This window comes from Pannonibacter indicus, from assembly GCF_001418225.1.
In the GTDB taxonomy this organism is placed as follows: Bacteria; Pseudomonadota; Alphaproteobacteria; order Rhizobiales; family Stappiaceae; genus Pannonibacter; species Pannonibacter indicus.
The window spans coordinates 224802-338151 of sequence record NZ_LIPT01000002.1 but is presented as its reverse complement, the minus strand read 5'-3'; the positions used below and the strand labels follow the sequence as shown (position 1 = coordinate 338151).

Sequence of the window (113350 nt, the reverse complement as noted above, 5' to 3'; positions counted from 1 at the left end):
CGACGGCGACCTTGCCGGGGAACTTGCGGCAGGCCTCGCGCACCAGTTCAGGGTCCCGCACCGCGACGGTGCCGAGAATGACGCGGGAGATGCCCTTGGCCAGCCAGCTTTCGATATGGGCGAGCGTGCGGATGCCACCGCCCAGCTGCACCGGGTTTTTCGTTGCGCCGAGAATGGCTTCCACCGCCGCGCCGTTGACGCTTTCCCCGGCAAAGGCGCCGTTGAGGTCAACCACATGCAGATATTCGAAGCCCTGATCTTCAAAGGCCTTGGCCTGCGCCGCCGGATTGTCGTTGAAGACGGTGGCCTGGTCCATGTCGCCCAGCTTCAGGCGCACGCACTGGCCGTCCTTGAGGTCGATGGCTGGAAAAAGGATCATGGAAATGTCTCTCTTGCGGCGCCTGCCGCGCTGTAATCGTGCTTCAGACGGGAAAGCCGGGTCTCAGGGCTTCCAGTCAAGGAAGTTGGCAATGAGGCCGAGGCCGAGCCGCTGGCTCTTTTCCGGGTGAAACTGGGTGCCGACCATCGTGTCGCGCGCCACCATCGCGGTGAAGGTGCCGGCATAGTCGAAGGTGGCCAGCCGGTCTTCCGGGCGGGCGCAGGCGAAATGGAAGGAATGAACGAAATAGGCATGCAGCCCGTCCGGCCCGGTGGCCAGCCCCTTGAGAACGGGGTGGGACTGCGGATGCACGCTGATCGTGTTCCAGCCCATGTGCGGGATCTTCAGCGAGGGATCAGACGGCTGCATTGCCGTGACATCGCCGTCGATCCAGCCGAGGCCTTCCACCGTTTCGAATTCCAGCCCGCGCGCAGCCATCAGCTGCATGCCGACGCAGATGCCGAGGAAAGGCTTTCCCTTGCGGCGCACGCTTTCCTCCAGCGCCTCGCGCATGCCCTCGACGGCCTCAAGCCCGCGCCGGCAATCGGCAAAGGCACCGACGCCCGGAAGGACGATGCGGTCCGCCTTCAGCACCTGGTCCGGATCGGAGGTGACGATCACATCCGGCACCTTCGCATGGTCGCGGGCAGCCCGTTCGAAGGCCTTGGCAGCCGAGCGCAGGTTGCCCGAGCCATAGTCAATGATGGCGACAGTCATCTTGCACCTTCTCCTGCAAAACTGGAGCCGGACAGCGTCAGGCCAATCACCTGCTCGCGGCCAAAGCGCGGCACGAAGCCCTGCGGCTGCGGGGCGGCCGGCGTGTCCACCGGGCGCAGGGCCGGGCGGTAGGCGTTGAAGAAGCGCAGCTCAGCCTCTTCTCTGCCCTGCCCCGTGACAACACCGGCGAAGATCCAGCCCCTGCGCTCCAGCGACCAGCGCCGCAGGTTGCCGCTTTCAAGGCCGATGAGAATGCCGGTCAGGAAGGCCAGAACGCCGGGGATCGACTGGCTGAAATTCTGCGCAATCAGCTCCAGCACCAGCGAGATGGTGAGATAGGCCAGAAACGGCAGCCACAGCCGGTGCAGCAGCATCCAGATGCCGGTAAAGACCAGCGCCGGGGTGGAGAAACCGTCGCGCACGAAAACCGCCCTTTGCGCCATGGCGGGCGTCAATTCACGCCCCTCCGCCTCCGGCGGCAGCATCACCATATATGTGCTCATTGCCCTGCCTCCTCAGCCACCCAGCTGGCCCTTGGTGGTGGGCACGCGGCCCGCCTGGCGCGGGTCGATCTCGATGGCCTTGCGCAGCGAACGCGCTACGGCCTTGAAACAGGTTTCCGCGATATGGTGGCAGTTGCTGCCATAAATATTGGCGACATGCAGGGTGATGCCCGCATTCATGGCGAAGGCGCGGAAGAATTCCTCGAACAGTTCGGTGTCGAACTCGCCCACCTTGTCGCGGGGGAACTCCACCTGCCAGACGAGGAAGGGCCGGCCGGACACATCCAGTGCGCAGCGCGTCAGCGCCTCGTCCATGGCCAGATGTGTGTCTGCATAGCGGGTGATGCCGGACATGGACCCCAGCGCCTGCGACAGGGCCTGCCCCAGCGCGATGCCGGTGTCCTCCACCGTGTGGTGGAAGTCGATGTGAGTGTCGCCCTCGGCGCGCACCTTGATGTCGATCAGCGAATGGCGCGCAAGCTGTTCCAGCATATGGTCGAAGAAGCCGGCCCCCGTCGCCACGTCATAGGCGCCGGTGCCGTCGAGATTGATCTCGACGTCAATGCGGGTTTCCTTGGTGTTGCGCGAGATTGCCGCTGTGCGCATCTGTCATCCTTCCATCGGCCAGCCTTACTACCTGCCTGGCGAAACCGCGCCGTTTTAGCAGGCGGTGCCACGCATTGAAACACAAATGGGCAATCTGGCCAGAGACTTCTTTGCCAGATCATGGAGGCCGGGGAAACGTGCGGTTCTGGCGTTGCTGCAACGGGCCTGCTAGGAAGCGGCAACGCCTCACGCCACCATGAAAGGAAACCCGGATGGCCGCCTCCAGCCGCTTTGCCCCCAAGTCCGCCACTCACCGCCTGATGCTGCCGCTGGATGTGCCCACGGTTGAGGAAGCGCGGGCGCTGATTGCGGCGACGAAGGGCGCCGTCGGGGTCTACAAGATCGGCATGGAGCTGCAGTTCGCAGGCGGGCTGAAACTTGCCGAAGAGCTGGCGGGCGAGGGCATCGAGGTGTTTCTCGACGTGAAGCTGCTCGACATCGACAACACCATCGCAAGCGCCGTGCGCAACATTGCCCGCATGGGCGTGCGCTTCGTCACGCTGCATGCCTACCCCAAGACCATGCGCGCCGCCGTTGCCGCCTTGCAGGAAACGGATGCCAAGAACCTCTGCCTGCTCGGCGTCACGGTTCTGACCTCCATGGACGAGGAGGATCTGGTCGCAGCCGGGTATCGCGGGCCGGTGGCGGGCCTAGTCGAGGCGCGCGCCGGGGATGCGCGGGCGGCCGGCATGGGCGGCATCGTCTGCTCGCCGCTGGAAGCGGGCCTTGTGCGCAAGGCTGTGGGCGGCGAGCTTGTGGTGGTGACGCCGGGCGTGCGGCCTGCCGGCAGCGACAGGGGCGACCAGAAGCGCGTGATGACGCCGGGCGATGCCATCCGCGCCGGGTCCGACTACCTCGTCATCGGCCGTCCCATCAGCCGCGCCGCCGACCCCCGCAGCGCCGCAGAGGCCATCGCCGCGGAAATCGAAGCGGCACTGTGAGGCGGGTCTGACCCCGATCCCTTGAACCGGGCTGCAAGCACGGAGGGAAGGCAACCCAAATGGCCGCTGTGCCCCTCTCCCCCCTCAAGGGGGAGGGGAAATGAGAGGCCTCAGTACGAGAAGTAAGACTCTGAAACTTCTTGTCTTCCCGGCACAAGGCGGGAAAAGCCCATCACCCTTTCAGGGCAAATACCGCATCACCTTACGCCGCTTTTCCGAACCGGTAGTAGGACATGGACAGGGTGCCGTATTCGTAGGTGCGGTGAAGCAGCTCGCCTTTGGCGCCCTTGCCGCCAGCACCAAGCGCGAAGAATACGGGCAGAAGGTGCTCTTCCCTCGGATGCGCCATCCGGAAGCCGGGGGCGGTGCCCAGATCCGTAATCCGTTCCACCTCACCGCTCAGAAGCCCTTCATCCAGCCAGGCATCAAAGGCCGTGGCCCAGTCAGGCGCGGGGCTGCCCTGCGGCAAGATCTGGCGCAGGTTGTGGGTGGTGCTGCCGGTGGCGATGATCAGTACGCCGCTGTCCTGCAGCCCGCTCAGCGCCGCGCCCAGCTCCAGGAGTTCCTGCGGGCCGTAGCTCAGCGGCAGGGAGAGGGCGACGACCGGAATGTCCGCCTGCGGATAGGCGAGAGAGAGCGGCACCCAGGCGCCGTGATCCAGCCCCCATGTGGGGTCGATCTGCGCCTCGATGCCTGCGGCATTCAGCTTGTCCATCACCTCGCCCGTTACATCTTCCGGCGCGCTGGCCGGATACTGGATCTCGAACAGGGCACGCGGAAAGCCGCCGAAATCATGGATGGTGCGCAGCGGGCCGGGGGCGGAAACCCGAAGGCCCTCCGTTTCCCAGTGGGGCGACAGCACGACGATGGCACGCGGGCGCGGCAGGCTGGGCCCAAGCGCCTTCAGAAACCGGTGCGCGGCGCTGTCCGCAATCGCCAGCATGGGCGAGCCATGGGCCAGAAAAAGCGGTTCAAATCCTGTGGCAGACATGTGATCCCTCCAAAGGACACAGGGGTGTCGATCTTGGGTCTGAGAGTAGGAATGTTTCCGGCGTGAATAAAGAGGCGCAAATGCGACGGATCGTTCACGCAGGGGAAACAGAAGCCATGCCCCCGTCCGGCGCCCCGCCGCATGACCTGTTGACCGCAGGCCGCAAGGCTTGCGCTGGGCCGCCAATGCTGACAGCAAGAGGGCCGTATTTCCTTCAAGGAGAATTGCCATGCCCGTTCCTGCTTCCGTCACCGTTGAACTGCTGCGCCTTGAGCATGGCGCAGACCTGCCGCTGCCCGCCTATCAGAGCGCCGATGCGGCCGGGTTTGATCTGATGGCAGCCGTGAGCGAAGATCTGGTGCTGCAGCCGGGCAAGAGGGCGATGGTGCCGACCGGCCTTGCCATGGCCATCCCGCGCGGCTTCGAAGGCCAGGTCCGCCCCCGCTCCGGCCTTGCCGCCAAGAACGGCATCACGGTTCTCAACTCCCCCGGCACGGTGGATGCGGATTATCGCGGCGAGGTGAAGGTCATCCTGATCAACCACGGCGGCGAGCCCTTCACCATCACCCGCGGCCTGCGCATCGCCCAGATGATCATCGCCCCTGCGATGCAAGCCACCCTGACCGAAGTCACCACCCTCGACGCCACCCAGCGCGGCGCTGGCGGGTTTGGGTCGACTGGGGTGGGGTGATTGGGTTTGCCCTACCGGCAGCTGGACTGGTCTTTCCGCGTAAACAGGCCGCCGAGGCAGGACTTTCCTTATTCCTCAGGCTTTTGAGCATGAGAGCACTCGATTCCGGCGGGAATTGTTCCTAGGTTAGGGTTCAGAATTCCGACAGAAGAACAGGTGCCCCGCATCATGGTGCCGGGGCCAGGACGGGAGATGAGAATGACCGACAGGAAGCCGGGCCGCGGCCGGATTTACAGCTCGATCACCGAAACCATCGGCGACACGCCGCTCGTGCGGCTGGACCGCCTTGCGGAAAAGCACGGGGTGAAGGCCACTCTGCTGGGCAAGCTGGAGTTCTTCAACCCGATTTCCAGCGTCAAGGACCGCATCGGCGTTGCCATGGTCGAGGCAATGGAAGCTGCCGGCCAGATCCAGCCGGGCAAGACCACGCTGGTGGAGCCGACCTCCGGCAACACCGGCATTGCGCTGGCCTTCGTGGCCGCCGCCAAGGGCTACCGGCTGATCCTCGTCATGCCGGAGACCATGTCCATTGAGCGGCGCAAGATGTTCAAGATCCTCGGCGCCGAGCTGGAGCTGACGGAAGGGCCGAAGGGCATGAAGGGTGCCATCGCCCGCGCTCAGGAGCTGGTCAGCGAGATCCCTGGCGCGGTGATGCCGCAGCAGTTCGAGAACCCGGCCAACCCGGAGATCCACCGCCGCACCACGGCGGAGGAGATCTGGAACGACACGGACGGCAAGGTGGATGTGTTCGTCTCCGGCATCGGCACGGGCGGCACCATCACCGGCGTGTCGCAGGTGCTGAAGAGCCGCAAGCCGGACCTGCATGTGGTGGCGGTGGAGCCGGCCGACAGCCCGGTCCTGTCCGGCGGCAGCCCCGGCCCGCACAAGATCCAGGGCATTGGCGCCGGTTTCGTGCCGGGTGTGCTGGACACCTCGGTCTTTGACGAAATCGTCAAGGTGACCAATGACGAGGCCTTCGCCATGGCCCGTGAGGTTGCCCGCACCGAGGGCGTGCCGGTCGGCATTTCCTCCGGCGCGGCGCTGACGGCGGCCATAAAGGTCGGCCAGCGTGACGGCATGACCGGCAAGACCATCGTCGTCATCATCCCGTCCTTTGCCGAGCGCTATCTCTCCACGGCGCTGTTCGACGGGCTGGAGTGAGACAGGGCTGAAACGGCCAAGCGTAACAAAACCCCGGCGGATGCTGCATCCGCCGGGGCTGAAGAAAACCCTCTCCATCGTCATCCCGGACGCGCCCTGCGCGATCCGGGACCGGTGAGCCGGGGTGGATGCTGTTTCAACGCGTTTTGACCGAAAGGCTCTGGCTCTCCGGTCCCGGATCTCCGCTTCGCTGCGTCCGGGATGACCGCGGAGAGGCAGAAAGAAAATGCGGCTCGTCGCCGTCCCCGCCTGAGCTTACCGCTCCATCCCGGTCTTGCCCTTCGTCCAGTAGGCAATCGCATACTGGCTGCCCTTGCCGAGGCCGAAGTCCTTGCGGAACAGGGGGCGGAGCTGCTGGGCGGTCTGCTGTTCGCCGGCAAACCAGGCAAAGGCGGGCTTCGTGCCGGCAAAGACCGTGCGGATGGACTGTTCCAGATCCGCATCGAAGGCTTCCGGGGCAAGGCCGTGTACCGTGAGGCCGAGGCGGGCAACCTTGGCGGCGGGAAGATAGGCCTGCACCTCTTCATCCGTGCCGAGTCCGAGGATCACATGGCCGCCGCCGGAAACGGGGGTGCCTTCCCGCTCCATGTCCGCCGCCAGCGCCTCGATCATGCGGGCCACGGCCGGCGCGCCTGTGCCGTCGGCGGCAAGGAGCAGCGGTCCTGCGAGCGGCGGATCCTGGAAGCCGGAAGGGCCGAGCAGCCCGATCACATCGCCTTGGCGGCAGGCCTCGGCCCAGTCCGAGACGGCGCCGCCCGCATGGCGGACAACGTCGATATCGATCTCTGCCGTTTCGCGCCGGGTTTCCTTGAGGGTGTAATAGCGCATGTGCAGTCCGTCCGGCCCTTCAGGCAGGATCAGCGCGCCATTGGCGGCAAGCTTAGGCCAGACAGGGGGGCGGCCTTCAGGCGGCAGCAGCAGCTTCACGTGAATCCCGTCGCTGCCAAAGCGCTCCATCCCCTCCACCTTGAAGGTGAGGCGGAGCATGACAGGGCTGAGCGCCACCTTCTTCAGCATCGTCAGTTCGTGGAAATAGGGCGGGGCCACCTCGCCATCGCGCGGGTCATCGTCGGACCAGCGCAAGGCGGCGGTCGTGCCGGGCTGCAGCTCTTCGAGGTGCTCCATCAGCCATTGCTTCAGCCGGTGCAGCGGAACCAGCCCGTTTGCCTGCACCGTGATGCGCAGCCCTTCGCCCTCCTGAACGCTGAGGCCAACGGTGTTGGGGTCAAGGTTCAGCACCACTTCGGCCGGGGAGGGACGGGTGATGTCCATGCCGTTGCGGAGCATTTCGGACACGAGCGTTGCCAGCAGGCCGGCGGGGGCGCCGCTGGGAAGCGTGGTGAAGGCAATCAGAGGGGCAGGGCCGTTCATGGGCGGACTTCCTCAAACATCGGCGGGGCGGGCTTGCGGCGCAGGAGTGTGGCCGTCAGCAGCACGGCAAGGCAGGACAGGGCCGTGGACAGGGTGAAGAGAGTGCCATAGCCGAGCTTGTCCGCCAGCATGCCGGAGGCGCTCGACCCGGCCAGATAGACCACCAGCTGGGCGCAGGCGAGAATGGTGAAATCCGTACCGGGCTGGTCTTTGGAGGCGACGGACATGAACAGCGAATAGAGCACGACGATTTCCATATAGCGGATCAGCGTCTGGAACCCGGCCGCACCGATGACCGTATAGAGGCTGTCCGACAGACCCAGCGCATGCAGGGCGAACATCAGAAAGCAGATGGTCCTGAGGCCGCCAAGGGTGATCAGGGCCGTGCGGGTGCCTTGCCAGCGCATCAGGCCCACGGCCACCACGGATCCAAGAAGCCCGGCCGTCGCCGCCGAAGCGCCCGAGAGATAACCGATCCAGGACAGCGGCAGCTTGATATCGACGAGGTAAGACCCTTCCATCGCCTTGACGAGGCCTTCGCTGGCGCGGAACACCAGTGCCACGATGAGGATCTGCACGGCCTCCGGGCGGCGGAAGAAGGCGCGGAGCGAGGGCCGGGGAGCAGCGGAGCGTTCGCCGGTTCGGGAAGGGCCGCTGTCCTCGTCCTCCTCCATCATCACGGTCATGGCGAGGGGAATGAGGGACAGGGCGGCGACGAAGAGCAGCGTCGGCTGCCAGCCCCATTTTTCGAACAGGAACAGCGACAGGCTGCCGCCGATGACGACGCCGAAGGCGACTGCCCCGCCCTGACAGGCGTTGCCGATGCCCCGGTCCGCTTCCGTCAGCTTCTGCGTGGCATAGCCGTCCGTGGCGATGTCCTGGGTCGACATGGCAACGGAAATGACCATGCAGATGATGAACAGCCCCACCACATCCGTGGGCTGGATGAAGGCCATGGCGAAAAGAGCGGCCGAGCAGGCGAGCTGCATCGGCACGATCCAGCCGCGCCGGTGGCCGATGGGCAAAAGGCGGATCCGGTCGACGAAGGGCGCCCAGGCGAATTTCGCCACCAAGGGCAGCATCAGCAGCGAGAAAAGCCCGATGGCCGTACGCGAAACGCCCTGCTCGCGCAGAACGGGCGGCAGGGCGGCGGCGATCAGATAGGTGGGAATGCCTTGCGCCAGATAGAGCCCGGCCAGCGTCACATAAAGACGGATCCGGCTCTTCTCTGCTGGCGCTGTCTGGCTTTGGGGTGCTGGTGCATCCCGCATGGCACTGGTCTTTCCGGAAAAAAGGCAAGCCTCCCGCAATCGCCTGCGGGAGGCCTCAGGATCAGAAGGTCACGCGGTAGGTGAGGGCAACCGTACGGCCAAGGCCCGGCACTTCCGCGCCGCGCACGGCGCTGGCCACCGGATTGACATAGTAGGTGTCCAGCACGTTGCGCACGCCCAAGGACAGCTTGCCGGACTTGCCCATGTCCTTGGACATGCCAAGGTGCAGCAGGGTCGCATTCGGCAGATGCTGGCTCGTCACCTTGCGGCCGGACAAGTATTCCACCTCGGCACGCGCCATGATGTCGTACATGAACCGCATTTCACCATAGAGGTTAATCTTGTAGGTGTTGGGGATACGGTTGTTCGGCAGGTATTCGCCGGCATCAATCTTGCCATTTCCATTGGCGTCATACTTGCCCTCCACATAAGCGAAGACGGTGCCGATCTTCAGCCGGTCGGTGGCATCCGCTTCGGCGGTGAGGTCAAAGCCCCAGATCTTTTCCTTCTGCTGGGAAACGCTGTTTGTGGTGGCGTCGAAGGACGTGCCCTTGTCCGAAGTGGAGATATAGGCGCTGGCGGTGCCGCGGAACCGGCCCCAGTCTCCACGCAAGCCCGCTTCATAAGTGTTCACGAGCGCCGGTTCCGGGGCGATGTTCGCATAGCTGATGTTGAGGTTCGGCGCGCCGGTTCCGCAACCATAAGCAGCCAGAATAGAGCCGTATGTCGCGCAGATGTCGGCAACGGAATTGGCGCCGGCCCGGCGTGTGAAACCGCCAATGTCCGCGAGGGAATAACCTTGCGAGAAATTGGCGAAGGCCTGGGCTTCCTCGGTCAGATCAAACACACCGCCGATGTTGTAGGTCGGAGAATTATAGGTGAAGCTGCCGCCGGTGACGCTGACTTCGCGCAGTGGGACCCGGTACCCATTGTACAGGAAAATACCCGACGGCCGGGTGAAGTCTTCGACATCAAGGTAGAACTGGTCGAAGCGGGCGCCACCCTGCAGGGTGAACCGGTCTGTCACGGGCACTTCCAGCTGGGCAAAGGCGCCGATCTGGTTCTGCGTCATCGGTGCAATGACAGCTGCCCCATCCACGCGCTCCTGCGTCGTGTGATCGTAAGTGTAGTCGGCACCCCAGGTGATCTTCGCGCCGTCACGGATGAAGTCCAGGTCACTGTTGACCGTTGCATTGATCCCGGCGCGGTCGCTTTTGAGAATGGTCTGGTTGTAGGGCGATACAACGGTGGACCCATTCGATGCGCCATAGACGAACGAGTTTGCAGTCGAAAGAGTGTTGAACAGGGACTGCTTCCGGATGGAATTGTAGAATGCGGTCACGTTCAAGGTGCCGAAGATGAAGTCATTCTCGGTGAATGTTCCAGTAAAATACTTGGAATCTTCCTTCAGGCGCTCGCCGGTATAGGGGGAGGTGTAGTCCGGGCTGATCGGGTTGCTGGAGTAGTTGGTCAGCCAGTCGGGCTTCTGGTCGAGATAGGTCCAGTCGAAGGACAGGCCGAAGCGGCGGCTTTCATTCTCGTATCCGAGCGAGGTGAACATGTTGCCCTGACGCGTCCGGTCACTGCCACCCTGCCCGATCATGGCATCAGAGGGCATCTCGTTGCCGCGGCCATCATAGGTCTTGCGGGTCATGTCGCCGGAGAGGGAGAAGAAATAGTCGAACTGGCGGATACGGCCTTCCACATTGGCACTCACGGACGGGGCAATGGAATTGCCGATGTCCTGGGTGTAGGCGGATGCCTGGGTGGTGATGGTGGTGCGGATGCCCTCTTCCACCCCGCGCTTGGTGATGAAGTTGATGGTGCCGCCGGTTGCGCCCGCGCCATAAAGGCTGGAAGACCCATTCACCACTTCGATGCGCTCGACCGTGTTGAGATCGATCATCGACAGGATGCGGGAGTTATCGCGCAGCGGCGTGTTGCGCGGCACGCCATCGACCATGATCAGCACGCTGCGGCCACGGAAGGTTTCCGAGGCACCCGAGATGGTCTGGTTAGACGGAGCAAAGCCCGGAACAAGGCGGGAGATCAGATCGGTCGGATCGGTGGAGCCAAAACTGGCAGCCTCGATCTGCTCGCGGTCGATGACGACAACCGACTGCGCCAGCGTGCTGACCTCGTTTTCACTACGCCCCGCAGTGATGACGATCTTGTCGAGGGTGGACGTCTTCTGCGCGGTCTCATCCTGCGCCAGTGCCGGAAAGGCTGCGATAAGCGCCGTTGTCGTCAGTGCAAGTGTCTTGAAATGCATGGCCTGCCACCTGTTGCATGTGCGGTTGAAGTCTGGTCTGCGGTGGCTTGGCCCTTGCGGCCTGGCTTCCTGATATTGGCGCTACACTGCATATATGAATTGGAGATTCAAGTTTTGTTCGGCGTGTGCGCCTTGCAAAAGTTGTACTGTTGCGTTCACGCAACATTTCCGCAACGGCACAAAGGGTTGCGTAGATCCGTGCCCAGGGCTGGCATCGGCCGTTGGGCGGAATCGCCATAGCCGATGGCAAAGCGGACCTTGTTGATGCAGACCCTCGGCATCGACGGATGGAACAGATCGAACATCTTGTGCCGTTCCGCCAGCTCCGGATGTGCCGCCATATAAGCCTCAAGCACATCCGCCAGAAGCCGGTAGAACCTGTCTTCCGGCAGCACGCCGGACGCCTCGAGCCGGGCAGAGAAAAAGCGCAGCACGGTGACGAAATGCGCCGTCTGGATGTTGTGAACGATATAGGCCGGAGGCTTCGACGGCAGCACCGCCCTCACTTCGTCCGGCAGGTCCGCCTGTTCGGGAAACACCACATTGACCAGATCCACGTCACCCTGCAGATCCTTGATGGCAATGCCGGCCGGTAGGTCCCTTTCCAGCACCACGGTGATGTTCTGCCCATGGGCGATGAAGCCCGTGCCGAAGCGGCAGAGCATGTGATAGAGCGGCACCACGCTGACCTCGAACAGGTGCTTCAGCCAGTCCGCGATGTCCAGTCCCGCCCGGCGCGCATGGGCCACGGCGAGCGGCCGCCCCTCCGCATCGCGATGCAGCAGCGCGGCATAGAGACAGGCGCGACGGTGCGGCCCCACCCGGCCGGAGGCATTGTCGCGCCAGATCACGCCCAGCGTTTCGCCATGCTGATAGGGCGCATCCTCCATCTGGCCATAGAGCGGGTGCCGGTACCAGATGCCGCGTGCCTCGCGCAGGATCGTCACGTGCCGGGCAAGCAGGTCATCTGAGGCAACGATGCCTTCCAGCCAGTCAGAGAGCGCAGCGCCGATGGCGATGTATTTGCCCGGAATGCCGCGCCAGGCGGAGGTGTTGAGGATGGTCAGCGCCACCTTCACATCCGCAGAGCCGGGCCGGTCGATGCTGGTGAGCGTGCGCAGGCTGGGACCGGCCACATAGCGCCCGCCGAAGCTGCCGAGAAACACCAGATCGCCGGTGGCAAGATCCGTGACATAGGCCTGCTGGATCACATTGTCCCACTGCCAGGGATGCACGGGGATCAGCGTGTGGGTCTCAAGGCTGAGCCCCTTTTCCGTGAGGCGGGCGAGAAGCTTTGCCGCCTCAGCTTCGCCGAGCTGGCGGCGCAGGAACGCCGCTTCATGGTCATCACCGCCCAGACGGCAGTTCTGCCGGGTGGCTGCCAGCCAGAACAGGGAGAAGGGTTCGGCCGATTCCGGTGAATAGCGGGCAAGGTCATCCGCGCCCCAGCCGAGGCGGCCCTTGTTGGCCACCGCCTTGGGATGGCCTTCCAGCAGGCCGTGCAGCACATGCACGGGCAAGTCGAGCAACCGGTCCGCCTCAAGGCCTTCCGTTTTCTGATGCAGGATCATGTCCTGCCGCAGGGTGTTGGAAAGTTCGCGCAGGAAGGTGGCAAGGGTTTCCGGCGCCATCCCGAGCTCTGCCCTTGCATCCAGCGTGAACTGAAGCGGCGAGATGGCCCCTTCCGGCTCACGGCGGATTGTCCGGCTGTCCGTCAGCAGGTTGCCCCAGGCGCCGGTGCGGGCGGCAAAGCGCCAGGTGATGCCGGACTTGAGGCGCAGGGCATATGCGCTGTCGCCTTCTGCTTCCGGCGCCAGCACTTCCTCATAGGTCAGCTCGTCGAGCATCTTGGCAAGGCCTGCGCGGCATACCTCCTGCCAGCGGGCGTCAGCGGCGCTCCGGCTGTCTGCCGGGGTGGATAGTGCAAAGGGCGCGTTCACAGCCGCACCTCCGCGAAGAACCGGTCACGCGAGCAGCGCATCAGGGCCGAGCGCTTGTGCGGGAAGTCGAATTCCTTGACCTTTTCGTAGCCGACCTCAGCGGCGTAGTTCAGCAGCTTGGCATTGTCGATGCGCGGCTCGCCCATGATGTTTTCCGTCATCGGGCAATCAAGGAAGAGGTAATGCAGCAGGCTGCGCAGCCAGGCGCCGGTCTTGGCCCGGCCAAGGTGGCGGCGCTCGCCGATCAGCCCATGCCAGGCCCGGTCCCAGGGGCCGCTGTCATAGAAGGGGCCAAGCCGGTCCTCCCGCACCCAGTAGGTCTCGAAGTAACCTGCCTCCTCGCCGTTGAAACAGCCGATCAGCGGATAGGTATGCGGGCGCTCCGCGAAGGCGGCGAGATAGTCGCGCAGCTTCGGCTTGTCCCAGGCCAGTTCCCAGAAATAGGCAACACGGCCATCATTCATCCAGCGGTGGAAGGTGTCGAGGTCCCGGTCGATGTCCACCGCACGGAAGGAGACGGTAAGATCGGCCACCGGATCATACCGCTCATAGACCACGCCCACCGGATGGGGCGGGCGCAAGGGGTGATCGCGCCCATCCGGGCCCGGCACCAGTCCGGTGCGCAGCCGTCCAGTGGGCTTGTGCCTGAGCCAGAGCAGGTCTGTCTGGTAGAAGCCGTCACGGCGCACCTCCAGCCCGCCCGCAACCGGATGGGCAAAGGGCAGATCGCGGACGGTGAGCGGCGCATCCGCCGGATCAAGGATCAGCCGGTGAAGGCTTCCGTCAGCAGCAAAGGCCGCTTCCAGCGCCCGCAGCACGGCGCCGGTCAGCTCATCCGCGCCGGGCGTTGTGCCGTTCAGGCGCAGCGACAGAACCGGTGTTTCCCCGGCACTGTCGAGGCGGGTGGTCACGAGGGCTTCCGCCCGGGTGGTGCTGGCAGCATGAATGTTCATGGGCTGTGTCTCCGTGTCACTTCCCGTGCGCGCGCATCAGCGGCAGCAGCGGGTTCGGCATTTCAAGGAAGGCGGCAAGCTGGCCCGATCCATCGCCCGAAGCCTCGTTCACATTGCTGAGGCTGGTGCGGTAATTGCCCTTGCTCACCCAGGTTGGCCGGTTCAGCAGGAAATCATGCAGGCTGGTGTCGCCCTGGCTCTGCACCTTTTCCCGTTGCAGGAAGGTGAGAAGGCAGCGCTTGGCCCGCTCTTCCGGGATGAGCCCATCCAGCACCAGTGTGGCGATCACGCTCATCAGATTGTTGACGATGACATAGTAGCAGACGAGCCCGTCGCCCAGTTCCGGCGGCACGACGTTTTCCGCGTGGCGGCCGATATCGGGCAGGTGCTTTGCCAGCATGCCGTGATGAGTGGTGAGGTGGCCGGTGCCCTGACAGTCGCGCAGCCACAGATGTGCGGGCCAGCCATGCTCATCGAGCGCCAGCGTCATGTTCTGCTGATGCGCGCCAAAAAGCAGGCCGTAGCGGGCCCGGATTTCCAGAAGCGGATGGATCGCCACATCCAGGAAGCCCTGCAGCCAGCTTTCCGCCAGATCCTCCGCCGCGCTGCCATCGCGGGCGGCACGGGTAAGGATCAACTCGCCAAGAGGTGAAGCGCCATCCGGGCGCTGCTCGCACAGGCCCGCCATCATCACCGGACCGGCGGCGGTTTCATCACGGAACGGGTTGTCGCGCAGGACAACGAAACTTTCCTCCAGCGCCCCGCCATCTGCATCCTTCAGCGCCACATAGGCAGGCTCGCGCAGGATCGAGGCCTTCGGGAATTCGGCGGCAAGGCTTTCCCCGACCGGGCCATCCAGCAATTCGGCCAGTTGCAGCCCGCGTTCCACCTCCTTGCGCGCCAGGGTGCGGCGGGAGTTGGTGAGGCGCAGGGAGAGCGAGAATTTCAGCATGAACGGCGCATGCCAGGCATGGACACCCCGGAAAGAGCCGGTGGCGGCAAAGGGCTGGCCCAGCTCGCCCAGCGGGCGCAGCAGGCCTTCGCGCAGGAGGGCGATGACATCCGCCCGGGCAAGAAGCTTTGGCGCCTGAAAGGGATGCCAGGGCAGCGGCACGAAGCCGTCTTCCGGCTGGTGCAGCTCTTGCGGCAAGGACGGATCGCTCTGGGCCAGTGCCCGCAGCATTTGTTCTGCCGGGGTCAGCGTGCCGCTGGCCAGGACGAGAGTGGAGCGGTGGGCGAGGCACCAGAACAGCGGGAAACATCCGCCCAGATCCGGCGCGAAGCGGCGTGCCTCCTCCAGTTCCAGCCCGTCGCGGCTGCGCGGATTGGGATGGGTGGCGTGGCCGCCGGTCAGGGCCTGCTCGCCCTGCTGGAAAGTCCAGCCTGAGGCGAGCCCCAGCGGCGGGCGGGCGCGGAAGGCTTCTTCGGCGGCGAGGCGGCTGTCCATCACCCGCTGCAGCAGCTTCATCTGCAGGGCTTCATCGCCCGCGCTTGCCACCGGATCAGTAACGAGCAGGGCCAGAGCCGTAGCCAGCGGTACCTTGCGCAGGCTGCCATCAGCGCCCATCAGGCAGAAAGGCAGGCGAACGGCGGTGCGGAAGGGGGTGCGGGCCGGGGCGTGGATCAGAAGCGCATCGCCGCCCGCAAGCGGCAGTTTCAGGATTTCTCCGCCCGGCGCGGCAAAACCGTCCGGCAGGGAGGCCTCAAGGCTCGCCCGCTCGCCGGGGGCAAGCGCAGACCAGCCGTCCCACTCGCGCAACAGGGCATTCAGGAAAGCGCTGGCGGCGGAATGATCGGCCAGCGCTGCGGCATCCATGGGCGCGGCAGCGGGTGTCATCCGGTTTGAAGGCAGAAGCTGGTTCATGCCGGGTCCTCGTCAATCGGGATCAGGTCAGCCGCCGCCGCCAGGACCGGGGCAGGTCTGGCAGGCGGCGGCGATGGTGGCGGCCGGGTTAGCCGACGGCCCGGGTGAGCGGGGCTTCATCCGGGAGGCGTTTCGGCCAGTCCACCAGTTCCGGTCCGGCGCTGACATCGAAGAGATCCTCCCCGGTCAGGGCGTTGATGATGACGGCGCTGCGCCAGGCCATGAGGCTCATCTGCGGATCGACGATCCCGTGCGACGACAGGCCGAGATTGAGGCCGAAGAGGCCGATGCTGGAGGGGCCATCCCATTGCAGACGGTAGCTGGCATCCAGAACCGGCAGGCCATTGGCATCAAGATCCAGCCGGTGGCGCAGGGGCTCAAGGCAGGCTGGCAGGGCAGGGCGGGCGCCGGTCGCCAGGATCACCGCGTCAGCGCCGAAAAGCTCGCTCTCGCCGCTTGTGATCGCGTGCGTGTGCAGCAGGAACCCGCCGTTCTGCCGGTCCATTGCCTCCAGATTGCGGCCCGGCAGCAGGGAAATGCAGCTCTCGCCCATGAGGTGGCGGCGGCGGTAGATCTCGGCAAAGAGTGTGTCCACCGTGGCGGGCGTCAGCCCGTCGCTGGCGAGCTTCTGGCCGGAAATCTCGCTGCGCTGGGCCTCGAAGGGGAGCGTCCGATAGGCCGCGACATAGCCCGGCGTGAACACCTGATCGACAAAACCACCTTCCTCCAGCGGCGAGAACCGCGGCAGATTGCTGATCCAGTTCACATGCGCGGGCGCGCCCTCGGCACGGGTCAGAAGATCCAGCACGATTTCCGCGCCCGTCTGACCGCCGCCGATCACGGCCACGCGCTTGCCCGTGAAACTGCGCGGCTGGGTCAGGTAACTTCCCGCATGGAAGCAGTCGGCCCCCAGATGCGCGGCCGTGCAGGGCGGCACAAACGGCACCATGCCTGCGCCTGCGATGAGATTGTGGGCGAGCTCCGTGCGGCCGCTGGCGAATTCCAGCCGCAGGCGGCTGCCGTCCAGATGCACGGCCGTGGCTTCCTCGCCAAAGCTGAGAGTGTCGAGCCGTCCGCTCACCCATTGCAGATACTCGTTGAACTCCATCCGGGTGACGCCGGTGAAGCGGCCGGAGAGGAAATCGTAGAAGCGCTTCTTCTCCACCAGAAAGGCGGTGAAGGAATGCGGGCTGGTCGGCAGGACGGGCGTCACCAGATCCTTGAGGAACGAGGTCTGCAGGATCGAGCCGGGGAACATCAGACCCTGATGCCAGACGAATTGCTTCTTCTTTTCGAAGAAGCGCGCATTCAACCCCGGCACGCTGTCGAGGAGCGCAGCGACGCTGAGATTGAAGGGGCCGATGCCAATTCCGGCAACATCGAGCGGCAAGGCGGGGGTGCCGGCATGGGGGCGCATTTCGAGCACGGGGTTCATTCGGATGCTCCTTTATGAGGGGCGTGGACAGGGGCGGCGGCGGACAGATCCGGGAGGGCGAGCTGAAGTGCCGGGCCGCTGCTGCGGCTGAAACGGGTGAGGATTGGGATGATAATTGCGGTGAGCGCGGTTGCGCCCGCCAGAACGGAAAGGGCCATGTCGAGACTGATGGAGCCCAGAACACCGCCCGCAAGTGAGCCTGCAGCAAGCCCGGCAAATTGCAGGCTGCTGAGGCGTGTGGAGGCAAGGGCGCGGCCTGACTCTGGCATGCCTTCGGCGGACAGGGTCAGGGCCGTATTGGCGCCCAAGGCTACGGAAAGACCGGCAGCGGTGAGCGCTGCGGCAAGCGCCAGCACCGGCAGGCTGGCGGCAAAGGCCAGAAGGCCAAGCCCGGCTGCGCAAAGCACTGTCCCGGCCAGGCGGCCTGCCTGAAGGCGGTGGCCGATGATCCGCTCAAGGCCGAGCTGCACGGCAATGCCCACCGCGACAGAGACGGCCAGGCACAGTCCGGCTGCGCTGGCCGCTTCCGAAGGAGAGAGGGAGAGCCGCCGCGCGATGACGGGGCCAAGGAGCACATAGGCCGCGCCCGTGGACAGCTGCAGCAGGAAACCAAGAGACAGAGGCCCCGCCAGCGGGCGCCACCCCGGTCTGGCTGCACCGGCTTCCATCTTCGGAACCGGGTGGACGGCAGGTTCTTCGCCTGCGTCCTGATGCAGGAAAAGCACAAGCGCCGCCAGATAGACCGGCAGGGGCAGCAGAACGGGCGCCCAGGCGCCAAGCAGAAGCAGGGGCGCGATCAGGGCATTTCCGGCGAGGCGGCCAATGCCGTTCATGGCATTGAGCCGGCCGATGTGTCCGGCCAGCGCCGCGCCCTCTGTTCCGGTGTTCTGCGGTTTCCGGACCGTGCCCACGCTTTGTGCCAGCGGCAGAATGGCCGGGGCGCTGAGGCTGTAGATCAGGCGTCCGGCGGCCAGAAGCGCGAAGGCCGGCAGGGCGGCGAGCCAGCCATATGCTGCTGCGGCAATGCCTGCGCCCATTACCATGGCGCCGAGGCCGCCCCCCGTCAGCGTCAGCTGCAGGGCCCGGTCAAGCCCGTGGCTGGCTGCCACACGGCCCCAGCCCGGAATGGCAAGAGCGGCCGCGAGCAGGCCAAGCCCGACCAGGGCCCCGAGCGTTGCGAGACTGACACCGAAAAGATGCTGCAATACCGGCACAAGGGCGATCAATGCCGCCTGATGGAATGCATTGGCCGCCAGGGCCAGCATCAGCATCCGGAGTTTTGTCACGGGTGCGCAACCTTGAGTTTTTGATTGCACCTTCAATACCTGAGTTTTTAACTCAAGTAAATATGGATGATGATCCCGGCCCGGCGAAATATGCAGGAAAAATTTTTGGAACAAAGTTCTCCGTGGTGTGTTTTGCTACCGTGTGTGGGAAAAACAGGATGACTTTCAGTTGTTTCTCAATTCAGGGATCGGCGAGGTCATCTGCAAGAAATGGAGGATAAATAATGGTCCAAAGGATTCTTGCTACAACCGCTCTTGTTTCTGTACTTATTGCCGCTCCGGCAATGGCGCAGGACATGAATAATGCACCAGGGACGGCGCCGTTTGTCGAAAAACCTGCAGTAATGCCAGGTGTTCCGATGGATACACAGCCGGGCGTGATGCCTGAACAGGACATGAGCCAGCCCTCTGGTACGATGGCTCCGTCCGGCCTTTCCGGCATCGCATCCGAAGTTGTCGCCAGCAGCCTGATCGGTGAGGACGTCCATGCGACCGGTTCCACCGAAGGTGAACGCATCGGCAAGGTGTCCGATGTGGCGATGACCGAGAGCGGTGAGGTTAACGCCGTGATCATCTCGGTTGACAGCACCGCTGAGGTTGAGGGGAAGGACGTTGCCGTTCCCTTTAATCAGTTGACCTGGATCGACCAGAACGGCGAAAGCCGCCTGATGGTGCAGATGACGCCGCAGCAGCTGAATGCAGAACCTGCCTTCGACAAGACCAGCCTGACCGGCCCGTCGGTGATCGATGAGCTGAGCGAATCGGTCGGTTTGACCGACGATACCGCCGGCACCACCACGGTCATGCCGGGTGCCGGTACCGCAGGTCAGGCAGGCAGCACACAGGCTTCAGGTGTCAATGTGATCAGCACTGACAACCTGATCGGCACCAATCTGGTCACGGCAGACGGCAGCACCGCCGGGAAGATTTCCGATGTTGTGATCGCACCCGCCGGCAAGGCCGAGGCCTATGTGATCAACGTGGGCGGTGTGCTTGGCATCGGCAGCAAGCCGGTGGCCGTTGAAGCCTCCAACGTGATGATCCAGCGTGATGCCGAGGGCACCATTCAGGCCACCACGTCGGTGACGCCCGAGGCCATCGAGAATGCTCCGGCCTATACGCTGGAGGCCTACCGGCAGAGCCCGGAAACCACGGTTATCCGCTAACCCTGCCTGAACTTCGGTCAAACCCTGCGTGGCGCCCGCAATCGTGGGCGCCACCGGCCAGACTATTTCCCTTCATCCGGGCCGGCTTCCGGCCCTGACACAGGAGCACATCATGCCTGCAGCAGTTCAGAACGCCGCAAATGACACCAGCAAGTCTGTTTCCGCCAAGGATCTGGAGGAGCGCATCGCCCGCGTCCGGGCCGATGTCGCCGATCTCGGCAAGGCCGTCGCCTGCTATGGCAGCGGCAAGGCCGATGACCTGAAGGCCGCCGGTGAGGATGCGCTGGAGACGCTCAAGAAAGAGCTTGCCGATCTGGAAGGCAAGGTTGCCACGCAGGTTCGCGCCCGCCCGCTCCAGTCGCTGGCCATTGCCGCTGGCGCCGGCGTGCTCGCAGCCCTGCTGATGCGGCGCTAAACCATGCGCCTTCTGGCTTCCCTCGCCCTGGACACCCTGGGTGACGCAAAAGGAAGGCTGCGGCAGCTTCGCCGCAGCGTCCTGCTGCTTGGGGCCTGTGCCCTGCTGGTGCTCACCGCCTGGGGCTTCGGCGCCACCGCCGCCGTGATCTGGGTGATCCGCACCGGATATGATCCGGTTGCCGTCCTTTTCGTTGCTGCGCTGCTGCTGCTGTCTCTGGCTGCGCTGCTGGTGGCCATCATGATGCTTTTGAACCGGCAGGACCGGCGCAAGCGTGAGCAGAAACGCGCGCTCAACGCCATCGCCCTTGCCGCGGCTGCACCCCTTCTGGCCGGAGGGAAGGGCAAGACCATGGGCCTGGCCGTTCTCGCAATAGCCGGCCTGTTCCTCGCCACCCGCACCCGCTCGGCCGGCAGCGAGTAACCCCCTTATGCCAAGGCTTTCGGTTCTGACGCATCACACCTTGAAATTGCTCAGGCGCCGCATGGGCTTGACCAATTCTTGATGAGCCAAGCTTTGTCGAGAGTTGGTATTATAGCCCGCATCTGTCTTCATCCCGGCCTTGTGCCGGGATTTCTGCGTGTGGGGGAAGGGCTGAAGGGGCAGGTCAGGCAGCAGAGCGGATTACGCTGCTCCGGCCGCAGCCGGACGCAGTACGGCAAGAGCCTGCGGCTCGATCTTCACGGTGATCTTCAGCGGCAGGTCGATCAGCTCGCCATCCAGCACGCCAATCTTGCGGCGCATGGAAGGGGAGAGTTCCACCTCGACCTCACGGGCGCGGTCATACATGAGATTGGCGTTGGAGCGCCACGCACCGCGGGCAAGGTCAGCGGCCAGCAGCGTTGTTTCCAGCGAGGTCAGCCGGCGGACGCTGTAGACCCCCAGAACCCCCTCGTCCAGCCGCGCCGCATAGGGCAGCGTGCCCTCGCCATAGACGTTGTTTGACACGGCAATGATGCTGAAGCGCCCGCGCCGGACCTCGCTGCCGGTGCGCAGTTTGGCGCGAAAGGAAAAGGGGCGGAAGGTGGAGCGCAGGAAGGCGCGGAAGCTGCCCCACATCTTGGCAAGGCGCGAGGCATGTTCCGCCTTGTCGCGCTCGCGGATCATCTGCGCCTGCAGGCCGAGGGAAAACTGATGCACGAAGGGCCGGCCATTCATCAGGCCGATGTCGGAGCGCACCACCTCTGCCTTCGCCAGTGCCGCGATGGCCCTGTCGAGCGGCAAGGGAATGGCGAGGGAGCGGGCAAAGAGGTTCATGGTGCCGGCCGGAAGCACGCCCAGCACCTTGCCGGAGCGGTAGGCCATCGCAGCGGCAGCCGAGATGGTGCCATCCCCGCCGCCGGCAAGAATGACCTCTGCCGCCGGATCATCCGCAATGCGTTTCAGATTGTCTTGAAGGCGGGCGGAGGAGGTGACGATACACCGCACCTCATGGCCTGCGGCGGAGAACTCCGTCTCGATAAGGCTGCAGACCGCCTGAATATCGGCCGTCTTCAGGGTGCCGCCATCCCGGTTCAGGAGAGCTGTAACGCGCATTCAAACTCCCTCTCGTGCCGCAGCCGGGGCATCCAGACAGCTCAAGCAGGCAGAACGAAGGAAAGTTCTGCCCGCCGCAGGCAAGGCCACAGGGCTGCTTCGCGGTCAGCCGTGAAATAGCTGCTGGGTGACAGGCGCAGACAGGCTGTCAGGGCCGTAATCTTCTTCGCCGCTGATCTGCAGCCGTTCCTGCAGGCGGTTGCGGGCGCGGTTGACCCGGCTCTTGATCGTGCCGATGGCACAGCCGCAGATCTCCGCCGCTTCCTCATAGGAAAAGCCGGAGGCGCCGATCAGAATGATGGCTTCGCGCTGATCGTCGGGCAACTCTTCCAGCGCCTTGCGGAAGTCCTGCAGGTCGAGCGAGCCATACTGGCCCGGATGCACGGCGAGACGTTCGGTGAACAGGCCATCGCTGTCCTGCACCTCGCGGCCGCGCTTGCGGGCCTGGCTGTAGAATTCGTTGCGCAGGATGGTGAATAGCCAGGCCTTCATATTGGTGCCCAGCTCGAAGCTTTCCTGCTTGGCCCAGGCCTTCATGATGGCGTCCTGCACCAGATCATCAGCCCTGTCGGCGTTCCCGGCCAGCGACACACCAAAGGCGCGCAGGCTCGGCAGGCAGGCGAGCATCTCACGCTTGAAAATCTTGCGCGGGTCTGCCGCCTGCGCCGTGTCTGCCGTCCCCGCTGCCGTCATTTCTTCAAGCTCCTCTCCTCAGCTTCGTCGAGGCGCTCCAGAAGGTCGAGAAACCGGTCGGGAATCCCTTCGTTCTGTACCGTGTCGTAAAGCTGCCGGAGGCGGGCCGAGATCTGCTGGGCATGAGCGCCTTCCAGCGCTCCAGTGCCAGCGTCCGGTGTTCCGGGCTTTTTCCAGTCGTTCATGGGCATCATGCATCCGTTTCGTATCTGTCAGGAAAATGCGGACCGTCAAAAAAAGTTCCAGGCAGGAGGAACTTTTTTGGGATCCAGCCGTTCTTTTCCCAAGATGCCCGTGCGTGCGGGCGGTCACAATCCGGTTTCTCCCCGGCACAGTTCCATTCCGGAGGCCACACGGGGAGCCCTAAGGAGCGTTTTTTAATGTCGCTTTCGACCCGTATTGCACCTCACCTGAGCTATCTGCGCCGCTACGCCAGAGCCGTGACCGGCTCGCAGGCATCAGGCGATGCCTATGTCGCGGCGACCCTCGAGGCCTTGATTGCCGATGTGTCGCTTCTGCCAGAGGCGCAGGACGACCGGGTTGCGCTTTACAAACTCTTTGCCACGCTTTTTGGTTCCACGCTGATCAAGATCGAGACGTCGGAATCGCCGTTCCTGTGGGAGCGCCGGGCCTCCAGTTACCTTGCGTCGCTGCCGCCGCGCAGCCGTCTCGCTTTCCTGCTGGTGTCGGTCGAGGAGTTCACCGCGGCCCAGGCAGCGGATATCCTGTCCGTGACGGAAGCCGAGTTTGGCGCCCTGCTGCGCGAGGCGGCGGAGGACATTTCCCGTCAGGTGGCCACCGATATCATGATCATCGAGGATGAGCCGCTGATCGCCATGGACATCGAGCAGATGGTGGAAGGGCTGGGCCACCGGGTTACCGGCATTGCCCGCACCCATGCGGAGGCAGTGGAATTGTTCCGCGAGACCCGGCCGCGGATGATCCTTGCCGATATCCAGCTTGCCGATGGCAGTTCCGGCCTTGATGCGGTGAACGAGATTCTCGCGGACGTGACGGTGCCGGTCATCTTCATCACCGCCTTTCCGGAGCGCCTGCTGACGGGCGAGCGGCCGGAACCGGCGTTCCTTGTGACCAAGCCTTTCAATCCGGACATGGTGAAGGCCCTGATCAGCCAGGCCCTGTTCTTCGACGAAAGCGCCAGGGCTGCGGCGGCGGAGTAATGCCGTGCCACATGGCGCTTCCGCCTTCCAGGCTTGATGCGTCAGCGCCGCAGGGTCTTGCTATAACAGGTTTGACCCCGCGAGAGCCGGATGCGATGGAACCACACGGGAGTTCAGCCGTTACATGATCAGCACCTTGCCTCTGCACTGCATACTATCGTTGCAAAGCAGAGGTGGTGAAAATCTCGAAGCTGGAGAGCGGAAAGTCCTGTGGCAATGCAGGAACTGTGTCTTTCAGAAGGAGTTGATCATGCTGTATTATGCGGCTGTATTTCTTGTGATTGCGATCATCGCAGGTGTGTTGGGGTTTGGCGGCATTGCCGGTGCTTCTGCCGGTATTGCACAGATTCTATTCTTCGTGTTTCTGGTCTTCCTCGTCCTGTCCCTGATCGCTGGTGTGCTGCGCCGGGGCTAGAGCAGAGGTGATGTTCCGGAGCGAACAGCAGGAGGGGCTGGCTGCAAGAGCAGCGGAGCCCCTTTCTGCGGGAGTTGGAGTGGCGCCGGTGGTTCATCGGTTGATCTGGAAGGATCCGGGGCAGCCGGAGGCCCATCTGCGTGAATATCTGCTGCTGGCGCTGGAGCGGTCGGGCATCTGCCTGACTCTTCAGGACAGCCAGCTGAACTATGTCTATGCCGCCAATCTCCCCGCGCCCTGGAGGCTGGATCCGGAAGCAGGCCATCCGACCGATGCCGCCATTTTTGGTGACGAGTTGGCTGGAATGCTGGCGGCCAGCAAGGCTCAGGTCATGGCCTCGGGCGGGCCGGCTTTTTTTGAGGCCGATCTCGGTGAGGCCGGGGTTTTTTCCTTCAATGTGGAACAGGTGACGTCCTTCGGCGCGCGGCCCTATCTGCTGACGACGATCGCTGACCTCACCGAAAAGACCCGCCGCGAGAAGGTGCTCCGGGCGCTTCTGCGCGAGGTCAGCCACCGGTCCAAGAACCTTCTTGCCATCATCCAGAGCATTGCCTCGCAGACGGCGCGGCATTCCACCCGGATGGACCAGTTTCTGGCCAAGTTCCGTGGGCGGCTGCATTCGCTGGCGCAGTCGCAGGATCTGGTGACGGACTCCAATTGGCATGGCGCCTATTTCGAGGATCTGGTGCGCCAGCAGGTCAGCCGCTATGTGCCGCAGAATCCGCATCTGGTCGAGGTGCTGGGCGACAACGCCCTGCTGGACCCGAATGCGGCCTTGCATGTGGGCCTGGCCCTGCACGAACTGATGGTCAATGCGGTCAGCTACGGAACGGCGCTGACCGTTGGCCCGCCGGTCACGGTGCGCTGCCGGCTGAGCAAGCAGGACGGAGTACGGATGGTGGAAATCGTCTGGATCGAAACCGTGACGCCGCAGGCCGGCGAACCGGGCGCCGGCCAGACATCCCGCACGGCCTATGACCGCCATTTTGGCAGCACCGTGCTGGAGCGGGTTGTACCGCTGGCTGTCAACGGCAAGGCCAGCTACAGCCTTACGCCGCGCCTGGTGACATACAGCATCGAGTTTCCCGTGGAGCCCCATACGGCCTGATTTCTCCGGCCAGATGGGGTTAACCCCGAAAATTCAGCACATTGTCCTAACGTAACCTATTGAAAACTGGCAAGGCACACCGTTTACTCCTGACTCGGCAGAGTGTGTGCATATCACCTGTCCCCTGAGCACGGTTGCAGATGTCATGAGGAAGTATCTCCCCCCGGCCGTGTTCCTTGCCGTGGCCTGTGTTGGGCTTTGGCTGACCTGGGCCGTTTTTCAGGCTGAAACAACGTCGGAACGGCAGCGGTTTGAGGCCGTTGGCCGGGAAGCCATTGACCGGGTCAGCAGCCGGATCGACCAGCAGCTCAATGTGCTGGCGGCTACCCAGGCCTTTTTCGAGGCTGCAGGGGGCGTTGCCGGACATAACGAGTTTCGCACCTTCGTTCTAGGCCTTGAACTGACGGGCCAGCTCCGCGGACTTCAAGGTGTCGGCTTTGCACAACTGATCCGAACCGGGGCAGAGGCCCCTGTGAATGAGGCGCTGTCCGTCCATTTCGGGCGTGAAGCTGCCGTCTGGCCCAAGACCACCGCAGAAGACTGGCGCACGCCCATTGTGATGCTGGAGCCGCAGGATCCGCGCAACGCCCGGGCCATCGGATATGACATGTTCAGCGAGCCCCTGCGCCGGGCCGCCATGTCGCGCGCCATGGAAACCGGCAAGCCCCATGCCTCGGCACCGGTCGAACTGGTGCAGGAGACGGGAACGGAAAAACAGGCAGGCTTTCTGGTCTACAGTCCCTTTCGCGGAAGCCAGCCGCGTGTGCTGGACGATGAGCCCGGCGGGCAGCCGGACGGTTTCATCTATGCTCCGGTGCGCGCAGGAGATCTGATCCTTGCGTCTTTGACGCATCCGCAGGAACTGCCGGTCGAGGTAGAGGTGACGGACACCGGTGCCGACAGTTCCGCGCAGCCTGTGCTGTTCCGGTCTGACGGCTTTGTGAAGCTGTCGGAAAAGGATTTCCAGTCCATGACGGGAGAAATCACCGTTGCCGGCCGCGACTGGCTCGTGCGGGTGCGGCAGCCTGATGCGAAGAACGGCATCGCGGCGCATTGGCGCTCCCTGCTGATCTGCACGTTTTCGCTGCTGTTCGCGGCGGCGCTGGCGGTCTCCATCCGCAATCAGAACCGGGCCGTCGAAGCCCGGCGTGAGCTGGAAACCATGTCGCAGCAGGTCATCGCCGAGAAGGATCTGATGCTTCAGGAAATGAAGCACCGGATCAAGAATTCCATTGCCCGGATTCTCGCCATTGCCCGCCAGACGGCCAGCAGTTCTCTCTCATTGGAGAGCTTTTCTTCGTCCTTTGCCTCCAGACTGCAGGCCATGGCCAATGCGCAGGACCTCCTGACCCGGTCCCGCTGGCAGCGGGCGGGGCTCAACGAGCTTCTGGAGCAGGAACTGGAGCAGGTGTTCGGCGAAGCGCTCCAGCGTGAAAAGCTGTGCGGCCCCCCCGTGGTTCTCAACGAAAAGGCTGCGCACGCGCTGAGCCTCGTCTTCCACGAGCTGGCAACCAACGCACTCAAATATGCCCGTGTCGGCGATGACGGGGCTTCCCTGACCGTGGACTGGACGCTGGAAGCCGCTCCCGAGGGCAAGCTTCTGCAACTGGTGTGGACGGAGAAATCCGCGCAACCCGTGGAACCGGGGACAGCCAAGGGCTTCGGCACACGGCTGATTGACGCCAGCATCCGCGGCGAACTGGGCGGCAAGATCGAGCGCAAATTTACCGGCCATGGCCTTGTCGTGCGCATGACCGTACCGCTGCAGGCCTGAGGCTCGATCCCCCGTTGATGCTCAGCGCCAGCGGGCCGTGGCGGCGAGCCATTCCCGCACGCGCGCTTCCGGATCTGTGTTGCGGGTGATGTCGGTGGCAACCGCTGCACTGTCAGCCCCTGCGGCAAGCGCCGCTTCCGCCCGCTCCGGTGTCAGCCCGCCAATGCCGATCAGCGGCAATGCACCAATGCGCTGCTTCCAGATGCCGAGCCTTTTCAGCCCCTGCGGCGCCCACTTCATCTCCTTCAGGATGGTGGGATAGACCGGACCCAGCGCCACATAATCGGGCTTGGCGGCAAGCGCCGTCTCAAGTTCGGCCTCGTCATGGGTGGAGAGCCCCAGTTTCAGCCCGGCGCGGCGGATGGCGGCAAGATCGGCCTCTGCCAGATCCTCCTGCCCCAGATGCAGCCATCTGCAGCCTTCGTCGATGGCCATCTGCCAGTAGTCATTCAGCACCAGCGTGGCGCCATGGGCCTCGCACACGGCCTTTGCTTCGCGGATCTGGCGTCGCAGCGCTTCAGGTTCGCAGTCTTTGACGCGAAGCTGCACCAGCTTCACGCCCTGCGGCACAAGGCGGGCGATCCAGTCCGAGCTGTCGACGATAAGATAGAACGGATCAAGCGTCATCCGAAGGCCCCCTTGCCAATGATGGGGGTTGATGGCACGGCCATGTCCCTTGGTTCAAGCAATCCGGCAAGATAGCCTTGGCGCCCGGCCTCCACCGCCCCGGCAAAGGCTTCGGCCATCAGCTCCGGATCCGAGGCTCCCGCCACGGCCGTGTTGAGCAGCACCGCATCAAAACCCAGCTCCATCACCGTGGTGGCATGGGAGGGGCGTCCAAGCCCTGCGTCGACGATCAGCGGCACATCCGGGAAGGCGGCACGCATGGACCTGAGGGCGGCAAGGTTCTGCGGGCCCGCAGCCGTGCCGATGGGCGCGCACCAGGGCATCAGCACCTGGCATCCGGCTGCCAGCAGCTTCTCCCCCACGATCAGGTCATCGGTGGTGTAGGGAAACACCTCGAAGCCTTCGGCGCTGAGAATGCGCGCGGCCTCCACCAGTTCGAACACATCGGGCTGCAGCGTGTCGTGGTGGCCGATCACCTCCAGCTTGATCCAGTTGGTGGCGAAGACCTCGCGCGCCATTTTCGCCGTCAGCACCGCCTCGGACGCGCTGTGGCATCCGGCCGTGTTGGGCAGAACCTTGACGCCCAGATCCCGGATCATCTGGAAAAAGGCGCCGCCATTGCGCCCGCCCGCCGTCTCCCGGCGCAGCGACACGGTGACGATCTCAACCTTCGAGCGGCGCACCGCCCCGGCCAGCACGGCAGGGGATGGATAACGCGCCGTGCCCAGCAGCATGCGGGATGAAACGCCGCTGCCATAAAGCGTCAGGCTCATCTCAACCTCCCTGCATCGGCGACAGGATCTCGATCCGGTCGCCCTCCTTCAGCCGGCAGGCCTCGCGCGCTTCGCGCGGCACCAGTTCGCCGTTGACGGCGGTGGCCAGCCAGTCGCCTTCATAATCGAGTTCCCGCAGCAGGGCGGGCAGGGTTTCCGCCGCGCAGGCCACGGCCTCGCCATTCACCAGCACATTCATGTGTTTGCATCTCCCGTGTTTTCCATCAGCCGCCGTGCGGCCATATCCGCTGCCTGCCGGGCGAGGGCCGGGGCGAGCAGGAAACCATGCCGGTACATGCCGGCCACTGCGAGATCCGTGCCGGGGGGCAGATGTTCCCGCTCTGCCACCACGCGCGGCATGTTGTCGTCAAAGGCCGGACGCACACCGGCGCCCAGTTCCACGATGCGCGCTTCGCCAAAGGCCGGATGCAGCGCATAGGCGGTGTTGGTCAGTTCCATGACCGAGCGTGCCGTCACCGGGCCGCCGTCGTCGCTTTCGATCATGGTCGCCCCTACCATGAAGCGCCCGCCGCCGCGCGGCACCACATAAAGCGGATGGCGCGGATGCAGCAGCCTAACGGGCCGCGACAGGGAAATCTCGCTGGTCTCCAGATACAGCATCTCGCCACGAACACCGCGCAGGCCCTGTACCCGGTCTATGGCGCCGGGCCCCGTGCAGTCGATGACGAGAGATGCCTCGCTCTCAGCCCGTTGCGCCGCATCGCCCAAGCGGAAGGTGACGCCTTGCGCTTCCAGCTGCTTCCACAGCGCCGCCATGGCAAGGCGCGGGTCGAGATGCGCTTCGCTCTCGAAGAACAGCCCGGTCAGGAACCGCCCGGCCAGCGCAGGTTCCAGCTCTGCAATCTCCGCCGCATCCACCATGCGGTGGCCTGCGGACCGGCTGGCAAAGCGGCGCAGTTCCGCCTGATCGCGCGGCGGGCACAGAACCAGCGTACCCTTGCGGGACACGAGCCCCGGTACCGCCGCGTCCCACCAGTCTGCAGCTTCAAGTCCAAGTTTCAGCACTTCAGGTCCGGCGGTCTCCGCCTCGCACCAGGGCGCCAGCATGCCGCCGGCATAGAAGGAAGCCCCGTGTCCCGGCGCCGGGCCGGTGTCCGCTACGGTGACGGCAAGCCCAAGGCGGGACAGTTCGAGCGCCGCCGCAAGCCCGGCAACCCCGGCCCCGCGCACGAGCACCGTGGAAGAGCCTGACAGTCTGGAAAGGCGAGAGTGTGTCTGGCGCATCCGCTTCCGGCTTCCGTGGCATTTGTCTTACGGGCGGAAGGGCTTTGTGAGGCGCCCGCCAGCAAATGCCGGACTTGCGCGCATCACACACCATCCCTCCGCCAGTGTGAACTGGATCAGGTTCAACGGGTCACTGCGCTGCATCGCCAGCAGTATCTCAGCCCCTTGCACGGGACTCCCCAAGGTAGAGCCCAACCTTTGCGCCGGACGGCCGGGATTGTCAATTGCATGACAGGAGCTGCATGAAGGCGGCTGCGTTGACAGGGATTGCCGCGCGTCTAGGACAGGTTCAGTCAGCCAGGGAGATTTATGCGCAGAAGCTTCAATCCAGTTTGACCCTATTGGGTGAGCGGCCATCCGGCCGGATGATACTCCCTTTGGCGGACACATCTGACCGCCTTCCGGGACAGTCTTGTCCTCCTTTGGCAGGACGAAGGGGGACAACCTTGTCCGTCTTTTCGCGGGCTGCCGATGCCCTTATGATTGAAGCTCTGGAAGGACAATATTCCGTATTGTGCCCAACGCCGTTCCCGCGCCGGACTTCGAGCCATGCCCGGCTCTCCAGTTCCTTGATGGCGCGCTGGATCGTCTTGACGCTCTTGCCCAGAGCGGTTGCCAAGGTCTGATCGGACGGCCATGCCTTGCCGGTGTGGCCGTTCATGTATGTGGTGGCAAGATGCAGCGCCACGCACTTGGCGCAGTCGCTCGGCTCAGCATCACAGCTCAATTGCTGAAGCCATTGCAGCTTTATATCCTGGAAGGTCCACTCGCCGCTCATCCGCGCCCCCTGGGCGCAAAGCCGCTTGTCTGGAGTGCGATCAGCTGGGTGGACTGTACGGGATTTGTACGGGCTGAGCCGGAAAACAGGCAGATTCGGCCTGCAAAAAGATGCAGAACTGGGGCTGGCAAAAATTCACCAGTGTCGCAAGCGCTTGATTTTATTTGATAAAATGGCGCACCCGAAGGGATTCGAACCCCTGGCCTCTGCCTTCGGAGGGCAGCGCTCTATCCAGCTGAGCTACGGGTGCTGACCGGGCGCCGGTTTGGACCGGCCGGTTCGGTTCTGATACAGGAATGAAACCGTCTCGGCAACGGCTTTCTGTTCTCCCGCGCGGATAGCGGGAAGGCGCAGAGTTGCGAGGTTCCGGCAGGAGCTTGCAGCCTCATGCATTTGCCGGGTTCTGGCCGTCCCTGTTCTTCGGCACGCGGCCCTGCTGGCGGCGGGGGCAGGCGGCGCCCGTCAGCAAGCCGGAAGGAAAGGCTTGCATCCATCTTCCGGCTGTCGGCGATGTTCCTTCAGCCGTACCAGTGATACAGCGCGGCGCCGGTTGCGTAGAGGCAGCTGAGAGCGGCTGCCGTGCCTGTTCTCTTCGTTGTGTCCTCTCCGGCATCCTGCTGACGGCAGGGCCTGCCGGACAAAAGAGCTGCCCTTGCCATGTCCCATCTGCCGGAAGCTGACGCCGCGATTGCCCGTAACTCTGCCTTTGCGGATGCTCCGGCCTTTGCCGCTGCCCTCGCTGCTGAACCGCATGTCCAGGCAGGTCCGGTGGAGACGCTTGTGCCCGTGCTGGGTGACCAGTTGTCGCTGAAGCTGCCCTCGCTTGCTGCCGCAGACAGGGAGCGGTCTGTGGTGCTGATGGCAGAGGTGATGCGCGAGGCGAGCTATGTTGGTCATCACAAGCAGAAGATCGCCTTCATCTTCTCGGCCATGCGCCACTTTGCCATTGCTCTGCGCAAGGCCGGCTGGCGGGTGGACTACATCACGCTGGAGGACCCGGACAATACGGGCAGCCTTGCCGGAGAGGTGCAGCGGGCAGCCGCGCGCCATGGCTGCGGCAGGATCCTCGCCACAAAGCCCGGGGAATGGCGGGTGCTGGAGGACATGAGCGGCTGGGGCGCATTGACCGGATGCGAAACCGTGCTGCTGGAGGACACCCGCTTCCTTTGCCCGCTTGATGAGTTTGCTGCCTGGGCGGAAGGGCGCAAGCAGCTGCGCATGGAATATTTCTACCGAGAGATGCGGCGCAAGACCGGTCTACTGATGGAGGGAGACGAACCGGCAGGGGGGCGCTGGAATTTTGATGCGGAGAACCGCAAGCCGGCGGAAGGCAGCCTGTTCCTGCCGCGGCCCTTCCGCGCCCTACCCGATGCGGTGACGAAGGAGGTGCTGGCGCTGGTGGGTGACCGTTTTGCACAGAATTTCGGGAGGCTGGAGGGCTTTGCCTATGGCGTGACGGCGCAAGACGCGCAAGCAGCGCTGGACTGGTTCCTGCGCGCGGCGCTGCCTTGCTTCGGCGACTATCAGGACGCGATGCTCAAGGGCGAGACCTGGCTCTATCATTCGGTGCTCTCGCCCTATCTCAACACCGGGCTTCTCGATCCACTGGAGGTCTGCCGCCGGGTGGAGGCCGAATGGCGCGCCGGGCGGGTGCCGCTCAATTCGGCGGAAGGTTATATCCGCCAGATCATCGGCTGGCGCGAATATGTGCGGGGGCTCTACTGGCTGAAGATGCCAGGCTATACGGACAAAAACGCGCTGGCGGCGCAACGGCCCCTGCCGGCTTTCTACTGGACGGGCGAAACGGACATGCGCTGTCTGCGCGAGGCGATCACGCAGACGCACGACACGGCCTATGCCCATCACATCCAGCGGCTGATGGTGACCGGCAATTTCGCCATGCTGGCGGGGGTCAACCCGCGCGAGGTGCATGAATGGTATCTTGCGGTCTACATCGACGCTTTTGAATGGGTGGAGGCGCCCAACACCATTGGCATGAGCCAGTTTGCCGATGGCGGACTGCTCGGCTCCAAGCCCTATGCGGCGGGCGGCAATTACATCAACCGCATGTCGGATTATTGCGGCAGCTGCCGCTATGATGTGAAGCAGCGGACGGGGCGTGATGCCTGCCCGCTCAATGCGCTCTATTGGGACTTTCTGGTGCGCAATGGCGAAAAGCTGCGCGGCAATCCGCGTCTGGCACAGGTCTTCCGCACGTATGACAGGATGGCGGAAGAGGCCAAACGCGATCTGCACCGGCAGGCTTCCGCTTTCCTCAAGGCGCTTTAACACCGGGGCATGCGGGAGGCCGGCGCTTCATGCCTAGAAATTGCCCGGACGCCGCAGGGGCTTGAGCAGACCCTCTTGAGCCAGGCGCATTGAAGCTTTTGCATAATTTCTGGGCAGTCTGAAGCAGATGAAAAAAGCCGCGCCCTTCGGACGAAGGTGCGCGGCTCAAGTTTTGTGCACATGGCCCCATCGACCACGACGGCGCAATGTAACGTTCGCCTCTGATGCTGTCATTACTTAATGTCAGAGATCATCATAAATAATGCTTCGCTCTTGCGGCGGAGGATAAAATGGCGCCTGTGCATCCGCATTATTAACAGTGCTTGCCGGCCTTAAGCTCACCATGCGGGCCAACGACCTTGACCCGGGCGGTCCCCTTGCCGGTGAAGCCCAGCTCGTTCGCAGCCTGCCGGGTCACGTCAATGACGCGGGACCGGATGAAGGGGCCACGATCGTTGATGCGGACCTTCACCTGCCTGCCGTTGTCCAGGTTGATGACCGTGACCACGGTGCCGAAGGGCAGGGACCGGTGGGCGGCTGTCAGCATGTTGGGATTGGCGCGCTCGCCGCTGGCGGTCTTGCTGGTCATTGCATACCAGGATGCCATGCCGCACTGGCCGGATGTGGCGGCAGAAGCTGTCGCAGAGGCGGCCGCTGCCATGGAAAAAGCCAATGCTGCCAAAGACCTGGCGTATACCGCGCGCGAGGCGCTGGTCTTCATTTCATATTCGGACTCTATTGTCTCATCCCCCGGTGATCTTCCTGCAGCGGTGTTCAGCACAGGGCTGAAACGGAATGGTAAATCCGCCAGGAGGGGCACGCGGCTACAGCCAGCCCTCGCAGGATAGTCAGCAGTTCATCTGGAGCCAAACCTTCGATGACTCCGGAAGTCGATGGCGGCCTGATGCCTATACAATCGGGCCATATTGTGACGCTGCGTCTGATCGTATCGTGTCCGGGTGCGGCGGAAACCCTCGCCAGCGCGTTAGCAATTTGTTAAGGTCACGGGGAACGCCATTGGGAAAACTGTCCGCGTCCCGGTTGCCCGCAGCGCGGTGGTGGTCCACTTCTGGAGATCGATTTGGGGGAGAGAGGATCAGGAATCCTGGTCCTTTTGCTGAGGGATACGGTTTGACTGAAGAGACCTCGATTTCTCCGCAGACCCATGCAGATGTCAGGCCGCTGACGGAACTTGATCTCGCCTGCGCGGCGGGAACGTTGCTGCACAGCGTGCGCCATCCGGCTGCCCTGCTCACGGCGCGGGGAAGGTTTCTGCTGGCCAATCAGGCCTTGCTGGAAGAGCTGGCCTGCAGCAGCGCGCTTCTGACCGGGCGTCCCCTTGAAGCTGTGATCAATGAACCGGCCCTGCGCCGGCTGAAACCGCTGATCGAGATGGCCGCTCGCGGCAAGCCCGCCATGGCCGAAGGCATGTTTGCCTTTGACGAGGGGCGCGGGGCGCCGATGCGGCTGACCTGCACTCCCTTGCGCACCGCCGCTGCGCCGCGCCAGACGCAGCTGCTGTTTCTGGAGTTCCGCGAGCTTGCATTTGCCGGTCCGGCTGAGCGGCGCATGCGCATTGCCCAGCAGGCGGCGCATCTGCTGGCCGGGCGGGTGCTGATGCTCGGGCGCAATGGCCGGGTGGCCGATGTGCTCCCTGTCGACGACCATGACCCGCAGCTGGCCACGCTTCAGGATATGGATGAGGGCGCCCTCACCGGCATGCATCTGGCAGAGCTTGCCGGGCATGAGCTTTTCCGCCGGACGCTGGAGCCGGCCTTTGCCGCGGCGCTGGAGGGCGAGTGCACCCATGTCACCCTGCCGTCCGGTCAGGTGACCGGTGCGCTGGCGCAGCTGTGCCAGCGCAAGGCCGGCATGTCAGGCGGGGCAGAAATGCTCAAGGATCTGGTGCTGACATTTGCGCCCAGCCGTGACTGGGTTGGCCGCGCCGACGGGGTGATGGTGCTTTTGGGCACCGCCGCCGGAGCCGGGGCAGGCCGCGAGCCGGAAGCGCGCACACGGGAACTGGAGCGCCTCGCCATGGAGGACCCGCTGACGGGCCTGGCCAACCGGCGTGCCTTCCAGCAGGCGCTTGAGGATGAGTTGACCCGGGTGCGGGCGGGCGCCTCTGCCGGCATTACGGTGCTGGTGGTGGATCTTGACCAGTTCAAGATCATCAATGACCGGGCCGGGCATATGGCAGGCGATGCCATGCTGGAGCGTATCGCCGCCCAGCTCCGCCAGATCGCGGGGGAAACGGCGCTTGTGGCGCGTCTCGGTGGTGACGAGTTTGCCATCATCCGCTTCAGCGCCGACGAGGATGGCGCCCATGGCTTTGCCGGCACCATCGCAGCCTCTCTGGCCCAGCTCAACTTCCCGTGGGACGGTGCGGTTTACCGCACCGGCGGCAGCATCGGCTTTGCCGTTCTGGACCGGCAGTTTGCCCGCACGCTCAATGCTTCGGCAGCGGATGTGCTGCGCTGGGCCGATCAGGCCTGCATCTCCAGCAAGGCGCTGGGCGGGGGCAAGGTGCTGCAGTTCCGCTTTGATGAGCATCTTCTGGCCTCCTACAAGGCCTCGCGCTCCAATCTGGAGCGGATCGAGCAGGCGCTGGCCGCTGACCGCCTGCAGCTCTTTTCCCAGCCGGTGTGCTGCACGGCCACGGGCCGCACGGTGATGACCGAATTGCTGCTGCGGGTGGACGATGAGGAACTGGGCCTTCTGGAGCCGCAGGGCGTGCTGTCCGCTGCCGCACGGCATGGCCTGCTGCCGCAGGTCGACCGGCGGGTGGTTGAACTGGCGCTGGCGCGGCTGCGCCGGGGCGGCCGGGCGGCAGCCGGGCAATTCTCCATCAACCTGTCGGAGCAGTCGCTGGGCGACAGTGATTTTCTGAGCTTTCTGGATGGCGCTCTTGCTGCAAACCGGGGCATAGCCACACGGCTGGCCTTTGAGGTGTCCGAGCTGGCGGTCGCGCGCGAGACCGCAGGCATGATGCGGCTGGCCGGTATCCTCAAGGCCCATGGCGCGACGCTGATTCTGGATGATTTCGCCGGCAATTGGCCGAGAACCACGCATCTGAAGGGCCTCGGCCTCAAGTGGCTGAAGATCGACGGCAGCATGACGGCCAGCCTGCTGAGCGACCGGGTGCAGCGGGTCCAGGTCAAGGGCATCGTGCTTGTGGCCGCCTCGCTGGGGGCAAGGGTCATCGCCGAAGCGGTGGAGAATGACGACACCGCCGTTTGCCTGGCAGAGCTTGGCGTCTTCACCGCGCAGGGCTTTCATTTCGGCGCCCCGCAGCCCTGGACCAGCGCCGCTGACCTCCTGAAAAAAGCCGCGTGAGGCGCCCCCGGAGTGACGCGGCGCAGAGCCGGAAGGCTGGGTCCTGCGCAGGAGCGGCTTGACAGCACGGTTGCGCAAGGGCTCAACGAAGGCGGCTCAGGAATAATGCGTAGAGGCGGATAACCGCCCGCAAGCGCAAGGCACAGACCGGAATGACCGGAGCCGCCTTCACATGCAGATGGGGGCGGCACGCCATGCGGATGAACTCCCGCGACTCATCACCCGCGAGCCGGGCAAGCCGCTCAACGGGACCGGCTCCCGCTTCGAGGTGCAGGGCGCTGCCGGTCATCGGCTACAACGATCTGGAGGAGGCGATCCGTGCCGCCGATGACAGCCCATCCGGCCTTGACGGCTCTGTCTGGTCATCCGGTCCGGAGAAGGCGCGGGCTGTGGCCTCGCAGCTCGATTACTGCACCGTCTGGATCAACAAGCACGGCATGATCCAGCCCAACACCCCTTTCAACGGCACGAAGATGTCGGGCCTTGGCGTCGAACTTGGCCAGGAGGTACTGCTCGAATACACGGACATTCTGATGATGATTCTCTGAAGGTTGTAAGACAGTCCACGCCCCGGCAGCAGGAGACTGCGGCCGGGGTCGCTGTTTCAGCCCCCACGGTCTGGTGCAGAGCGTTCTTCCTGCCGGCCAAAAGGAGGAAACTGCCGCAGGTCTTGCGGCTGGCCTTCGCGGCGGGGGCAGGCTAATGTTGCAGCTCAGGGTGCAAGGCCAGTTCTTGCGCCGCTATGACTTCCCGCGGGACCCATGCAGGGACGCGGACCGGGAGCGCAGGGCGCACGGGGGAATGATGACGAGACGGGTTCGGGTCATCGGGATTGGCGCAGGCAATCCCGAGCATTTGACCATGGAAGCGGTCAAGGCGCTGAACAGCTGCGACGCGCTCTTTCTGCCGAGGAAAGGCGGGGAAAAGGACTTCCTTGTCCGGCTGCGCGAACAGATATGCGGCCGCTACATCACCCGCAAAGACCCGAAACTCGTGCATTTTGACATGCCCGTCCGCCGCAAGGACAGCAACTACCCGGCGGCCGTGGACGACTGGCATCTGGCGATTGCCGGGATCTACGAGCAGCTTTTAGCCGAAGAGATTGGCCCGGAAGGGACCGCAGGCGTGCTCGTCTGGGGTGATCCCATGCTCTATGACAGCACCATCCGCATCATGGAGCACCTGCGCGCCCGCGGGCGGATTGCCTTCGACTATGACGTCATTCCCGGCATCAGCAGCCTGCAGGTGCTGTGCGCAAGGCACAGGATCCCGCTCAACCGCATCGGCCAGCCGGTGGAGATCACCACCGGCCGCCGGCTGGCGCAGGGCTGGACCACAGGTTCTGCGGATGTGGCCGTGATGCTCGACGGGGTTCAGGCCTATGAGGGCGCCGGTGAGCCGGACGCGCAGATCTTCTGGGGCGCCTATCTGGGCACGGAGATGGAAATTCTCGTCTCGGGCCGGCTGGGAGACGTGGCGGCTGAAATTTCCCGTCTGCGGCAGGCCGCAAGGGCGAGGCATGGCTGGATCATGGACACCTATCTCATCCGCCGCCCGGCATCCGGTCTGACGGCGCAGGATGAAACCGTCCCCCTGAACCGGGAGGACGCCGCATGAGCGCGCTGAAGACACCGGCTCTGGCCGTTGGGGAGGCCCCGCGCGTTCCGGTCAGGCGGGGGGCGTGCCCGTCTCTGGCCGCGCCCATGGCCACGGGGGATGGCCTTCTCGTGCGGCTGCGCCCGCAGGCGCCTGGCCTCAGCCCGGCCGGATGGATGACGATGGCAGGGCTTGCCCGCCGCACCGGCAACGGTCTTCTGGAGGTGACCGCGCGCGGCAATCTGCAGATCCGCGGCCTGACGCCGGAGAGCGCCGCTCCGCTGGCCGAAGGGTTGCAGGCGGCCGGCATCGTGACGCGCACGGGCACGGCCATCGAGGTGCCGCCCCTGTCCGGGCTTGATCCGTCTGAAACGGCGGATGCCAGAGAGCTTGCCGAAGCGGTCCGGCAGGGCATTGCCAGCCATGTTCCGCCGCTCGCCCTTGCGCCGAAACTGGCAATCACGGTCAACGGCGGCGGCTGTTTCAACCTGTCTACGGCCAGCGCGGACATCCGGCTCGATGCGGTGAAGGCAGAGGGCGGGGTGCTCTGGCGCCTTGCGCTGGCGGGTGATGCCGGATCGGCAAAGCCCGTTGCCCTTCTGCCGGAGGAAGCTGCAGCGGCCCGGGTGATGGAGCTGCTGCGCGCCTTGTCGCGGCGCGGCGGCCACGCACGCGGGCGGGATATTGCCCCTGATGTTGAGGGGAGCGGGGACGGCGCAGGTCCTGAGGCAGGTTTCCCCGCGCCGGTCGGGCCAGCCGGTGTGATCCGCAGCGGCGCTCTCCTCGTTCTGGCACTCCGGCTCGCCTATGGCCGCATCCACGCGGATGAGCTGGAAGCACTGATGGCCGGGCTTCAACGCCTCGGCGCCACGGAAATCCGGCTTGCGCCGGATCACGCGCTGCTGGTGCTGGGGCTGAGGGAAGAGACCGTGGAAGCCGCCGCCGCCCTTGCCGCGGCGCAAGGGCTCATCACATCGCCGTCTGACCCGGCACATTTCATTTCCGCCTGCCCCGGCACCGGCTTCTGTGCGGCAGCAAGGATCAACACCCGCCAGCAGGCAGAACGTCTCATCAGTGCCGCTTCGGCCGCCGCGCCGGGTGTGCTCGATGGCTCCTGCCGCGTTCATGTTTCAGGCTGCTCCAAGGGATGCGCCCATCCGCAGGTGGCGGCATTGACGGTCACCGGCACGGAGCAGGGAGCGGCCATCGTGCTGGGCGGGCGGGCGGACAGCCGGCCGGACCTGCAGCTTTCTCCGCAGAGGCTGGAAACAGTTCTGCCCCGCCTGCAGCGCGGGATTGAACTGAACCGCCAACCGGGGCAAACAGCGCAGCACGTGCTCGGCGCAAGCGGAGCCGCCATCCTCGCCATGGCCGGGGCAGAAAGGGCATGATGCATTACGACTATATCAAGGACGGGACAGCCATCTACGAGCAATCCTTTGCCATCATCCGCGCGGAGGCGGACCTGTCGCGGTTCTCCGTGGCTGAAGCGGATGTTGCCGTCCGGATGATTCATGCCTGCGGTCTGGTCGAGGCCGCCGCGCATTTCAGCTTCTCGCCGGATTTCGTGTCTGCGGCACGCGAAGCCCTGCTGGCTGGTGCGCCGGTGTTCTGTGATGCGGAAATGGTCGCGCGCGGGGTCACCGCGGCCCGCCTGCCGGCCAACAATGAGGTCATCTGCACCTTGCGCGATCCGCGCACGCCGGAGATGGCGGCTGAGATCGGCAACACCCGCTCGGCGGCGGCCATGCGGCTCTGGCTGGACAGGCTCGCCGGATCGGTCGTTGCCATCGGCAATGCGCCAACCGCGTTGTTCTATCTGCTGGAGCTGCTGCGCGACGGCGCGCCGAAGCCCGCAGCCATCATCGGCATGCCGGTGGGATTTGTCGGCGCGGCGGAATCCAAGGAAGCGCTGGCGGATAACCCCTGGGGCGTGCCCTTTGCCACGGTGCACGGACGGCTGGGCGGCAGCGCAATGACGGCTGCCGCAGTCAATGCCCTGGCGAGGCCCGGTCTATGAGTGCGCAGAACGGTGCCCCTGGCCGCCTTTACGGCGTGGGAACGGGGCCGGGTGATCCGGAACTGATGACCGTCAAGGCCGTGCGCATATTGGGCGAGGCGGATGTGATCGCCTGGTTCGCCAAGGCCGGACGCACCGGCAATGGCCGCCGCATCGCGGACAGCATGATCCGGCCGGGCGTGGAAGAGCTGCCGCTGTACTATCCGGTCACCACTGAGATCGGCAAGCACGAGGCGGCCTACACCACATGCCTTGAAGCCTTCTACGAGGAGTCTGCCAAGGCGATTGCCGCGCATCTGAATGCCGGGCGCACGGTCGCGGTCCTGTCCGAAGGCGATCCGATGTTCTACGGCTCCTACATGCATATGCATGTGCGGCTGGCGGACCGGTTTGCCGTCGAAGTCATTCCAGGCATCACCGCGATGTCCGGCTGCTGGTCGCGCACCGGTGTGCCCATTGCGCAAGGGGATGACGTCCTGTCCGTGCTGCCGGGCACCATGGGCGAAGCCGAGCTGCAGCGGCGGCTTGCCGATACGGAGGCGGCGGTGATCATGAAGATCGGCCGCAACCTGCCGAAGGTCCGGCGGGCGCTGGCCGCCTGTGGCCGTTTGGAGGACGCGATCTACGTGGAACGTGGCACCATGGCGGCGGAAAAGGTGGTGCGTCTGGCTGCCAAGCCGGATGACGCGGCGCCCTATTTCTCGCTGGTGCTCGTGCCGGGCTGGAGCGGGCTGCGATGAGCGGGCGCCTCTATGTGATCGGCACCGGTCCGGGCAACCCCTTGCAGATGACACCGGAAGCCCAGGCTGCCATTGATGATTCAACCGCCTTCCTCGGCTATCTGCCCTATCTGGAACGGCTGAGCCTGCGGCCGGATCAGATGCGGATCGCCTCGGACAACCGGGAAGAGCTGGCCCGTGCCCGCGATGCGCTGGAGAGAGCCGCGAGGGGTGAGCGGGTCTGCATGGTCTCCGGCGGTGATCCGGGCGTCTTTGCCATGGCGGCAGCCGTGTGCGAGGCCATCGAGCATGGGCCGGACGGCTGGAAGCAGGTTGATCTCGTCATCGTGCCGGGCATCACCGCCATGCTGGCCGTCGCTGCCCGGATTGGCGCGCCGCTTGGTCATGATTTCTGTGCCATCTCCCTTTCCGACAACCTGAAACCATGGCCGCTGATCGAAAAGCGGCTGCGCCTTGCTGCCGAAGCCGGGTTCGTCATGGCCTTCTACAATCCGGTCAGCAAGGCCCGGCCCTGGCAGCTGGACCGGGCCTTCGAACTGCTGCGGGAAGTTCTGAAGCCGGAGACGCTGGTCATCTTTGGCCGGGCTGCGGGGCGTCCGGATGAACGGATCGCGGTGGTGCTCCTTTCTGAGGCCAAAGCAAGTATGGCGGATATGGCCACCTGCGTCATCATCGGCTCTGAGGAGACACGGCGCGTGCCGCGTGGGGGGCTGCCGGATCTCGTCTACACGCCGCGCTTTGCTGCATCTTCAAGCCAGTGACTGATCAGGGCCATGGCTTCATCGGCACTGCCGGCACTGAGGGGCGCCTCATGAGCACTGCGTTCGATCATCATCACCGGAAGGCCAAGGCGGCGGGCCGCCTCCAGCTTGGCATAGGTGGCCTCGCCGCCGCTGTTCTTGCAGATGATGACTTCGATGCCGTGGCCGGTCAGAAGATCCAGCTCCGCCTCCAAAGAGAAGGGACCGCGCGCCAGAATGTTCCGGGCAAAGGGCACTGCGGGCGGCGGATCGACGGGATCGACGCTGCGGATCAGGTAGTGATGCTGCGGCGCGGCCTCAATGGCCGAGGCCCCCTGGCGCCCCGTTGCGAGAAAGACGCGGCGTGGCACGGCGCCGAGGGCTTCCACTGCCTCCCGGATCGTACGGAACGGGCTCCAGTTGTCCCCCGGCTGCGCCGTCCAGGCGGGCCGCTCCAGCTTCAGCAGCGGTATTCCTGTCTGCCGGCTTGCTTCCACCGCATTGGCTGTCATGCGCCGGGCGAAAGGATGGGTGGCATCGATGAGCAGGCTGATATTCTCCTGCCGCAGATAGGCGGCAAGCCCCTCCGCGCCGCCAAACCCGCCGGAGCGCACCGGTGCGGGCAGGGCGGCAGGATCCAGCGTGCGGCCCGCAAGCGACAGGGTGACCGTCAGGCCGGGGTGCTGCACGAGCCGTGCCGCCAGTGCCCGTGCGTCTGCCGTGCCTGCCAGAATGAGGATATGACTCTTGTCCAAGCGTGATCTCCCGCCGTCTCCCCGGCATCCCTGGCTGACCATCATCGGCATCGGTGAGGATGGTTTAACGGGCATTGGCGAGGCTGCCAAGGCAGCGCTCGCAGCGGCAGAAGTGGTCTTCGGCGGTGTCCGGCATCTCGATCTGGCCAGGGCTGCGATCACCGGCGAGGCCCGCCCCTGGCTCAGCCCGTTCGAGCGCTCAGTGGAGGCGGTGGCTGCCGAACGTGGGCGGGATGTCGTTGTTCTGGCTTCCGGCGACCCGTTTCTTTATGGCGCAGGCGCGACACTGGCGCGGCGGATACCGGTGAGCGAGATGCGTGTCATTCCGCACCCGTCTTCCTTCAGCCTTGCCGCCTCGCGCCTTGGCTGGGCGCTGGCAGAGACGGTCTGTGTGTCCGTGCATGGCCGCCCCGTGGAGCTGATCCGCCCGCATCTCCATCCCGGCGCCCGAATAATTGCGCTGACCTCGGATGAGCACGGACCTGCCGCCATTGCACACCTGCTGACCGGGGATGGCTTCGGCGCCTCGCACATCCATGTGCTGGAGGCGCTGGGCGGGGACAGGGAGCGCATCAGCCGCCAGACGGCGGGGGCCTTTGCGCCTCGGAATTTCCATGCACTGAATGTCTGCGCCATCGAGGTGCTGGCAGGTTCTGGTGCGCGGGTGCTGCCCTATGCGCCGGGGCTGGATGATGCGCTGTTCGAGCATGATGGCCAGATCACCAAGCGGGAAATCAGGGCGCTCACCCTTTCTGCCCTTGCCCCCCGGCGCGGGGAACTGCTGTGGGATATTGGTGGCGGTTCCGGCTCGGTCAGCATCGAATGGATGCTGGCGGATGCTTCGCTCAGGGCAATTGCCATCGAATGCGATGGCGAACGTGCCTCCCGCATCCGCCGCAATGCCGCAAGCCTCGGCGTGCCCGGCCTGCAGGTCCTTGAGGGCGAAGCGCCAGCAGCGCTCGTGGATCTGCCTGTGCCCGATGCCGTGTTCGTTGGTGGCGGCGGCACGAACACCGGCGTCATGGAAACGGCCATCGCGCGGTTGAAGCCGGGCGGCCGTCTGGTGGCCAATGCAGTGACGACAGAGATGGAAGCGGTGCTTCTTGCCCTGCATGCCCGCAGCGGCGGCTCGCTGACGCGCATTGAAATCGCCCGCGCCTCACCCATCGGCTCGATGCACGGCTGGCGGCCGGCCATGCCCGTCACCCAATGGAGCTGGACGAAGCCAGGTGCGGCTGCAGACCCAAGCAAAGAGGAAGAATGATGAAGGTCCATTTTATCGGCGCAGGCCCGGGCGCGGCTGATCTGATCACCGTCCGGGGCCGCAGCCTGATCGAAAGCTGCCCGGTCTGCCTTTATGCCGGGTCTCTCGTGTCGGAAGAGCTGCTGGCCTTCTGTCCGGAAGGCGCGCGGATCATCGACACGGCGCCGCTGTCGCTGGACGAGATCGAGGCCGAGTTCCTGCGTGCTTGCGAAAACGGGCAGGATGTTGCCCGTCTGCATTCGGGCGATCTGTCGGTCTGGAGCGCGGTGGCCGAACAGATCCGGCGGCTGGACCGGCTTGGCATCGGCTATACGATGACACCGGGCGTGCCTGCCTTTGCGGCTGCCGCCTCGGCCCTCGGGCGCGAGCTGACGATCCCGGCGGAGGCCCAGAGTCTTGTGCTGACCCGCGTGTCGGGCCGGGCATCGCCCATGCCGGAGGGGGAAACGCTTGACCGGTTCGGTGCCACCGGCGCGACACTGGCGATCCACCTCGCCATCCATGCGCTTGACAGGGTGGTGGCGGAGCTGACCCCGCTCTATGGGGCGGATTGCCCGGTTGCCATTGTCGTCAAGGCGTCCTGGCCGGATGAACGGATCGTTTCCGGCACGCTGGCGGACATCTGTGCCAAGGTGGCGGAAAACCCGATCGAGCGCACGGCGCTGATCTTCGTGGGCCATGGGCTTGGCGCCAAGGAATTCCGCGAAAGCGCGCTTTATGACTCTGCCTATCAGCGCCGCTTCAGGGGCCGGGAGGGCCTGTGACGCAGCAGGCCGCAGCTTCAAAAAAGAACAGGGCCTCACGCGCAAGCGTAAGGCCCTGAAATCAGGCTGGCTCTGGCAGGGGCTCAGAAATCCCAGTCTTCGTCTTCCGTCGCCACGGTCTTGCCGATGACATAGGACGAGCCGGAGCCAGAGAAGAAATCGTGGTTCTCGTCGGCATTCGGCGAAAGAGCCGAGAGGATCGCCGGGTTCACCTTGCAGGCCTCCGCCGGGAACAGGGCTTCATAGCCGAGGTTCATCAGCGCCTTGTTGGCGTTGTAATGCAGGAACTTCTTCACGTCTTCGGTCAGGCCCGCACCGTCGTAAAGGTCTTCGGTGTAGCGGGTCTCGTTGTCGTAAAGCTCCAGCAGCAGGTCGAAGGCGAAGTCCTTGATCTCCTGACGGCGGGCTTCCGGCTCCCGGTCCAGTGCGCGCTGGAACTTGTAGCCGATGTAATAGCCATGCACCGCTTCGTCGCGGATGATCAGGCGGATAAGGTCCGCTGTGTTGGTCAGCCTGGCGCGGCTCGACCAGTACATCGGCAGATAGAAGCCCGAGTAGAACAGGAAGCTTTCGAGGAAGACGGATGCGACCTTCTTCTTCAGCGGGTCGCCGCTCCCGTATTGCTCCATGATCAGTGCGGACTTCTTCTGCAGGAACTCGTTCTCCTCCGACCAGCGGTAGGCCTCGTCCACGTCCGGCGTCAGGCAAAGCGTCGAGAAGATGGAAGAATAGGAGCGGGCATGCACCGCTTCCATGAAGGAGATGTTCGACAGAACCGCCTCTTCATGCTGGGTGACGGCATCTTCCATCAGCGTCACCGCGCCGACACCGTTCTGGATCGTGTCCAGCAGGGTGAGGCCGGTGAAGACGCGGATGGTCAGGCGCTGCTCTTCCGGGCGAAGGGTGGCCCAGGACTGGATGTCGTTGGACAGCGGAACTTTCTCGGGCAGCCAGAAATTGCCGGTCAGGCGGTTCCAGACTTCCAGATCCTTGTCGTCCTCGATGCGGTTCCAGTTGATGGCGCGCACGCGGGAGGCGGGCTTGATGTGCATGTTCATGATGCTTTCTCCACGGACCGGAGGCTTATACCAGCACTCAATGAGCTTGCCTCATTGAGTGCTGGTCAAGCCCGTGCGGCGCATGAGCAATTTCAAGGCGTAATGCGTCAGCATCGAAAGCCTTGGTATTAGAGAGTGCAGGACACGCAGCCCTGAACCTGTGTGCCGTCCAGGGCCATCTGGCGCAGGCGGATGTAATAGATGGTCTTGATGCCCTTCTTCCAGGCGTAGATCTGCGCCCGGTTGATGTCTCGGGTCGTGGCCGTGTCGCGGAAGAACAGCGTCAGCGACAGGCCTTGATCCACGTGTTGGGTGGCCGCGGCATAGGTGTCGATGATCTTCTCCGGCCCGATCTCGTAGGCATCCTGATAATAGTCGAGGTTCTCGTTCGACATGTAGGGCGCCGGATAATAGACGCGGCCGATCTTGCCTTCCTTGCGGATCTCGATCTTCGACACGATCGGGTGGATCGAGGAGGTCGAGTGGTTGATGTAGGAGATCGAGCCGGTGGGCGGCACGGCCTGCAGGTTCTGGTTATAGAGCCCGCCTGCCATCACCTCGGCCTTGAGGGTGCGCCAGTCGTCCTGCGTCGGGATATGGATTCCGGCATCAGCGAAAAGCTGCGCCACGCGCTCCGTCTTCGGCGCCCAGACCTGATCCGTGTACTTGTCGAAATATTCGCCCGAAGCATACTTGGACTTCTCGAAGCCCTTGAAGCTGCGGCCCTTTTCGACAGCCAGACGGTTCGACGCGCGGATGGCGTGATAGGTCACGGCGTAGAAGTAGATGTTGGTGAAGTCGATGCCTTCTTCCGAGCCATAGAAGATGCGCTCACGGGCGAGATAGCCGTGCAGGTTCATCTGGCCAAGGCCGATGGCATGGCTCTCCGCATTGCCGCGGGCGATGGAAGGCACGGAGGCGATGTTGCTCATCTCGGAGACCGCTGTCAGTGCTCGGATGGAAGTTTCGACCGTGCGGCCGAAATCATCCGAATCCATCGTCTTGGCGATGTTCAGCGAGCCGAGATTGCAGGAAATGTCCTTGCCGAGGTGCGAGTAGGACAGATCCTCCTCATAGACGCTGGCCTCGCTCACCTGCAGGATTTCCGAGCACAGGTTGCTCATGGAAATGCGGCCGGCAATCGGGTTGGCGCGGTTCACCGTGTCCTCGAACATGAGATAGGGATAGCCGCTCTCGAACTGGATCTCGGCGATGATCTGGAAGAACTCGCGGGCCTTGATCTTGGACTTGCGGATGCGCGCGTCCTCGACCATCTCGCGGTATTTTTCCGTCACCGAAATCTCGGAGAAGGGCATGCCATAGACCCGCTCCACGTCATAGGGCGAGAACAGGTACATGTCCTCGTTGTTGCGGGCGAGCTCGAAGGTGATGTCCGGCACGACGACACCCAGCGACAGGGTCTTGATGCGGATCTTCTCGTCCGCATTTTCGCGCTTGGTGTCGAGGAAGCGCATGATGTCCGGGTGGTGGGCATTGAGATACACCGCGCCCGCGCCCTGACGGGCCCCCAGCTGGTTGGCATAGGAGAAGCTGTCTTCCAGCAGTTTCATCACCGGAATGACGCCGGAGGACTGGTTCTCGATGTGCTTGATGGGCGCACCCGATTCGCGCAGGTTCGTCAGGCACAGGGCTACACCGCCGCCGCGCTTGGACAGCTGCAGCGCCGAATTGATCGACCGGCCGATGGACTCCATGTTGTCTTCGATGCGCAGCAGGAAGCAGGAGACCAGCTCGCCCCGGCTCTTCTTGCCCGCGTTGAGGAAGGTCGGCGTTGCCGGCTGGAAGCGGCCGGTGATGATCTCTTCCATCATCGCCATGGCCAAGGCTTCGTCGCCGCGTGCCAGCGTCAGCGCCACCATGCAGACGCGGTCTTCGTAGCGCTCCAGATAGCGCTTACCGTCAAACGTCTTCAGCGTATAGGACGTGTAATATTTGAAGGCACCGAGGAAGGTCGGGAAGCGGAACTTCTTCGCATAGGCTGCGTCAAACAGGTCGCGCACGAACTCGAAGGAATACTGCGCCAGAACTTCGGGCTCATAATAGCCTTCGGTGACCAGATAATCGAGCTTCTCCTTCAGGTTATGGAAGAAGACCGTGTTCTGGTTCACATGCGAAAGGAAATACTGGCGCGCTGCCTCGCGGTCCTTCTCGAACTGGATCTTCCCCTCATCATCATAGAGGTTCAGCATCGCGTTCAGCGCGTGATAGTCCAGCGCCGTGGACTGGCGGGCATTGCTGCCGCCGGAAGCCGGGGCAACGGCTGCGGAGTGGGTCTTTGCGCCCGCGTCCTGCGGGGAATCCGTGTCTAGCATGTCCAAAACCGTTCCAGTCCGTGGGTGACATTCCCGACATCCTCCGCCGTGCCCAGAAGCTCGAACCTGTAGAGGAACGGCACGTTGCACTTGGCGGAAATGATGTTGCCGGCGATGGCATAGCCTTCGCCGAAATTGGTGTTGCCCGCTGCGATGACGCCGCGGATGAGCTTGCGGTTCTGCTCCTCGTTGAGAAAGCGGATCACCGGTTTCGGCACCGCGCCCTTCGCCGTGCCGCCGCCATAGGTCGGCGTCACCAGCACGAAGGGTTCACTCACGAGGGGCACGGGCGCGCTGGCGTCCACGGGCAGGCGGATGGCGTCAGTCCCCAGCTTCTCGACGAAGCGGCGGGTGTTTTCCGAGGTGCTGGAAAAATAGACGAGCCTGCCCATGGTGCACGCGCCCTTCAGTGGTTCAGCCGAGGCCGCCGATAAGGTCCGGGCGGAAACCGGCCCAGTGGTTTTCACCGGCGACAACCACCGGCACCTGACGGTAGCCAAGGCCGGTCACGTAGTCATAGGCCGCCGTGTCTTCGGAAATGTCCACCAGCGTGTAGTCGATGCCCTTGCGCTCCAGGGCGCGGGTGGTGGCATTGCACTGGACGCAGGCGGGCTTGCTGTAGACGGTGACGGTCATCGGTCGATCCTCATATGACGGACGTGACAAAGGGGTCGGCCACACTTCTGCGCAGCCGGAGGCTGATAAAAACTCAGGGACAATTCCCGCGCTGCGGCACCCGGAGCAATCCGGTGGAGCGGAGGAAAACGGGCCGCAGGTGACTACCCGGGCGGAAACTCGAAAACGGCTCTCTTCATCATGCCTGCACCCCGAAGCACTGCTGCCGAAGCAGATGGCGCTGACCAGAGGGAGCGGACAGCCCGGCAGAGCCGGACATGAACTGACCACACCCCTCCGGCACCCCGCCGATGGACGTTACGCTCAAGGCAGGTCTCCTGGCTCACGGGTCATCACGCCGCCCCGCCTTCCCAAGCCTTGTGGCCAAGTGGCAGAATGGGACGAACGCTCACCGTTCACAGTTGCGGGGGCAGCCTGGGAATTGCCGGATTTCCGCCGGTTTCACCCTGTTCCCGTCTTAGCTCATCGGCGTTTCCGCCGGAGAACCCTGAACAGGACTCAACATAGCGTAGATTCGATTTTTATCAATCTCTATGTGAAGTCGCGTGTGATACCCACAAGATGTAGTGATCTGGCTTATGGGTGGCAAGGTGGAAAAATGGCGGAAATCTGCGAAAGGCCGCTTCGGGCGATGAAAAAGGGCACCCCTTTTGAGGGCGCCCTTGATGGCAAGATTGTGTTTTGCGGGGATCAGGTCACAGCAGCCCTTGATGTGAGCCGCGACTCTTGATCCGGGCGGATCAGTCCGCCAGATCCTCTACGCTGACCACCTGGCCGTCTTCGTCCAGGCGGTAGATGACCGGTGCGCCGGTGCCCAGTTCGCGCTTGAGGATCTGTTCCGGCGTCAGCTTTTCCAGTTCCATGATCAGTGCGCGCAGGGAGTTGCCATGGGCGGCAACGATGACGCGGGTGCCTTCCATGACGCGCGGCAGGATCTCGGCGCGGTAATAGGGCAGCACGCGCTCAGCCGTCATCTTCAGGCTTTCGCCGCCCGGAGGGGGCACGTCGAAGGAGCGGCGCCAGATGTGCACCTGCTCCTCACCGAATTTCTCGCGGGCTTCATCCTTGTTCATGCCGGTGATGTCGCCGTAGTCGCGCTCGTTCAGGGCCTGATTGCGGATCGTTTCCAGACCGTCCTGGCCGAGTTCGGCAAGGATGAGCTTCAGCGTGTGCTGCGCGCGGGTCAGGTCCGAGGTGAAGGCTACGTCGAACTTCAGCTTCATGTCGCGCAGCTTGCCGCCGGCAGCCTTGGCTTCGCGGATGCCTTGTTCGGTCAGGTCGGGGTCCTTCCAGCCGGTGAAGAGGTTCTTGAGGTTCCATTCGCTCTGACCGTGGCGGACGAGCACCAAGAGACGTTCCATGCACCGATCTCCTTGAATTTCAAAAGGTCTGTCAGTCGTTGAGGCCGAGCACGTCGGCCATGGAGTAAAGGCCCGGCTTGCGGTCGCGCGCCCACAGGGCCGCCCTGACTGCACCACGGGCAAAGATCTGGCGGTCTTCCGCCTTGTGGGTCAGTTCGATGCGCTCACCTTCACCGGCGAGGATGACGGTATGGTCGCCGACGACAGAACCGCCGCGCAGGGTGGCAAAGCCGATGGTGCCAGCCTCACGCGGGCCCGTGTGCCCGTCGCGCACCCGCACCGAATGCTCTGCAAGGCCGATGCCGCGCCCTTCGGCTGCAGCCTCGCCCAGGAGCAGTGCCGTGCCGGAAGGGGCATCCACCTTGTGGCGGTGGTGCATCTCGACGATTTCCAGATCGTAATCGGGGCCAAGGGCTGCGGCGGCCTTCTTCACCAGCGCTGCCAGCAGATTGACGCCAAGACTCATGTTGCCGGACTTGACGAGCCGGGCATGGCGGGCGGCAGCCTCCAGCTTCGGCAGGTCCTCATCCGTCCAGCCGGTGGTGCCGATGACGTGCACGATGCGCGCCTGGGCGGCGAGTTCGGCAAAATGCAGGCTGGCCTTGGGAGCGGTGAAATCCAGCACGCCTTCGGCGGCCGCAAAGGCGGCCAGCGGATCATCCGTGATCCTGACGCCGAGAGGCCCGAGACCGGCAAGCTCGCCAGCATCTTTGCCGAGGGCCGGTGAGCCTTCCCGTTCGATGGCGGCAGCAAGCACGCTGCCTTCCATGGCGGTGATGGCGCGCACAAGGGCCTGGCCCATCCGGCCGGCAGCCCCGACGACGACAAGACGCATCTGGCTCATGTGTGTTCCTGAATTTGTTTCCGGCCCGATATATCAGGCGGGAGGGGCGCGCGAAAGGGTTTGTGGCGGTGAAGCTGCGTGCCCAGGCCACGTGTATTCGTTCCCGGGGCGCCTTGTCCGCGCACGCGGGAGGGACGCGAGGGTGCCGCAGGCCGCGAGGGACGCAGCGGCAGCGCAGATCAAACCTGCCGGGCGCCGCCGGGCAAAAGAAAAGACCCGGGCTTGCGGCCCGGATCCCATGCTTTCAGGAGGTGAAAGCGGATTATTCCGCTTCCTTTTCCTTCTCGATTTCCTTGCCGGTTGCCTGATCGACAACCTTCATGGACAGGCGGACCTTGCCACGCTCGTCGAAGCCCATGAGCTTGACCCACACCTTGTCGCCTTCCTTGATCACGTCGGTGACCTTGGCCACCTTCTGCGCGGCGAGCTGGGAAATGTGGACGAGGCCGTCCTTGGCACCGAAGAAGTTCACGAAGGCGCCGAAATCGACGCACTTCACGACCGTGCCTTCGTAGATCATGCCGATTTCCGGCTCAGCGGCGATGGAGTTGATCCAGTTGATCGCAGCCTTGATCGCCTTGCCATCGGAGGAGGCCACCTTGACGGTGCCATCGTCCTCGATGTTGATCTTGGCGCCGGTCTTCTCCACGATTTCGCGGATCACCTTGCCGCCCGAGCCGATCACTTCACGGATCTTGTCGACCGGGATCTTCAGCACTTCGATGCGCGGCGCATGTTCGCCGAGTTCCGAACGGGCTTCGGTGATGGCGTTGGCCATCTCGCCGAGGATGTGGATGCGGCCATCGCGGGCCTGATCCAGAGCGACCTTCATGATCTCTTCGGTGATGCCGTCGATCTTGATGTCCATCTGCAGCGAGGTGATGCCGTTGGATGTGCCGGCCACCTTGAAGTCCATGTCGCCGAGGTGGTCTTCATCGCCGAGGATGTCGGACAGAACGGCGAACTTGTCGCCTTCCTTGATGAGACCCATGGCGATACCGGCCACCGGAGCCTTCAGCGGAACGCCTGCATCCATCAGCGCCAGCGAGGTGCCGCAGACGGTTGCCATCGAGGACGAGCCGTTGGACTCGGTGATCTCGGAGACGACACGCAGGGTGTAGGGGAACTCGTGGTGGTTCGGCAGCATCGGGTGAATGGCGCGCCATGCCAGCTTGCCATGGCCGATTTCACGGCGGCCCGGCGAACCCATGCGGCCCGTCTCGCCCACGGAATAGGGCGGGAAGTTGTAGTGCAGCATGAAGTGCTGCTTGTAGGTGCCTTCCAGCGCGTCAACGAACTGCTCGTCTTCGCCGGTGCCGAGGGTGGCAACGACCATGGCCTGGGTTTCACCACGGGTGAACAGGGCCGAGCCGTGTGCACGCGACAGAATTCCGACTTCCGAGACGATCGGACGGACGGTCTTCAGGTCGCGGCCGTCGATGCGGCGGCCGGTCTCGATGATGGCACCGCGAACGATCTCGGCTTCCAGCTTCTTGAACAGCTCGCCGACAACGGTGCCAGCCGGAGCTGCGTCGCCGCCGTTGGTGATAACGGCTTCCACGACCTTGGCCTTGGCCGCGTCAACGGCATTCTTGCGCTCGGTCTTGGAGGTGATCTTGTAGGCAGCGGTCAGATCGGCGGCAGCGATATCCTTGATCTTGCCATAGAGCTCGGAGTGATCCGGCAGGTTGAGAGCGCGGGGCTCCTTGGCTGCGGTCTCGGCCAGCTTGATGATGGCGTCGATCACGGTCTGGAAACCGCGGTGACCGAACATCACGGCGCCAAGCATGACGTCTTCGTTCAGTTCCTTGGCTTCGGATTCCACCATCAGAACGGCGTCATTGGTGCCGGCGACAACGAGGTCGAGCAGCGAATCGGCCATGGTGTCAATGGCCGGGTTCAGGACGTATTCGCCATTGATGTAGCCGACGCGGGCGCCGCCGATCGGGCCCATGAAGGGAACGCCCGACAGGGTCAGGGCAGCAGAGGCTGCGACCATGGCGAGGATGTCCGGGGCGTTTTCCATGTCATGCGACAGGACGGTCACGATTACCTGGGTGTCGTTCTTGTAGCCGTCGGCGAAGAGCGGGCGGATCGGACGGTCGATCAGGCGCGAGGTCAGGGTCTCATGCTCGGACGGACGGCCTTCACGCTTGAAGTAGCCACCCGGGATCTTGCCGGCCGCGAAGGCCTTTTCCTGATAGTTGACGGTGAGCGGGAAGAAGTCCTGACCGGGCTTCGGCTCCTTGGCGGACACGACAGTGGCCAGCACCTTGGTTTCGCCATAGGTGGCCATCACGGCGCCGTCAGCCTGACGGGCAACCTTGCCGGTCTCAAGCACGAGCGGGCGGCCTGCCCAGTCGACTTCAACACGATGAATATTGAACATGCAATGTCCTTACATATGCGTCCGCAGCCCCTTGGCATGCGGGCGGTTTCCGGCTGGCCCCGGACGGGCCGGTTACCGGGGACAGATCATGGGCAAGACGGCAAGACGCTTCCCGTGCCCCCTGGCACTTCGGGAGAGCATCCGGCGATCCTGCCCCATGACTGTCATGAGACTTCCTATACGCAAACGCGGCGGGCAAATCCACCCACCGCGTTTCCTTGTTATCCTTAGCGACGGATCCCGAGTCGGCCGATCAGCGTCTTGTAACGCCCTTCGTCCTTGCGGTTCAGGTAGTCGAGCAGGGAACGGCGCAGGGCCACCAGCTTCAGCAGGCCACGGCGGGAATGGTTGTCCTTCACGTGTCCCTTGAAGTGTTCGGTCAGGTTGTTGATCCGTTCGGTCAGAACGGCGATCTGCACTTCCGGAGAACCGGTGTCACCTTCTTTGATGCCATATTCCTTGATGAGCTGCGCCTTGCGCTCTGCAGTGATCGACATCGGTATGTCCTTTCATGGGATGAAGCTGGCCGCGCCAGCTGTATCTTGGCGGCTCATGGCCACCGTATGCCGCTCCTGCCGTTCAGCCAGGGCCGGGATGTCGTCCAGCAAAGGTCGGGCAGAAGGGATCGGGGCCGTCATTGGCCCGATTGCGCGGGAATATGACGGAGACGGCCTGCAAATTCCAGAAGAATCTTGAAAGGCCGCGCCCCGCCGTTCCTAAAGGTGAAGAATGCGCGAAGGCTGGAACCGGCCCTTGTCGATGAAGCCGAGTGCCACCGGCGTGCCGCCATGGCTGGCGAAGGCCAGATCGCAGGACAGCGGAGCATTGCGCCCGCGCAGCAGCACCGCCATGCCCTGGCGGATGCGGGCGGCATCGTCGCTGCTGACCGGCACTTCCGGCAGGTCCTCCAGCGCCTCACGCACCGGCAGCAGGAAGTCCATCAGCGCTTCCACATTGCCTTCCGCCTCTTCGGCAGCCCCGCTCAGCTCCTCCAGCGTCACCATATCCGCCTCGCCAAAGGGTCCGACCAGCAGGCGGCGCAGCTCGGTGACATGGCCGCAGGTGCCAAGACGGCGGCCAAGATCGCGCGCCAGAGCCCGCACATAGGTGCCCTTGCCGCATTCGGCCTCGAAGACGGCGCGGTCCGCGTCCGGCATGTCCACCAGCGTCAGCCGGTGCACGTCGATGGGCCGGGCTTCCAGCTCCACGTCCTCGCCGCCGCGGGCAAGATCATAGGCGCGCTCGCCGTCCACCTTGATGGCCGAGAACTTCGGCGGCACCTGCAGGATGGTGCCGGTGAATTCCGGCAGCACGGCGCCGATGGCGGCAGCATCCGGGCGCAGATCCGAGGTGGCGATGACCTCGCCCTCGGTGTCATCCGTGTTGGTTTCCGCGCCCCAGGTGACTTCAAAGCGGTAGATCTTGCGCCCGTTCATCACCATGGGCACGGTTTTGGTCGCTTCGCCAAAGGCAATCGGCAGGCAGCCGGAGGCACGCGGGTCCAGCGTGCCGGCATGGCCCACCTTTTCCGGATTCAGAATGCGCTTCAGGCGCGACAGGGCGTCATTGGAGGTGAGGCCATAGGGCTTGTCGAGCACCAGCCAGCCGTCAATGGCATTGCGCGGGCGGCGCTGCTTCTGCGGACGGGACATGTTTGTTTCCTGAAATTCCGGATGGACACAAGGGCGCGGTTCAATCCGCGCGCTCATCACCGTCTTCGTCCGCGCCGTCTGCAATGTCACGCTTCACATCGGGCGTGTGCAGCAGCGCGCAGATGCGGTCGTCGTCGTCAAAGCGGGTGTCGAGGATGAAGCGCAGGTCCGGCATGAATTTCATGGTCATGCGGCGGGACACCTGGCCACGGAAGTACTTGGCGCTGCGGTTCAGCGCCTTCACCACCTTGTCGCCGTTGTGGCCGCCCAGCGGCATGATCAGGCAGGTGGCCAGACGCAGATCCGGCGTCATCCGCACTTCAGGGATGGTGATGATCACCCCGTCCAGGTCCGGGTCGGACAGCTGGCCGCGGGTAAGGATTTCCGACAGTTCCTTGCGCACGATTTCGCCGACGCGAAGCTGGCGCTGCGAGGGCATGCCGGCGCCCTCTCCTGATGTTCTGGCCATTGGGTCATCCACTCAAACAGGCCCACCGGGGACGGCCGGTGCCCTGCGAAAACAAACCGCCGGCGCAAAGGAAGCTCCTCGCGCCGGCGTGCAATCCTGCCAGCATTTCATCTGGCTCGATACCCGGCGGATGCCGCCGGGCCTGGCGCTTGCCTTACAGCGTGCGGGCGATCTGCTCGACGCGGAAGCACTCGATGACATCGCCGACGCGCATGTCCTGGAAGTTGACGAAATTCATGCCGCATTCCTGACCGGATTCGACAGACTTGACGTCATCCTTGAAGCGCTTGAGCGTGCCCAGCTTGCCTTCGTGCACCACGACGTTGTCGCGGATGAGGCGGACTTCGGCGCCGCGCTCCACGATACCTTCCGTAACAAGGCAGCCTGCCACCTTGCCCACCTTGGTGATGTCGAAGATCTCGCGGATCTCGGCATAACCGATGAAAGTCTCGCGCCGCTCGGGAGCCAGCATGCCGGACATCGCCGCCTTCACGTCATCCACGAGGTCATAGATGATGTTGTAGTAGCGGATCTCGATGCCTTCACGCTCTGCCGCTTCACGGGCCTGCTTGTTGGCGCGCACGTTGAACGCGATGATCGAGGCATTCGAGGCGGTCGCCAGCGTGACGTCGCTCTCGGTGATGCCGCCAACGCCGGACAGGAGGATGCGGGCGCCGACTTCGTCGTTGCCGAGCTTCTCCAGCGCATGGGCGATGGCTTCCGCCGAGCCCTGCACGTCCGCCTTGACCACGAGCGGGAAGTCCTTGCGGCCGCCGCTCTGCAGACGGCTCATCATCTGCTCCAGCGAGCCGCGCGAACCGGCCTTCAGCACGGACAGCTTCTCGCGCTTCTGACGCTGACGGTAGTCCACGATCTCGCGGGCACGGGCCTCGTTCTCGACCACGGCGACCTGGTCACCGGCGTCCGGCGTGCCCTGGAAACCGAGGACTTCGACCGGCTTGGAGGGACCTGCCTCCTTCACCTGGTTGCCGTCCTCGTCCAGCATGGCGCGGACCTTGCCCCACTCGCCGCCGGCGACAAGAATGTCACCAACGCGCAAGGTGCCCTTCTGCACCAGAACGGTTGCCACCGGACCACGGCCCTTGTCGAGCTGGGCTTCGATGACGAGACCTTCGGCGGTGCGCTCCGGGTTGGCGCGCAGTTCCAGAACTTCCGACTGCAGCAGGATCATTTCCAGCAGGCGGTCGAGGTTCTGGCCGGTCTTGGCCGAAACTTCCACGTCGATGGTGTCACCGCCCATGGATTCCACGACGATCTCGTCATTGAGCAGTTCGGTGCGCACGCGGTTCGGGTCAGCGGCCGGCTTGTCGATCTTGTTGATGGCAACGATGATCGGCACACCGGCAGCCTTGGCATGCGAAATCGCTTCCTTGGTCTGCGGCATGACGCCGTCATCGGCGGCCACCACCAGCACGACGATATCGGTGGCCTTGGCGCCACGGGCACGCATCTGCGTGAAGGCGGCGTGGCCCGGCGTATCGATGAAGGTGATCTTCTGACCATTCTTCTCGACCTGATAGGCGCCGATGTGCTGGGTGATGCCACCGGCTTCACCCGTCACCACCTTGGAATTGCGGATCGCATCCAGCAGCGAGGTCTTGCCGTGGTCAACGTGACCCATGATCGTGACGACCGGCGGACGCGAGATCAGGGTGCCTTCGTCGTCGGCTGCGGAGAACAGGCCGTCCTCCACGTCCGCTTCGGAGACGCGCTTGACCGTGTGGCCCAGTTCGGAGGCGATCAGTTCGGCCGTGTCTGCGTCGATCACGTCGTTGATCTTCAGCATCTGGCCCTGCTTCATCAGCAGCTTGATCACGTCCACGGAACGCTCGGCCATACGGTTGGCGAGTTCCTGGATGGTGATGACTTCCGGCAGGATGACTTCACGCGAGATCTTCTCGCGCACAGCCTGCATGCCGCCACGCTTTTCCTTTTCACGGCGGCGGCGCAGGGAGGCAAGCGAGCGCGAACGCTGCTCGTCCGACCCGCCGGTCGCGGCAGAAATGGTCAGCTTGGAACGGCGGCGGTCATCACCGGCGCTGCGCTTGGCAACCGGAGCTGCCGGAGCCTTCGGGCGCTTGACGGTTCTGGGGCCGTTCTTGCGCTCTTCCTCGGCTTCTTCCTCGGAAGTGCGGCCGGCGGCCGGGCGCGGACGCTCGGGGGCAGCCGTTGCTTCGGGCTTGCGCGCGGCAGGGGCTTCAGCACGGGCAGGGGGAGCGGCGGGCGCTGCAGCCACCGGCTTCACCGGCTCAGGCTGAACTTCCGGCTCGGCAGCGCGGCGCTCGGCCTCTTCAGCCTCGCGGCGTGCGCGCTCTTCTTCCTCGGCCTTGCGGCGGGCTTCTTCCTCAACGCGGCGGAGCGCCTCTTCCTCGGCCCGGCGGATGGCTTCCTCTTCGGCGCGCTTGCGTTCCTCGATCTCGCGCTGCTGCGCAAGCTTGAGGGCGGCGGCACGGGCGGCTGCCTCTTCCTGGGTCAGGGAGCGGAGCACGGCACCGCCACCGGGGCGCTGCTGCTGGCCGCGGTTCTGCTGCTGCGGCCCACGGCGCTGCTGCTGATTGCGGTCGCCGCCCTGGTTCTGATTCTGGGGCTGCTGCTGGCGCTGGGGCGCCGGGGACTGGGCCTGTGCGGGGGCAGGAGCTGCCCCACGCGGACGCTCGGCCGGCGCAGATGCTGCTGCCGGGGCCTCGCCCTCGGGGCGCCCTTCCTGGCCGGGAACCACCACCCGGCGTTTCTTCTTTTCCACGACGACAGCCTTCGACCGGCCATGGGAGAAGCTCTGGCGAACAGTTCCCTGTTCGATGCCGCCCCGCTTGAGGCCGAGGGTCTTCCGCTCGACGTTGGTCGTCTTGTCGCCTGGATTCTTCGTATCGTTCATATTTGCCTTCAGTCCTGCGCTACCGCACTGTCCGCGCCACAGCGTTCATACGTGACGGAACCTGCCCGGAAAGCTTCCAGTTGACGCACACGTTCAAGGAAGCCTTCGCTCGCCCGGCCAGCGAGCAGTGCAGCATGTATCACATTAGTGCGACCCAATGCCAAATCCAATTGAGTCGAATCGAACAAACGGACGACCGGACGGCCGCTTGCCAGCTCTGTCTGGCTCGCAGCGGCTGCCGCGAGCTTTCGAATCCCGTCCCCGGATGCATCCGAGGCATGAATGAGGGCGATCACCGGATCGCGCCGCAACGCGGCCTCGACCTTGGAAAACCCGGTCACCAGTTCCCCGGCCTTGCGGCACAGGGACAGTGCGGACAGCGCGCCCTTGACGAGCAGCGTATCGATAAGATCCGCCAGTCCGGGCTCCACCTTCACCTCTGCCTTGAAGGCCTTGGCAAAGACACGCTTTTTCACGGCCGTCTCGACGGCCTCACGCCTTGCCGTGATCCAGACCCCGCGCCCTGGCAACTGGCGCTTGAGGTCCGGCACGACCTGACCTTCCGGGTCCAGAACGAAGCGCATCAGCTCCGAAACCGGCAAGACCGCCCGCGAGAGCGCACATTGCCGTTCCAGCGGCTCGTTCTTCCTCGGCACCCGGTAGGCCTCCATTCCTTCCGCCCGCCTGCGCCACAGACAAGGCCGCAGACAGGTTCTGGTTCCCGTTCATCCCGCCAGGCGGGCGCCGGCGCTGTGCCCCTGCCCGCCCTGCGGATGCGCTTCCCGGCGAAACCGCCCCGGAAGCCTTTTTTCGTCAGGCGGTCCCGCCGGCGTGTTCTTCTTCGCCGTCTTCCGCCTCTTCCTCAAGGCCGCCCATATGGGCTGCAAGCTCTTCCTCGGTGATCCAGCCTGCCGCAAGGCGTGCAGCCATGACCATGCCCTCGGCATCCGTGCGCGACACCGCGAAGGACGACAGGGCGCCGTCGAAACGCTTGGTCTCGCCGTCCTTGCGCTCGGTCCAGCCGACCAGATCATCGGCGGCGCAACCCGCCAGATCCTCGATCGTCTTGATGCCTTCCTTGCCCAGGGCAACCAGCATCGCGGTGGTCAGGCCATCGATCTGGCGCAGCTCGTCGGCGACACCCAGAGCGCGGCGCTCCTCGTCCAGCTTGGCTTCCAGCTCGGCGAGGTAATCACGGGCACGGGCCTGGATTTCCTCGGCGGTATCATCGTCGAAGCCTTCGATCATCGAGATTTCCTCGAGATCGACATAGGCCACTTCCTCAACCGACGTGAAGCCTTCGGTCGCCAGCAGCTGGCCAACCATCTCGTCCACGTTGAGGCATTCCATGAACAGGGTGGAGCGCTCCTGGAATTCCTTCTGGCGCCGCTCGCTTTCTTCCTGCTCGGTCATGATGTCGATGGCCCAGCCGGTCAGCTGCGAAGCCAGGCGCACGTTCTGGCCGCGGCGGCCAATGGCCAGCGACAGCTGCTCGTCCGGCACCACGACCTCGATGCGCTCGGCATCCTCGTCCACCACGACCTTGGCGACTTCCGCCGGCTGCAGGGCGTTGACGATGAAGGTCGCCTCATCCGGGCTCCACGGAATGATGTCGATCTTCTCGCCCTGAAGCTCGCCCACAACGGCCTGTACACGCGAACCGCGCATGCCGACGCAGGCGCCGACCGGGTCGATGGAGCTGTCCTTGGAAATGACGGCGATCTTGGCGCGCGAACCCGGGTCACGGGCCACAGCCTTGATCTCAATGATGCCATCATAGATCTCCGGGACCTCCTGCGCAAAGAGTTTCGCCATGAATTGCGGATGGGTGCGCGACAGGAAGATCTGCGGGCCGCGCTGTTCGCGGCGCACGTCGTAGATATAGGCACGGATGCGGTCACCGGTGCGGAACAGCTCGCGCGGGATCAGCTCGTCACGGCGGACGATGCCTTCACCGCGGCCAAGGTCGACGATGACGTTGCCATATTCGGCGCGCTTGACCGTGCCGTTGACCACTTCGCCGATACGGTCCTTGAACTCGTCGAACTGACGGTCACGCTCGGCCTCGCGCACTTTCTGCACGATCACCTGCTTGGCGGACTGGGCGGCAATGCGGCCGAAGTCGAGCGGCGGCAGCGGCTCGGCAATATAGTCGCCGATCGTGGCTTCCGGGTTGCGCTGCTTGGCATCCTCGAGCGCAATCTCGGTGGAGAAATTCTCCACGGTCTCGACCACCTGGAGCAGGCGCTGCAGACGGATCTCACCGGTCTTCGGATTGATCTCTGCGCGCACTTCCGTCTCGGTGCCGTAACGGGAACGGGCCGCCTTCTGGATGGCGTCCTCCATGGCAGCGATCACGATGCCCCGGTCGATCGTCTTTTCCCGGGCAACCGCATCGGCGATCTGGAGCAGTTCCAGCCGGTTCGCGCTGATAGCCATTCTCGTTCACTCCTCTTGCGCGCCTGTTCTCCGCGCGCTTGTCTCAAAGCGTTGAAAAGGGGCAGGCCTCAGTTGGCCCGGTCTCCGGAGGAGCCGGAGCCATCCCCGTCATCATCTTCGTCGTCGTTATCGTGCTCGTATTCGAATTCCGTGTCCTCGTCATCAAGGTCATCGGCATCGATGCCGCGGGCGGCAAGGGCAGCCTTCTCGGCCCGGAGTGCGGCACGGATCAGATCGTCGGTCAGCACCAGCCGGGCTTCGCCGATTTCACCAAGCGGCAGCAGAACCGGGTTCGGCGTGCCTTCCGGCGCGTCGGAAAGACGCAGTACGGCAGCCCCGCCTTCAACGCCGGTGATGACGCCGCGGAAACGCTTGCGGCCATCCTGCGGCACCGACATTTCGACCTTGGCCTCGTGGCCGGACCAGCGGACGAAATCGCTCTCGCGCACCAGCGGGCGGTCGATGCCCGGCGAGGAGACTTCCAGATGATAGGCGCGGTTGATCGGATCTTCCACGTCGAGGGCGGGCGAAACGGCGCGGCTGATCTCTTCGCAGTCATCCACGGTCATCGTGCCGTCAGGCCGCTCGGCCATGATCTGCAGGGTACAGCCGTTTGCGGCGCTGATCTTCACGCGCACCAGCCGGTAGCCAAGGTCGGCGATCACCGGTTCCACGATGGCGGCAACGCGGGCATCAAGGCCGTCTTCGATGACGATACGGGGCTCTTGCAAACTCAATGCGTGTCTCCTGTCCGGGGGCGGTCCGGCGCCGGGATCTCCCGGCCGTCCATTCCGCCAGCATCACGACCGGCCTAAACAAAAAAGAGCGGGTCCTTCGCGGGGCCCACTCTCATACTGCTCCGATCGAGCCGCTAGAGAAGATGAATGACGCCTTTATACGCGAGTCTGCCGGAAAAGCAAGGGCAAAGCCCGGATGCCGCCTTCCGGCAGATGCTCCTTCTGCGGGTTCAGCGCCGCAGGAAGGTGAGATAGCGCGGCACGCGGCCTTCCCTGAGAGCCTTGGCCTCATAGCGGGTGCCTGGCCAGCCGGCCCAGGGCTGGCGCCAGTCATCGGCCGTTTCGGCCGTCCATTCAAAGGCTTCGTGGTCACGGATGTGGCGCAGGGTCCAGTCCACATAGGTGTCGATGTCGCTGGCAAAGCGGAACTGCGATCCCGGACGCAATACGCGGGCATAGCGGTCGAGGTTCTTCGGGCTGATAAACCGGCGTTTCCAGTGGCGCTTCTTGTGCCAGGGATCCGGATAGAGCTGGTAGGCAAGAGACAGGCTTGCCTCCGGCAGCCAGTCAAGGATCTGCACTGCATCGTCGTCATAAAGGCGGACATTCTTCAGCCCGCCATCCACCACCTCGACCAGCGCCTTGCCCATTGAGGTGCTGAAAGGCTCGATACCAATGATGCCGACATCCGGATTCTCGCGGGCCCGGTGCAGCAGGTGCTCGCCGCCGCCGAAGCCCACTTCCAGCCAGACTTCGCGCACGGGCGCTTCAAACAGGCTGGCAAGGTCCGCAGGCGCAGGAACGGACGGATCCAGCCGCAGGCGCGGCATGTCCGTTTCCATCAGCTTGCTCTGGCGCGGCGTCAGCGGCTTACCCTTGCGCCGTCCATAGAAGGAACCGTCGTAGAAATCAGTCATGGGTCCATGCGGTCAAACGAATGGCCGGGCGCTTCAGGAAACGCGCTGCCGGATAGGAAACGCCGGCCGCCATCGGGCAGCCGGCGCTCCGGTTCATGAAGACGGGTTGCCTCAGCCGGCAAAGCCCCTGAGCGCGCCCACCAGATCGGTGGCTTCCCAGGAGAAGCCGCCATCGGCTTCCGGCGCGCGGCCGAAGTGGCCGTAAGCGGCGGTGCGTTCATAGATCGGGGCATTGAGCTTCAGGTGCTGGCGGATGCCGCGCGGGGTGAGGCTCATGATGTCGCGCAGGCTCTTTTCGAGCCTGGCTTCATCGCAGCGGCCGGTACCATGCAGGTCGACATAGACCGACAGCGGCTCGGACACGCCGATGGCGTAGGACAGCTGGATCGTGCAGCGGTCGGCAAGGTCGGCGGCCACGACGTTCTTGGCAAGGTAGCGCGCGGCATAGGCGGCCGAACGGTCCACCTTGGTCGGGTCTTTGCCGGAGAAGGCGCCGCCGCCGTGCGGGGCTGCACCGCCATAGGTGTCCACGATGATCTTGCGGCCCGTCAGGCCGCAGTCGCCGTCCGGACCGCCGATGACGAAGGCGCCGGTCGGGTTCACGTGCCATGCGGTCTGCCCGTCGATCCAGCCATCCGGCAGGGCGCTGCGGATGTAGGGCTCGACGATGGTGCGCACATCCTGCGAGGTGAGCGTGGCATCGAGATGCTGGGTCGACAGCACGATGGAGCTGACGCCAACCGGAACGCCGCCCTTGTAGCGGACGGTGACCTGGCTCTTGGCATCGGGCCCCAGCACCGGCTCACGGCCCGACTTGCGGGCTTCGGCGAGCAGGCGGAGAATCTTGTGGGAGTAGTAGATCGGCGCGGGCATCAGCTCCGGCGTCTCGCGGCAGGCATAACCGAACATGATGCCCTGGTCGCCTGCGCCTTCGTCCTTGTTGTCGCCGGCGTCAACGCCCTGGGCGATATGGGCGGACTGGGCGTGCAGGTGCACGGAGATGTCGCAATTTTCCCAGTGGAAGCCTTCCTGGGCGTAGCCGATATCCTTGACGGCCAGGCGCGCCAGATGGGCCACGTAATCCTTGGTGATGGTCGCAGGGCCACGGGTTTCACCGGCAATCACGATGCGGTTCGTGGTTGCAAGGGTCTCGCAGGCAACGCGTGCCTCGGGCATTTCACGCAGGTAAGCGTCAACGACGGCATCGGAAATGCGGTCGCACACCTTGTCGGGATGACCTTCCGAGACGGACTCGGAGGTGAAGAGATAGTCCTGACGGGCCATAGCCGAACGTCCTTCTGGGAAAATATGAACATGGCGGCGGAATTTCTCCGCCGCCAAGTCAAGTGATGAAGCAGATTGGCCTGCGAGCGTCAAGTTCCCTCGCTGTTGAAGATCATCTGACGCTGCATCCCGGTGAGCCTGTATCACCGGAGCGTAATCAAACCCTTATGCTGTCTCAGCATTTTCGAGGTAAGATGTGGCAGCATCTTCAAAGCTTAGTGTCAGGCCTCGTCGCCGGCAAGCGCGCGGACCAGATCGACGATCCTGCGGCGCACCTTGGGGTCCTCGATCCGCACAAAGGCCTTGTTCAGGGACAGGCCTTCGGAGGAGGAGAGGAAGTCCACCACATAGGAGGTCGGCTGCGACTCGCCAAAGCCTTCGAAGTCGTCCGGCGAACCGGGAGCGTCTTCGAAGAAGAAGGCAACCGGCACCTTGAGCACGGTCGAGATGTGCTGCAGGCGCGAGGCACCGATGCGGTTGGTGCCTTTTTCGTATTTCTGGATCTGCTGGAACGTGATGCCGAGGCTCTCACCGAGCTTCTCCTGGCTCATGCCAAGCATCATGCGGCGCAGACGGACGCGGCTGCCGACATGCACGTCGATCGGGTTAGGTGCTTTCTTGCTGGGCATTGCCCTCATCTTTCGGTTCAGCGTGTCCTCCGGCCAGAAGGTGCACGCGGGTTTTCAAGAACACGAAACACACGTTGAGCTGCCATCCTGGCGCTTCGGGTGCGGACCGGACCACCCACTGCCGGTCCTCTGTTTCGCGGTTTCCACTGCTCCTCCGGAAGCTGCGGTTGTACTACACTATGCTGACGGACTCTCTCATTCAATATCAATTATGACGCGAAGGCAGGTTGAGGCTCGCTAAAGTAAAAAATATAGTAAAAATGATCAGGAGTCCGGCCAGTCCCGCATCGCCATACCGGGCATAAAGCGTTGCCGGCAGCGGTGCAGTGAGGTTTGCGTCAATCACGCCGGACCGGTTGAGGGGGAGGGATCCTGTTACCCGGCCATATGGATCGACAAAGGCTGATATACCTGTATTGGCAGATCTGACAAGGGGTAGTCCCTGCTCAATGGCCCGGAACCGGGCCTGCGCCAGATGCTGATAGGGCCCTGCCGTGTCGCCGAACCAGGCATCATTGGTGACATTGAGCAGCCACTCCGGCCGGTTTCCGGCCTCTGACGCCATTTGCGGAAAGATCGCCTCGTAGCAGATCAGGGGCAGAAAGGGGGGCAGTCCGCCCGTCGCCATGATGCGGGGTGCGTAGCCGGCGGTGAAGGCGCCGGGGGCATTGACCAGCTTGCGGATACCCAGCCGTTCGAGCAGGTCCGACAGGGGGAGATACTCTCCGAAGGGCACGAGCCTCACTTTGTCATAGGCGTCGAGTATCTCGCTGCCATCGCCAATGACGTAAATGCTGTTGTAATATTTTGTTTCGTCAGGACCTCTTTCTGCGCGGATTGCACCTGTGACAAGTGTCTGATGCGGCTCCAGAAGATAATCTATTTCGGATAAAGCTTCAGGAGAACTTGTCAGAAGAAAAGGAAATGCAGATTCGGGCCAGACAAAGACCGTGCGTGTGGTGCTGGCCATTTCATCGTTTCTGGCAGATCGGCTCAACCCAAGATAGCTTCTGAAAATCGAAACTTTATTCTCAGGAAGCCATTTCTCTTTTTGCGCGATATTAGGTTGTATTATGCGGATGACGGCCGGAGGCTGCGCCAGCACGGCTGGTTCTGCAAGCCTTGCCGTGCCCCAGCCCCACAGCCCGGCGAGCAGTGCCAGGCTCAGGCCCAGCGGCAGCCAGTTGCGGCGCCCGGTATCGGCAAGGGCTGCCGGTGAGGCTGCACAGGCGATGACAAGGGCGCTCAGCCCGTAGATGCCGATGACGCTGGCGCTCTGTGACAGGGCAAGGCTGCCGGATACACTGTAGCCAAAGCTGTTCCAGGGAAATCCGGTCAGAATATGGCCGCGCAGCCAGTCCGAAATGGCCAGAAGCCCCGCAAGCAGCAGCATGCGGCCCGCATGTTCGGGCCAGAAACGTGTGGCCAGTGCAGTGGCCGCTGCATGAAACAGCGCCAGCCCGGCCGGAAGACCCGCAATGGCAAAGGGCAGCATCCAGGCATATTGCTCGGCTTCCACCAGAAAGGCGCTGCCGATCCACCACAGGCCGGCGAGGAAATAGCCAAAGCCGAAGCACCAGCCAATGGCAAAGCCGGCACGCATCCGCCGTCCGGGGGGAACGCTGTCCTTTGCGCCCGCCGCGCCGTCGATCAGCCACACGAGAGCCGGCAGGGTGACAAAGAGCACGGGGAGAATGTTGAACGGCGGCAGGGCCAGAACCGAAGCTGCGCCTGCGGCAAAGGCCAGGAGCCACCGTCTCTTGCCGTGCGCCAGAAGGAAGGGGCTGGCGGCGCGCCGTATCAGGTCTGGCAGGAAGGGCATTGTCATATTTCTCCGCCGCTCACGGCCTGCAGCATGTGGGAGGCGTCAGAGCGCAGGTCAAGCCTCCGGAAGCAGCCTTTGAGCTGACAAGCCCGCGCGGCGCCCGGGCAACCTGAAGGTATCATGAGCCGGCGGTTCAAAGCCTTGGCATTTACGTGGCCGCAGGCTCCGTGCCTGCTGTCTTTTCGTCGCGCTTGGGCCGCCGCCGCTGGTCGCCCGTGCGGACTTCCACCCGGCGCTTGCGCACTCTGAGGCGCTTGATCCGGCGCGGGTCCGCATCCAGCACCTCGAATTCGTAGCCAGTGACCTCCTTGGGCGCGATCAGCTCGCCGCGCACCGGCACCCGGCCAAGCAGGGTGAACAGCAGGCCGCCCAGCGTGTCCACTTCCTCGGCCATTTCCCCGGCGTTGAAGTCGGTGCCCAGCTGTTCGGACAGTTCTTCCAGCGGAATGCGGGGATCGGCAATCCAGACGCCGTCCCCGGCCGGCTGAAGCATTGCCTCTTCGTCCTCGTCGTGCTCGTCCTCGATATCGCCGACGACTGTTTCGACGATATCCTCCAGCGAGACGAGGCCATCCGTGCCGCCGTATTCATCGATGACCAGCGCCATCTGCACGCGGCTCGCCTGCATCTTGGCCATCAGGTCGGTTGCCGGCATGGAGGGAGGCACAAACAGAAGCGGACGCAGCAGGCCGGTTTCGGCGAGCGGCAGCGTCAGATCGACCGAGGTCAGATCGAGGGCGGAATTCTTCGCTGGCAGATCCGTGTCTTTTGCGGCCCCGGCCTCGGATGGCGTGGCAAGACGGGCGATGAAGGCCATCAGGTCCTTGATGTGAACCATGCCGCGCGGGTCATCAAGGCTCTCGTGATAGACCGGCATGCGGGAGTGGCCATTCTCGCGGAACACTTCCATGAGGCGGCCCAGCGTCACGCTGTCATCCACCGCCTCGATATCCGCGCGGGGGACCATGACGTCATCGACGCGCAGCTCGCGCAGGCGAAGGATGTTGCCGAGCAGCAGCCGCTCCTCCGGCGAAAACACCGTATCCCCGCCTTCAACCAGTTCGCGGGCCAGTTCATCCTGGAGATTTTCCCGCAGGCTTGACGCGCTGCTGCGCCGCAGCCGTGCCAGGCGCCCGGCAATCCGGGCCAGAGGCCCCGGTTTTCGGGGCCCGGATAGTCGTGGGTCGGCGCCATCTTCCTGAACCGGCACAGAAGCCGGACTGGCCGCAGGCGTTGCGATACTGCCACTGTCAGAAACTGTCATCTGTCCATTCGTTCGTTGTCCCTGCTGTCACCCTTGCGGGGTCAGGGCTCCTGCGGGTCGTCCGCCACAAGCGGCGCATCCGCATAAGGGTCGGCAATGCCCATGCTGGCAAGGATCCGCCGCTCCAGATCTTCCATCTCTTCGGCTTCGGCCTCCATCTGGTGATCATACCCGAAAAGGTGAAGGAGTCCGTGCACTACAAGATGCAAAAAATGATCCTGAAACGAAATAGCCTGCTCTTCAGCCTCCTTCGAGACTGTTTCCAGCGCAAATACGATATCACCAAGCAAAGGGCCGTAAAGCCCGTTCATCTCTTCCCCGCCCGGGAAGGAGAGAACATTCGTCGCCTTGTCCTTGTTGCGCCACTCGGCATTGAGCTCGCGGATGCGCGCATCATCGACGAAAAGGAGCGACAGTTCGGAGCCGGGCATGGCCTTGAGCCCGCCAATGCGGAAGGCGGCTTCCGCAGCGCGCAGGCTCAGGGCCTCCAGTTCGTCTTCTTCCGGCCAGCCATCACATTCGATGCTGAGGTCCAGCAGGAAATCTTCCGGCAGGGCGCTGGCGGCCGTAGAGGCAGGGGGCACAGGGCTTACTCCTGCTGCTGCGCGGCGGCAGCGCGCAGGGCATGCCGGCGCTCCCGTTCCTGCAGCTCTTCGCGGCTGGCGTCGTCATAGGCACGCACAATGCGGGCCACCAGCTCGTGGCGAACCACGTCCACATCGGTGAACTGCACGTGGGCGACGCCCTCGATGTCCGGCAGCAGTTCCAGCGCCTCGCGCAGGCCCGACTTCTGGCCCATGGGCAAGTCGATCTGGCTGGGGTCGCCGGTGACGATCATCTTGGAGTTCTCGCCCAGACGGGTGAGGAACATCTTCATCTGCATCGTCGTGGTGTTCTGCGCCTCATCCAGCAGCACGACGGCATTGGAGAGCGTGCGCCCGCGCATGAAGGCGAGCGGCGCAACTTCGATCATGCCGGACTGCAGGCCGCGATCGACCTTTTCCGGCGGCATCATCTCGTAGAGCGCGTCATAGAGCGGGCGCAGATAGGGATCGACCTTCTCCTTCATGTCACCCGGCAGGAAGCCGAGGCGCTCGCCCGCTTCCACGGCCGGGCGGGAGAGGATCAGCCGCGAGGCATCGCCGCGCTCGATCAGGGCGGCGGCATAGGCCACCGCGAGGAAGGTCTTGCCCGTACCGGCGGGGCCGGTGCCGAAAATCAGATCGGCCCGGTCCATGGAGCGGATATAGGCATCCTGTGCCGCCGTGCGGGCGACAACGGTCTTCTTGCGGGTCGAGATCTGCGCGAAGGAGAGGCGCGAGCGCGGCTCCAGCGTCGGCAGTGGCAGCTGGGCATCGGCGGCTACCGCCATGCGCAGAGCGCCTTCCACGTCGGCCGGGTGGATTTCGTGGCCCTGCTGCAGGCGCTGATAAAGTGATTCGAGGGCGTGGCGCGCCTGCACGCACTGGCGGTGCTTGCCCTTCAGCGTCACCTGATTGCCGCGGGCGATGGCGTCAACGCCAAGGCGCTGCTCGATCAGGGCCAGGTTCTGGTCAAACTGGCCGAAAAGGTCACCAATCAGCCTGTTGTCATCGAACGCAAGGACAATGTGGGTCATGTCAGAGGCGGGGACTGCTCCCCGGTCAGAGGGCTTGCGAAGCGTTGTCTGGCTGTCACGCGTCAATGGCCGCCTCCTTGGCAGGGCTCGTGGAACTGAGCTGAACATCAGTTTGCCCTGCAATCAGCCGTCCGAACAGCGAATTGGAGCCTATGTCGTAAATTTCCACGGTTTGGATTGTACCGATCAGATCCAGCGGCCCGTCCACCTGCACCGGCTGCAGCCAGGGGGACTTGCCGGTGACCTGGCCGGGCATGCGCCCAACCTTCTCGAACAGCACGTCCATCCGCATGCCGACGCGGGAGCGGTTAAAGGCGCGCTGCTGATCAGCCAGCAAGGCCTGCAGCTCGAGCAGCCGGGCGGACTTCACGTCTTCCGGCACCTGATCTGCCATGGCCGCCCCCGGCGTGCCGGGGCGCTGGCTGTATTTGAAGGAGAAGCACGCGGCATATTCCACGCGCCGCACCAGATCCAGCGTGTCCGCAAAGTCCTGATCCGTCTCGCCGGGGAAGCCGACGATGAAATCACCCGAAAGCGCCAGATCCGGCGCCGCCTCGCGGATGCGGCCGATCAGGCGGAAATAGTCGTCGCGCGTGTGCCTGCGGTTCATCGCCGCCAGAATCCGGTCGGAGCCCGACTGCACCGGCAGATGCAGATAGGGCATCAGTTCCTTGAGGTCACGGTGCGCGGCGATCAGCTCGTCATCCATGTCACGCGGATGGCTGGTGGTGTAGCGCAGCCGGTCGAGCCCCGGAACTTCCGCAAGGCGCCGCAGCAGATAGCCAAGGCCGAGGGGCTTTCCGTCCGGGCCATCGCCATGCCAGGCGTTGACATTCTGGCCCAGCAGCGTCACCTCGCGCACGCCCTGTGCGGCCATCTGTTCCGCTTCGCGCAGGATCTGGGCCAGCGGGCGCGACACTTCCGAGCCGCGCGTATAGGGCACGACGCAGAAGGTGCAGAACTTGTCGCAGCCTTCCTGCACGGTCAGGAAGGCAGAGGGCGCCCGCTTCAGGCCCGGCTTTGCCGCTTCCTTCGACAGGTGCTCGAACTTGTCCTCGATCTCGAATTCGGTCTCGACCACGCTTTCACCGCGTGAGGCGCGGGCGATCAGGTCCGGCAGGCGGTGATAGCTCTGCGGGCCGAAGACCATGTCCACCACCGGCGCACGGCGGGCGATTTCCTGCCCCTCCGCCTGCGCCACGCAGCCGGCAACGCCCACCATCAGCGGCTTGCCGCCAGGGCCGCGCTCGTCCTTCAGCTTGCGGATGCGGCCAAGCTCGGAATAGACCTTCTCGGCAGCCTTTTCGCGGATGTGGCAGGTGTTGAGGATCACCAGATCCGCGTCGTCCATGCTGTCCGTGGTGCGGTAGCCCTGCGGGCCCAGCACATCGGCCATGCGGTCGCTGTCATAGACATTCATCTGGCAGCCATAGGTGCGCACGAAGACCTTCTTCATGCCGTCCTGATCACTGCCTTCCGCCCGGCGGCTGACCACAGCCTCGTCAGAGCCTTCGCCGCCCGCCATCTGGCTGCCATTGGTGTGGGCCTGGGGCCTGGAAGGGGCAGTGGAAGGGGATTGGGGCGGACTGGCCGGATGCAGTTCACTGGAACGCTGGGTCATGAGCTCCTCACGGCGCCCGGACGGTCTATACCATCACGCGGGCTCGCGCAGATCAGATATACAGGGGCCATGTGACGGTTTGCCGTCACAGGAGAGGCCACCCTCGATTTCCGCCAGCTTTAGCCGCTTTTGCCGCCGATGAGAATAGGCGAGGCGTCATTGTGTTGCGTCGTCAGCCGGAACGCCAGTCTCACCGGCCCCCGGATCCAGCGGCTCGCGGCCCGTCAGCCCGGCAATGGTCATGCGCTCCACATCGGCGTGAAGGCGTGCGGTCAGGGTCTTGCGGTCGGTTCCGGGGCCCACTTGAACCGGCTCGCCCCAGGTCAGCTCCACATCTATGGCACCATTGCAGAACACGCCCCACAGGTGGCCGCCCAGCTCCATGTCGCCGTACCAGGCAATGCGCGCACGGGTGCGCCGGTCCAGCGGAATGCCGTGCTGGCGGGCATAGACGATGGATAGCGGCTGCACCTCAACCGGCGTGCCATTTTCCAGCGCCTTGGTGGCCGCGCCCAGCAGGGCCGAGCGGAAAGGCAGAACCCGGTTGCCGTCGTTGGACGTGCCTTCGGCAAACAGCACCATGGCATCGCCGCTGGCCATGCGCCCGGCAATCTGGCTGGCGACAGCCCCCGTCTCGGTCCGGCGGGTGCGGTTGACGAAAACCGTGCGCTGAAGCTTGGCGAAAAGCCCGAAGATGGGCCAGCCCTCGACCTCCGACTTGGCGATGAAGGACAAGGGCATCACGGCGCCCAGAACGGTGATGTCCACCCAGGACGCATGATTGGCGACGATCAGCAGCGGCCGGTGGGTGGCGGGCTTGCCCTTCTGCGTGATGCGGATGCCGACAAGCCTTGTGGCAATGCGGTGCCACAGATAAGGCAGCTGCCGCTGAACCGGATGGCCGGCTTTTATCGCCAGCCACTGCAGCGGAATGAGGATCAGGGAGACGATTGTGAGCAGAAAGATGACGCAGACCGCCTTACTCTGCTGCATCGCCGTCCTCCGGGGCCTTGGGCGCCAGCGGCACGCAGTACAGCTCCAGCCGGTGGTCCACTAGCCGGTAGCCGAGCCGCTTGGCGATCAGCTCCTGCAGCGCCTCGATTTCCTCGCTGCGGAATTCGATCACCGTGCCGTTGCGCAGGTCGATCAGATGATCGTGATGCTCGTCCGGCACGGTCTCGTAGCGCGAGCGCCCGTCGCGGAAATCGTGCCGTTCAATGATGCCGGCATCCTCGAACAGCTTCACGGTGCGGTAGACGGTGGAGATGGAAATGCGGGCATCGAGCGCGGAAGCACGGCGGTAGAGTTCCTCCACATCCGGATGGTCCGTCGCCTCCTCGATGACGGAGGCGATGATGCGGCGCTGCTCCGTCATGCGCATGCCTTTGGCAATGCACTGATCGGCAAGCGGGTTTTGCCGGTCACCGGACATGCCTGACCCCTTCCTTCCGCGTTGAACCCTGTCTTGAGCGATTAGCCAAGATCGGCGCGCATGACAAGCGCAGTCCCGTCTTTATCGCTCTGCCGGTAATAGCCCTTGCGCTCGCCCACCTGCTGGAACCGGAGGCTCCGGTAAAGATGCAGCGCAGCTTCATTGGCGGCGTCCACTTCCAGAAAGACACTGGCGCAGCGCTCGCTGTAAAGGCGGAACATCGCTTCCTGCATCAGCCTGCGGGCAACGCCGCGCCCGCGCTGGCGCGGGTCAACAGCCAGCGTCAGCACTTCCGCTTCATCGGCCACCTGCCGCATGATGACGAAGCCGACGGGCGCACGCGTGCCATAAGGGCTGGCGCGGCGGGCAAGCAGCATCAGAACACCGTCCTGAGAACGCAGGCGCGCCAGTTCATCCGCATCCCAGCCATGGGCAAAGGATCTGGCATGAATATCCGCAAGACGCGGCAGATCCTCGTCTTCGACAGGCTCAATCACAGGTGGGGCAGACCAGAACCACCAGAAACTCATATCCGCTCGATCCTCCCTTTGAGCTGCGGCTTGGCATCGGGCGGGCGCAGGTAAAGCGGCACTGGCGGCAGGCCTGTTGCCTGCGCCGCCGCCCCCAGCCGTGCTACAGTGCCAATGTCCGGGACCGTAGCCGTGCCATGCACCGTTATTCCGGCAAGACCGCTCGCCGCTGCCAGAGCAGGTGCTGCGGAACCGGTCAGCACCATGCCGGGCGTGACGCGTGCCGCCAGATCCTGCCGCAAGGCCACCTCCGGCTCTCCGGTCAGCGTGCCTGCTTCGTCGTAAAAGGCTGCGTAGATTTCGTCTTCGCGGGCTTCCAGCACGGCCAGAACGGGCCGGCCTTCCGCCTCTGCCCGGGCCTCGGTGGCAAGGCCGTCGAGGACGGAAATGCCGATGGCCGGGATCTGCCGCACCAGCGCAAAGCCGCGGGCAACGGACAGGCCGACCCGCAGCCCGGTAAAGCTGCCGGGGCCGCAGGTGACGGCAATCCGGTCAAGATCCGCAAAGGTGACGGCCGCTTCGCCCATCACCGCCTCGATCATCGGGATCAAGGCTTCCGCATGGCCCCGGCCGATGGCCTCGCTGCGGGACACCAGCATTTCGCCGCCGTCTGTCAGCGTCAGCACGGCAACCGCGCAATTGGCCTGGGCCGTATCGATGGCAAGCAGTCGGGTCATCGCCTGTCCCGGCCTCCGCAAAGCTTTACTGGAGCGGCACCGGACTGGGTGCGGCTTAAAGAAAATCCGGATGCAGCGGCTGCTGCATCCGGATTGCTGTAGTGGCCCGAACCCCGCTTGTCGAGAGCGGCTTTCGGTGAACCGGCTTACAGAGCGCGGACTTCTTCGACCTCGGGCACGAAATGCCGCAGCAGGTTCTGGATGCCGTGCTTCAGTGTCGCGGTGGAGGAGGGGCAGCCGGCGCAGGCGCCGCGCATGGACAGGTAGACGATACCTTCCCTGAAGCCCTTGAAGGTGATGTCGCCGCCGTCCTGCGCCACAGCCGGTCGCACGCGGGTCTCGATCAGGTCCTTGATCACGGTGACAGTCTCTTCGTCGGCGGCGTCGAAAAATTCCTCGCCATCCACGCCGTCATCCGTATTGCCTGCCATCTGCATGACAGGCTGCCCGGACATGAACTGCTCCATGATCGCGCCCAGGATGGCCGGCTTCATGTGCTGCCAGTCGGTGTCGTCCTTGGTCACGGTGATGAAGTCATGGCCGAAGAACACGGCCGATACGCCCGGCACGTCGAACAGGCGCCGCGCCAGCGGCGAGGCGGCAGCATCATGGGCCGAGCGGAAATCATGCGTGCCTTCCGGCAGCACGACGCGGCCGGGCAGGAACTTCAGGGTCGAGGGATTCGGGGTTGCCTCGGTCTGGATGAACATGGGTCTGATCCTCAGTCGATCGTCGGGGCAAAGTCTCTTCGACTGGCGGTAACGGCTTGCCGGACGCGCCCCAGATTGGAATCCTTATAAACTACTTAGGTGCGTTTGACCACGGGTCAAGCACATCCGCGCGCGTCCGGCAGAAGAATTGGCGCTTCTTGCGCCCTCATGCAAGGGCGGCGATCTCATCATCACCCAGATTGCCCGGCACGATGGTGACGGGGATCGGGAAATTGCCGGCCGCCTTGCCGGCGATGGAGGTGACCAGCGGGCCGGGGCCTTCCGAACTCATGCCTGCTGCAAGCACCAGAATGGCAATGTCGTCGTCGGATTCGATCAACTTGATGATCTCGTCGGACTTGTTGCCCTCACGGATGACCAGCTCCGGCTCGGTGCGGGCGACAGCCCGGACCCGGCCAGCGGCCCTGGCGAGTGTTTTTTCCGCCTCTTCCTGCGCCTCGGCGCGCATGATGTCCTCGACGCCCAGCCAGTGCTGGAAATCGCCGGGTGCAATGACGAAGAGCAGGGTGACCACGCCGCCCGTGCGGGCGGCGCGTTTTGCGGCGTAAATGATGGCACGGTCGCATTCCGGTGTGTCGTCCACGACCACCAGAAACTTGCGTCTGTGCCCTTCTTCAAAGCTTTTGCGGATTGCTACCATGGCCGCATGCTGCCATCTGGCCCGTCCGCCTGCAAGCGCGGCAAATTGCCGGACCTGTGCATGACGCAAAAGTTGCAGGACAATGTCATGTCCTCAGAGGATGAAGCGGGACAGATCGGCATTCTTGGCCAGCTCGCCGATGTTGCTGCGCACGAAGTCCGCCGTGATCTCCACCTTGCTGCCGGACTTGTCCGGTGCGGTGAAGGACACTTCGTCCAGAATGCGCTCCATCACGGTCTGCAGGCGCCGGGCGCCGATGTTCTCGACACTGGAGTTGAGATCAACCGCGATGGTGGCGATCTCGTCAATCGCGTCATCAGCGAAGCTCAATTCCACCCCTTCGGTGCCCAGCAGCGCCACATATTGCTTGATGAGGCTGGCTTCAGGCTCGGTCAGGATGGCGCGGAAGTCCTCCTGCGTCAGCGCTTTCAGCTCGACGCGGATCGGCAGGCGGCCCTGCAACTCCGGCAGAAGATCGGAAGGCTTGGCCACATGGAAGGCGCCGGAGGCGATGAAAAGGATGTGGTCGGTCTTCACCGGCCCGTGCTTGGTCGACACCACCGTACCCTCGATCAGCGGCAGCAGGTCGCGCTGCACGCCCTCGCGCGACACATCCCCGCCCGTGCGGCCATCGCGGGCACAGATCTTGTCGATCTCGTCGAGGAAGACGATGCCGGAATTCTCCACGAGGCTGATGGCCTCGCGCACCACCTTTTCCTCATCCAGCAGCTTGTCGGACTCCTCGGTGATGAGGATATCGTGCGATTCCTTCACCGTCACGCGGCGCGGCTTGGTCTGGCCGCCGAGCGCCTTGCCGAGAATATCGGAGATGTTCATCACGCCGACGCTGGCGCCGGGCATGCCGGGCAGCTCGAAGCTGGGCATCTGCGGCTGGGCGCGGACCTGGATCTCGATTTCCTTGTCATCGAGATCGCCCTCGCGCAGCTTCTTGCGGAAGCTGTCACGGGTGGCCGGGCTGGCGCTGCTGCCGACGAGCGCATCCAGCACCCGCTCTTCCGCCAGCACATGGGCCTTGGCCTTCACTTCCTCCCGGCGCAGCTCGCGCACCAGCGTGATGCCGGCCTCCACAAGGTCGCGGACGATCTGCTCCACATCGCGGCCGACATAGCCGACCTCGGTAAACTTGGTGGCCTCCACCTTGACGAAAGGCGCATTGGCGAGACGTGCAAGGCGGCGGGCAATCTCGGTCTTGCCGACGCCCGTGGGGCCGATCATGAGAATGTTCTTCGGCAGAACCTCCTCGCGCATCGGGCTCTCCAGCTGCTGGCGGCGCCAGCGGTTGCGCAGGGCAATGGCCACGGCGCGCTTGGCATCCTTCTGCCCGACGATGTAGCGGTCGAGCTCGGAGACGATTTCCCGGGGTGAAAAATTGGTCATCGTGTCAGCTTTCAGTCATCAGGATCATTGGGCGGCAGGCACGTAACGCATCAGGCGTGTGCCGGTGAAAGGCGCAACCAGCTGCCGCCGCACGGGCACCCAGGCGGAGCCCAGCAGCAGGATGAAGCTGCCCAGCACCAGCAGCGTGATGGACGTGCCGGCCATGTTGGAAACTTCCGCGCTCCACAGCAGCATGCTGACGGCCACACCAAAGTAGCCGAGGCCCGAGACGAGGATCGCCCGACGGTCCACCAGCACGGCGACAAAGGCCAGCATCAGCACCAGCGACAGCATCACCACCGCCTGCAGGATGTCGCCTGCACCCGAATTGTCCAGGCCGGACAGCAGGAGGAGCTGCGTCGAATGCACCAGCAGGGGGGCCGCCAGAAAATGCAACCAGAAGGCCTTGTCGCTGTTGGCCGTGCGCCGTGTCAGGTCACGGCTGTCAAAGCGCATGGCGGCAGTGAAGGCGGCAAGACCGGCGCCGAGGCTGATCCACGGCAGATAGTTGCCGACGAAGGTCTCATCAATGGCATGTACCGTTGCCAGCAGGCTGCAGATCGCCCCTGCACAGATGACCGACACACCCACCGGCACCCGGAAGCGCCAGTAATGCAGCGCGGCGATGGCCGTTGCGGCCACTGTCAGCAGCACGAGCGCGGAACCGGGGAGTGCATCCAGCGCGGTCTGGAATTTCTGTGATACATCCGGAGAGGATCCTTCCGCAAACTGCGCCGCAACGAAGATCACGGCCAGCAGGGTTGCAGGCAGGAACAGGATCGACAGGATGAAGGAGGGCAGGGCAAGGCGCATGCGCCGGGCGAAAACTTCCGACAGCGCCCAGATGGCGAGTGCCTGAACGGAAAAGTTCAGGCCCCAGTTGCGGGAGAAGGTCAAAAAGAAAAACAGGCCGAAGAGCAGGGTCAGCAGGCCGATGGAGATGAAGATGTCGTGGAAGCCGCGCACGAAGCGCAGTTCCTCGGCATCCACGCTGGAGATGGCGGGCTGGCGCAATCCGTCCAGATAGGTGGCGAGCGCTTCGAGCTGCGGCGGCGAGAGGATGCCGGCACGCACCGCGCCCTGCAGATCCTCCCGTGTGAAGGCCTCGTTGGTCATCTGTGGGTATCCGGTGAAGGAGCGGGATCAGCAGGCGCTGTCGAGGCTTTCGATCGTCAGATTGCCGTTGGTGTAGACGCAGATGTCTGCCGCGATGGCCATGGCCTTGCGGGCGATGGCCTCCGCGTCAAAGTCCGTTTCCACCAGCGCACGGGCGGCGGCGAGCGCGTAGTTGCCGCCCGATCCGATGCCCATGACGCCGCCTTCCGGCTCCAGCACGTCGCCCGTGCCGGTCAGCACCAGCGACACATCCTTATCGGCCACCAGCATCATGGCTTCGAGGCGCCGCAGATAGCGGTCGGTGCGCCAGTCCTTGGCCAGTTCCACGCAGGCGCGCATCAACTGGCCCGGATACTGTTCCAGCTTGGCTTCCAGCCGCTCGAACAGGGTGAAGGCGTCCGCCGTCGCCCCGGCAAAACCGCCGATGACGGTGCCCTTGGCCAGCGGGCGCACCTTGCGCGCGGTGTTCTTGATGACGGTCTGGCCCAGCGAGACCTGCCCGTCACCGGCAATCACCACCTTGCCGCCCTTGCGCACCATAAGAATGGTGGTGCCGTGCCAGGTGCCCATGCCGTGTTCTGAACTCATGCCTTGTCCGATCCTGCAGATGATTGGCTTGCATCGCCAAAAGAAAGGCGGCCGCCGGGCCGCCAGCGTTGTCTTCTATTTAGGAGGGAAAACCCCATCCGCCAAGCGGCAGGCTTTCACGGACCTGACCGGCCGGTGAAAAGCGCGTGGCGGCGAAGCCGGGTCAGACGAGGGCGCGGGTTTCGCGGATCAGCCGCTGCACGGCGGCATCCAGGGCGCGCGATGCCTTCTCGTTGACGAGATTGCCTTGCGGATCAAAGGCAGAGCCTGCATCCGGCACCATGGCCATCTCGGGCAGAACCAGCGCACCAAGGCCCACTTCCAGAACGGTGCGCGTGCCCATGAGCCCGCGGATGCCGCCCAGTGCGCTGGGCGAGGCGGCGCCGAGGCAAAACACCCTGTTCTTGAAGGCAGCGCCCGGCACATCTCCCGGATCACCCACACGGCTGATCCAGTCCAGTGTGTTCTTCAGAAGCGGCGTGATCCCGGCATTGTATTCCGGGCAGGCGATGAAGATGCCGTGCTGCTCCTGCATCAGGCGCTTGAGCTTGCGGGCGGCCTCCGGCGGGCCTTTTTCCTGTTCCAGATCGCCGTCATAGAGCGGCATCTGGTAGTCGGCGAGCGAGATGCGCGTCACTTCCGCATCGGCCAGAGCCAGCCGCTTGGCGGCAAGGCCTGCAAGGCGCGTGTTGAGCGAGCCGCCCCTGATGGAGCCTGAAAAAACCAGAATCTTCGGATGGCGCATGCTGTCTCCTCATGGTGCCGCACCGCAGCTGGAATACCCAGGGGAAGAAGGGGCATTATCAACCGGCGACAGAAATTTCGCACAGCCTGCCATCGCAGGGGCCCGCAGCGCAAGCACAAAGGCAGGCTGTTCACCAGCTGCCGGCGAGCCTGATTACGGCTTGCGGTAGACCCAGACGCGGGCCGGCGGCAGGTTGGCAAAAATCCAGCCGGTCTTGTCGAGGTTGAGAACGCCCGGCTCAGGCTTCACCGGCGGTACCATGGCGTAAGAAAACTGGATATAGGGCGCGCCCGGCTCGCACAGATCGAGCGCATCCAGGATCAGCGCCTTTCTTTTTTCCACCGGCTGGGTGAACAGCGGCAGGCCGGAGACAATGCCGGCGAACATGCCATTCTGTACAGGCATAGCCGTTTCCAGCGTCTCGCGCAGCGTATAGGCATCGCCCTGGATGATCGTCATGCGGGGAAAGCGTTCGCGCAGCATGCGGCAGAATTCGCTGGTGTATTCCAGCGCGGTCAGCTGCGGCTGGGTTATGCCGCGGTCAAAGATGGCCTGTGTCACCACGCCGGTTCCGGGGCCAAGCTCCAGATAGCGCCCATCAGGCCGGACCGGCACGAGGGAGGCGATCCGGCGGGCAAGTTCGGGACCGGAGGGAGAGATGGCACCAAGCGTCAGAGGGCTGCCGAGCCAGTTCCGGAAGAAGCGGAATTCGTCCTTGAGCTTTCTCTTCAAGGGCTTAGCGTCGAGCGTCCTGAATGCCGCCATAATGTCCTCCGGTCAGATTGGTAAAAACATCTAGCCGGGCAACAGTGGCCATTTCAAGGCCCCTGGCGGCAGTCAGCCTCCGGGGCCCTGACTGAAAGCGGCGGTCAATTGCCCAGGTTGTCGAGGAAATCCTTGACGCGGGCAAAGAAACCGGAGCTCTCCGGATTGTTCTCACCAGAGCTTTCTTTTTCGAACTCGGCCAGCAATTCGCGCTGGCGTTTGGTCAGGTTCGTCGGTGTCTCCACCGTGACCTGAATATACATGTCACCGTGCTGCGTGGTGCGCATCACCGGCATGCCCTTGCCCTTGAGGCGGAACTGGCGGCCGTTCTGCGTCCCCTCCGGCACCTTGACCCGTGTCGTGCCGCCTTCAACGGTGGGCACGTCGAACTGGCCTCCAAGGGCTGCCGTCGTCATGGAGATGGGCACACGGCAATAAAGATCGGCCCCGTCACGCTGGAAGAACTCGTGCTGCTTCAGCGACAGGAAGATATAGAGATCGCCCGACGGCCCGCCGCGCAGGCCCGCTTCGCCCTCGCCGGCAAGACGGATGCGCGTGCCATCCTCGATGCCGGCCGGGATGTTGACCGAGAGGGTGCGCTCCTGCGTCACCCGGCCAACGCCGGAGCAATGCGGGCAGGGATCGGAGATGACCTGGCCGCGCCCCTGACAGCTCGGGCAGGTGCGCTCCAGCGTGAAGAAGCCCTGTGCCGCCCGCACGCGCCCCGAACCGCCGCAGGTGCGGCAGGTGGTGGGGCTGGAGCCGGGCTTGGCGCCGGAGCCGCTGCACGGCTGGCAGGTGACGGAGGTCGGCACCTCAATCTCCACGGTCTTGCCCGTGAAGGCCTCTTCGAGCGTGATTTCCAGATTGTAGCGCAGGTCCGCGCCGCGTTCGCGCCCGCCGGACGAGCGGCGCCCGCCGCCCATGCCGAAGAATTCCTCGAAAATGTCGGACATGGTGGAGGCGAAGTCGCCGCCGCCACCAAATCCGGCACCGCCGCCGCCAAATCCGCCATTCTCAAAGGCGGCATGGCCATAACGGTCATAGGCAGCCCGCTTCTGGCTGTCCTTCAGGATGTCGTAAGCTTCGTTGACTTCCTTGAAGCTGGCCTCGGCCGAGGCATCGCCCGGATTGCGGTCCGGATGAAACTTCATCGCAAGCTTCCGGTAGGCGCTTTTCAGCACCTTCTCGTCCGCATCGCGCGCAACGCCAAGGATTTCATAAAAGTCGCGCTTCGCCATGAATTTCTGCCCGCTGGGTATCTGACTGAGGGGGCCTGCCATCCGCCTCTGTCCGGCCATCCGTCAGGCTTCAGACAGGTTCTCCGCCACGCGTCATGCGCATCACCGGGGAAAAACGGTGCAGGCATCACGCCCTGCATCGCAACCGCTCGCGGCCTGCCGGACTGGTCCGGTCGCCGCCAGCTGCCGCTGGAAAGCCGGCACGGCGCGGATCCATGAGGAAACCGCGCCGTGCCAGTGACTTACTTCTTGTCGTCCTTGACTTCCTCGAAGTCGGCGTCGACCACGTCGTCGTCCTGCGCGGAGGAAGCGCCGGTGTCTTCGCCGCCTTCGGCTTCCGCCTGAGAAGCCTTGTACATGGCTTCACCCAGCTTCATGGACACTTCGGCCAAGGCCTGGGTCTTGGACTGGATGTCCGCCACGTCTTCCGTGGTCAGAGCCGTCTTCAGGGCGGCAATCGCGCTTTCGATCGAAGCCTTGTCGTCCGCAGAGACCTTGTCGCCATAGTCCTTGAGGGACTTCTCGGTGGAATGTATCAGGGATTCACCCTGGTTGCGGGCTTCCACCAGCTCGCGGCGCTTCTTGTCCTCCTCCGCATGGGCTTCGGCGTCCTTGATCATCTTCTCGATGTCGGCGTCGCTGAGGCCGCCGGAAGCCTGGATGCGGATCTGCTGCTCCTTGCCGGTGCCTTTGTCCTTGGCCGACACGTTGACGATGCCGTTGGCGTCGATGTCGAAGGCAACCTCGATCTGCGGCACGCCGCGCGGGGCGGGCGGCAGGCCGACGAGATCGAACTGGCCGAGCATCTTGTTGTCGGCCGCCATCTCGCGCTCGCCCTGGAACACCCGGATCGTCACGGCAGTCTGGTTGTCCTCGGCGGTGGAGAAGGTCTGGCTCTTCTTCGTCGGGATCGTGGTGTTGCGGTCGATCAGACGGGTGAACACGCCGCCGAGCGTCTCGATGCCGAGCGACAGCGGTGTCACGTCGAGCAGCAGCACGTCCTTGACGTCGCCCTGCAGCACGCCGGCCTGGATGGCAGCGCCCATGGCCACCACTTCGTCCGGGTTCACGCCCTTGTGCGGCTCCTTGCCAAAGAAGGTCTTCACGACCTCCTGGATCTTCGGCATGCGGGTCATGCCGCCGACGAGAACCACTTCATCGATCTGGCCGGCGACGAGGCCGGCGTCCTTCAGGGCTGCCTTGCACGGCTCGATTGTGCGCTGCACCAGATCCTCGACGAGGCTCTCGAACTTGGCGCGAGTCAGCTTCATGGTCAGGTGCTTGGGACCGGACGCATCTGCCGTGATGAAGGGCAGGTTGATTTCGGTCTGCGACGAGGACGACAGCTCGATCTTGGCCTTTTCCGCAGCTTCCTTGAGGCGCTGCAGGGCCAGCTTGTCGTTCTTCAGGTCGATGCCCTGATCCTTCTTGAACTCGGCCGCGAGGTAATCGACCAGACGCATGTCGAAGTCTTCACCGCCGAGGAACGTGTCACCGTTCGTCGACTTCACTTCGAAGACGCCGTCGCCGATTTCCAGAATCGACACGTCGAAGGTGCCGCCGCCAAGGTCATAGACCGCGATGGTCTTGCCATCGTTCTTGTCGAGGCCATAAGCGAGAGCTGCCGCGGTCGGCTCGTTGATGATGCGCAGGACTTCGAGACCGGCGATCTTGCCTGCATCCTTGGTGGCCTGACGCTGAGCGTCGTTGAAATAGGCCGGAACGGTGATGACTGCCTGGGTCACAGTCTCGCCGAGATAGCTTTCGGCGGTTTCCTTCATCTTCTGCAGGATGAAGGCGGAAATCTGGGAGGGCGAGTATTTCTGCCCGTTGGCCGAAACCCACGCATCACCATTGTCCGCCTTGACGATCTCATAGGGCACGAGGCCCTTGTCCTTCGTCACGGTCGGATCATCGAAGCGGCGGCCGATGAGGCGCTTCACTGCGAAGAGCGTGTTGGTGGGGTTGGTGACGGCCTGGCGCTTGGCCGGCTGGCCGACAAGGCGCTCATTGTCGTCCGAGAAGGCGACCATGGAGGGCGTGGTGCGTGCGCCTTCCGAGTTCTCGATCACCTTCGCATCCTTGCCGTCCATGACGGCGACGCACGAATTCGTCGTGCCGAGGTCGATACCAATGACCTTTGCCATTTCTTCCTCTCTTTCTAGCAAACCGGAAAAACCCGTTTCGGCGTCAATCCGGCTCCCTTTCACAATCAGTGATGCCGGCGCGCTTAAGGCCTGATGCTCCGCCATAGGAGCACTGGCCCAAGCCCCTTTTGATCCCTGAGGCCCTGATCACGAGTTTTGACCCTTGGCCTTGTCCGGGGCTGTCAGCAGGTTTTCCGCCTGTCAGCACTGAGCTTGACCGCTATATAGGCGGGAGACAGGCTTGCTGCAAGGCGTCTGCCTGCCTGATCTTGCTGTGCAAAAGCCCTTATCAGCGCAAGGATCGCTACATGCCTTGCGGACTTGCGTTCTTTGGCTGCCGGAGACTGTGGAATGACTTTGGACAACGCTGCACCGGAAAGTGCCCGCAAGCGGCAAAGCCCGCTGCCGGAGGGGGTGCGCTTCCTGCCCGGCCATCTGGATCTATCCGCACAGGCCGATCTGGCGGAGCAACTGCGGGCCATCGTGGCCGAAGCGCCGCTGTTCCGCCCGGTGATGCCAAAGAACGGCAAACCCTTTTCCGTGCGCATGAGCAATTGCGGCCCGCTTGGCTGGGTGTCGGACATTCGCGGCTACCGCTATCAGCCGCTGCATCCGGTGACGGGAAAGCCCTGGCCGCCCCTGCCGGATGTGCTGAAGGACCTCTGGCATACGCTTGCTCCGGATGCCCCGGAACCTGAAGCCTGCCTGATCAATTTCTATGACGGGACCGCCCGGATGGGCCTGCATCAGGACCGGGACGAGGAAACCTTCGAGGCGCCGGTGCTGTCCGTCTCGCTGGGCGATTCGGCGCTCTTCCGCATCGGCGGCCTCACCCGCAAGGGCTCTGCCCGCTCGTTCCGGCTGAATTCGGGCGACGTGCTGCTGCTGGAGGGCCCGTCCCGGCTTGCCTTCCACGGCATCGGCAGGATTTATCCGGGCACCTCCACTCTTCTGAAAAACGGCGGCCGCATCAACCTGACGCTCCGCCGGGTGACAAAACCTGCCTGACAGCTCATAGCCGGCTGAGCGCGGCCACGGGGTCGAGGCGGGAGGCGTTGCGGGCGGGGAGGAAGCCGAAGACGATGCCGGTCAGGGTTGAGATCCCGAAGGCATAGGCAATCGAGGCATTGGAGAAGATCAGCGAGAAGTCGCTGGTGAACAGCGGGAAGAGCGCGCCGAAACTCAGGGCTGTAGCGATGCCCGCCAGCCCGCCGATGATGCAGACAGTGACGGCTTCGATGAGGAACTGCTGCAGGATATCGGACCGCCGCGCCCCGACAGCCATGCGCACGCCGATTTCCGACACGCGCTCGGAGACGGTGACAAGCATGATGTTCATCACCCCGATGCCGCCGACGATCAGCGAAATCACGGCAATGGCGGCGATCAGCAGTGTCATGGTCGCGGTGGTGCTGGTGATGGACTGGCGGATGTCGTCGGTGTTGAGGATGAAGAAGTCCTTGGTGCCGTGGCGCTGAGTCAGGAAGGCGGTGACCATCTGCTCGGCCAGCTTCATGTCCACATCATCCTCCACCCGCACGGTGATGCTGCGCAGGGTGCTGGAGCCGGTGAGGCGGGCCTGCACGGTGGTGTAGGGCAGGAACACGGAGAGATTCTGGCTGCTGCCGAAGCCGCCCTGCTGGGGCTGGGCCACGCCGACGATGCGGGCGGGCACGTTGTTGATCAGCAGAACCTTGCCGACAGCCCCGTCCGGTTCATTGGCAAACAGGGTCTTGCGGGTGTTCTCGTCGATGACGGCGACAGCATCGAGACTGTGCTCGCTGCGAGCATCGAAAAACTGGCCCGTGGCAATCTTGGTGCCCTTGGCATCGAAATAGGCGGAACTGACTCCGTTGACGAGGGCGGAGGCCTCCTTTGAGCCGTAGCGCAGGGTGACGCTGGTCGAGACGGTCGGGGTCACGGCGCGCAGGTAGGGCTGCCTGGCGAGTTCCTTGGCGTCGGAAATCACCAGCGTCGTCACCTTGCCGGAGCGCGCATCGCCGAAGTCCTTGCCGGGGAAGATTTCCAGCGTGCTGGTACCGAGGCTGGCGATGTTGGCCAGCACCTTCTCCCGTGTCCCGGCGCCAAGCGCCACGACACTCACCACGGAGGCAATGCCGATGATGATGCCGAGCATGGTCAGGAAGGTGCGCAGCTTGTGGGCCTTCATGGACAGAAGCGCCATCTGGAACGCCTCCCGGAAGCGGTCCGCCCAGGCTGTCAGTCCCCGGACCGAACGGTGCGGCGCCTCCTGCGGGGCTGCGGAAACGGCGGCCGCACCGGCCTGTTTGTCCTGCCTGTAATCGGCAACGATCTCGCCATCGCGGATCTCGATGGTGCGCCCGGCCAGGGCCGCCACATTGGCGTCATGGGTGACGATGATGACCGTCTTCCCCTCACGGTTCAGCTCGCGCAGAATGTCGAGGACGTCCTGTCCGCTGCGGGAGTCCAGCGCTCCCGTTGGCTCGTCGGCGAGGATGATGTCGCCGCCGTTCATCAGGGCACGGGCGATGGAGACGCGCTGCTGCTGCCCGCCCGATAGCTGCGGCGGGCGGTGCTCCATCCGGTCGCCAAGGCCCAGCCGCTCCAGAATACCGGCCGCCCGCCGCCGCCGGTCCGCCGGGGCAAGTCCGGCATAAACGGCAGGCACCTCCACATTGCCAAGCGCCGTCAGCTCGGCCAGCAGATTGTAGCGCTGGAAGATGAAGCCGAACCTTTCACGCCTCAGAGCCGCCAGATCATCGGGCTGAAGATCGGCTGTTTCACGCCCGTCAATGCGGTAGCTGCCGCTGCTGGGGGTATCGAGGCAGCCGAGAATATTCATCAAGGTCGACTTGCCCGAACCGGACTGGCCGATGATGGACACGAACTCTCCCTGGGCTATCTCAAGATTGATGCCCTTGAGGACCGCAACTTCGCCGTCCCCGGCAGGAAAGGTGCGGATGAGGCCCTTGAGGCTGATCAGAGGTTCCGCCATGCTCTTTGGGCCTCAAATTCCCATTGCCGGGCCGCCGGGGCCACGGGGTGTGAATGTCCTTGCGGCACTGGCATCCAGTGTTCCGGTCACGACACGGTCGCCTTCGGACAGGCCGGACTTGATCTCAACGTTGATCTTGTCATTGAGGCCCGTTTTCACCCGCCGTGTCTCTATGGTGCCGGTGCCGCCCATGACCTGAACATTGTAGCTGCCATCCGCATTGCGGGCACCCAGCGCGGTTGCCGGGATCACGGGCACGTTTTCCGCCTTGCCCAGCACGATGGTCACTTCTGCCGTCATGTAGGTGCGCAGCAGGCCATCCGGATTGGGTACGTTGAATATGCCATTGTAATAGATGGCTTCCGTGCTTGTGGAACTGGACGAGGACGATGTGGACGAGCCGCTGACGGAACTGTCGCTGGTGATCGATTCCGGTGCGGGCTCGATGGACTCAAGATGCGCCTGATATTTCGTGTCCGGCGCGCCCAGAACGTTGAAATAGACTTCTGCCCCCGGCTTCACCTTCACCACGTCTGCTTCGGATATCTCGGCCCTGACCGTCATGACATCCAGCTGGCCCATGATGATGATCGTCGGGGCCGACTGCGTGGCATTCACGGTCTGGCCCTGCTGGTTGACGATGGCCAGAACCGTGCCGTCCATCGGCGCGGTGATGCGGGTGTAGCCAAGGTTTGCCTTGGCGGTTTCAACGGCCACCTGCGCCTCGATGATCTGCGCATCCAGCGCCTTGATCTGCGCCTCGATGGTTTTCACCTCTGAATCAGCCGTATCGAAATCCGCCCTGGAGGTGGCATTCTGTGCGAGAAGTTTCTGCTGGCGCTCCAGCGAGATGCTGGCAAGCCTGAGTGATGCCTCCTTCTCCACCCGCTGCGCTTCCACATTGGCCAGAGCTGCCTCCGAGGTGCGCAGGTTGTTGGTCTGGGTCGTGGCGTCAATCTCGGCTACGAGGTCACCGGCCTTCAATTCCTGTCCAAGGGACACCTTCAGCGAGGTGATGCGGCCAGAAGCCTGTGCGCCGACGGCCACAAGCTTCGCCGGCTTCAGAATGCCGGTCGCCAGCACGGTTTCCTCAATGGTGCCCTTGCGTACGGGGGCGGTCATGACCGTTGGCCCGGTATCTGCCTGCATGGAGGTACGGGCGTAGTAGATGCCGCCCGCAGCAGCGGCCAGCACGGCGGCCGTGAGGAGCCAGCGCGCCTTCTTCCTCGGTTTGGTTGCGTTCATCGTGAACACTGCTTTCATCACAGGGCAGGGCTGGAGCGCACATGGTTCGCGCCCGGCGCTGCATCAGTTGTCTTTTGCCAGCTTGCGCAGGTGCGGGCCCGTCCGGACGTCCACGACGGCTGGCGTTGCTGTGTCAACTGCACCGTCCCATCCCCCGCCAAGACTGCGGTTGAGACTGATATAGGCGGTCACGATCGCAAGCTGGCTCGTGATCAGCGAATCTTCGGCGCTGTAGAGCGAACGCTCCGCGTCGAGCACATCCAGGAAGCTGCTGGAGCCATTGCGGTATTGCGAACGGGCAAGGTCCGCCGCCTGACGGTATGCATTGACGGCCGTTGCCAGCTTGCCCGTGCGCTGGCGCTGCTGGCTTAGGCTGACCAGTGCATTTTCAACCTCTTCCAGCGCCTCCAGAACACCCTGACGGTAGGCGAGGAAGCTTTCGTCACGCTGGGCTCTTGCCACATCGGCTGCTGCCGCCAGCGAACCGCCATTGAACAGCGGCACACTGAGGGTGGGGCCAAAGGACCAGCTGATGGAGGAGTTCTTTGCAAGATCTCCGGTCTTGGCTGCTGAGGTGCTGATGTTGCCCGTCAGGCTGATGGCCGGATAGCGTGCAGCTTCCGCCGCGCCAATGGAGGCGGTGGCTTGCGCCAGCTTGCGCTCCAGCACCTTCAGGTCAGGCCGGGAGTTGAGAAGATCTGCGGGCACGCCCACGGGAAGCGGCAGCTTCGGCCGGGGAATAGGGCGGGTCTTGGTCATGACGCCAGCTAGAGAGGCAGGCTCCCCGCCCGTCAGCACGCCCAGCCGGTGCAGGGATTCGGCATAGGATATCTGCAGGCCTGGAATGTTTGCTTCGGTCGTTGCGGCCTGTCCGGTGGCGTTGGCCACGTCGGATGCAGACACGGCGCCGGCATCAAACTTGGACTGCGTCAGACGGACAGTCTCGTTCTGAGAATTTGCAGTGCGCCGGGCAAGGGCGATGCGGGCCTGATAGGCGCGGGCCTGCGCGTAATAGGTGGTGATGTCGCCTATGAGCGTAACCATCGTGGCACACAGATCTTCCTCTGCAGCGTCGAGGCCATAACGCGAGGCTTCTGCAGTCCGGGCATTGGCTCCAAACAGATCCACCTCCCAGCTGGCATCGGCGCCGGCCTGAAAGAGATTGCTCATCTTCGGCGCGTCACCGGAAGAGCGGGAGCGGCTGGCGCTGCCGGAGCCATTGGCAGAGGGCAGAAGCCCGCCCGCATCCTTGGCATATGACGCCCGCGCTTCCCGCACCTTTGCCTTGGCCGTGGCGACATCAAGGTTCTGCCGGATCGCGGTTTCGACCAGCTGGTTCAGAACCGGATCGCCCAGGCGCTCCCACCAGCGCGCCAGTTCAGCCCGCTGGTTCTGATCCTTTCCGGCGGAATTGCTGTAGGCCCCGGACAAGGTCATCTGGGGGCTGGTGTAGTCCGGACCAACGGCACATCCCGCAAGGAGTGTAGAAACACTCAGAAGCAATGGGAATGCTATTTTGCGCCTTTTGTTTCTGTCTGGAAACAAATTGGAAGATAATTTTAACGAAATCACGGAACGCATGGACAGAACCGCCGTGGTCGAATTAAGAAACGCAATGGTACCTAAATTTTCGACGATGCTTCGTCAATGGGACTAAGTGTCATTATTTGTAACATGGACGGAAAATGGTAAGGATGGGGAATGCTGCGCACCCTGATCTGCTATGCAACGGCAGCGTGACGGGGGAGCTTCCGGAACCTGCATCGCAACACTTGCCTGACGGGCTCCCGCCAGCCGTCCGCAAGCGTGGCCGCCCGCCAGGGGCGCCCCGGAATGTGCAGGTGCAGATGATCGTGCGGGCCGCGGTGCCGCTGTTTTCTGCTCAAGGCTACGGTGGCACGACGATGGAGCAGGTGGCCAAGGCTTGCCGCATATCCAAGCGCACCGTCTATGAGCTGTTTCCCTCCAAGGCCAGCCTATTTGCGGCCGTCGTCACCTCGCACCGTTTCTCGCTGCTTGCCCTGCCCGGCGACTACAGCCATCTGGCGCCGGAACAGGCGCTGGCAGCCATCGTCCGGCTGGACCTCGACGCAGAGCGCGATCTCGACCGGTTCAACTTCATGCACATGATGATGCATGAATTGCCGCGCAATCCGGACCTGAATCCCTTGATGCGCGAGCATGGCGGCCGTGCGGCCCAGGTGCTGCTGGCCAGTTGGCTGGAAGAGCGGGCCGCTGCCGGTGAACTGGCGGTGGAGGATCCGATGCTGACCGCCAAGATCTTCCTCGACATGGTTCTGGGCATCCTCAAGCCGCACGGCGGACAGGCGGAGCCTTTCCGCGACCACGCACTGCGAAAACAGCATCTGGCGCTCTGCATCCGGATTTTTTTGCAAGGTATCGCCCGGAGGGAAAAGGCATGAAGGGCAATTCCTGCCGCCCGGCACGGCCCTGCAAGTCCTTGGCTGCTGAGCCATTTTTTGTTCTCGCCGGCATACCCGGCAAAAACTGCCGGGCAGATAGGCAAAAAATTCTCATTAAGTATTTGAAAAAATTGAGTTTTTGCATTTTCTCGCGCCTGATCGGGAAGCCTGCCCCGTTATAGGCTGGAGCGCAGCATTCCTTGTTCGCGCGTGACTGGTGCAGCCGAGGGTATGGGCATGGGCTTCGCAACACTTTCCCGGGCTGGGGTAGGGCCCGGAGACGCTGGACAGACGGCAGTGGCAACAGGCGCGCATGGCAGGGATCCTTTGACGCGCCTGCAGGATGCGTCGGATGATGCACTGCTCCATGCCATCGGCCTTGGGAACGATGTAGCTTTCCGCATTCTTGTGGAACGTCATGTCGACAAGGCTTACGCAGTCGCCATTCGCATTCTGCGCAATCCCACGGATGCCGAAGATGTGGTTCAGGACGCTTTCATGCAGGTCTGGACAAGGCGGGGAGAATGGCAGCCCGGCAAGGCGCGTTTCTCCACCTGGCTGTTCCGCGTCGTCACCAACCGCTGCATCGACCAGCTTCGCCGCCCGCGCACAGAGACCATGGAAGCTGCACCCGAGATTGCCGACCGTGCCGCGGATCAGGTTCAGGCAATGATGCAGGAGGAGGCCGCTTTCCTGTTGAGCGCGGCGATGGGGCAACTGCCCGATCCTCAGCGGATTGCCCTTGTCTTCTCCTATCACGAGAACCTGTCCAACGCCGAGATTGCGGAAATCATGGAAACGTCCGTCTTTGCCGTGGAGTCTCTTCTGAAGCGGGGACGCCAGAAATTGCGCCATCTTTTGCGTAACCGGGCAAGTGAAATCCTTGCCTCGTTTACAAATGATTAACAAAAAACTCTGACGGCAGGCTCTTTCCTGCGCCTGAAATGGGCGGCTTCATTCGTTGAAATGGGCAGACGCAAGGACATGCGTCCGTACCGCGCCCGAATACTTGGCGTGGATTCAAGGATATCAGGAGTAGTCCATGCCCGTTATCACGACAAACACCGCAGCGAACACCGCTGTTCGCTATCTGAACTCCAACTCGGCCAGCCAGTCTGACTCTCTGGCCAAGCTGGCCAGCGGCTCGCGGATCACCAAGGCCTCCGATGACGCAGCGGGCCTGGCGATCTCCACCAAGATCAAGTCGGACGTTGCCGCTCTCGAGCAGGCCTCGACCAATGCCTCGCACGGCATCTCGATCCTGCAGACGGCTGATGGTGCGGCATCAAACGTCAGCGACATCCTGCAACGTATGAAGGTGCTGGCCTCGCAGTCCGCCTCCGGTACCGTGACCGATACCGAGCGCGCCTACATTCAGGCCGAGTTCGCCGAACTGCAGGACGAAATCGACGGCATCGCCTCAAGCACCCGTTACAACGGCCAGAGCCTGCTCGACGGCACCAGTGACTTCACCAAGGACATCGCAACGGCCGCGACCGCGGCGACTGCCACCACCACATTGACGGCCAGCATTACCGGTGATGATGGCGATACGCTGAGTTTTGATCTCAAAGGCACGTCCATCGAGCTGACTGTTGGCGCCACCACCGCCGGCGAAATTACCATCGACGACTTGATCACCGCGATCAATGCTCAGACCAGCAAGACCGGCGTGACGGCTTCGGCGGATACCGGCACAGGCGCTCTGGTCCTGACGGACAAGACGAAGGGTGCAACCAGCACGATCTCCGTCTCGAACGTCACCGCCGGCGGCACAAACACCGGACTCACGGCGGCTGACCTGACGACCCTTGGCCTGACGGATGATGGATCCGGCACATTTACGGCAACCGGCACCGCTGCAGTCGAAGCAGATACCAGCGGTTCCAAGATCATCGTCGGCTCGGATTCGTCGGACACCATCACGCTGAAGCTCAGCATCCTGACCAGTTCTGCCCTTGAGGTCGACACGCTCGACATCTCGACGCAGACCGGTGCGGAAGCGGCTCTGGACGCGCTGGATGCCGCCATCAACACGGTGTCGAATGCCCGCGCTGAAATGGGTGCGATCATGTCGCGCTTCGAGTTCCGCAGTTCGCAGATTGCCACCAGCATCGAGAACCTGGACGCAGCCCAGTCGGCCATCGCCGATGTGGACATCGCTTCCGAGCAGTCCAAGCTGTCGGCCACATCCGTGATGGTGCAGGCCGCCGTTGCTGCCGCGTCCCAGGCCAACCAGATGCCGGAAAACCTGCTGAAGCTGCTGCAGTAACCGGCTTCACCTCAGGATGACAGGCAGCCCGCCCTGGAGGCGGGCTGCCTCAGACCCCGGCTTGCGCGCCAGGGGCAGCGCAGCAGAAGGCGGCAGTCATGGCAACGGTCTCCAGCACCACTTCGACCACAACAACCGCGTCGTCCTATACCTATTCGTCATCGACGGATATTGACTGGAGTGCGCTGGTCGAGGTTGCGGTTGCCGCAAAGACGGCTCCGGCTGACGCGATTGACGTCAAGATCGCCGCAAACGAAGTGAAGATTGCGGCCTATGAGGAGATGCAGAGCCTGCTGCAGGCTATCACCTCAGCAGCAGATGCGATGCGCGGCACGACAAATTCGATCGTCACGAAAGATGATGTCTTTTCCCTGCGTGAAGCCTATCTGACGTCGTCGAGCAGCAGTGTCACAGCCTCTTCTGCCGTTGTCGTTACTGCCGAGAATGGGGCGCAGACCGGCACCTATGATCTGCAGATCCTGCAGCTGGCGGCCACGCAGAAAGTTGCCAGCAGCGGCTTTTCAAGCCGCAGCAGCGATCTGGAGCTTTCAGGCACTTTCTCCATTGGCCTTGAAGGTATGGAAAGCGCCGAGATCACCGTCACCGAGGATATGTCGCTTTCCGAGATTGCGAGTGCAATCAATGCTGAGAGCGCGACGACCGGTGTTCAGGCCTCTGTCGTCAAGGTGACGGAAAGCACATACCGGCTGGTTCTGTCCGGAACGGAGACGGGCAAGGAAATCTCGCTGGAAAGCATTTCGGGAGATGATATCGGCCAGGCTCTCGGGCTTACGGACAGTGACGGCGCCTTCGCCAGCGAGATTCAGGCCGCCAAGCAGGCGATTATCTCGCTCGACGGGATCGAGATCACCCGTTCGACAAACACGATTGATGATGTTCTGGATGGCATTTCCTTCACGATCTACCAGACGACGGGGTCTGATGCCACCATCTCGGTGGAGATCGCCAACGATCTGACCTCCATCAAGGACGCGATTGTCGCCCTGGTGGACGCCTACAATGCCTATCGCGAGTGGGCGCTGACCCAGCAGGCTGTGTCCTCCTCAGGCGGCGCCGCAGCCGATGCAACCCTGTTCGGCGACAGCACCCTGCGCAGTGCCAACAATGCCGTTGCCTCCGCACTGTCCACGATGATCGACAGTTCATCCATGGCGCTGCTCGGGCTCAGCTATGACACCTCGAATTATCTCGTCCTCAACGAGACGACGCTCAACTCGGTGCTGCTCAACGATCTGGACGCTTTGGAAAACATTCTGATGTTCCAGTTCGAGTCGTCTTCGGAAGATCTCGTGCTGCTCAGCCGCAACAGCAGCATGCCGTCCGAACTGACACTGGATATCCAGGTCGACAGCGACGGCAACATCACCTCTGTCAGCGTGAATGGCGACACCAGCCTCTTCACGGTTTCTGACACGCGTATCAAGGGGGCAGAAGGGACGATCTATGAAGGTATGACGCTGGTTTTTACCGGCTCCACCAGCCAGACCGTCACCATCCAGACTTCGTCCGGCATCGTCGAGAAGCTCTATAATTCAGTCGATCTCTATTCCAATTCATCCAGCGGTCTCGTGTCCGGGCTGATCGATAACCTGACAGAGAAGAACGAGGATTACAGCACACGGGCGGCTGATATCCGGAGCCGGGCTGAAACCTACAGGACCAATCTGACCAATCGCTACGCCTCCTATCAGGCAGCGATCGAAGCGGCGAATTCCACACTTTTGTATCTTGAGGCCCTCCTCAACTCGGGAGACGACTAAAAAATGTCCTACGCCATGTCGCGCGCCATCTCCGCCTACCGCCAGGCAGCAACTGCGGTTTCTCCCATCGTTGCCGTCGTGATGCTTTACGATGAAGCCCTCAATGCCATCGTTCAGGCGCAGCATTTCCTCGAGCTCAAGGAATATGAAATGGGCCGTGCGCGCGTACAGCGCACTGTCGATATTCTGCGTGGCCTGCGCCAGAACCTTGATCTTGAGCAGGGTGGCACCGTGGGGCAGCAGCTCTGCGATACATATACGCGCAATATCTTCGCGTTGAACGCCACTCTTGGCAAACCCGACGCTGTCGAGCGGCTGCAGAAATTGTTCAACGGCCTTGTCGAACTTCGCAATGCCTTTGCTTCAATTCCCGGAATGCAGCCTCGAGGCTCGTAATTTTTATCTGGACAGAAACAGTTCTGCGCAATCCGGCAAAATGCTGCTGCGGCAGCTTTGCTGGACAGTTTCCGCAAACCGCGTTAACGTATCTCCAGTTTTCCCAGAAGGCTGGATCATGACCTCGCCAAGCCAGAAGATGACCGAAGATGCTTTCCGCGATTGCCTTGACCGGTATGGCGAGGACATCCGCGACTGGCCATTTCCGGAGGCGGCTGCCGGTCTTCTGGTGGAAAGCGCGGAGGCTCGCGGACGGCTTGAGGAAATGAAGCGCCTGCGGTCGCTGTTTGCGCTCGGTTCCCCCAGCGGAATCAAGGCCCCTGCCGGACTCGCGGCCCGGATCGCGGCAGCTGCAGCGCAGACCTGTTCTGACCATCCCTCCGTGACGGCCGGGCATGGCAGCGAGAAGGGCAAGACATCCGGACCGGACAGGGTCTCTCCCCGCCAGGTCCGCTTCGCCTGAACACAAGCGGTTTGCGTGCCGGCCGGACAGGGGACTGTCCGGGGTACCTTGCCGCTTTCTTTTCCAGATATTTCCAGATGCGTTTGCTGCGCCTTGTGCCAGATCCCGATGCGCTTGTCTCATCGGGATTTGGGCAAGCCCATGCCGCGTGGCCGGAAGAAACCGGAGCGGATGACCCGGCCGGCGCGCAACGGGCCGGCGGCTGACTTCCCCCCAAGCGGCTTGCAGGTTCTGGCGATGACCTGACGCGCGCCCGGCTGCGATCTTGTGCTGCGCTGTCAGTGCCGCGGCGTATCCGGGACGGCTTGAAACATACTCTTCGAGAGTTTGTATTGCCCGGTAAATCTTGCCTACGTCAAATATAGGCAAAATATTCCTAGTATTTATTTTCAAATGCAGCGCCTGATTTCGATCTCACCTCCGTTTGAGAAGTGATCGGGGTCGTTCTGTGCATGTTTTCATGCAGGCGCCGGTCGATGATGGGAAAAACATCGCGGGGCTGCCATGAGCATCTCAACTCTGAACAGCTATAGCTCTGCCAGTTCGACCACAACGTCGAGCAGCAGCTCCAGTAATTCTCTCGGACTTACGAGTGCCGATTTTCTTAGTCTGATGCTTCAGCAGCTTCAGAACCAGAATCCGCTCGATCCGACGGATACGGACACCTACCTGGACCGGATGGTGTCCTACGCCAGCTTCGACACGCAGACGGCAATCAGCGAGCAGCTGACATCGTTGTCCGCAAACGTCGCCTCAGTGATTTCAAGCTCCGGTCTCGGCTACCTGGGCCAGACGGTCGAGGCCTATGGCAACACGAACACCCTGACCGACGGGTCTGCGACCTGGGGATACACACTCGACCAGAGTGCGGAGAGCGTCACGATCTCGATCTACGACGAGAGCGGCACGAAGGTCTGGAGCGGCGAAGGCGGGACCGAGAAAGGTTCGCACAGCTTCACCTGGGACGGAACGACCACGAGCGGGACGCAGCTCGAGGACGGCGGTGTCTACACGATCTCCATCACGGCCAAGGACTCCAGTGGCAACGAGATCGACGGCACGACGACGGTCAAGGGCACGGTTACCGGTGTCGATACGAGCGGCACAAGCTCCGTCCTGAAGATCGGCGGAGCATCCGTTCTCGTCAGCAATGTCATCAGTATTGGTTGAGAGTGAGGTGACGTCATGAGCCTGATGGGTTCCCTGAATTCGGCAATCTCCGCACTGGCTGCACAGAGCCAGGCGCTATCCAACATCTCCTCGAACCTGGCGAACTCCTCGACCACGGCCTACAAGGCGAGTTCGACGAGTTTCTCGAACCTGATCGCTGGCTCCAGCACCTCGACGAGCGGCGGCGTAACAGCCTCGACACGTGCGTCTGTCTCCGATCAGGGCCTGCTGACAGCGACAGGCAACAGCACGAACCTCGCCATCGACGGGAGCGGCTTCTTTGTCGTCTCCTCGTCGGTCACGGGCGGACAGACCTACTACACCCGTAACGGTGAGTTCGAAGTCGACCAGAACGGCTATCTGGTCAACAATGGCTATTATCTGATGGGCTGGCAGACGGATGCCGCCGGCAACATCATCGGCGGAACCAGTGAGGCATCGCTCGTTCCGATCGACATTGACGCCATTCAGAGTTCGGTTGGAGCAACCACTGCGGTCGGCATTCAGGCGAACCTGCCTGCGGATGCAGTTACGGGAGACACCTTCTCTACCACGGTTGAAATTTATGACAGCCTGGGCTCCACGCACAACATGAGCGTGACCTGGACAAAGACCGGAGAAAACACCTGGGAGATGACGTTCGACGATCCGACGCTGAACGGCAGCACCAGTGGCACCGTGTCGACGGACGCGATCGAGATTACCTTCAACAGTGATGGCACGCTCGCCTCGACGAACCCATCCCCGGCCACGCTTTCCGTGACCGGCTGGACGACGGGGGCCGCCGACACCGAGGTCACTCTGGATCTCGGGACCTCGGGACTCGCCAATGGCCTGACGCAATATGCCTCCGGTTCCAGCGATCCCTACCTCAAGCTCAACAAGATCACGAATGACGGGCTGCCCTATGGTTCGCTGACGGGCGTTTCGATCACCTCGGACGGATCCGTGATTGCGTCCTATGACAATGGCGACGAGCGCACGATCTACAAGATCCCGATCGCGACTTTCACCAATTCGAACGGGCTGACGCTCAACAGCGACGGCATGTACTCCCGGTCACCGACATCGGGCAACAGCACGCTGCAGATTGCGGGGACGAGTGGAGCGGGGTCCATCAACGGCGGCTATCTTGAAGCGAGCACGACGGATACCAGCACCGAGTTCAGTCGCATGCTGACCGCGCAGCAGGCCTATTCTGCGGCTGCCCAGATCATCTCGACCTCCAACAGCATGTTCGACTCGCTGCTGCAGGCCGTCCGCTGATGACTGACACGCCCGGACAGGATGACGGTCAGCACCTGTTCGGCCAGCTCCGCCGCCTTCAGGCCGAAGCGGAAGCAGCCGCCGCCGCTCTGAAAGCGGGAGACAGCCACGCAAGGCTGAGCGCCCTCGTGCTGCAGGACGAGCTGAAACGTCTGCTCAAGCAGCTCACAGCCGGGCGGGACGCCGCCGTCAGCGAGTTGTCCCGCCTCACCCAGGCCAGTTCATCGGCATCGGCCTACATGCGCTGCGGCGCGGTCCTAGCCAGATCAAGATAATTCTCAGGAGGTTCAGGTGTCAGTTATGAGAGAAGGAATTGCCCCCGAGGCGGCTGTCCGGCGGATGCTGGACCTGACGGAGGAACTGATCAGCCGGACCTCAGCAGAAAATGCAAGGCTTGCCGGGGGACTTCCTGTTTCTCTGGAAGACACCGGTATCAGCAAGCAGGAGCTTGCAGTCGAGTTCGAGCGCTGGTTCCGTGCCGTCAGCACGCAGCAGGTCATCCTGCACGGCGCGTCCGCCGGACTCTCGGCACGGCTCATGCAGCGCATCAATGATCTTGAGCCTCTCCTGGAGGAAAACACCCGGCTGTTGCAGCGGGCTCTTGCGGTCAGCCGCCGCCGGGTGGATGCGATCATGCGCGCCATCTGCGAAGAGCAGCTGCAGCCCATCGCCTATGGCAGCCGCGGCCGGTATCAGCAGCGCCGTGGAAACATGCCGCTTTCGATCCACCAGCCGCGGGAAATCTGACGGAGGCCGCAATGACGACGCTATCCGCAGCAGGCAAGATTGCATCCAGCGCACTGGCCGCAGCCCAAGTCCAGATAGCCGTTACCTCCAGCAACATTGCCAATGCTGACACGGATGGCTACACCCGCAAGACCGTCTCGACCAGCACCACATCAAGTGGCGGGGTCACGGTTTCCGCGGCCAGTTCGGCGGTTGACCGTTTTCTGCTGGCAGACCTGTCCTCAGCAACCTCAGCCGCGGGCGGGGCGTCCGTGACGGCCGATTACATGGACCGGCTGCAATCGGCACTGGGCAACACGTCATCCAGTTCGGATACGGGCACGTCGCTCTCCAATCAGATCTCAAACCTTGAGAGCGCTCTGTCCTCGTTGACGGATACTCCCGAGAGTTCGACGTTGTCTGCGGCTGTGGTCTCATCGCTGGACGAACTGGCCAGCCAGATCCGCAGCCTCAGTTCCAGCGTTCAGGAACTGCGAACATCCGCGGACCAGCAGATCGCGGCGTCCGTCTCCGCCGCAAATGACGCCATAACCACGATCAATGAGCTCAACAAAGCGATTGCCACGGCGAAATCCCAGGGAGCGTCGACTTCCGATCTGGAAGACCAGCGCAATCAGGCGCTGATCGAGCTCTCGCAATATCTGGAGGTGACCAGTTTCACGTCCAGCGACGGGACGCTGAAGGTCTATACCAAGCAGGGCCAGGTCCTTGTGGATTGTTCTGCGCATCTGCTGGAGTTCACGGCCTCCTCATCCGTGGGGGCAAGTGTTTCCTATGACGGATCGGGCTCCGGTCTGTCGGCGATTTCGGTCGATGGCAAGGACATCACCAGCCAGCTCTCGGAAGGGGCACTTGGCGCGCTGATCACCTTGCGCGACGAGACCCTGACGGATGCCCAGGACATGCTTGACGAACTGGCCGGAGCGTTGATTTCCTCGCTCAACAGCGCCTATCCGGACCTTTTGTCAGGAACGGATGGTTCCACCATTTCGGTCAACGCAAGCCTTCTGGCAGATCCGGGGGCACTGGCGGACAAATCCGGGTCAAGCGAGACGGCACAAGCCCTGCTGGATGCCCTGACCGGAGGGGGCAGTTTTGGTGCGACCAGCCGCATTGGTGCCGGCGGCTATGATTTCACCAGCTATGCCAACCGCATTCTGTCTGTCGTGGTTTCAGATGCCACGACGGCACAGACGCGCCTGTCGGCGGCGACCGCCACCCTGACGCAAATTTCGGACACGATGTCTTCGCTCTACGGCGTCAATATTGATGAAGAAACGGCACGGGCATCGGAACTGGAGCAGCTTTATTCCGCGGCCGCTCAGATCCTGACGGTGCTCAAGCAGATGTATGAAGACCTTCTGGCCGCAGTGAAGTGATCACGGTCAGATCGAGGCAAGTTTGTCTTATCGAGAGCCGGCCGCGTCAGGGCGAAGTGCAGTAGTTTCGAGGCGTGATGCGTCAGTCTATCCGCGTCTTGGTGTAAAAAGGGAGTTTGGTAATGGTCGGACGCGTTGCGACATTCGCACATTCGAGCAAGCTTCTCTCCCTTGCCATGCAGACCCAGTCCCGGCTGGCCGAGAAGCAGGTTCAGGAGGCATCGGGGCTGGTTTCCTCCACCTATGGCGGGCTCGGAGCCGATGCCGGGTCAGTCGTGGACCTGGAAGTTTCCCTGACCCGCGCGCAGAGCTATCTGTCTTCTGCCCAGACGGCCCTGTCCCGCGTGGAAATGATGTACTCAGCCGTTGGCGGCATCAGCGACATTCTGACGAGCATCAGAAGCTCGGTGAACGGCGTCATCACGGAAGACCAGATCAGCGATCTTCAGGCCCTCGCCGCAAGTTATCTCGAAGATATATCCAGCCTGCTAAACACCCGGTATGAAGGCCGCTATCTCTTTGGCGGAGGCATGACATCGCCGGCTCCCGTCGATACAGGCTCCTATGTGGTGACGGACCTGGACACTGCGGATACCAGCTACTACAGCGGTGACAGCGTCATCCAGAGCGTTCGCATCTCGGCAGGCCGTGAGCTTTCCTATGGTGTGACGGGGGACAATGCCGCTTTCGAGGAAACTCTGCGCGTGCTGTCCTATCTGGCCAATGCGACAGATCTCACTGTTGCCGGTCTGCCCGAGATTTCCGAGGCCCTTGTCTCCGCTCAGGACAAGGTCATCGCTGTCCAGAGCACGCTGTCCATCAAGGCGGCTTCGCTGGAGACGGCCATCACCCGGGAAGAGGACTACATCACGGCAATCAGCGAGACGATCAACAGCAAGAAATCGGTTGATGTGGTTGCCCTTGCCGCCGAGATTGCCACTATGGAGACCCAGTTGCAGGCGAGCTATTCGATCATTGGCAAGCTTTCGAACTTCTCGCTGCTGGATTACCTGCGCTGATGCGCCGCTGGCCATTGCAGGCCGTCAGCGCCGGGCATGATTGAACGGGTGCCGCTTTGGCATTAGATATGGGGTCTGGAGATCCCTGATGCACCAAGGACGGCAACACACGGCGAACCTGCTGCGCATTCTTTGCGCCATGGGTTTCCTGTTGCTTGGCTTTGCCCATCAGCCGCCTGCTTTTGCCCTTTCCGCCAGCCAGCTGGAGGAACTGGAAGCGTTCCGTCTGCCGGATGGCAGCCTGCCAGTGCTGTGTCTCACCCCCACCGGAAAGGATGGCACGCCGCATCATTCCGGCTCCGAAGGATGCGAGGCCTGCCGCCTCTCGGCCTCCGTGGTTCTGCCCGAGCCTGCGCCGGGCACCGGCGAGGCCCTGTCCTTCGCACAACAGGGCAGCTGGGGTCTCTATCTGCCGCAGGTGCCAGCCTCCGGCGTGCCGCCGGGCAGCAGCGGCTCCAGGGCACCCCCTGCAAACATCCTGATCTAAACCGGCCGGGCCATTCCGGCCTGTCCCTGTTCCGCCAGCCCCGCTGGCGCCAGACCGGATGTCTTCAGATGGAAATGCTCTCCCCGCGCCGCGGCACGCAAACTGCCGTCCCGATTGATTTTCTCATTGACCCGCTGATGAGCGAGAATGGCCGCAAGATCGCCACGGTTGCCGCCCGTGCCAGCATCTTCCTGCCCGGTGTCAACCGCAGCGAGACCTTCCGCATCCTTGAGGGCTGCATCGCGCTTTATCAGCGCCTGCCCGATGGGCGGCGGCAGATCCTCGATGTGCTGGGGCCCGGCAAGATGTTCGGGCGCGGCCTCTCGGATGTGCAGCAGTGCGGGGCCGAAGCCATGGCCCCGGCCCGGCTGGAACTGGTGGCCGCCGGCCAGCGGCGCATGGAGGGCGAGTTGAACGCCGCCGTCCGTCTGCTGCTGCGCCGGGCGCAGGCCCATGCCATGCTGCTGGGGCGCAAGACGGCAACGGAAAAGGTGGCATCTGCGCTGGTGGACCTGTGCCGCCAGTTCGCCAAGGTGGGGGCAGAAACCGCCGTGCTGCGCTTTCCGATGTATCTGACGCGGCAGGATCTGGCCGACTGGCTGGGGCTGACGCTGGAAACCGTCAGCCGCTGCATCAGCCGCCTGCGCCGCGAGGGCTATATTTCGCTGAATGTGCAGGGCGATGTGGCCGTGCATGATCTGCCCGCGCTGAGGGCGCTGGCCATGGGCACTGTTCCGCCGCAAGCCGCGTTCAGCGTTGCGGCGGAGTGAGCGAAATGGAACCCTGTGCCGTGCTTCCGGCTGGTATCAGTCCAGCCGGAGCGCCATCCACGCGGTGACGGCTGCCCAGGCGCAGCGCATGTAGTCCTCGGCCCGGTAAAGCGCCGCCTCCGGCTCGCCCTGCAGGGCGCTCAGCTCCGCCGCCATGGCGAGGAAGGTGTCAAGGGCCGCTTCAGCCTCTGCGGCCTCCGCCGGCCGGTCTGCCGAAGCGGCGGCAATGCCTTCGCGTATCAGCCGCTCGAACACGGCAAGGCCCCGGCCCTGATCGCGCCACAGGCGGCGGGTCAGGAAGTCGATGGCCTGAATGCCGGTGGTGCCTTCGTAGATGGTCATCACCCGGCTGTCGCGCAGGTGTTGCTCGACCGGCCATTCCTTCGTATAGCCCGCAGCCCCCATCACCTGAATGGCCCTGTTGGACACATCAAAGCCCGCTTCCGCGCCGAAGGTCTTGATCATCGGCAGCATGAAGGCACTGAAATCGCGCATGTCTGTCCGCAGCTTTTCATCTGGCGACAGGCGGGCAAGGTCCATCCGCGCCGCGCTTTCCAGAATGGCAGCGCGGGTGACCTCTGTCTGACGGCGCAGAAGCGAGAGCTGGCGGCTCACATCGGGGTGCTGCGCGATCGGCACGGGCGGCCGGTCTGGGGGGCCGCCCTGCTTGCGATCCTGCGCGTAGGCTTCCGCAATATCTGCGGAGGCGGAGGCAAGGCCGAGGCCCTGGCAGCCGGTCTGCAGGCGCATCAGTTCGATCATGTGGAACAGGGCATGCAGCCCGCGCCCTTCCTCGCCCAGCAGCCAGCCGCGCGCGCCATCAAGGCCGAGGATGCAGGTGGGCGAGCCATGCAGGCCCATCTTTTCCTCGATCCGTTGCACGGTGATGCCGTTGGCCTTGCCATCCATCCGGTCGGGCACGAGGAAGAGGCTGAGCCCGGCGGTACCCGCCGTCTTGCCGGTGCGGGCAAGCAGGCAATGGCCGATGCGGGAGGCAAGGTCGTGATCGCCGAAGGAAATCCAGCTCTTGACGCCATTGATCTGCCACAGGCCATCGCTGCCTTGAGCCGCCGTGGTGCGGATGCGGCCCACGTCGGACCCGGCATCGGGCTCGGAAATGCAGATCGTGGCGGTCCATTCACCGGCAAGCAGCTGGCTGATCCATTCCTCCGCCAACGCCGGTTCAGCGACTGCGGCGAGCAGATGACAGGCGGCCCGGGAGGAACCGGCCGCCATCATCATGGAAACGCAGCCGCGCTCAAACAGGGGCAGGCAGGCGGCCTGAAGCGTCAGCGGCAGGCCCTGTCCGCCATGGGTTTCCGGCAGATCCATGCCGAGCCATCCGGCTTCCGCATAGCGGCGGTAGGCCTGCGCAAAGCCGGCCGGGGTTTTCACCCGGCCATCCACAATACGGCAGCCCTGCCGGTCGGAAACCGCGTTCAGCGGGGCAAGTTCGGTTACAGCGAAGGCAGCGGCCTCCCTCAGGACCGCCTCCACCGTTTCGCTGTCATAATCGGGCAGGAGCTCCTGAACGGCCTGCCAGCCGGGGGTTGCCTGCAACAGTCTGGCGGTGCGGTCCGCCTGCGCGCGAAAGCCTTCCATGGCGGTCAGCGCGGCTGCATGCGCAGGGCACCGTCCAGCCGGATGACCTCGCCGTTGACGTAAGGATTGGCCACGAGATAGCGCACCGTATCGGCAAATTCCTCCGGCGTGCCCAGACGCGCCGGGCCGGGAATGGCGGCTGCTAGGCTATCCTGCGCCTCCTGCGGCAGACCCGCGAGCAGCGGTGTGCGGAACAGGCCCGGCGCGATGGTGTTGACGCGGATGCCGAAACGGGCCAGCTCCCGCGCCGCCGGCAGGGCCATGGAGACGATGCCGCCCTTGGAAGCCGAATAGGCGATCTGGCCGATCTGGCCCTCGAAGGCCGCCACCGAGGCGGTGTTGACGATCACGCCCCGGCCCAGCCCTTCGATTTCCGCTGTTTCGGCGATGCGGGCGGCGGCAAGGCGCATCATGTTGAAGGTGCCCACCAGATTGACGCGGATCACCCGCTCGAAGGCATCGAGCGGCATCGGCCCGTCGCGGCCCAGAAGCCGGGCGGCGGTGCCGATCCCGGCGCAATTGACGAGAATGCGCAGGCCATTTCCGGCAGCCGCTGCCGTGTCCAGCGCGGTGCTGGCGTCCGCTTCGCTGGTCACGTCACCGGCAATGGCAATGCCGCCAATTTCCGATGCAACACGCTCAGCACCTGCTGCGTCCCGGTCGAACACATGCACGATGGCCCCTTCAGCGGCCAGCAGCCGGGCTGTTGCCTCGCCCAGCCCCGAGCCGCCGCCGGTGACGAGTGCGCTGGAACCTGAAATCTTCATGCTGCTGCCTCTTCCCTTGCCAGAATGACGTCCGCGCCGCCTGCATAAAGCGCGGCAATCTGCTCGTGCCGGTGGCTGCGCAGGGCGCGCTGGTTCAGCGAACCCTTTTCGGTGATCTCGCCCTTGTCGAGGCGCGGCGGGTCCATCAGCACCGCAAGGCGCATGACGCGGCTGGCCGAACCCGTCGCCTGCTTCTGGTGCCGGTAGAGCCGGGCAGCGAGCGCTGCCTGCACCGCCGGGTGCCTCTGAACGGCGGCTTCATCAAGGGCGTCGCCGCCGTCGATCAGCTTGCGTGCCGCAGGCAGGGAGAGCAGCACCAGGGCGCCGAGCTCAGCCTCGTTCTCACCGGTGATCACCGCATCGCGGATCAATCCGGCGAACTGATCGACCAGTTGTGCGCGCAAGGGGCCGACAGCCACCCAGGTGCCGGTCTGAAGCTTGAAGTTCTCGGCAATGCGCCCGTCGAAGAAGAAGCCACGGGTGGGATTGCCTTCCTCGGCGAACTTCAGCGCGTCACCGATGCGGTAGAAACCTTCCTCGTCAAAGGCCGCTGCCGTCAGCTCGGGGTTGCGCCAGTAGCCGGGGGTCACATTCGGGCCCTTCAGCCGCAACTCGTATTTGTCCTCCACCGGGATCAGCTTCATGGTGATGCCCTGTGAGGGAATGCCGACATTGCCGGCCTTGTCTTCCTGAGTGGTGCAGAAGAGCGAGAAGGGGCTTGTTTCCGTGGCGCCAAGGCCGGTGCTGAGCAATACGCTGCGGCCAAGGATGGCTTGCGAGATTTCGCGCAAGGAATCCCATGTGTGCTGCGCCATTCCTGCGCCCGCATACATCATCAGCTTCAGGTTCTTGAAGAAGTTCCGCGCCAGCTCCGGATCGGCCTCGAAGGCATGCACCAGCATCTCGTAACCGGCCGGCACGTTGAAATACCAGGTCGGGGAGACGTCCTTGAGATTGCGGATCGTCTCACCAATGTGCTGGGGTGAGGGGCGGCCGTTGTCGATGTAGAAGGTGCCGCCGTTGTAGATGACCATGTTGAAGATCTTGCTGCCTGCAGCCACATGGTTCCACGGCGCCCAGTCAACGATGACCGGCGGCTCGTCCTTCAGGAACTGGTAGCAGTCGCGGATCATCTCCTGATTGGAGCAAAGCATCCGCTGGGTCTGGATCACCGCCTTGGGTGAACCTGTGGTGCCGGAGGTGAAGAGGAACTTCGCCACCGTATCCGGCCCTACCGCCTCAAAGGCAGCATCAACCGCCGCCGTGGCTTCTGTCTTCACAAGATCTTCAAAAAGGAAGCTGTTGGGCCGGTCTACGGGGAGATTGCGCGCCGCAACGAGAATGCAATCCATGCCGAAAGCTGCATCGACGGCAGCGCGGAAGCGCATGCCGTCTTCCACGAAGGCAAGGCCCGGCGTGATCTGTTGCGCGATTTCGGTCAGCTTGCCGAAGCCGGTGGCCAGTGTCACGTAATTGGGGGAGATGGCTGCCGACGGAATACCCGCATGCTGGGCACCGAGGGCCATCAAGCCATGTTCGAGCGAGTTTTCGGCCAGAATGGCAACGGGCCGGTCAACGGAAAGGCCATGATCCAGAAAGGCCTGCGCAAGGCTGCGCACATGGGTGAGGGCTTGCGCATAGGAAATGCGCTTCCAGCCATCGCCTTCGCGGGCCGCCATCCAGGTGCGGTCCGGGGCTGCTTGCGCCCAGTGAACAAGCCGTTCGTTGATCTTGCTGGCATAAGCGCCCAGTTCGTCCTTCCGCCAGATCAGGATTGAGCCGTCGGCCCGGGTTTCCCATGCAAGTTCCGGCGTCCAGAATCCCTTCCGGACCATAGCTCCTGCGGTCATGACTCCTCCCAGACGTCAATCACGTGAATAAACTTTTCAGGCCGGATGGCCCCTCCTGAAAATTGTTTACAAGGAAACAATTCATATGTAAACAATCAAAATCATGCACACGAAGATGGGCAGCGGGAGTAACGCCATGGACAGCACCGTCACCGGGGACATCGTCACCTATGAACTGAAGGGCAATGTCGCCCATGTCGGCCTCAACCGGGCCGAAAAGCGCAATGCCATCAGTGACCGGGTGGTCGAGGCGCTGGCTGTTGCCATTGCCCGGGCCGGGCGCGAGGCCAAGGCCGCCGTGCTGTTCGGATACGGCAATCATTTTTGCGCCGGGCTGGATCTGGCCGAGCATGTGGAGCGTTCGCCGATCGAGGGCGTGCGTAACTCCCGCCGCTGGCATGCGGTGTTTGGCGGCATCGAGCATGGCACCATTCCCTGGATTTCGGCCCTGCATGGCGCCGTTGTCGGCGGCGGGCTTGAGCTTGCGGCCTCCACCCATATCCGTGTTGCCGATGCGACCACTTTCTTCGCCCTGCCGGAAGGCCAGCGCGGCATTTTCGTCGGCGGCGGCGGCTCGGTGCGCGTGGCACGGCTGACGGGTGTTGCCCGCATGACCGACATGATGCTCACGGGCCGTGTGGTGCCGGCCGCCAGCGCCGAAGCCTGGAACCTTGCGCAATATGTGGTGGGGGAGGGCGAGGCTCTGGCCAAGGCCACCGAACTGGCAGAGGCCGCTGCCGGCAATGCGGAACTGTCCAACTATGCCGTCATCAATGCGCTGCCGCGCATTCAGGACATGTCAAAGGAGGATGGACTTTTCGTCGAATCCTTTATTGCATCCTTCACGGCCACGAGCCCGGAAGCCGAAGAGCGCCTGCGAGCCTTCCTCGAGAAGCGCGCCGCGCGGCTGAAGGCTCCGGGCGCCACCTGAAGGAGATGCCATCATGGCCATGGATGCGGACGTGATCTGCCCGAAGCAGGGTGAGGTGGAAATCGGCAAGCTGGATGGCGCCGTCGGCTTCCTGCTGCGCATGGCTCAGCTCAAGGTCTACGAGCAGTTCTTTGCCGATGGCGCCGAATTGATGATGAAGCCGGGCGAATTTTCCGTGCTGTGGGTCATCTTCTGCAATCCGGGCATCCGCCAGAGCGCGCTGGGCAACCGGCTGATGATCAAACGGGCGCATATGACCAAACTCATCCGAGCCTTCGAGGATCAAGGGCTTGTCTCCCGCCGGGTGCCGGACGAGGACCGCCGTGCAGTGGAGCTGACACTGACGGCGGAGGGTGAGGATCTGGTGGAGCGGACGAGCCGCTGGTTCTTCCACCACGAGGAAAGAATTGGCGCCAATCTGGCCGCGGAGGAGCGCGATCAACTGGTGCATCTGTTGCGCAAGTTCATCGGGATTGAAGGGAGGCCCACATGAACATCGACGATCTGATTGCCATCGACTTTCACACCCACGCGGAAGAGCCCTGCTGCGGCCCGCGCGATGACGGCTATGACGAGTTTCAGGCCGGCATGGCCAAGTATTTCCGCAATCCGGCGTCGCACAATCACCTGCCCACGGTTCAGGAGACGGCGGACTATTTCCGCGAGCGCAAGATCGGCGCGGTGATCTTCCCCGTCGATGCGGAGCGCGAAACCGGCTTCCGCCGCTATGACAACGAGGAAGTAGCCCGGATCGCCGCCGAAAACAGCGACATCCTCATCCCCTTCGCCTCCATCGATCCGGCCAAGGGCAAGGCCGGTGCGCGCGAAGCACGCCGTCTGGTGCGCGACTTCGGCGTGCGGGGGTTCAAGTTCCACCCCACCATGCAGGGCTTTTATCCCAACGACCGCTCGGCCTATGTGCTCTATGAGGCGATTGCCGAGGAAGGGGCGATCACCCTGTTCCACACCGGCCAGACGGGTGTGGGTGCCGGCATGCGCGGCGGCATGGGCATGCGGCTTAAATACTCCAACCCGATGTATCTTGATGACGTGGCGGTGGATTTCCCCGGCATGCCCATCGTGCTGGCGCACCCGTCCTTCCCCTGGCAGGAAGAGGCGCTGTCGGTGGCGACCCACAAGCCGAATGTCTACATCGACATGTCCGGCTGGTCGCCGAAATACTTCCCGCCGATCCTGGTGAAATATGCAAACAGCCTCCTGAAGCACAAGATGCTGTTCGGCTCCGACTGGCCGGCCATCACGCCGGACCGGTGGCTCGCCGATTTCGAGCAGATCGACATCCGCGACGACGTGCGCCCGCTGATCCTCAAGGAAAACGCAAGGCGCCTTCTGAAGCTCTGAAGCTGCGCAATATCCCACAAAAAGAAAACACCCGGCGAAGCTTCGCCGGGTGTTTTGTCATGTAAACGCGCTTGACTTCAGAGCATGAAGCCGCTGTCCGTGGCGAGGGACTTGAGGCTTTTCTGCGGGCGGGCGCCTACGTGGGCAATGACTTCAGAGGCACACAGGCAGCCGAGGCTGGCGGAGGTGGCCAGATCGAAATCATGAGCCAGGCCATAGAGGAAGCCGGAGGCGAAGAGATCGCCCGCGCCGGTCAGGTCGGTGACCTCGCTCACCTCGTTGGCGTGCACATGCACGGTTTCGTCGCGGGTAATGGCCATGGCGCCATCCTCGCCGCGGGTCAGGGCGGTCAGCTTGCAGCTCCCGGCTGCGGCGCGGATGGCCGTATCGATGTCGGCGGTCTGGTAGAGTGCCTTCAGCTCGTGCTCGTTGGCAAACATCAGGTCCACCACACCGTCGCGGAGCAGTCCCTGGAACTCGCTGCGGAAGCGGTCAACGCAGAAGGAATCGGACAGGGAGATGGCGACCAGCCGGCCATTTTCATGGGCGATCCGGGCAGCCTGCAGGAAAGCCTCCTTGGCAGCGGGGGGGTCCCACAGATAGCCTTCCATGTAGGTGACTGCCGAGGCGCCGACGACCGCCGGGTCCACGTCTGCCGGCGACAGCTCGACACAGGCCCCCAGATAGGTGTTCATGGTGCGCTCGCCATCCGGCGTGATCAGGATCATGGAGCGGGCCGTCGGCACGCCGTCCACCAGCGGAGCCGTCTCGAAATACACGCCCGTGCCCTTCATGTCATGGGCGTAGCTGGCGCCCAGAACGTCATTGGCCACCTTGCCGAGATAAGCCGGCTTGCCGCCGAGCGAGGCAATGCCTGCCGCCGTGTTACCCGCGCTGCCGCCCGAGATCAGCACGGTCTGGCCCATGCGCTCGTAAAGGCGCAAGGCTTCCGCCGTGTCGATGAGGCGCATGGAGCCCTTCACAAGGTTCTCCCGCACGAGGAAATCTTCCTCCACATGGGCGAAGACGTCGCAGATCGCATTGCCGATGCACAGGGCATCAAAGGCCGGTTTGGTCATAGAGCAGTCCACAGTTGCCGGGCCGCGCAGACAGTGCGCGGCCGGAAGGATTGAGATCAGACGGAAGGGGTCGGGCGCAGGGCGCGGTTGGCCTCGGGCTCGCGGATCTTCTCGCGGAAGGGGCTGGCCCGGTAGACGCCGAGGATCTTCAGTTCGGCGCAGTAGAAGGCAAGCTCTTCCAGCGCCAGCGCCACGGACGGATCATCCGGATGGCCCTCGATATCGGCATAGAACATGGAAGCGAAGAACTGGCCTTCCAGCTGGTAGGACTCCAGCTTGGTCATGTTGACGCCGTTCGTGGCAAAGCCGCCGAGGGCCTTGTAAAGCGCGGCCGGCACGTTGCGGACGCGGAAGATGAAGGTGGTGATCACCGGCTGGCCGTTGTTGGCCGCACGTGCCGGGCTGCGCGAGAGAATGAGGAAGCGCGTCGTGTTGTGCTCCGCATCCTCCACATTGCGCTTCAGGATATCAAGACCATAGACATCCGCGGCCATTTCCGGGGCAAGCGCAGAGGCCGTCAGGTCGCCGCTCTCCGCGATCTGGCGGGCAGAGCCTGCGGTGTCGGCGCCGACAATGGCTTTCAGGCCCAGTTCGCGGATGATCTTGCGGCACTGGCCAAGGGCCATCACATGGCTCTGCACGCTCTTCAGCCCGTCCAGCGTCGCGCCCTTCAGCGCCATCAGCTGGAAGCGGATCGGCATGAAATATTCGCCGATGATGTGCAGGCTGGAGCGCGGCAGCAGGTAATGGATGTCGGCCACGCGGCCCGCGATGGAATTCTCCACCGGGATCATGCCGAAATCGGCCTCACCCGATTCCATGGCCGTAAAGCAGTCCTCGAACGTCGCGCAAGGGATGGCCTGGTAATCCGGATAAACGCTGTGGCAGGCCATGTGCGAATTGGCACCGGTCTCGCCCTGGAACACGATTTTCTTGCGGTCAGACATGGACGTCCGCTTTCTGCTGTTTGAGGCTCTCTGCGATTAAAGAGGAAGTGCCCGGAGGGCAAGGCCGCAAGAGGGGCTTAGCGCCCCTCGAACAGCTTGCGCACGTGATCGAGATCCTCCGGCGTGTTCACGTCGATGGGCACGGTCGGCGTCAGGCACACATCGATTCGCATGCCGTCTTCCAGCGCCCGCAGCTGCTCCAGCTTTTCCCGCAGCTCAAGGCCGGAGGGCGGCAGGGAGACAAACCGGTCCAGCGCGCTGCGCCGGTAGGCATAGACGCCGATGTGCTGGTAGAGCGGGCCAGGGCCGGTGGGGGCAGTGGCACGGGTGAAATAGAGGGCGCGGAAGCGATCGCCCTCCAAAGGCGTCACCACGGCCTTCACGAAGGCCGGGTTGTTGCGGCCCTCTTCGGTGCGGATTTCCGTCATGATGGTGCCGATGTCCACGGACGGATCGGCCAGCGGCAGGAAGGCGGCGCGGGCCGCTTCCGGGGCAATCAGCGGCACATCCCCCTGCAGGTTCAGCACCACATCGAACTTGCGCTCCGGATCGAGAATGTTCGCCGCTTCCTGGATGCGGTCCGAGCCGGACTGGTGATCGGGGCTGGTCATCACGGCATGACCGCCGTGATCGCGGACGGCCTCGAAGATGCGCCTGTCATCGCAGGCAACCGCCACCGGGCCGATATCGACGGCCAGAGCCTGCTCCAGAACCCGCACGATCATGGGTTTGCCAGCTATGTCTGCAAGGGGTTTTTCCGGCAAACGAGTCGCTGCCAGACGCGAAGGTATAATAACAAGTGCCGATGTCACGCCTTGCTCCGGGTGCTGCCGGGCCTCCACTTCTGCGTCTTAATGCGTAGAAGGCCCAATTTCCTTGTGCCGGGACTTTTATACCTATGGACAGCGGCGTCAAAAAATTTGTAGTTTCCAGCCCAAATTCATGGAGCAGATTATGGTTCCGCCTCTGGGGGTGCGGGCCATGGACGCGTTAATCTGGAGCCAGACCTGATGGATTCCTTCGAGCTGAACAAGGCCGCGGGAGCGGTTTTGATGGTGCTTCTTCTGACGATGGGCGTGGGCATCGTCTCTGATGTGATTTTTGAGACCAAGGTGCCGGAGAAGCCCGGGTATGAAATCGAAGTGGCTGAGGCCGCTTCGGGCGAGGCTGCGCCTGCTGCCGTCGAGGCCGTTCCGCTGCCGCAGCTGCTGGCTGCAGCCTCCGTGGCTGATGGTGAAAAGGCCTCGAAGAAGTGCGCTGCCTGCCACAGCTTTGAAAAGGGCGGCCCGAACAAGGTTGGCCCGGATCTGTGGGGCATCGTCGGCCGTGCTCCGGGTGCGCATGAGGGCTTCGCCTATTCCGCAGCGATGAAGGCTTATGGCGAGACCCATCCGGTCTGGACCATCGAAGAGCTGGATGCTTTCATCGAGAACCCGCGCGGCCACATGCCTGGCACGGCTATGGGTTTTGCCGGTCTCAAGCGTGCAGAGGAGCGCGCTTCCATGCTGGTTTACCTGAACAGCCTGTCGGACAATCCGGCTCCGCTGCCGCAGTAAAGCTGCACGGCACAGAAAACGCAGGAACCGCGCCCCCCAGGGCGCGGTTTTTGTTTGTGCGGTTTTTGTTTGCGCAGATTTCCGGTTCCCCGGACTTGCGCTTCCGTGTCCGGCGGGCACTGCCGGTTAAATTTCTGTCATCTCCCGTTTTACCCGGTGACGGCACGGCACATCGCCTTTTACTATAGCGGTGGTGGCGGCTGATTTGAGCCCGCGGCAGGCTGTATCCATCATGGACGGCTGGCCGGCGGACCGCTGGACAGGAGAACAGTTGATGACGCTAGCCCGCAAGGCTTCCTTCCCTGCATTGATGACAGCGGCGGTCATGACCATGGCTTGCTGGCAAATGAGCGGGGGGCAGGCAAGGGCTGCAGAGGAGCCGCAATGGCGCCACGCCACGGCACTCACCGGTGAACCGCGCTACGGGGCGGATGCCACCCACTTCAACTATGTCAATCCGGACGCCCCAAAGGGCGGTACGGTCAAACTGTCTTCCATCGGCGGCTTCGACAATTTCAACGTGCTCGCCCCGCGCGGCAATCTCGCGCCGGGCCTTGGCCTCATCTACGAAAGCCTGATGGAATCCTCGCTCGACGAGTATGACATCAGCTCGATGTATGGCGTCATTGCCGAAGCCATGCGCTATCCTGACGATTATTCCTGGGTCGAGTACCGGCTCAACCCCAAGGCCCGCTGGCAGGACGGCACGCCCATCACGGCGCAGGATGTGATCTGGTCCTTTGAAAAGGCGATCGAACTCAGCCCGCAGCAGAAGTTCTACTACAAGGACGTGAGCAAGGCGGAGGAACTGCCGGGCGGCGTCATCCGCTTCAGCTTTGCCTCTGCCGGCAACCGCGAACTGCCGCATACGGTCGGCCAGATCCTCGTCTTGCCGAAGCACTGGTGGGAAGGCACGGACGCGCGAGGCAACAAGCGCGACATTTCCCGCACCACGCTTGAGCCGCCGCTTGGCTCAGGTCCTTACCGGATGAAGAGCTTCGTCGCCAACCGCGAAGTTGTCTATGAGCGTGTCCAGGATTACTGGGGGGAAGACCTGCCGATCCGGGCAGGCACCAACAATTTCGATGAAGTCCGCTACATTTCCTTCCTCGACCGCACGGTTGCCTTCGAGGCTTTCAAGGGCGGCCAGTACGACTTCCACGTAGAGAACAGCGCCAGCGCCTGGCTGAAGAACTATGACTTTCCGGCTGTGCGCGATGGCCGCGTGGTGAAAGAGGAGTTCATTGACCACGGTTCGGGCCGGATGCAGGCCTTCGTGCCGAACCTGCGGCTGAAGAAGTTCCAGGATCCGCGCGTCCGCCTGGCGCTGAACTACGCCTATGACTTCGAAACCAGCAACACCATCATCTCCGGCGGGTTGAACAAGCGGATCAACTCCTATTTCGCCGGCACCGATGAACTGGAAGCCAAGGGCCTGCCCGAGGGCAAGGAGCTGGAGATTCTCGAAACCGTGCGCGACGAGGTGCCGCCGGAGGTCTTCACCACGCCCTATGTCAACCCGGTCGGGGGCTCTTCTGAAAAGGCGCGTGCCAACCTGCGCGAGGCGGTGAAACTGCTGCGCGAGGCAGGCTACAGCCTTCAGAACGGCAGGATGGTGGATGCACAGGGCACTCCGCTCTCCTTTGAGATGCTCTATTTCGACCAGGGCGCGGAGCGCACGCTGCTGCCCTATCAGCAGAATCTGCGGGACATCGGCATCACGATGACCTTGCGGGTCGTTGACATGCCCCAGTACATCAACCGCGTGAACAGCCGCGATTTCGAGATGACGACGCTGGTTTGGGGGCAGTCCCTGTCACCGGGCAACGAGCAGCGCAACATGTGGGGATCGGAAGCGGCTGACCGCGAGAATTCGCAGAATTACGCCGGCATCCGGAACCCGGCCGTCGACAAGCTCATCGACAGGGTCATTTTCGCCAAGGACCGCGAAGAGCTGGTGGCCGCCACACGGGCGCTGGACCGGGTGCTGCTCTGGAACCACTACGTGATCCCGCAATTCTACGCTGACGTGGACCGCACGGCCCGCTGGAACCGCTTCGGCCATCCGGACAACATGCCAGAGTTTACCTACGGGTTCCCAACGATCTGGTGGTATGACGCCAGCCTGGCAGCCAAGACGGGAGGTGCGCGATGAACCGGCATGACACCCTTTCCCGCCGTTCCGTTCTCAAGCTGGGCGCTTCGGCATCCGCGCTCGGTGTCCTGCCCTGGGGCGCTTCGGCCCTTGCGCAGGGGACAAGTCCTGCGGCAGCCGATGCTGCGGCCACTGCAGCAGCGGAAGCGGCGGCAAGGCCGGATTTGCGCCACGGCCTGTCGGTCTTTGGTGATCTGAAATATGCGCCTGATTTCACTGCATTTGATTATGTGAACCGGGATGCGCCGAAGGGCGGGCGGATCGTTTTCACGCCGCCGAGCTGGGCCTTCAACCAGAACCCGCAGACCTTCAACACCTTCAACACCTTCATCCTCAAGGGTGATGCGCCGCCGCGCATGGAAATGTGCTTCGACACGCTGATGACCCGGGCGCTGGACGAGCCGGATGCGGTCTATGGCTTGCTCGCTTCGGGCGTGGAAATTCTGGATGACGGCAACCGCTATGTTTTCCATCTGCGGCCCGAAGCCGTGTTCCACGACGGCTCGCGCCTGACGGCGGAAGATGTGGCCTTTTCCTTCAATCTACTGAAGGAGAAGGGCCATCCGCTGCTCGTCCAGATGCTGCAGGAGTTCACCTCCGCCAATGCGCTGGATGTGTCGCGGGTGGAGGTGATCCTCTCCGGCAATCACAGCCGCCAGCTGCCCCTGACCGTGGCCGGCCTGCCGGTCTTTTCCAAGCGCTACTACACGGCCTACGACTTCACCCAGTCGACGCTGACGCCTCCGCTTGCCTCCGGCCCCTACAAGGTGGGCCGCTACGAAGTCGGCCGTTTCATCGAATATGAGCGGGTGAAGGACTGGTGGGCCAAGGACCTGCCCGTCAGCGTGGGACAGGGCAATTTCGACGTGATCCGGCTGGAGTTCTTCCGGGAGCGTCAGGTCGCCTTCGAGGCCTTCAAGAAGGGCGTGATGACCTTCCAGGAGGAATTCACCGCCAGAACCTGGGCGACCGAATACAACTTCCCCGCTGTGCAGGACGGCCGGGTGGTGAAGAAGGAATTTCCCGACAACCGGCCGAGCGGGGCACAGGGCTGGTTCTTCAACACCCGCCTGCCGAAATTTGCCGATCCGCGCGTGCGTGAGGCGATTGGATTTGCCTTCGACTTCG

The 113350-nt window shown here is 63.5% G+C and carries 106 protein-coding genes, 1 tRNA gene, 3 pseudogenes and 2 riboswitches (2 of these 112 only partly in view); of the genes and pseudogenes, 42 read left to right on the top strand and 68 right to left on the bottom strand.

The features are described 5' to 3' along the window. From hisA to hisB, 4 genes are all read right to left on the bottom strand, one after another. Positions 1–379: the 5' portion of a 1-(5-phosphoribosyl)-5-[(5-phosphoribosylamino)methylideneamino]imidazole-4-carboxamide isomerase gene (gene hisA / locus ASC48_RS04515; protein ID WP_055454592.1), read on the bottom strand. It extends 359 nt beyond the left edge of the window; the window shows 379 of its 738 coding nt (coding positions 1–379); it begins with the start codon at positions 377–379; the stop codon falls past the left edge of the window. 63 nt (positions 380–442) lie between these two features. Continuing rightward, positions 443–1096: an imidazole glycerol phosphate synthase subunit HisH gene (hisH, locus tag ASC48_RS04510; RefSeq protein WP_055454591.1), complete on the bottom strand. Its 654-nt coding sequence runs from the start codon at positions 1094–1096 to the stop codon at positions 443–445. Further along, complete coding sequence (locus ASC48_RS04505; protein ID WP_055454590.1) at positions 1093–1599, bottom strand: DUF2628 domain-containing protein; 507 nt, start codon at positions 1597–1599, stop codon at positions 1093–1095. The genes hisH and ASC48_RS04505 overlap by 4 nt, the downstream gene beginning before the upstream one ends. A gap of 12 nt (positions 1600–1611) precedes the next feature. Further along, a complete protein-coding gene (hisB, locus tag ASC48_RS04500) occupies positions 1612–2205 on the bottom strand; it encodes an imidazoleglycerol-phosphate dehydratase HisB (protein WP_055454589.1) in 594 nt (197 codons plus the stop codon). A gap of 212 nt (positions 2206–2417) precedes the next feature. Here hisB and pyrF point away from each other — a divergent pair, with 212 nt between their 5' ends. Beyond that, on the top strand, positions 2418–3146 hold the full coding sequence (gene pyrF / locus ASC48_RS04495; protein WP_055454588.1) for an orotidine-5'-phosphate decarboxylase: 729 nt from the start codon (positions 2418–2420) through the stop codon (positions 3144–3146). 202 nt (positions 3147–3348) lie between these two features. Here the strand turns inward: pyrF and ASC48_RS04490 are convergent, their stop codons facing one another. Next, complete coding sequence (locus tag ASC48_RS04490; protein WP_055454587.1) at positions 3349–4137, bottom strand: dioxygenase family protein; 789 nt, start codon at positions 4135–4137, stop codon at positions 3349–3351. A gap of 229 nt (positions 4138–4366) precedes the next feature. Here ASC48_RS04490 and dut point away from each other — a divergent pair, with 229 nt between their 5' ends. Together dut and cysK are read left to right on the top strand one after the other, a co-directional pair. Beyond that, on the top strand, positions 4367–4828 hold the full coding sequence (gene dut / locus ASC48_RS04485) for a dUTP diphosphatase (RefSeq protein WP_055454586.1): 462 nt from the start codon (positions 4367–4369) through the stop codon (positions 4826–4828). Between the two features lie 198 nt (positions 4829–5026). Then, entirely contained in the window at positions 5027–5989 is a 963-nt protein-coding gene (gene cysK / locus ASC48_RS04480; RefSeq protein WP_055454585.1) for a cysteine synthase A, read from the top strand. 255 nt (positions 5990–6244) lie between these two features. Here the strand turns inward: cysK and ASC48_RS04475 are convergent, their stop codons facing one another. From ASC48_RS04475 to ASC48_RS04440, 8 genes are all read right to left on the bottom strand, one after another. Continuing rightward, positions 6245–7360, bottom strand: a complete 1116-nt coding sequence (locus ASC48_RS04475; RefSeq protein ID WP_055454584.1) for a siderophore-interacting protein — start codon at positions 7358–7360, stop codon at positions 6245–6247. Further along, positions 7357–8631, bottom strand: a complete 1275-nt coding sequence (locus ASC48_RS04470) for an MFS transporter (protein WP_055454583.1) — start codon at positions 8629–8631, stop codon at positions 7357–7359. Before ASC48_RS04470 ends, ASC48_RS04475 begins: the two co-directional genes overlap by 4 nt. Positions 8632–8692: 61 nt before the next feature. Continuing rightward, complete coding sequence (locus tag ASC48_RS04465; protein WP_055454582.1) at positions 8693–10903, bottom strand: TonB-dependent receptor; 2211 nt, start codon at positions 10901–10903, stop codon at positions 8693–8695. 155 nt (positions 10904–11058) lie between these two features. After that, entirely contained in the window at positions 11059–12843 is a 1785-nt protein-coding gene (locus tag ASC48_RS04460; protein WP_141658870.1) for an IucA/IucC family protein, read from the bottom strand. After that, positions 12840–13796 (bottom strand): GNAT family N-acetyltransferase, encoded by a 957-nt coding sequence (locus ASC48_RS04455; RefSeq protein ID WP_055454580.1) that lies wholly within the window; start codon positions 13794–13796, stop codon positions 12840–12842. The genes ASC48_RS04460 and ASC48_RS04455 overlap by 4 nt, the downstream gene beginning before the upstream one ends. A gap of 16 nt (positions 13797–13812) precedes the next feature. Beyond that, the gene (locus ASC48_RS04450) at positions 13813–15660 is read right to left on the bottom strand and encodes an IucA/IucC family protein (protein ID WP_082439980.1); all 1848 of its coding nucleotides are present in this window, start codon (positions 15658–15660) and stop codon (positions 13813–13815) included. An 88-nt stretch (positions 15661–15748) separates the two neighbouring features. Continuing rightward, a complete protein-coding gene (locus tag ASC48_RS04445; RefSeq protein ID WP_055454578.1) occupies positions 15749–17095 on the bottom strand; it encodes a lysine N(6)-hydroxylase/L-ornithine N(5)-oxygenase family protein in 1347 nt (448 codons plus the stop codon). Then, positions 17092–18381, bottom strand: a complete 1290-nt coding sequence (locus tag ASC48_RS04440) for an MFS transporter (protein WP_141658869.1) — start codon at positions 18379–18381, stop codon at positions 17092–17094. Before ASC48_RS04440 ends, ASC48_RS04445 begins: the two co-directional genes overlap by 4 nt. 359 nt (positions 18382–18740) lie before the next feature. On the opposite strand from ASC48_RS04440, the gene ASC48_RS04435 reads away from it, so the two are divergent. From ASC48_RS04435 to ASC48_RS04425, 3 genes are all read left to right on the top strand, one after another. Then, complete coding sequence (locus tag ASC48_RS04435) at positions 18741–19547, top strand: PRC-barrel domain-containing protein (RefSeq protein ID WP_167345113.1); 807 nt, start codon at positions 18741–18743, stop codon at positions 19545–19547. A 112-nt stretch (positions 19548–19659) separates the two neighbouring features. Then, entirely contained in the window at positions 19660–19962 is a 303-nt protein-coding gene (locus ASC48_RS04430; RefSeq protein WP_072242537.1) for a hypothetical protein, read from the top strand. A gap of 3 nt (positions 19963–19965) precedes the next feature. Beyond that, positions 19966–20385: a hypothetical protein gene (locus ASC48_RS04425; RefSeq protein ID WP_055454574.1), complete on the top strand. Its 420-nt coding sequence runs from the start codon at positions 19966–19968 to the stop codon at positions 20383–20385. 201 nt (positions 20386–20586) lie between these two features. Here ASC48_RS04425 and ASC48_RS04420 read toward each other — a convergent pair whose 3' ends face one another. From ASC48_RS04420 to ASC48_RS04410, 3 genes are all read right to left on the bottom strand, one after another. Continuing rightward, on the bottom strand, positions 20587–21498 hold the full coding sequence (locus tag ASC48_RS04420; RefSeq protein WP_055454573.1) for a diacylglycerol/lipid kinase family protein: 912 nt from the start codon (positions 21496–21498) through the stop codon (positions 20587–20589). Between the two features lie 105 nt (positions 21499–21603). Beyond that, the gene (locus ASC48_RS04415) at positions 21604–22191 is read right to left on the bottom strand and encodes an RNA polymerase sigma factor (protein WP_050473528.1); all 588 of its coding nucleotides are present in this window, start codon (positions 22189–22191) and stop codon (positions 21604–21606) included. After that, complete coding sequence (locus ASC48_RS04410) at positions 22188–22376, bottom strand: NepR family anti-sigma factor (protein ID WP_141658868.1); 189 nt, start codon at positions 22374–22376, stop codon at positions 22188–22190. Before ASC48_RS04410 ends, ASC48_RS04415 begins: the two co-directional genes overlap by 4 nt. A 195-nt stretch (positions 22377–22571) precedes the next feature. Between ASC48_RS04410 and ASC48_RS04405 the strand changes: the two genes are divergently transcribed. The 4 genes from ASC48_RS04405 to ASC48_RS04395 all read left to right on the top strand — a co-directional run bounded on the left by ASC48_RS04405 (position 22572) and on the right by ASC48_RS04395 (position 26669). After that, positions 22572–23372 carry a response regulator gene (locus ASC48_RS04405; protein ID WP_050473526.1) on the top strand — a complete coding sequence of 267 codons (801 nt, stop codon included), beginning with the start codon at positions 22572–22574 and terminating at the stop codon, positions 23370–23372. Positions 23373–23622: 250 nt separating this feature from the next. Continuing rightward, positions 23623–23787 (top strand): DUF1328 domain-containing protein, encoded by a 165-nt coding sequence (locus ASC48_RS19255; protein ID WP_072242536.1) that lies wholly within the window; start codon positions 23623–23625, stop codon positions 23785–23787. An 88-nt stretch (positions 23788–23875) separates the two neighbouring features. Continuing rightward, complete coding sequence (locus ASC48_RS04400) at positions 23876–24895, top strand: sensor histidine kinase (protein ID WP_055454837.1); 1020 nt, start codon at positions 23876–23878, stop codon at positions 24893–24895. 145 nt (positions 24896–25040) lie between these two features. Beyond that, entirely contained in the window at positions 25041–26669 is a 1629-nt protein-coding gene (locus ASC48_RS04395; protein WP_072242520.1) for a CHASE domain-containing protein, read from the top strand. A 21-nt stretch (positions 26670–26690) separates the two neighbouring features. On the opposite strand, the gene ASC48_RS04390 is transcribed toward ASC48_RS04395, so the two are convergent. The 6 genes from ASC48_RS04390 to ASC48_RS04365 form a co-directional block, all read right to left on the bottom strand. Continuing rightward, positions 26691–27296, bottom strand: coding sequence for a thiamine phosphate synthase (locus tag ASC48_RS04390; protein ID WP_055454570.1), 606 nt, complete (start codon positions 27294–27296; stop codon positions 26691–26693). Then, positions 27293–28069 carry a thiazole synthase gene (locus tag ASC48_RS04385; RefSeq protein ID WP_055454569.1) on the bottom strand — a complete coding sequence of 259 codons (777 nt, stop codon included), beginning with the start codon at positions 28067–28069 and terminating at the stop codon, positions 27293–27295. Before ASC48_RS04385 ends, ASC48_RS04390 begins: the two co-directional genes overlap by 4 nt. 1 nt (position 28070) lies before the next feature. Beyond that, positions 28071–28268: a sulfur carrier protein ThiS gene (gene thiS, locus ASC48_RS04380; RefSeq protein WP_055454568.1), complete on the bottom strand. Its 198-nt coding sequence runs from the start codon at positions 28266–28268 to the stop codon at positions 28071–28073. Continuing rightward, on the bottom strand, positions 28265–29314 hold the full coding sequence (locus tag ASC48_RS04375; RefSeq protein ID WP_055454567.1) for an FAD-dependent oxidoreductase: 1050 nt from the start codon (positions 29312–29314) through the stop codon (positions 28265–28267). Before ASC48_RS04375 ends, thiS begins: the two co-directional genes overlap by 4 nt. 76 nt (positions 29315–29390) lie before the next feature. Further along, positions 29391–29506: riboswitch (TPP riboswitch) on the bottom strand. A gap of 130 nt (positions 29507–29636) precedes the next feature. Next, positions 29637–30092: a helix-turn-helix domain-containing protein gene (locus tag ASC48_RS04370; protein WP_055454566.1), complete on the bottom strand. Its 456-nt coding sequence runs from the start codon at positions 30090–30092 to the stop codon at positions 29637–29639. Between the two features lie 173 nt (positions 30093–30265). Beyond that, positions 30266–30342: transfer RNA gene (locus ASC48_RS04365), tRNA-Arg, on the bottom strand. Positions 30343–30749: 407 nt separating this feature from the next. Here ASC48_RS04365 and ASC48_RS04360 point away from each other — a divergent pair. Next, positions 30750–32381 carry a cryptochrome/photolyase family protein gene (locus ASC48_RS04360; RefSeq protein WP_082439977.1) on the top strand — a complete coding sequence of 544 codons (1632 nt, stop codon included), beginning with the start codon at positions 30750–30752 and terminating at the stop codon, positions 32379–32381. A 313-nt stretch (positions 32382–32694) separates the two neighbouring features. Here the strand turns inward: ASC48_RS04360 and ASC48_RS04355 are convergent, their stop codons facing one another. Further along, complete coding sequence (locus tag ASC48_RS04355) at positions 32695–33102, bottom strand: septal ring lytic transglycosylase RlpA family protein (RefSeq protein WP_050473496.1); 408 nt, start codon at positions 33100–33102, stop codon at positions 32695–32697. 410 nt (positions 33103–33512) lie between these two features. Here ASC48_RS04355 and ASC48_RS04350 point away from each other — a divergent pair, with 410 nt between their 5' ends. The 7 genes and pseudogenes from ASC48_RS04350 (at position 33513) to ASC48_RS04315 (ending at position 40834) form a co-directional block, all read left to right on the top strand. Continuing rightward, on the top strand, positions 33513–35717 hold the full coding sequence (locus ASC48_RS04350; protein ID WP_055454565.1) for an EAL domain-containing protein: 2205 nt from the start codon (positions 33513–33515) through the stop codon (positions 35715–35717). 278 nt (positions 35718–35995) lie between these two features. Beyond that, a pseudogene (locus ASC48_RS19250) lies at positions 35996–36265 on the top strand (aldehyde dehydrogenase family protein); the annotation flags it as partial. Positions 36266–36521: 256 nt separating this feature from the next. Beyond that, positions 36522–37334, top strand: coding sequence for a precorrin-6A synthase (deacetylating) (gene cobF / locus ASC48_RS04335; protein ID WP_055454835.1), 813 nt, complete (start codon positions 36522–36524; stop codon positions 37332–37334). Then, complete coding sequence (gene cobG / locus ASC48_RS04330) at positions 37331–38704, top strand: precorrin-3B synthase (RefSeq protein ID WP_055454562.1); 1374 nt, start codon at positions 37331–37333, stop codon at positions 38702–38704. Before cobF ends, cobG begins: the two co-directional genes overlap by 4 nt. Beyond that, positions 38701–39333: a precorrin-8X methylmutase gene (locus ASC48_RS04325; RefSeq protein WP_055454561.1), complete on the top strand. Its 633-nt coding sequence runs from the start codon at positions 38701–38703 to the stop codon at positions 39331–39333. Before cobG ends, ASC48_RS04325 begins: the two co-directional genes overlap by 4 nt. Then, positions 39330–40073 carry a precorrin-2 C(20)-methyltransferase gene (locus ASC48_RS04320; RefSeq protein WP_055454560.1) on the top strand — a complete coding sequence of 248 codons (744 nt, stop codon included), beginning with the start codon at positions 39330–39332 and terminating at the stop codon, positions 40071–40073. The genes ASC48_RS04325 and ASC48_RS04320 overlap by 4 nt, the downstream gene beginning before the upstream one ends. Next, a complete protein-coding gene (locus ASC48_RS04315) occupies positions 40070–40834 on the top strand; it encodes a precorrin-3B C(17)-methyltransferase (RefSeq protein ID WP_055454559.1) in 765 nt (254 codons plus the stop codon). Before ASC48_RS04320 ends, ASC48_RS04315 begins: the two co-directional genes overlap by 4 nt. On the opposite strand, the gene ASC48_RS04310 is transcribed toward ASC48_RS04315, so the two are convergent. Next, positions 40798–41610 carry a cobalt-precorrin-6A reductase gene (locus tag ASC48_RS04310; protein ID WP_055454834.1) on the bottom strand — a complete coding sequence of 271 codons (813 nt, stop codon included), beginning with the start codon at positions 41608–41610 and terminating at the stop codon, positions 40798–40800. The genes ASC48_RS04315 and ASC48_RS04310 overlap by 37 nt on opposite strands. Here ASC48_RS04310 and ASC48_RS04305 point away from each other — a divergent pair. After that, entirely contained in the window at positions 41561–42832 is a 1272-nt protein-coding gene (locus tag ASC48_RS04305) for a bifunctional cobalt-precorrin-7 (C(5))-methyltransferase/cobalt-precorrin-6B (C(15))-methyltransferase (RefSeq protein WP_055454558.1), read from the top strand. The two genes, ASC48_RS04310 and ASC48_RS04305, sit on opposite strands and share 50 nt — an antisense overlap. Next, entirely contained in the window at positions 42832–43596 is a 765-nt protein-coding gene (gene cobM, locus ASC48_RS04300) for a precorrin-4 C(11)-methyltransferase (protein WP_055454557.1), read from the top strand. The genes ASC48_RS04305 and cobM overlap by 1 nt, the downstream gene beginning before the upstream one ends. 83 nt (positions 43597–43679) lie before the next feature. On the opposite strand, the gene nrdF is transcribed toward cobM, so the two are convergent. The 35 genes from nrdF to dnaK form a co-directional block, all read right to left on the bottom strand. Then, entirely contained in the window at positions 43680–44654 is a 975-nt protein-coding gene (nrdF, locus tag ASC48_RS04295) for a class 1b ribonucleoside-diphosphate reductase subunit beta (RefSeq protein ID WP_055454556.1), read from the bottom strand. Between the two features lie 128 nt (positions 44655–44782). Then, positions 44783–46987, bottom strand: coding sequence for a class 1b ribonucleoside-diphosphate reductase subunit alpha (nrdE, locus tag ASC48_RS04290; protein ID WP_055454833.1), 2205 nt, complete (start codon positions 46985–46987; stop codon positions 44783–44785). Next, a complete protein-coding gene (gene nrdI / locus ASC48_RS04285) occupies positions 46981–47379 on the bottom strand; it encodes a class Ib ribonucleoside-diphosphate reductase assembly flavoprotein NrdI (RefSeq protein ID WP_055454555.1) in 399 nt (132 codons plus the stop codon). The genes nrdE and nrdI overlap by 7 nt, the downstream gene beginning before the upstream one ends. 22 nt (positions 47380–47401) lie before the next feature. After that, positions 47402–47623: a glutaredoxin-like protein NrdH gene (gene nrdH, locus ASC48_RS04280; RefSeq protein WP_019963799.1), complete on the bottom strand. Its 222-nt coding sequence runs from the start codon at positions 47621–47623 to the stop codon at positions 47402–47404. A gap of 290 nt (positions 47624–47913) precedes the next feature. Further along, a riboswitch (cobalamin riboswitch) is annotated at positions 47914–48128 on the bottom strand. Between the two features lie 235 nt (positions 48129–48363). Next, the gene (locus ASC48_RS04275; RefSeq protein WP_055454554.1) at positions 48364–48984 is read right to left on the bottom strand and encodes a 2,3-bisphosphoglycerate-dependent phosphoglycerate mutase; all 621 of its coding nucleotides are present in this window, start codon (positions 48982–48984) and stop codon (positions 48364–48366) included. Positions 48985–49015: 31 nt separating this feature from the next. Then, a complete protein-coding gene (gene dapB, locus ASC48_RS04270) occupies positions 49016–49828 on the bottom strand; it encodes a 4-hydroxy-tetrahydrodipicolinate reductase (RefSeq protein ID WP_244270000.1) in 813 nt (270 codons plus the stop codon). A 262-nt stretch (positions 49829–50090) separates the two neighbouring features. After that, positions 50091–52217, bottom strand: coding sequence for a polyribonucleotide nucleotidyltransferase (gene pnp, locus ASC48_RS04265; RefSeq protein WP_055454553.1), 2127 nt, complete (start codon positions 52215–52217; stop codon positions 50091–50093). Between the two features lie 227 nt (positions 52218–52444). Then, entirely contained in the window at positions 52445–52714 is a 270-nt protein-coding gene (gene rpsO / locus ASC48_RS04260; protein ID WP_055454552.1) for a 30S ribosomal protein S15, read from the bottom strand. 219 nt (positions 52715–52933) lie between these two features. Further along, positions 52934–53869: a tRNA pseudouridine(55) synthase TruB gene (gene truB, locus ASC48_RS04255; protein WP_055454551.1), complete on the bottom strand. Its 936-nt coding sequence runs from the start codon at positions 53867–53869 to the stop codon at positions 52934–52936. A 40-nt stretch (positions 53870–53909) separates the two neighbouring features. Continuing rightward, positions 53910–54338 (bottom strand): 30S ribosome-binding factor RbfA, encoded by a 429-nt coding sequence (rbfA, locus tag ASC48_RS04250; RefSeq protein WP_055454550.1) that lies wholly within the window; start codon positions 54336–54338, stop codon positions 53910–53912. Positions 54339–54492: 154 nt separating this feature from the next. Beyond that, on the bottom strand, positions 54493–57234 hold the full coding sequence (gene infB, locus ASC48_RS04245; RefSeq protein WP_055454549.1) for a translation initiation factor IF-2: 2742 nt from the start codon (positions 57232–57234) through the stop codon (positions 54493–54495). Positions 57235–57242: 8 nt separating this feature from the next. After that, positions 57243–57905 (bottom strand): RNA-binding protein, encoded by a 663-nt coding sequence (locus ASC48_RS04240; RefSeq protein WP_082439974.1) that lies wholly within the window; start codon positions 57903–57905, stop codon positions 57243–57245. A gap of 142 nt (positions 57906–58047) precedes the next feature. Then, the gene (gene nusA, locus ASC48_RS04235; protein ID WP_055454548.1) at positions 58048–59673 is read right to left on the bottom strand and encodes a transcription termination factor NusA; all 1626 of its coding nucleotides are present in this window, start codon (positions 59671–59673) and stop codon (positions 58048–58050) included. 68 nt (positions 59674–59741) lie between these two features. Continuing rightward, entirely contained in the window at positions 59742–60410 is a 669-nt protein-coding gene (gene rimP, locus ASC48_RS04230) for a ribosome maturation factor RimP (RefSeq protein ID WP_072242518.1), read from the bottom strand. Positions 60411–60640: 230 nt separating this feature from the next. Continuing rightward, on the bottom strand, positions 60641–61327 hold the full coding sequence (trmB, locus tag ASC48_RS04225; RefSeq protein WP_055454546.1) for a tRNA (guanosine(46)-N7)-methyltransferase TrmB: 687 nt from the start codon (positions 61325–61327) through the stop codon (positions 60641–60643). A gap of 111 nt (positions 61328–61438) precedes the next feature. Then, entirely contained in the window at positions 61439–62611 is a 1173-nt protein-coding gene (gene metK / locus ASC48_RS04220) for a methionine adenosyltransferase (protein ID WP_055454545.1), read from the bottom strand. 221 nt (positions 62612–62832) lie between these two features. After that, complete coding sequence (locus tag ASC48_RS04215) at positions 62833–63240, bottom strand: helix-turn-helix domain-containing protein (RefSeq protein ID WP_055454544.1); 408 nt, start codon at positions 63238–63240, stop codon at positions 62833–62835. Between the two features lie 205 nt (positions 63241–63445). Then, positions 63446–65062, bottom strand: coding sequence for an apolipoprotein N-acyltransferase (gene lnt, locus ASC48_RS04210; protein ID WP_055454543.1), 1617 nt, complete (start codon positions 65060–65062; stop codon positions 63446–63448). Between the two features lie 151 nt (positions 65063–65213). Beyond that, entirely contained in the window at positions 65214–66329 is a 1116-nt protein-coding gene (locus tag ASC48_RS04205; RefSeq protein WP_208975529.1) for a transporter associated domain-containing protein, read from the bottom strand. A gap of 41 nt (positions 66330–66370) precedes the next feature. Further along, a complete protein-coding gene (gene ybeY / locus ASC48_RS04200) occupies positions 66371–66913 on the bottom strand; it encodes an rRNA maturation RNase YbeY (RefSeq protein ID WP_082439973.1) in 543 nt (180 codons plus the stop codon). A 5-nt stretch (positions 66914–66918) separates the two neighbouring features. Continuing rightward, on the bottom strand, positions 66919–67947 hold the full coding sequence (locus ASC48_RS04195) for a PhoH family protein (protein ID WP_019963778.1): 1029 nt from the start codon (positions 67945–67947) through the stop codon (positions 66919–66921). Positions 67948–68002: 55 nt separating this feature from the next. Continuing rightward, positions 68003–69472 (bottom strand): tRNA (N6-isopentenyl adenosine(37)-C2)-methylthiotransferase MiaB, encoded by a 1470-nt coding sequence (miaB, locus tag ASC48_RS04190; protein WP_208975558.1) that lies wholly within the window; start codon positions 69470–69472, stop codon positions 68003–68005. 252 nt (positions 69473–69724) lie between these two features. Then, a complete protein-coding gene (olsA, locus tag ASC48_RS04185) occupies positions 69725–70561 on the bottom strand; it encodes a lyso-ornithine lipid O-acyltransferase (RefSeq protein WP_055454542.1) in 837 nt (278 codons plus the stop codon). Further along, on the bottom strand, positions 70548–71000 hold the full coding sequence (locus ASC48_RS04180) for a Fur family transcriptional regulator (protein ID WP_055454541.1): 453 nt from the start codon (positions 70998–71000) through the stop codon (positions 70548–70550). Before ASC48_RS04180 ends, olsA begins: the two co-directional genes overlap by 14 nt. 41 nt (positions 71001–71041) lie before the next feature. Then, positions 71042–71530 (bottom strand): ribosomal protein S18-alanine N-acetyltransferase, encoded by a 489-nt coding sequence (gene rimI / locus ASC48_RS04175; RefSeq protein ID WP_055454540.1) that lies wholly within the window; start codon positions 71528–71530, stop codon positions 71042–71044. Continuing rightward, positions 71527–72207: a tRNA (adenosine(37)-N6)-threonylcarbamoyltransferase complex dimerization subunit type 1 TsaB gene (gene tsaB, locus ASC48_RS04170; protein WP_055454539.1), complete on the bottom strand. Its 681-nt coding sequence runs from the start codon at positions 72205–72207 to the stop codon at positions 71527–71529. The genes rimI and tsaB overlap by 4 nt, the downstream gene beginning before the upstream one ends. 146 nt (positions 72208–72353) lie before the next feature. After that, positions 72354–72917, bottom strand: a complete 564-nt coding sequence (locus ASC48_RS04165; protein ID WP_055454538.1) for a NifU family protein — start codon at positions 72915–72917, stop codon at positions 72354–72356. A gap of 166 nt (positions 72918–73083) precedes the next feature. Beyond that, positions 73084–73578 carry a universal stress protein gene (locus ASC48_RS04160; protein ID WP_055454827.1) on the bottom strand — a complete coding sequence of 165 codons (495 nt, stop codon included), beginning with the start codon at positions 73576–73578 and terminating at the stop codon, positions 73084–73086. A gap of 93 nt (positions 73579–73671) precedes the next feature. Further along, positions 73672–74976, bottom strand: coding sequence for an ATP-dependent protease ATPase subunit HslU (hslU, locus tag ASC48_RS04155; RefSeq protein ID WP_055454537.1), 1305 nt, complete (start codon positions 74974–74976; stop codon positions 73672–73674). Between the two features lie 24 nt (positions 74977–75000). Further along, complete coding sequence (locus tag ASC48_RS04150) at positions 75001–76092, bottom strand: hypothetical protein (RefSeq protein ID WP_055454536.1); 1092 nt, start codon at positions 76090–76092, stop codon at positions 75001–75003. 27 nt (positions 76093–76119) lie between these two features. Continuing rightward, on the bottom strand, positions 76120–76680 hold the full coding sequence (gene hslV / locus ASC48_RS04145; RefSeq protein ID WP_055454535.1) for an ATP-dependent protease subunit HslV: 561 nt from the start codon (positions 76678–76680) through the stop codon (positions 76120–76122). A 163-nt stretch (positions 76681–76843) separates the two neighbouring features. Then, on the bottom strand, positions 76844–77425 hold the full coding sequence (locus tag ASC48_RS04140; protein WP_055454534.1) for an NADPH-dependent FMN reductase: 582 nt from the start codon (positions 77423–77425) through the stop codon (positions 76844–76846). Between the two features lie 153 nt (positions 77426–77578). After that, positions 77579–78190 carry a class I SAM-dependent methyltransferase gene (locus ASC48_RS04135; protein ID WP_055454533.1) on the bottom strand — a complete coding sequence of 204 codons (612 nt, stop codon included), beginning with the start codon at positions 78188–78190 and terminating at the stop codon, positions 77579–77581. A 104-nt stretch (positions 78191–78294) separates the two neighbouring features. Further along, positions 78295–79431, bottom strand: a complete 1137-nt coding sequence (dnaJ, locus tag ASC48_RS04130) for a molecular chaperone DnaJ (RefSeq protein WP_055454532.1) — start codon at positions 79429–79431, stop codon at positions 78295–78297. A gap of 242 nt (positions 79432–79673) precedes the next feature. Beyond that, on the bottom strand, positions 79674–81578 hold the full coding sequence (gene dnaK / locus ASC48_RS04125; RefSeq protein WP_055454531.1) for a molecular chaperone DnaK: 1905 nt from the start codon (positions 81576–81578) through the stop codon (positions 79674–79676). A 351-nt stretch (positions 81579–81929) separates the two neighbouring features. Here dnaK and ASC48_RS04120 point away from each other — a divergent pair, with 351 nt between their 5' ends. Continuing rightward, positions 81930–82586 carry an alpha-ketoglutarate-dependent dioxygenase AlkB family protein gene (locus ASC48_RS04120; protein WP_055454530.1) on the top strand — a complete coding sequence of 219 codons (657 nt, stop codon included), beginning with the start codon at positions 81930–81932 and terminating at the stop codon, positions 82584–82586. 4 nt (positions 82587–82590) lie between these two features. On the opposite strand, the gene ASC48_RS04115 is transcribed toward ASC48_RS04120, so the two are convergent. The 3 genes from ASC48_RS04115 to ASC48_RS04105 form a co-directional block, all read right to left on the bottom strand. Continuing rightward, the gene (locus tag ASC48_RS04115; RefSeq protein ID WP_055454529.1) at positions 82591–84555 is read right to left on the bottom strand and encodes a MacB family efflux pump subunit; all 1965 of its coding nucleotides are present in this window, start codon (positions 84553–84555) and stop codon (positions 82591–82593) included. A 12-nt stretch (positions 84556–84567) separates the two neighbouring features. Then, positions 84568–85800, bottom strand: coding sequence for an efflux RND transporter periplasmic adaptor subunit (locus ASC48_RS04110; protein ID WP_055454826.1), 1233 nt, complete (start codon positions 85798–85800; stop codon positions 84568–84570). A 63-nt stretch (positions 85801–85863) separates the two neighbouring features. After that, positions 85864–87381, bottom strand: a complete 1518-nt coding sequence (locus ASC48_RS04105; protein WP_055454528.1) for an efflux transporter outer membrane subunit — start codon at positions 87379–87381, stop codon at positions 85864–85866. Between the two features lie 266 nt (positions 87382–87647). Here ASC48_RS04105 and ASC48_RS04100 point away from each other — a divergent pair, with 266 nt between their 5' ends. The 15 genes and pseudogenes from ASC48_RS04100 to ASC48_RS04035 all read left to right on the top strand — a co-directional run bounded on the left by ASC48_RS04100 (position 87648) and on the right by ASC48_RS04035 (position 99973). Further along, entirely contained in the window at positions 87648–88223 is a 576-nt protein-coding gene (locus tag ASC48_RS04100) for a TetR/AcrR family transcriptional regulator (protein ID WP_167345112.1), read from the top strand. Between the two features lie 327 nt (positions 88224–88550). Continuing rightward, the gene (locus ASC48_RS04095) at positions 88551–89129 is read left to right on the top strand and encodes an RNA polymerase sigma factor (protein WP_244269998.1); all 579 of its coding nucleotides are present in this window, start codon (positions 88551–88553) and stop codon (positions 89127–89129) included. 136 nt (positions 89130–89265) lie between these two features. Next, positions 89266–89697: pseudogene (locus ASC48_RS20325) on the top strand (flagellin); the annotation flags it as partial. Positions 89698–89742: 45 nt separating this feature from the next. Further along, positions 89743–90495 (top strand): flagellin, encoded by a 753-nt coding sequence (locus tag ASC48_RS20250; RefSeq protein ID WP_482809923.1) that lies wholly within the window; start codon positions 89743–89745, stop codon positions 90493–90495. A gap of 98 nt (positions 90496–90593) precedes the next feature. Continuing rightward, positions 90594–92276, top strand: coding sequence for a flagellar filament capping protein FliD (fliD, locus tag ASC48_RS04085; RefSeq protein WP_055454525.1), 1683 nt, complete (start codon positions 90594–90596; stop codon positions 92274–92276). A 3-nt stretch (positions 92277–92279) separates the two neighbouring features. Then, positions 92280–92672, top strand: coding sequence for a flagellar export chaperone FliS (locus tag ASC48_RS04080; RefSeq protein ID WP_050473437.1), 393 nt, complete (start codon positions 92280–92282; stop codon positions 92670–92672). Between the two features lie 118 nt (positions 92673–92790). Continuing rightward, entirely contained in the window at positions 92791–93135 is a 345-nt protein-coding gene (locus ASC48_RS19730; protein ID WP_072242517.1) for a hypothetical protein, read from the top strand. A 504-nt stretch (positions 93136–93639) separates the two neighbouring features. After that, positions 93640–94305 carry a flagellar hook assembly protein FlgD gene (locus ASC48_RS04070; protein ID WP_055454524.1) on the top strand — a complete coding sequence of 222 codons (666 nt, stop codon included), beginning with the start codon at positions 93640–93642 and terminating at the stop codon, positions 94303–94305. A gap of 15 nt (positions 94306–94320) precedes the next feature. Next, a complete protein-coding gene (gene flgE / locus ASC48_RS04065) occupies positions 94321–95571 on the top strand; it encodes a flagellar hook protein FlgE (protein ID WP_055454523.1) in 1251 nt (416 codons plus the stop codon). Next, entirely contained in the window at positions 95571–95846 is a 276-nt protein-coding gene (locus tag ASC48_RS04060) for a hypothetical protein (RefSeq protein WP_055454522.1), read from the top strand. The genes flgE and ASC48_RS04060 overlap by 1 nt, the downstream gene beginning before the upstream one ends. Before the next feature lie 16 nt (positions 95847–95862). Continuing rightward, positions 95863–96318, top strand: a complete 456-nt coding sequence (locus ASC48_RS04055) for a hypothetical protein (protein ID WP_141658866.1) — start codon at positions 95863–95865, stop codon at positions 96316–96318. 11 nt (positions 96319–96329) lie between these two features. Continuing rightward, positions 96330–97697 carry a flagellar hook-associated protein FlgK gene (flgK, locus tag ASC48_RS04050; protein ID WP_055454520.1) on the top strand — a complete coding sequence of 456 codons (1368 nt, stop codon included), beginning with the start codon at positions 96330–96332 and terminating at the stop codon, positions 97695–97697. A 122-nt stretch (positions 97698–97819) separates the two neighbouring features. After that, the gene (locus ASC48_RS04045) at positions 97820–98716 is read left to right on the top strand and encodes a flagellin (RefSeq protein WP_055454519.1); all 897 of its coding nucleotides are present in this window, start codon (positions 97820–97822) and stop codon (positions 98714–98716) included. Positions 98717–98804: 88 nt separating this feature from the next. After that, positions 98805–99203, top strand: a complete 399-nt coding sequence (locus tag ASC48_RS19655; RefSeq protein ID WP_167345110.1) for a hypothetical protein — start codon at positions 98805–98807, stop codon at positions 99201–99203. Positions 99204–99271: 68 nt separating this feature from the next. Next, complete coding sequence (locus tag ASC48_RS04035; RefSeq protein ID WP_055454517.1) at positions 99272–99973, top strand: helix-turn-helix domain-containing protein; 702 nt, start codon at positions 99272–99274, stop codon at positions 99971–99973. Positions 99974–100009: 36 nt separating this feature from the next. Here the strand turns inward: ASC48_RS04035 and ASC48_RS04030 are convergent, their stop codons facing one another. From ASC48_RS04030 to ASC48_RS04020, 3 genes are read right to left on the bottom strand one after another with little or no spacing between them, the layout of a single operon-like run. Continuing rightward, entirely contained in the window at positions 100010–101575 is a 1566-nt protein-coding gene (locus tag ASC48_RS04030) for an acyl-CoA dehydrogenase family protein (protein ID WP_055454516.1), read from the bottom strand. Positions 101576–101580: 5 nt separating this feature from the next. After that, positions 101581–102342: an SDR family NAD(P)-dependent oxidoreductase gene (locus ASC48_RS04025; protein ID WP_055454515.1), complete on the bottom strand. Its 762-nt coding sequence runs from the start codon at positions 102340–102342 to the stop codon at positions 101581–101583. Further along, positions 102339–104192, bottom strand: a complete 1854-nt coding sequence (locus tag ASC48_RS04020; RefSeq protein ID WP_244269997.1) for a feruloyl-CoA synthase — start codon at positions 104190–104192, stop codon at positions 102339–102341. The genes ASC48_RS04025 and ASC48_RS04020 overlap by 4 nt, the downstream gene beginning before the upstream one ends. A 136-nt stretch (positions 104193–104328) precedes the next feature. Here ASC48_RS04020 and ASC48_RS04015 point away from each other — a divergent pair, with 136 nt between their 5' ends. The 3 genes and pseudogenes from ASC48_RS04015 to ASC48_RS04005 all read left to right on the top strand — a co-directional run bounded on the left by ASC48_RS04015 (position 104329) and on the right by ASC48_RS04005 (position 106485). Next, the gene (locus tag ASC48_RS04015; RefSeq protein WP_055454513.1) at positions 104329–105123 is read left to right on the top strand and encodes a crotonase/enoyl-CoA hydratase family protein; all 795 of its coding nucleotides are present in this window, start codon (positions 104329–104331) and stop codon (positions 105121–105123) included. Positions 105124–105340: 217 nt separating this feature from the next. Continuing rightward, a pseudogene (locus tag ASC48_RS20245) lies at positions 105341–105616 on the top strand (MarR family winged helix-turn-helix transcriptional regulator); the annotation flags it as partial. Next, positions 105613–106485 carry an amidohydrolase family protein gene (locus ASC48_RS04005; protein ID WP_055454512.1) on the top strand — a complete coding sequence of 291 codons (873 nt, stop codon included), beginning with the start codon at positions 105613–105615 and terminating at the stop codon, positions 106483–106485. The pseudogene ASC48_RS20245 and the gene ASC48_RS04005, both read left to right, overlap by 4 nt. A gap of 77 nt (positions 106486–106562) precedes the next feature. On the opposite strand, the gene ASC48_RS04000 is transcribed toward ASC48_RS04005, so the two are convergent. From ASC48_RS04000 to ASC48_RS03990, 3 genes are all read right to left on the bottom strand, one after another. Beyond that, a complete protein-coding gene (locus ASC48_RS04000) occupies positions 106563–107564 on the bottom strand; it encodes an adenosine kinase (protein WP_055454511.1) in 1002 nt (333 codons plus the stop codon). A 56-nt stretch (positions 107565–107620) separates the two neighbouring features. After that, positions 107621–108511 (bottom strand): prephenate dehydratase, encoded by an 891-nt coding sequence (locus ASC48_RS03995; RefSeq protein WP_055454510.1) that lies wholly within the window; start codon positions 108509–108511, stop codon positions 107621–107623. A 77-nt stretch (positions 108512–108588) separates the two neighbouring features. Continuing rightward, positions 108589–109323, bottom strand: coding sequence for a 3-deoxy-manno-octulosonate cytidylyltransferase (locus tag ASC48_RS03990; RefSeq protein ID WP_055454823.1), 735 nt, complete (start codon positions 109321–109323; stop codon positions 108589–108591). Positions 109324–109521: 198 nt separating this feature from the next. On the opposite strand from ASC48_RS03990, the gene ASC48_RS03985 reads away from it, so the two are divergent. From ASC48_RS03985 to ASC48_RS03975, 3 genes are all read left to right on the top strand, one after another. Beyond that, positions 109522–110067 (top strand): c-type cytochrome, encoded by a 546-nt coding sequence (locus tag ASC48_RS03985; protein ID WP_055454509.1) that lies wholly within the window; start codon positions 109522–109524, stop codon positions 110065–110067. A 274-nt stretch (positions 110068–110341) separates the two neighbouring features. After that, positions 110342–112222, top strand: coding sequence for an extracellular solute-binding protein (locus ASC48_RS03980; RefSeq protein ID WP_055454822.1), 1881 nt, complete (start codon positions 110342–110344; stop codon positions 112220–112222). Continuing rightward, positions 112219–113350 carry the 5' portion of an extracellular solute-binding protein gene (locus ASC48_RS03975; protein WP_055454508.1) on the top strand. 803 nt of this gene lie beyond the right edge of the window, so 1132 of the gene's 1935 nt are visible here — the first part of the coding sequence; its start codon is at positions 112219–112221; its stop codon lies off the right edge, out of view. Before ASC48_RS03980 ends, ASC48_RS03975 begins: the two co-directional genes overlap by 4 nt.

Coding starts and splice junctions, on each gene's coding strand:
- ASC48_RS04110 (WP_055454826.1), bottom strand. CDS start 85,800: ATGAACGCAACCAAACCGAGGAAGAAGGCGCGCTGGCTCCTCACGGCC.
- ASC48_RS04180 (WP_055454541.1), bottom strand. CDS start 71,000: ATGTCCGGTGACCGGCAAAACCCGCTTGCCGATCAGTGCATTGCCAAA.
- cobF (WP_055454835.1), top strand. CDS start 36,522: ATGACGAGACGGGTTCGGGTCATCGGGATTGGCGCAGGCAATCCCGAG.
- ASC48_RS04360 (WP_082439977.1), top strand. CDS start 30,750: ATGTCCCATCTGCCGGAAGCTGACGCCGCGATTGCCCGTAACTCTGCC.
- tsaB (WP_055454539.1), bottom strand. CDS start 72,207: ATGACCCGACTGCTTGCCATCGATACGGCCCAGGCCAATTGCGCGGTT.
- ASC48_RS04015 (WP_055454513.1), top strand. CDS start 104,329: ATGGACAGCACCGTCACCGGGGACATCGTCACCTATGAACTGAAGGGC.
- hisB (WP_055454589.1), bottom strand. CDS start 2,205: ATGCGCACAGCGGCAATCTCGCGCAACACCAAGGAAACCCGCATTGAC.
- hslU (WP_055454537.1), bottom strand. CDS start 74,976: ATGACCAATTTTTCACCCCGGGAAATCGTCTCCGAGCTCGACCGCTAC.
- hisH (WP_055454591.1), bottom strand. CDS start 1,096: ATGACTGTCGCCATCATTGACTATGGCTCGGGCAACCTGCGCTCGGCT.
- ASC48_RS19730 (WP_072242517.1), top strand. CDS start 92,791: ATGACCTCGCCAAGCCAGAAGATGACCGAAGATGCTTTCCGCGATTGC.
- ASC48_RS04135 (WP_055454533.1), bottom strand. CDS start 78,190: ATGGCGGCATTCAGGACGCTCGACGCTAAGCCCTTGAAGAGAAAGCTC.
- ASC48_RS04275 (WP_055454554.1), bottom strand. CDS start 48,984: ATGGAACGTCTCTTGGTGCTCGTCCGCCACGGTCAGAGCGAATGGAAC.
- olsA (WP_055454542.1), bottom strand. CDS start 70,561: ATGCAGCAGAGTAAGGCGGTCTGCGTCATCTTTCTGCTCACAATCGTC.
- ASC48_RS04430 (WP_072242537.1), top strand. CDS start 19,660: ATGCCTGCAGCAGTTCAGAACGCCGCAAATGACACCAGCAAGTCTGTT.
- ASC48_RS04450 (WP_082439980.1), bottom strand. CDS start 15,660: ATGAACCAGCTTCTGCCTTCAAACCGGATGACACCCGCTGCCGCGCCC.
- ASC48_RS04120 (WP_055454530.1), top strand. CDS start 81,930: ATGACTTTGGACAACGCTGCACCGGAAAGTGCCCGCAAGCGGCAAAGC.
- trmB (WP_055454546.1), bottom strand. CDS start 61,327: ATGACTGATTTCTACGACGGTTCCTTCTATGGACGGCGCAAGGGTAAG.
- rbfA (WP_055454550.1), bottom strand. CDS start 54,338: ATGGCCAGAACATCAGGAGAGGGCGCCGGCATGCCCTCGCAGCGCCAG.
- ASC48_RS04060 (WP_055454522.1), top strand. CDS start 95,571: ATGACTGACACGCCCGGACAGGATGACGGTCAGCACCTGTTCGGCCAG.
- ASC48_RS04140 (WP_055454534.1), bottom strand. CDS start 77,425: ATGCGCCATCCGAAGATTCTGGTTTTTTCAGGCTCCATCAGGGGCGGC.
- dnaK (WP_055454531.1), bottom strand. CDS start 81,578: ATGGCAAAGGTCATTGGTATCGACCTCGGCACGACGAATTCGTGCGTC.
- miaB (WP_208975558.1), bottom strand. CDS start 69,472: ATGGCGGGCGGCGAAGGCTCTGACGAGGCTGTGGTCAGCCGCCGGGCG.
- ASC48_RS04045 (WP_055454519.1), top strand. CDS start 97,820: ATGGTCGGACGCGTTGCGACATTCGCACATTCGAGCAAGCTTCTCTCC.
- ASC48_RS04070 (WP_055454524.1), top strand. CDS start 93,640: ATGAGCATCTCAACTCTGAACAGCTATAGCTCTGCCAGTTCGACCACA.
- flgK (WP_055454520.1), top strand. CDS start 96,330: ATGACGACGCTATCCGCAGCAGGCAAGATTGCATCCAGCGCACTGGCC.
- ASC48_RS04475 (WP_055454584.1), bottom strand. CDS start 7,360: ATGAACGGCCCTGCCCCTCTGATTGCCTTCACCACGCTTCCCAGCGGC.
- ASC48_RS04320 (WP_055454560.1), top strand. CDS start 39,330: ATGAGTGCGCAGAACGGTGCCCCTGGCCGCCTTTACGGCGTGGGAACG.
- ASC48_RS04325 (WP_055454561.1), top strand. CDS start 38,701: ATGATGCATTACGACTATATCAAGGACGGGACAGCCATCTACGAGCAA.
- nrdI (WP_055454555.1), bottom strand. CDS start 47,379: ATGGGCAGGCTCGTCTATTTTTCCAGCACCTCGGAAAACACCCGCCGC.
- ASC48_RS04100 (WP_167345112.1), top strand. CDS start 87,648: ATGATCGTGCGGGCCGCGGTGCCGCTGTTTTCTGCTCAAGGCTACGGT.
- flgE (WP_055454523.1), top strand. CDS start 94,321: ATGAGCCTGATGGGTTCCCTGAATTCGGCAATCTCCGCACTGGCTGCA.
- ASC48_RS04505 (WP_055454590.1), bottom strand. CDS start 1,599: ATGAGCACATATATGGTGATGCTGCCGCCGGAGGCGGAGGGGCGTGAA.
- ASC48_RS04005 (WP_055454512.1), top strand. CDS start 105,613: ATGAACATCGACGATCTGATTGCCATCGACTTTCACACCCACGCGGAA.
- pyrF (WP_055454588.1), top strand. CDS start 2,418: ATGGCCGCCTCCAGCCGCTTTGCCCCCAAGTCCGCCACTCACCGCCTG.
- ASC48_RS04105 (WP_055454528.1), bottom strand. CDS start 87,381: ATGCGTTCCGTGATTTCGTTAAAATTATCTTCCAATTTGTTTCCAGAC.
- ASC48_RS04455 (WP_055454580.1), bottom strand. CDS start 13,796: ATGAACATTCATGCTGCCAGCACCACCCGGGCGGAAGCCCTCGTGACC.
- nrdH (WP_019963799.1), bottom strand. CDS start 47,623: ATGACCGTCACCGTCTACAGCAAGCCCGCCTGCGTCCAGTGCAATGCC.
- ASC48_RS04160 (WP_055454827.1), bottom strand. CDS start 73,578: ATGGTAGCAATCCGCAAAAGCTTTGAAGAAGGGCACAGACGCAAGTTT.
- dut (WP_055454586.1), top strand. CDS start 4,367: ATGCCCGTTCCTGCTTCCGTCACCGTTGAACTGCTGCGCCTTGAGCAT.
- ASC48_RS04425 (WP_055454574.1), top strand. CDS start 19,966: ATGCGCCTTCTGGCTTCCCTCGCCCTGGACACCCTGGGTGACGCAAAA.
- dapB (WP_244270000.1), bottom strand. CDS start 49,828: ATGAGCCAGATGCGTCTTGTCGTCGTCGGGGCTGCCGGCCGGATGGGC.
- infB (WP_055454549.1), bottom strand. CDS start 57,234: ATGAACGATACGAAGAATCCAGGCGACAAGACGACCAACGTCGAGCGG.
- ASC48_RS04000 (WP_055454511.1), bottom strand. CDS start 107,564: ATGACCAAACCGGCCTTTGATGCCCTGTGCATCGGCAATGCGATCTGC.
- ASC48_RS04030 (WP_055454516.1), bottom strand. CDS start 101,575: ATGGAAGGCTTTCGCGCGCAGGCGGACCGCACCGCCAGACTGTTGCAG.
- ASC48_RS04355 (WP_050473496.1), bottom strand. CDS start 33,102: ATGAAGACCAGCGCCTCGCGCGCGGTATACGCCAGGTCTTTGGCAGCA.
- ASC48_RS04080 (WP_050473437.1), top strand. CDS start 92,280: ATGTCCTACGCCATGTCGCGCGCCATCTCCGCCTACCGCCAGGCAGCA.
- ASC48_RS04375 (WP_055454567.1), bottom strand. CDS start 29,314: ATGCGCCAGACACACTCTCGCCTTTCCAGACTGTCAGGCTCTTCCACG.
- ASC48_RS04410 (WP_141658868.1), bottom strand. CDS start 22,376: ATGAACGACTGGAAAAAGCCCGGAACACCGGACGCTGGCACTGGAGCG.
- ASC48_RS04470 (WP_055454583.1), bottom strand. CDS start 8,631: ATGCGGGATGCACCAGCACCCCAAAGCCAGACAGCGCCAGCAGAGAAG.
- ASC48_RS04490 (WP_055454587.1), bottom strand. CDS start 4,137: ATGTCTGCCACAGGATTTGAACCGCTTTTTCTGGCCCATGGCTCGCCC.
- lnt (WP_055454543.1), bottom strand. CDS start 65,062: ATGCCCTTCCTGCCAGACCTGATACGGCGCGCCGCCAGCCCCTTCCTT.
- ASC48_RS04420 (WP_055454573.1), bottom strand. CDS start 21,498: ATGCGCGTTACAGCTCTCCTGAACCGGGATGGCGGCACCCTGAAGACG.
- cysK (WP_055454585.1), top strand. CDS start 5,027: ATGACCGACAGGAAGCCGGGCCGCGGCCGGATTTACAGCTCGATCACC.
- dnaJ (WP_055454532.1), bottom strand. CDS start 79,431: ATGGCGAAGCGCGACTTTTATGAAATCCTTGGCGTTGCGCGCGATGCG.
- ASC48_RS19255 (WP_072242536.1), top strand. CDS start 23,623: ATGCTGTATTATGCGGCTGTATTTCTTGTGATTGCGATCATCGCAGGT.
- ASC48_RS04405 (WP_050473526.1), top strand. CDS start 22,572: ATGTCGCTTTCGACCCGTATTGCACCTCACCTGAGCTATCTGCGCCGC.
- ASC48_RS04115 (WP_055454529.1), bottom strand. CDS start 84,555: ATGGCGGAACCTCTGATCAGCCTCAAGGGCCTCATCCGCACCTTTCCT.
- ASC48_RS03995 (WP_055454510.1), bottom strand. CDS start 108,511: ATGTCTGACCGCAAGAAAATCGTGTTCCAGGGCGAGACCGGTGCCAAT.
- ASC48_RS04035 (WP_055454517.1), top strand. CDS start 99,272: ATGGAAATGCTCTCCCCGCGCCGCGGCACGCAAACTGCCGTCCCGATT.
- hslV (WP_055454535.1), bottom strand. CDS start 76,680: ATGAGTTCAGAACACGGCATGGGCACCTGGCACGGCACCACCATTCTT.
- ASC48_RS04370 (WP_055454566.1), bottom strand. CDS start 30,092: ATGAGCGGCGAGTGGACCTTCCAGGATATAAAGCTGCAATGGCTTCAG.
- ASC48_RS04195 (WP_019963778.1), bottom strand. CDS start 67,947: ATGACCCACATTGTCCTTGCGTTCGATGACAACAGGCTGATTGGTGAC.
- ASC48_RS04025 (WP_055454515.1), bottom strand. CDS start 102,342: ATGAAGATTTCAGGTTCCAGCGCACTCGTCACCGGCGGCGGCTCGGGG.
- ASC48_RS04215 (WP_055454544.1), bottom strand. CDS start 63,240: ATGCCCAGCAAGAAAGCACCTAACCCGATCGACGTGCATGTCGGCAGC.
- thiS (WP_055454568.1), bottom strand. CDS start 28,268: ATGAATGTGCTGGTGAATGGCGAGGCCGTGGCCTGCGCGGCGGAAACC.
- ASC48_RS04390 (WP_055454570.1), bottom strand. CDS start 27,296: ATGACGCTTGATCCGTTCTATCTTATCGTCGACAGCTCGGACTGGATC.
- ASC48_RS04150 (WP_055454536.1), bottom strand. CDS start 76,092: ATGACCAACGAGGCCTTCACACGGGAGGATCTGCAGGGCGCGGTGCGT.
- ASC48_RS04020 (WP_244269997.1), bottom strand. CDS start 104,192: ATGACCGCAGGAGCTATGGTCCGGAAGGGATTCTGGACGCCGGAACTT.
- ASC48_RS04310 (WP_055454834.1), bottom strand. CDS start 41,610: ATGGTCAGCCAGGGATGCCGGGGAGACGGCGGGAGATCACGCTTGGAC.
- ASC48_RS04240 (WP_082439974.1), bottom strand. CDS start 57,905: ATGGAGGCCTACCGGGTGCCGAGGAAGAACGAGCCGCTGGAACGGCAA.
- ASC48_RS04165 (WP_055454538.1), bottom strand. CDS start 72,917: ATGTTCATCCAGACCGAGGCAACCCCGAATCCCTCGACCCTGAAGTTC.
- nrdE (WP_055454833.1), bottom strand. CDS start 46,987: ATGCTAGACACGGATTCCCCGCAGGACGCGGGCGCAAAGACCCACTCC.
- ASC48_RS04385 (WP_055454569.1), bottom strand. CDS start 28,069: ATGAGCCTGACGCTTTATGGCAGCGGCGTTTCATCCCGCATGCTGCTG.
- cobG (WP_055454562.1), top strand. CDS start 37,331: ATGAGCGCGCTGAAGACACCGGCTCTGGCCGTTGGGGAGGCCCCGCGC.
- rpsO (WP_055454552.1), bottom strand. CDS start 52,714: ATGTCGATCACTGCAGAGCGCAAGGCGCAGCTCATCAAGGAATATGGC.
- ASC48_RS19655 (WP_167345110.1), top strand. CDS start 98,805: ATGCACCAAGGACGGCAACACACGGCGAACCTGCTGCGCATTCTTTGC.
- ASC48_RS04315 (WP_055454559.1), top strand. CDS start 40,070: ATGAGCGGGCGCCTCTATGTGATCGGCACCGGTCCGGGCAACCCCTTG.
- fliD (WP_055454525.1), top strand. CDS start 90,594: ATGGCAACGGTCTCCAGCACCACTTCGACCACAACAACCGCGTCGTCC.
- ASC48_RS04415 (WP_050473528.1), bottom strand. CDS start 22,191: ATGACGGCAGCGGGGACGGCAGACACGGCGCAGGCGGCAGACCCGCGC.
- nrdF (WP_055454556.1), bottom strand. CDS start 44,654: ATGAACATGCACATCAAGCCCGCCTCCCGCGTGCGCGCCATCAACTGG.
- ASC48_RS04435 (WP_167345113.1), top strand. CDS start 18,741: ATGGATACACAGCCGGGCGTGATGCCTGAACAGGACATGAGCCAGCCC.
- metK (WP_055454545.1), bottom strand. CDS start 62,611: ATGGCCCGTCAGGACTATCTCTTCACCTCCGAGTCCGTCTCGGAAGGT.
- ASC48_RS04205 (WP_208975529.1), bottom strand. CDS start 66,329: ATGACAGTTTCTGACAGTGGCAGTATCGCAACGCCTGCGGCCAGTCCG.
- nusA (WP_055454548.1), bottom strand. CDS start 59,673: ATGGCTATCAGCGCGAACCGGCTGGAACTGCTCCAGATCGCCGATGCG.
- ASC48_RS03980 (WP_055454822.1), top strand. CDS start 110,342: ATGACGCTAGCCCGCAAGGCTTCCTTCCCTGCATTGATGACAGCGGCG.
- ASC48_RS04395 (WP_072242520.1), top strand. CDS start 25,041: ATGAGGAAGTATCTCCCCCCGGCCGTGTTCCTTGCCGTGGCCTGTGTT.
- ASC48_RS04445 (WP_055454578.1), bottom strand. CDS start 17,095: ATGAACCCCGTGCTCGAAATGCGCCCCCATGCCGGCACCCCCGCCTTG.
- pnp (WP_055454553.1), bottom strand. CDS start 52,217: ATGTTCAATATTCATCGTGTTGAAGTCGACTGGGCAGGCCGCCCGCTC.
- cobM (WP_055454557.1), top strand. CDS start 42,832: ATGAAGGTCCATTTTATCGGCGCAGGCCCGGGCGCGGCTGATCTGATC.
- rimI (WP_055454540.1), bottom strand. CDS start 71,530: ATGAGTTTCTGGTGGTTCTGGTCTGCCCCACCTGTGATTGAGCCTGTC.
- ASC48_RS04465 (WP_055454582.1), bottom strand. CDS start 10,903: ATGCATTTCAAGACACTTGCACTGACGACAACGGCGCTTATCGCAGCC.
- ASC48_RS03985 (WP_055454509.1), top strand. CDS start 109,522: ATGGATTCCTTCGAGCTGAACAAGGCCGCGGGAGCGGTTTTGATGGTG.
- truB (WP_055454551.1), bottom strand. CDS start 53,869: ATGTCCCGTCCGCAGAAGCAGCGCCGCCCGCGCAATGCCATTGACGGC.